Origin of the sequence: Pseudomonas sp. PDM27, assembly GCF_019219205.1 — a bacterium.
In the GTDB taxonomy this organism is placed as follows: domain Bacteria; phylum Pseudomonadota; class Gammaproteobacteria; order Pseudomonadales; family Pseudomonadaceae; genus Aquipseudomonas; species Aquipseudomonas laurylsulfatiphila.
In genome coordinates this window covers 286,577-400,602 of the sequence record NZ_JAHUWF010000002.1, presented here as the reverse complement: position 1 = coordinate 400,602, position 114,026 = coordinate 286,577, and the positions used below count along the sequence as shown (strand labels likewise).

General features: G+C 59.8%; 106 protein-coding genes (1 of these 106 cut by a window edge). 51 read left to right on the top strand and 55 right to left on the bottom strand.

The annotated features are described in order from the left end of the window. Positions 1-201: 201 nt before the first annotated feature. The 4 genes from KW838_RS07200 (at position 202) to KW838_RS07185 (ending at position 5,110) form a co-directional block, all read left to right on the top strand. Positions 202-1,701 (top strand): efflux transporter outer membrane subunit, encoded by a 1,500-nt coding sequence (locus tag KW838_RS07200; protein ID WP_218500789.1) that lies wholly within the window; start codon positions 202-204, stop codon positions 1,699-1,701. 138 nt (positions 1,702-1,839) lie between these two features. Next, positions 1,840-4,032, top strand: coding sequence for an FUSC family protein (locus KW838_RS07195; protein ID WP_218500788.1), 2,193 nt, complete (start codon positions 1,840-1,842; stop codon positions 4,030-4,032). Continuing rightward, positions 4,022-4,222, top strand: coding sequence for a DUF1656 domain-containing protein (locus KW838_RS07190; protein WP_015096751.1), 201 nt, complete (start codon positions 4,022-4,024; stop codon positions 4,220-4,222). The genes KW838_RS07195 and KW838_RS07190 overlap by 11 nt, the downstream gene beginning before the upstream one ends. A 24-nt stretch (positions 4,223-4,246) precedes the next feature. Then, positions 4,247-5,110, top strand: coding sequence for an HlyD family secretion protein (locus KW838_RS07185; RefSeq protein ID WP_218500787.1), 864 nt, complete (start codon positions 4,247-4,249; stop codon positions 5,108-5,110). 121 nt (positions 5,111-5,231) lie between these two features. On the opposite strand, the gene KW838_RS07180 is transcribed toward KW838_RS07185, so the two are convergent. From KW838_RS07180 to yaaA, 16 genes are all read right to left on the bottom strand, one after another. After that, positions 5,232-5,621 (bottom strand): DUF4440 domain-containing protein, encoded by a 390-nt coding sequence (locus KW838_RS07180; protein ID WP_218500786.1) that lies wholly within the window; start codon positions 5,619-5,621, stop codon positions 5,232-5,234. A gap of 119 nt (positions 5,622-5,740) precedes the next feature. Then, positions 5,741-6,565 (bottom strand): SDR family oxidoreductase, encoded by an 825-nt coding sequence (locus KW838_RS07175; RefSeq protein ID WP_102698508.1) that lies wholly within the window; start codon positions 6,563-6,565, stop codon positions 5,741-5,743. A 34-nt stretch (positions 6,566-6,599) separates the two neighbouring features. Next, positions 6,600-7,064 (bottom strand): multidrug transporter, encoded by a 465-nt coding sequence (locus KW838_RS07170; protein ID WP_218500785.1) that lies wholly within the window; start codon positions 7,062-7,064, stop codon positions 6,600-6,602. Positions 7,065-7,357: 293 nt separating this feature from the next. Further along, positions 7,358-8,809, bottom strand: coding sequence for a mannose-1-phosphate guanylyltransferase/mannose-6-phosphate isomerase (locus KW838_RS07165; RefSeq protein ID WP_102698506.1), 1,452 nt, complete (start codon positions 8,807-8,809; stop codon positions 7,358-7,360). A 213-nt stretch (positions 8,810-9,022) separates the two neighbouring features. Beyond that, positions 9,023-9,679, bottom strand: a complete 657-nt coding sequence (locus KW838_RS07160; protein WP_218500784.1) for an alginate O-acetyltransferase AlgF — start codon at positions 9,677-9,679, stop codon at positions 9,023-9,025. 14 nt (positions 9,680-9,693) lie between these two features. Next, a complete protein-coding gene (locus KW838_RS07155; protein ID WP_218500783.1) occupies positions 9,694-10,869 on the bottom strand; it encodes an alginate O-acetyltransferase in 1,176 nt (391 codons plus the stop codon). Positions 10,870-10,880: 11 nt separating this feature from the next. Continuing rightward, positions 10,881-12,446, bottom strand: coding sequence for an MBOAT family protein (locus KW838_RS07150; protein WP_218500782.1), 1,566 nt, complete (start codon positions 12,444-12,446; stop codon positions 10,881-10,883). Between the two features lie 213 nt (positions 12,447-12,659). Continuing rightward, on the bottom strand, positions 12,660-13,781 hold the full coding sequence (locus KW838_RS07145; RefSeq protein WP_218500781.1) for a mannuronate-specific alginate lyase: 1,122 nt from the start codon (positions 13,779-13,781) through the stop codon (positions 12,660-12,662). An 8-nt stretch (positions 13,782-13,789) separates the two neighbouring features. Then, positions 13,790-15,238, bottom strand: a complete 1,449-nt coding sequence (locus tag KW838_RS07140) for an alginate O-acetyltransferase (protein WP_218500780.1) — start codon at positions 15,236-15,238, stop codon at positions 13,790-13,792. A gap of 10 nt (positions 15,239-15,248) precedes the next feature. Continuing rightward, positions 15,249-16,829, bottom strand: coding sequence for a mannuronan 5-epimerase AlgG (algG, locus tag KW838_RS07135; RefSeq protein ID WP_218500779.1), 1,581 nt, complete (start codon positions 16,827-16,829; stop codon positions 15,249-15,251). Between the two features lie 26 nt (positions 16,830-16,855). Beyond that, positions 16,856-18,340: an alginate export family protein gene (locus tag KW838_RS07130; protein ID WP_095965511.1), complete on the bottom strand. Its 1,485-nt coding sequence runs from the start codon at positions 18,338-18,340 to the stop codon at positions 16,856-16,858. Further along, positions 18,337-19,839 (bottom strand): alginate biosynthesis TPR repeat lipoprotein AlgK, encoded by a 1,503-nt coding sequence (gene algK, locus KW838_RS07125; RefSeq protein ID WP_218500778.1) that lies wholly within the window; start codon positions 19,837-19,839, stop codon positions 18,337-18,339. The genes KW838_RS07130 and algK overlap by 4 nt, the downstream gene beginning before the upstream one ends. Positions 19,840-19,854: 15 nt before the next feature. Continuing rightward, entirely contained in the window at positions 19,855-21,024 is a 1,170-nt protein-coding gene (locus KW838_RS07120; protein ID WP_102698496.1) for an alginate biosynthesis protein Alg44, read from the bottom strand. 36 nt (positions 21,025-21,060) lie between these two features. Next, the gene (gene alg8 / locus KW838_RS07115) at positions 21,061-22,542 is read right to left on the bottom strand and encodes a mannuronan synthase (protein WP_102673382.1); all 1,482 of its coding nucleotides are present in this window, start codon (positions 22,540-22,542) and stop codon (positions 21,061-21,063) included. A 166-nt stretch (positions 22,543-22,708) separates the two neighbouring features. Next, positions 22,709-24,025: a nucleotide sugar dehydrogenase gene (locus tag KW838_RS07110; RefSeq protein ID WP_007972653.1), complete on the bottom strand. Its 1,317-nt coding sequence runs from the start codon at positions 24,023-24,025 to the stop codon at positions 22,709-22,711. 810 nt (positions 24,026-24,835) lie between these two features. Further along, positions 24,836-25,615: a peroxide stress protein YaaA gene (gene yaaA / locus KW838_RS07105; RefSeq protein WP_102698493.1), complete on the bottom strand. Its 780-nt coding sequence runs from the start codon at positions 25,613-25,615 to the stop codon at positions 24,836-24,838. A gap of 269 nt (positions 25,616-25,884) precedes the next feature. On the opposite strand from yaaA, the gene KW838_RS07100 reads away from it, so the two are divergent. The 6 genes from KW838_RS07100 to KW838_RS07075 all read left to right on the top strand — a co-directional run bounded on the left by KW838_RS07100 (position 25,885) and on the right by KW838_RS07075 (position 31,224). After that, positions 25,885-27,009 (top strand): polysaccharide deacetylase family protein, encoded by a 1,125-nt coding sequence (locus KW838_RS07100; protein WP_218500777.1) that lies wholly within the window; start codon positions 25,885-25,887, stop codon positions 27,007-27,009. Between the two features lie 335 nt (positions 27,010-27,344). Next, positions 27,345-28,739, top strand: a complete 1,395-nt coding sequence (locus KW838_RS07095; protein WP_007972659.1) for a PhoH family protein — start codon at positions 27,345-27,347, stop codon at positions 28,737-28,739. 233 nt (positions 28,740-28,972) lie between these two features. Then, positions 28,973-29,446 carry a cyclic pyranopterin monophosphate synthase MoaC gene (moaC, locus tag KW838_RS07090; RefSeq protein ID WP_007972660.1) on the top strand — a complete coding sequence of 158 codons (474 nt, stop codon included), beginning with the start codon at positions 28,973-28,975 and terminating at the stop codon, positions 29,444-29,446. Further along, positions 29,443-29,685 (top strand): molybdopterin converting factor subunit 1, encoded by a 243-nt coding sequence (moaD, locus tag KW838_RS07085; protein WP_075945584.1) that lies wholly within the window; start codon positions 29,443-29,445, stop codon positions 29,683-29,685. Before moaC ends, moaD begins: the two co-directional genes overlap by 4 nt. Before the next feature lie 3 nt (positions 29,686-29,688). After that, the gene (gene moaE / locus KW838_RS07080) at positions 29,689-30,141 is read left to right on the top strand and encodes a molybdopterin synthase catalytic subunit MoaE (protein WP_015096731.1); all 453 of its coding nucleotides are present in this window, start codon (positions 29,689-29,691) and stop codon (positions 30,139-30,141) included. A 306-nt stretch (positions 30,142-30,447) separates the two neighbouring features. Beyond that, positions 30,448-31,224, top strand: coding sequence for an ABC transporter substrate-binding protein (locus KW838_RS07075; RefSeq protein ID WP_218500776.1), 777 nt, complete (start codon positions 30,448-30,450; stop codon positions 31,222-31,224). Between the two features lie 130 nt (positions 31,225-31,354). Here the strand turns inward: KW838_RS07075 and KW838_RS07070 are convergent, their stop codons facing one another. The 5 genes from KW838_RS07070 to KW838_RS07050 form a co-directional block, all read right to left on the bottom strand. After that, positions 31,355-31,996 carry a transcriptional regulator gene (locus KW838_RS07070; protein WP_218500775.1) on the bottom strand — a complete coding sequence of 214 codons (642 nt, stop codon included), beginning with the start codon at positions 31,994-31,996 and terminating at the stop codon, positions 31,355-31,357. A 90-nt stretch (positions 31,997-32,086) separates the two neighbouring features. Further along, on the bottom strand, positions 32,087-33,214 hold the full coding sequence (locus KW838_RS07065; protein ID WP_218500774.1) for an FAD-binding oxidoreductase: 1,128 nt from the start codon (positions 33,212-33,214) through the stop codon (positions 32,087-32,089). Between the two features lie 148 nt (positions 33,215-33,362). Beyond that, positions 33,363-34,307 carry an ornithine cyclodeaminase family protein gene (locus KW838_RS07060; protein ID WP_218500773.1) on the bottom strand — a complete coding sequence of 315 codons (945 nt, stop codon included), beginning with the start codon at positions 34,305-34,307 and terminating at the stop codon, positions 33,363-33,365. A gap of 123 nt (positions 34,308-34,430) precedes the next feature. After that, complete coding sequence (gene rhlB / locus KW838_RS07055; RefSeq protein WP_102698488.1) at positions 34,431-35,921, bottom strand: ATP-dependent RNA helicase RhlB; 1,491 nt, start codon at positions 35,919-35,921, stop codon at positions 34,431-34,433. A 110-nt stretch (positions 35,922-36,031) separates the two neighbouring features. Beyond that, entirely contained in the window at positions 36,032-36,688 is a 657-nt protein-coding gene (locus KW838_RS07050) for an alpha/beta hydrolase (protein ID WP_218500772.1), read from the bottom strand. Positions 36,689-37,157: 469 nt separating this feature from the next. Between KW838_RS07050 and KW838_RS07045 the strand changes: the two genes are divergently transcribed. From KW838_RS07045 to KW838_RS07020, 6 genes are all read left to right on the top strand, one after another. Further along, positions 37,158-38,189, top strand: coding sequence for an amino acid ABC transporter substrate-binding protein (locus KW838_RS07045; RefSeq protein ID WP_102698486.1), 1,032 nt, complete (start codon positions 37,158-37,160; stop codon positions 38,187-38,189). A gap of 65 nt (positions 38,190-38,254) precedes the next feature. Next, positions 38,255-39,436, top strand: coding sequence for an amino acid ABC transporter permease (locus KW838_RS07040; protein WP_218477565.1), 1,182 nt, complete (start codon positions 38,255-38,257; stop codon positions 39,434-39,436). 10 nt (positions 39,437-39,446) lie between these two features. Next, the gene (locus KW838_RS07035; protein ID WP_102698484.1) at positions 39,447-40,544 is read left to right on the top strand and encodes an amino acid ABC transporter permease; all 1,098 of its coding nucleotides are present in this window, start codon (positions 39,447-39,449) and stop codon (positions 40,542-40,544) included. A 10-nt stretch (positions 40,545-40,554) separates the two neighbouring features. Further along, positions 40,555-41,319 (top strand): amino acid ABC transporter ATP-binding protein, encoded by a 765-nt coding sequence (locus KW838_RS07030; protein ID WP_007972685.1) that lies wholly within the window; start codon positions 40,555-40,557, stop codon positions 41,317-41,319. A gap of 248 nt (positions 41,320-41,567) precedes the next feature. Next, complete coding sequence (locus KW838_RS07025; protein WP_218500771.1) at positions 41,568-42,227, top strand: FadR/GntR family transcriptional regulator; 660 nt, start codon at positions 41,568-41,570, stop codon at positions 42,225-42,227. Further along, positions 42,217-43,521, top strand: coding sequence for a CynX/NimT family MFS transporter (locus KW838_RS07020; protein ID WP_218500770.1), 1,305 nt, complete (start codon positions 42,217-42,219; stop codon positions 43,519-43,521). Before KW838_RS07025 ends, KW838_RS07020 begins: the two co-directional genes overlap by 11 nt. A gap of 9 nt (positions 43,522-43,530) precedes the next feature. On the opposite strand, the gene KW838_RS07015 is transcribed toward KW838_RS07020, so the two are convergent. The 5 genes from KW838_RS07015 to KW838_RS06995 form a co-directional block, all read right to left on the bottom strand. Further along, entirely contained in the window at positions 43,531-44,181 is a 651-nt protein-coding gene (locus KW838_RS07015; protein WP_218500839.1) for a DUF1120 domain-containing protein, read from the bottom strand. Positions 44,182-44,272: 91 nt separating this feature from the next. Beyond that, on the bottom strand, positions 44,273-44,896 hold the full coding sequence (locus KW838_RS07010; protein WP_218500769.1) for a DUF1120 domain-containing protein: 624 nt from the start codon (positions 44,894-44,896) through the stop codon (positions 44,273-44,275). 83 nt (positions 44,897-44,979) lie between these two features. Next, the gene (locus KW838_RS07005) at positions 44,980-46,122 is read right to left on the bottom strand and encodes a DUF1120 domain-containing protein (RefSeq protein ID WP_218500768.1); all 1,143 of its coding nucleotides are present in this window, start codon (positions 46,120-46,122) and stop codon (positions 44,980-44,982) included. A 10-nt stretch (positions 46,123-46,132) separates the two neighbouring features. Then, positions 46,133-48,601 (bottom strand): fimbria/pilus outer membrane usher protein, encoded by a 2,469-nt coding sequence (locus KW838_RS07000; RefSeq protein ID WP_218500767.1) that lies wholly within the window; start codon positions 48,599-48,601, stop codon positions 46,133-46,135. Between the two features lie 140 nt (positions 48,602-48,741). After that, on the bottom strand, positions 48,742-49,458 hold the full coding sequence (locus tag KW838_RS06995; protein WP_218500766.1) for a fimbria/pilus chaperone family protein: 717 nt from the start codon (positions 49,456-49,458) through the stop codon (positions 48,742-48,744). 359 nt (positions 49,459-49,817) lie between these two features. On the opposite strand from KW838_RS06995, the gene KW838_RS06990 reads away from it, so the two are divergent. From KW838_RS06990 to KW838_RS06975, 4 genes are all read left to right on the top strand, one after another. Then, positions 49,818-50,441: a response regulator transcription factor gene (locus tag KW838_RS06990; RefSeq protein WP_218500765.1), complete on the top strand. Its 624-nt coding sequence runs from the start codon at positions 49,818-49,820 to the stop codon at positions 50,439-50,441. Positions 50,442-50,551: 110 nt separating this feature from the next. After that, complete coding sequence (locus tag KW838_RS06985; protein WP_218500764.1) at positions 50,552-51,022, top strand: nuclear transport factor 2 family protein; 471 nt, start codon at positions 50,552-50,554, stop codon at positions 51,020-51,022. Between the two features lie 40 nt (positions 51,023-51,062). Then, the gene (locus KW838_RS06980) at positions 51,063-51,347 is read left to right on the top strand and encodes a GIY-YIG nuclease family protein (protein WP_007972703.1); all 285 of its coding nucleotides are present in this window, start codon (positions 51,063-51,065) and stop codon (positions 51,345-51,347) included. Between the two features lie 84 nt (positions 51,348-51,431). Then, positions 51,432-52,367 (top strand): glutathione S-transferase family protein, encoded by a 936-nt coding sequence (locus KW838_RS06975; RefSeq protein ID WP_218500763.1) that lies wholly within the window; start codon positions 51,432-51,434, stop codon positions 52,365-52,367. Positions 52,368-52,469: 102 nt separating this feature from the next. On the opposite strand, the gene KW838_RS06970 is transcribed toward KW838_RS06975, so the two are convergent. Next, a complete protein-coding gene (locus KW838_RS06970) occupies positions 52,470-52,826 on the bottom strand; it encodes a glutaredoxin family protein (protein ID WP_218500762.1) in 357 nt (118 codons plus the stop codon). Next, positions 52,826-53,830, bottom strand: a complete 1,005-nt coding sequence (gene yejK / locus KW838_RS06965) for a nucleoid-associated protein YejK (RefSeq protein ID WP_008018580.1) — start codon at positions 53,828-53,830, stop codon at positions 52,826-52,828. The genes KW838_RS06970 and yejK overlap by 1 nt, the downstream gene beginning before the upstream one ends. Positions 53,831-54,306: 476 nt before the next feature. Between yejK and KW838_RS06960 the strand changes: the two genes are divergently transcribed. Then, on the top strand, positions 54,307-54,588 hold the full coding sequence (locus KW838_RS06960; protein ID WP_007905514.1) for an HU family DNA-binding protein: 282 nt from the start codon (positions 54,307-54,309) through the stop codon (positions 54,586-54,588). A gap of 244 nt (positions 54,589-54,832) precedes the next feature. Further along, complete coding sequence (locus KW838_RS06955; protein WP_256358759.1) at positions 54,833-55,327, top strand: DUF3757 domain-containing protein; 495 nt, start codon at positions 54,833-54,835, stop codon at positions 55,325-55,327. Positions 55,328-55,453: 126 nt separating this feature from the next. Here KW838_RS06955 and rlmF read toward each other — a convergent pair whose 3' ends face one another. Beyond that, positions 55,454-56,485: a 23S rRNA (adenine(1618)-N(6))-methyltransferase RlmF gene (rlmF, locus tag KW838_RS06950; protein ID WP_218500761.1), complete on the bottom strand. Its 1,032-nt coding sequence runs from the start codon at positions 56,483-56,485 to the stop codon at positions 55,454-55,456. 231 nt (positions 56,486-56,716) lie between these two features. Here rlmF and KW838_RS06945 point away from each other — a divergent pair, with 231 nt between their 5' ends. Then, positions 56,717-57,112, top strand: coding sequence for a hypothetical protein (locus KW838_RS06945; RefSeq protein WP_218500760.1), 396 nt, complete (start codon positions 56,717-56,719; stop codon positions 57,110-57,112). Between the two features lie 209 nt (positions 57,113-57,321). Here KW838_RS06945 and KW838_RS06940 read toward each other — a convergent pair whose 3' ends face one another. The 4 genes from KW838_RS06940 to KW838_RS06925 form a co-directional block, all read right to left on the bottom strand. Then, complete coding sequence (locus KW838_RS06940; RefSeq protein WP_102698471.1) at positions 57,322-60,168, bottom strand: valine--tRNA ligase; 2,847 nt, start codon at positions 60,166-60,168, stop codon at positions 57,322-57,324. Positions 60,169-60,398: 230 nt separating this feature from the next. Further along, a complete protein-coding gene (locus KW838_RS06935; RefSeq protein ID WP_102698470.1) occupies positions 60,399-61,715 on the bottom strand; it encodes an MFS transporter in 1,317 nt (438 codons plus the stop codon). A 290-nt stretch (positions 61,716-62,005) separates the two neighbouring features. Continuing rightward, positions 62,006-63,238 (bottom strand): transporter associated domain-containing protein, encoded by a 1,233-nt coding sequence (locus KW838_RS06930; protein WP_218500759.1) that lies wholly within the window; start codon positions 63,236-63,238, stop codon positions 62,006-62,008. A gap of 12 nt (positions 63,239-63,250) precedes the next feature. After that, entirely contained in the window at positions 63,251-64,063 is an 813-nt protein-coding gene (locus tag KW838_RS06925) for an inner membrane protein YpjD (RefSeq protein WP_015096706.1), read from the bottom strand. A gap of 210 nt (positions 64,064-64,273) precedes the next feature. Here KW838_RS06925 and ffh point away from each other — a divergent pair, with 210 nt between their 5' ends. The 11 genes from ffh to KW838_RS06870 all read left to right on the top strand — a co-directional run bounded on the left by ffh (position 64,274) and on the right by KW838_RS06870 (position 74,705). Continuing rightward, positions 64,274-65,650, top strand: coding sequence for a signal recognition particle protein (gene ffh / locus KW838_RS06920; RefSeq protein WP_102698468.1), 1,377 nt, complete (start codon positions 64,274-64,276; stop codon positions 65,648-65,650). Between the two features lie 250 nt (positions 65,651-65,900). Next, positions 65,901-66,152 (top strand): 30S ribosomal protein S16, encoded by a 252-nt coding sequence (gene rpsP, locus KW838_RS06915; RefSeq protein WP_007972721.1) that lies wholly within the window; start codon positions 65,901-65,903, stop codon positions 66,150-66,152. A gap of 5 nt (positions 66,153-66,157) precedes the next feature. Further along, the gene (gene rimM / locus KW838_RS06910) at positions 66,158-66,694 is read left to right on the top strand and encodes a ribosome maturation factor RimM (RefSeq protein WP_007972729.1); all 537 of its coding nucleotides are present in this window, start codon (positions 66,158-66,160) and stop codon (positions 66,692-66,694) included. Positions 66,695-66,696: 2 nt separating this feature from the next. Further along, a complete protein-coding gene (gene trmD / locus KW838_RS06905) occupies positions 66,697-67,449 on the top strand; it encodes a tRNA (guanosine(37)-N1)-methyltransferase TrmD (RefSeq protein ID WP_218500758.1) in 753 nt (250 codons plus the stop codon). 45 nt (positions 67,450-67,494) lie between these two features. Beyond that, entirely contained in the window at positions 67,495-67,845 is a 351-nt protein-coding gene (gene rplS, locus KW838_RS06900) for a 50S ribosomal protein L19 (protein ID WP_003175895.1), read from the top strand. Positions 67,846-67,943: 98 nt separating this feature from the next. Then, complete coding sequence (xerD, locus tag KW838_RS06895) at positions 67,944-68,840, top strand: site-specific tyrosine recombinase XerD (protein WP_102698467.1); 897 nt, start codon at positions 67,944-67,946, stop codon at positions 68,838-68,840. Positions 68,841-69,092: 252 nt separating this feature from the next. After that, positions 69,093-69,824 carry a bifunctional protein-disulfide isomerase/oxidoreductase DsbC gene (gene dsbC / locus KW838_RS06890; RefSeq protein WP_102698466.1) on the top strand — a complete coding sequence of 244 codons (732 nt, stop codon included), beginning with the start codon at positions 69,093-69,095 and terminating at the stop codon, positions 69,822-69,824. A 133-nt stretch (positions 69,825-69,957) separates the two neighbouring features. Continuing rightward, positions 69,958-71,262 carry a homoserine dehydrogenase gene (locus KW838_RS06885; protein ID WP_008053502.1) on the top strand — a complete coding sequence of 435 codons (1,305 nt, stop codon included), beginning with the start codon at positions 69,958-69,960 and terminating at the stop codon, positions 71,260-71,262. A gap of 109 nt (positions 71,263-71,371) precedes the next feature. Then, positions 71,372-72,781 carry a threonine synthase gene (thrC, locus tag KW838_RS06880; RefSeq protein ID WP_218500757.1) on the top strand — a complete coding sequence of 470 codons (1,410 nt, stop codon included), beginning with the start codon at positions 71,372-71,374 and terminating at the stop codon, positions 72,779-72,781. A 119-nt stretch (positions 72,782-72,900) separates the two neighbouring features. After that, positions 72,901-74,256 carry a transporter substrate-binding domain-containing protein gene (locus KW838_RS06875; protein WP_218500756.1) on the top strand — a complete coding sequence of 452 codons (1,356 nt, stop codon included), beginning with the start codon at positions 72,901-72,903 and terminating at the stop codon, positions 74,254-74,256. A gap of 161 nt (positions 74,257-74,417) precedes the next feature. Continuing rightward, positions 74,418-74,705 carry a DUF3509 domain-containing protein gene (locus KW838_RS06870; RefSeq protein ID WP_007971293.1) on the top strand — a complete coding sequence of 96 codons (288 nt, stop codon included), beginning with the start codon at positions 74,418-74,420 and terminating at the stop codon, positions 74,703-74,705. Positions 74,706-74,875: 170 nt separating this feature from the next. Here KW838_RS06870 and KW838_RS06865 read toward each other — a convergent pair whose 3' ends face one another. Then, positions 74,876-75,844 (bottom strand): TIGR02285 family protein, encoded by a 969-nt coding sequence (locus KW838_RS06865; RefSeq protein ID WP_218500755.1) that lies wholly within the window; start codon positions 75,842-75,844, stop codon positions 74,876-74,878. Next, on the bottom strand, positions 75,798-76,997 hold the full coding sequence (locus KW838_RS06860; protein WP_218500754.1) for a CaiB/BaiF CoA-transferase family protein: 1,200 nt from the start codon (positions 76,995-76,997) through the stop codon (positions 75,798-75,800). The genes KW838_RS06865 and KW838_RS06860 overlap by 47 nt, the downstream gene beginning before the upstream one ends. Before the next feature lie 147 nt (positions 76,998-77,144). Between KW838_RS06860 and KW838_RS06855 the strand changes: the two genes are divergently transcribed. The 3 genes from KW838_RS06855 to KW838_RS06845 all read left to right on the top strand — a co-directional run bounded on the left by KW838_RS06855 (position 77,145) and on the right by KW838_RS06845 (position 80,852). Then, the gene (locus KW838_RS06855; protein WP_007971297.1) at positions 77,145-77,687 is read left to right on the top strand and encodes a YaeQ family protein; all 543 of its coding nucleotides are present in this window, start codon (positions 77,145-77,147) and stop codon (positions 77,685-77,687) included. A gap of 66 nt (positions 77,688-77,753) precedes the next feature. After that, complete coding sequence (gene recJ / locus KW838_RS06850) at positions 77,754-79,463, top strand: single-stranded-DNA-specific exonuclease RecJ (protein WP_102698462.1); 1,710 nt, start codon at positions 77,754-77,756, stop codon at positions 79,461-79,463. A gap of 282 nt (positions 79,464-79,745) precedes the next feature. Further along, positions 79,746-80,852 (top strand): NADH:flavin oxidoreductase/NADH oxidase, encoded by a 1,107-nt coding sequence (locus KW838_RS06845; RefSeq protein WP_102698461.1) that lies wholly within the window; start codon positions 79,746-79,748, stop codon positions 80,850-80,852. 67 nt (positions 80,853-80,919) lie between these two features. On the opposite strand, the gene glpD is transcribed toward KW838_RS06845, so the two are convergent. From glpD to KW838_RS06825, 4 genes are all read right to left on the bottom strand, one after another. Continuing rightward, complete coding sequence (gene glpD, locus KW838_RS06840) at positions 80,920-82,458, bottom strand: glycerol-3-phosphate dehydrogenase (protein WP_218500753.1); 1,539 nt, start codon at positions 82,456-82,458, stop codon at positions 80,920-80,922. A 325-nt stretch (positions 82,459-82,783) separates the two neighbouring features. Continuing rightward, positions 82,784-83,539: a DeoR/GlpR family transcriptional regulator gene (locus KW838_RS06835; RefSeq protein ID WP_007971301.1), complete on the bottom strand. Its 756-nt coding sequence runs from the start codon at positions 83,537-83,539 to the stop codon at positions 82,784-82,786. Positions 83,540-83,634: 95 nt separating this feature from the next. Continuing rightward, positions 83,635-85,140 carry a glycerol kinase GlpK gene (gene glpK, locus KW838_RS06830; RefSeq protein WP_218500752.1) on the bottom strand — a complete coding sequence of 502 codons (1,506 nt, stop codon included), beginning with the start codon at positions 85,138-85,140 and terminating at the stop codon, positions 83,635-83,637. A 74-nt stretch (positions 85,141-85,214) separates the two neighbouring features. After that, a complete protein-coding gene (locus KW838_RS06825; RefSeq protein ID WP_218500751.1) occupies positions 85,215-86,066 on the bottom strand; it encodes an MIP/aquaporin family protein in 852 nt (283 codons plus the stop codon). Positions 86,067-86,414: 348 nt separating this feature from the next. Here KW838_RS06825 and ybaK point away from each other — a divergent pair, with 348 nt between their 5' ends. Beyond that, the gene (gene ybaK / locus KW838_RS06820; protein ID WP_007971306.1) at positions 86,415-86,885 is read left to right on the top strand and encodes a Cys-tRNA(Pro) deacylase; all 471 of its coding nucleotides are present in this window, start codon (positions 86,415-86,417) and stop codon (positions 86,883-86,885) included. A gap of 94 nt (positions 86,886-86,979) precedes the next feature. After that, on the top strand, positions 86,980-87,762 hold the full coding sequence (locus tag KW838_RS06815) for a PhzF family phenazine biosynthesis protein (RefSeq protein ID WP_218500750.1): 783 nt from the start codon (positions 86,980-86,982) through the stop codon (positions 87,760-87,762). 115 nt (positions 87,763-87,877) lie between these two features. Here the strand turns inward: KW838_RS06815 and KW838_RS06810 are convergent, their stop codons facing one another. Further along, positions 87,878-88,987 (bottom strand): ABC transporter ATP-binding protein, encoded by a 1,110-nt coding sequence (locus KW838_RS06810; protein ID WP_102698458.1) that lies wholly within the window; start codon positions 88,985-88,987, stop codon positions 87,878-87,880. Continuing rightward, the gene (gene argF, locus KW838_RS06805) at positions 88,984-89,904 is read right to left on the bottom strand and encodes an ornithine carbamoyltransferase (protein WP_217836278.1); all 921 of its coding nucleotides are present in this window, start codon (positions 89,902-89,904) and stop codon (positions 88,984-88,986) included. The genes KW838_RS06810 and argF overlap by 4 nt, the downstream gene beginning before the upstream one ends. 404 nt (positions 89,905-90,308) lie before the next feature. Between argF and KW838_RS06800 the strand changes: the two genes are divergently transcribed. From KW838_RS06800 to grxD, 3 genes are all read left to right on the top strand, one after another. Further along, complete coding sequence (locus KW838_RS06800) at positions 90,309-90,599, top strand: hypothetical protein (protein WP_104449295.1); 291 nt, start codon at positions 90,309-90,311, stop codon at positions 90,597-90,599. 132 nt (positions 90,600-90,731) lie between these two features. Then, positions 90,732-92,840, top strand: coding sequence for a molybdopterin oxidoreductase family protein (locus KW838_RS06795; RefSeq protein ID WP_102698456.1), 2,109 nt, complete (start codon positions 90,732-90,734; stop codon positions 92,838-92,840). Between the two features lie 97 nt (positions 92,841-92,937). Further along, positions 92,938-93,279 carry a Grx4 family monothiol glutaredoxin gene (grxD, locus tag KW838_RS06790; RefSeq protein WP_007971318.1) on the top strand — a complete coding sequence of 114 codons (342 nt, stop codon included), beginning with the start codon at positions 92,938-92,940 and terminating at the stop codon, positions 93,277-93,279. 162 nt (positions 93,280-93,441) lie between these two features. Here grxD and bfr read toward each other — a convergent pair whose 3' ends face one another. Together bfr and KW838_RS06780 are read right to left on the bottom strand one after the other, a co-directional pair. Next, entirely contained in the window at positions 93,442-93,918 is a 477-nt protein-coding gene (bfr, locus tag KW838_RS06785) for a bacterioferritin (RefSeq protein WP_007971321.1), read from the bottom strand. A 198-nt stretch (positions 93,919-94,116) separates the two neighbouring features. Further along, positions 94,117-94,335, bottom strand: a complete 219-nt coding sequence (locus KW838_RS06780; protein WP_007985869.1) for a bacterioferritin-associated ferredoxin — start codon at positions 94,333-94,335, stop codon at positions 94,117-94,119. A gap of 310 nt (positions 94,336-94,645) precedes the next feature. On the opposite strand from KW838_RS06780, the gene KW838_RS06775 reads away from it, so the two are divergent. Then, positions 94,646-95,248 carry a peroxiredoxin gene (locus KW838_RS06775; RefSeq protein ID WP_007971324.1) on the top strand — a complete coding sequence of 201 codons (603 nt, stop codon included), beginning with the start codon at positions 94,646-94,648 and terminating at the stop codon, positions 95,246-95,248. 198 nt (positions 95,249-95,446) lie between these two features. Here the strand turns inward: KW838_RS06775 and rnt are convergent, their stop codons facing one another. Both rnt and pyrC read right to left on the bottom strand, forming a co-directional pair. Next, the gene (gene rnt, locus KW838_RS06770) at positions 95,447-96,124 is read right to left on the bottom strand and encodes a ribonuclease T (RefSeq protein ID WP_007972317.1); all 678 of its coding nucleotides are present in this window, start codon (positions 96,122-96,124) and stop codon (positions 95,447-95,449) included. Beyond that, positions 96,121-97,167, bottom strand: a complete 1,047-nt coding sequence (pyrC, locus tag KW838_RS06765; RefSeq protein ID WP_102698454.1) for a dihydroorotase — start codon at positions 97,165-97,167, stop codon at positions 96,121-96,123. Before pyrC ends, rnt begins: the two co-directional genes overlap by 4 nt. A gap of 159 nt (positions 97,168-97,326) precedes the next feature. On the opposite strand from pyrC, the gene KW838_RS06760 reads away from it, so the two are divergent. Together KW838_RS06760 and KW838_RS06755 are read left to right on the top strand one after the other, a co-directional pair. Then, positions 97,327-98,232 carry an OmpA family protein gene (locus KW838_RS06760; RefSeq protein WP_102698453.1) on the top strand — a complete coding sequence of 302 codons (906 nt, stop codon included), beginning with the start codon at positions 97,327-97,329 and terminating at the stop codon, positions 98,230-98,232. Between the two features lie 129 nt (positions 98,233-98,361). Further along, positions 98,362-99,579: an argininosuccinate synthase gene (locus KW838_RS06755; RefSeq protein ID WP_218500749.1), complete on the top strand. Its 1,218-nt coding sequence runs from the start codon at positions 98,362-98,364 to the stop codon at positions 99,577-99,579. Positions 99,580-99,728: 149 nt separating this feature from the next. Here KW838_RS06755 and KW838_RS06750 read toward each other — a convergent pair whose 3' ends face one another. After that, positions 99,729-100,439 (bottom strand): hypothetical protein, encoded by a 711-nt coding sequence (locus tag KW838_RS06750; protein ID WP_218500748.1) that lies wholly within the window; start codon positions 100,437-100,439, stop codon positions 99,729-99,731. A gap of 472 nt (positions 100,440-100,911) precedes the next feature. Here KW838_RS06750 and KW838_RS06745 point away from each other — a divergent pair, with 472 nt between their 5' ends. Next, positions 100,912-101,538 carry a response regulator transcription factor gene (locus tag KW838_RS06745; protein ID WP_007972324.1) on the top strand — a complete coding sequence of 209 codons (627 nt, stop codon included), beginning with the start codon at positions 100,912-100,914 and terminating at the stop codon, positions 101,536-101,538. 80 nt (positions 101,539-101,618) lie between these two features. Here the strand turns inward: KW838_RS06745 and KW838_RS06740 are convergent, their stop codons facing one another. The 8 genes from KW838_RS06740 to metG all read right to left on the bottom strand — a co-directional run bounded on the left by KW838_RS06740 (position 101,619) and on the right by metG (position 108,549). Continuing rightward, on the bottom strand, positions 101,619-101,798 hold the full coding sequence (locus KW838_RS06740) for a PA3496 family putative envelope integrity protein (RefSeq protein WP_007972325.1): 180 nt from the start codon (positions 101,796-101,798) through the stop codon (positions 101,619-101,621). A 106-nt stretch (positions 101,799-101,904) separates the two neighbouring features. Then, complete coding sequence (nth, locus tag KW838_RS06735; RefSeq protein ID WP_007972326.1) at positions 101,905-102,543, bottom strand: endonuclease III; 639 nt, start codon at positions 102,541-102,543, stop codon at positions 101,905-101,907. 25 nt (positions 102,544-102,568) lie between these two features. Then, positions 102,569-103,153 carry an Rnf-Nqr domain containing protein gene (locus KW838_RS06730; protein WP_218500747.1) on the bottom strand — a complete coding sequence of 195 codons (585 nt, stop codon included), beginning with the start codon at positions 103,151-103,153 and terminating at the stop codon, positions 102,569-102,571. Further along, positions 103,146-103,757, bottom strand: a complete 612-nt coding sequence (locus tag KW838_RS06725; RefSeq protein WP_218500746.1) for an RnfABCDGE type electron transport complex subunit G — start codon at positions 103,755-103,757, stop codon at positions 103,146-103,148. The genes KW838_RS06730 and KW838_RS06725 overlap by 8 nt, the downstream gene beginning before the upstream one ends. Further along, the gene (locus KW838_RS06720; protein WP_218500745.1) at positions 103,754-104,740 is read right to left on the bottom strand and encodes an RnfABCDGE type electron transport complex subunit D; all 987 of its coding nucleotides are present in this window, start codon (positions 104,738-104,740) and stop codon (positions 103,754-103,756) included. The genes KW838_RS06725 and KW838_RS06720 overlap by 4 nt, the downstream gene beginning before the upstream one ends. Then, a complete protein-coding gene (gene rsxB / locus KW838_RS06715; RefSeq protein ID WP_218500744.1) occupies positions 104,727-105,740 on the bottom strand; it encodes an electron transport complex subunit RsxB in 1,014 nt (337 codons plus the stop codon). Before rsxB ends, KW838_RS06720 begins: the two co-directional genes overlap by 14 nt. Continuing rightward, complete coding sequence (locus KW838_RS06710) at positions 105,737-106,306, bottom strand: electron transport complex protein RnfA (protein WP_218500743.1); 570 nt, start codon at positions 106,304-106,306, stop codon at positions 105,737-105,739. Before KW838_RS06710 ends, rsxB begins: the two co-directional genes overlap by 4 nt. Before the next feature lie 191 nt (positions 106,307-106,497). Continuing rightward, positions 106,498-108,549, bottom strand: coding sequence for a methionine--tRNA ligase (metG, locus tag KW838_RS06705; protein ID WP_218500742.1), 2,052 nt, complete (start codon positions 108,547-108,549; stop codon positions 106,498-106,500). Between the two features lie 213 nt (positions 108,550-108,762). Here metG and apbC point away from each other — a divergent pair, with 213 nt between their 5' ends. Next, entirely contained in the window at positions 108,763-109,857 is a 1,095-nt protein-coding gene (gene apbC, locus KW838_RS06700) for an iron-sulfur cluster carrier protein ApbC (RefSeq protein WP_218500741.1), read from the top strand. A 100-nt stretch (positions 109,858-109,957) separates the two neighbouring features. Here the strand turns inward: apbC and KW838_RS06695 are convergent, their stop codons facing one another. Then, positions 109,958-110,716 carry an SDR family oxidoreductase gene (locus KW838_RS06695; protein ID WP_102698445.1) on the bottom strand — a complete coding sequence of 253 codons (759 nt, stop codon included), beginning with the start codon at positions 110,714-110,716 and terminating at the stop codon, positions 109,958-109,960. A gap of 166 nt (positions 110,717-110,882) precedes the next feature. On the opposite strand from KW838_RS06695, the gene KW838_RS06690 reads away from it, so the two are divergent. The 4 genes from KW838_RS06690 to groL all read left to right on the top strand — a co-directional run. Continuing rightward, on the top strand, positions 110,883-111,614 hold the full coding sequence (locus tag KW838_RS06690) for a HugZ family protein (RefSeq protein ID WP_218500740.1): 732 nt from the start codon (positions 110,883-110,885) through the stop codon (positions 111,612-111,614). Positions 111,615-111,680: 66 nt separating this feature from the next. Next, complete coding sequence (locus KW838_RS06685) at positions 111,681-112,157, top strand: FxsA family protein (protein WP_015096676.1); 477 nt, start codon at positions 111,681-111,683, stop codon at positions 112,155-112,157. 248 nt (positions 112,158-112,405) lie between these two features. Continuing rightward, positions 112,406-112,699: a co-chaperone GroES gene (locus tag KW838_RS06680; RefSeq protein WP_007985847.1), complete on the top strand. Its 294-nt coding sequence runs from the start codon at positions 112,406-112,408 to the stop codon at positions 112,697-112,699. Positions 112,700-112,748: 49 nt separating this feature from the next. Next, positions 112,749-114,026 carry the 5' portion of a chaperonin GroEL gene (gene groL, locus KW838_RS06675; protein WP_102698443.1) on the top strand. Its footprint extends 369 nt past the window's final position, so 1,278 of the gene's 1,647 nt are visible here — the first part of the coding sequence; the start codon lies at positions 112,749-112,751; the stop codon falls past the right edge of the window.

Sequence of the window (114,026 nt, the reverse complement as noted above, 5' to 3'; positions counted from 1 at the left end):
ATTCACAGGAATCCCAGCTTATCGCCGTCAAAGCCCCCCCCTAGAATTGCGCCCACCTCTGTAGGAGCTGCCGAAGGCTGCGATCTTTTGATCTTCGGGTTTAAAAGCAAAATCAAAAGATCGCAGCCTTCGGCAGCTCCTACAGGGGACCGTGTTTACGGTCCAGACATGGGATCTCCCTCACCTCAGGAATTTTCAGCAGTGCCGCGTCGCATCAGCAGAGCGCTTCAGCCGCTCAGTGTTTTGGCTTTAACCCTGGCTATCAGCGGCTGCATCGGAACCGGAGGTATTGCCCCGCAGGGCAAGGCGCTGGGGGCCAATTCACTGGCCACCGACGAAGCAATCCAGAGCGCCGCGCAAGACGCGAATTGGCCCACCGCGCAATGGTGGCAAGCCTATGGCGACCCGCAACTGAACCGCTGGATCGACCTCGCACTGCAAGGCAGCCCGAGCCTGGCAATGGCCGCCGCCCGGGTGCGTCAGGCCAGGTCCATGGCTGGCGTGGCGCAAGCGGCCGAGTCGCTGCAGATCAATGGGGACTCGACCCTCAAGCGTCACAACTGGCCTACCGACCAGTTCTATGGCCCCGGCGAGCTGGCCAACAGCACCACCTGGGACAACAACGCGGCGCTGGGTTTCAGTTATGCCCTCGACCTCTGGGGCCGTGAAAGCAATGCCACCGAGCGCGCCGTGGACATGGCACACATGACGGTCGCTGAAGCGCGTCAGGCCCAGCTCGAATTGCAGGACAACATCGTGCGTGTCTACATCGAGTTGTCGTTGCATTACGCCCAGCGGGACATCGTCGAAGCGACCTTGAAGCAGCAACAGCAGATTCTCGAGCTGGCGCAGAAGCGCCTGAACGGTGGCATCGGCACCCATTTCGAAGTCAGCCAGGCCGAGACGCCGCTGCCGGAAACCCATCGCCAACTCGATGCCCTCGACGAAGAAATCGCCTTGAGCCGCAACCAGCTCGCCGCCCTCGCCGGCAAGGGGCCGGGTGCAGGCGCGCAGCTGCAGCGGCCAACGCTGTCGCTGGGGGCACCACTGAAACTGCCGTCGTCGCTGCCGGCGCAATTGCTCGGCCAGCGCCCGGACGTGGTCGCCAGTCGCTGGCAAGTGGCGGCGCAGGCGCGGGGCATCGATGTCGCCCATGCCGGGTTTTATCCCAACGTCGATCTGGTCGGCAGCCTCGGCTATATGGCCACCGGCGGCGGGGCCCTGGAGTTCCTGACCGGCAAGAAGCTCAACTACAGCGTGGGTCCGGCGATTTCGTTGCCGATTTTCGATGGCGGGCGTTTGCGTGCCGAGTTGGGCGAAGCCTCGGCCGGGTATGACATCGCCGTGGCCAAGTACAACCAGACCCTGGTCAATGCCTTGAAGAATATCTCCGACCAGTTGATCCGCCGCGAGTCCATGGACAAGCAGCAGGCGTTCGCCGCCGAGTCGGTGGCCACCGCGCAGAAGACCTACGACATCGCGATGATCGCCTACCAGCGTGGCCTGACCGACTACCTCAACGTGCTCAACGCCCAGACCCTGCTGTTCAAGCAGCAGCAAGTGCAGCAACAGGTCCAGGCGGCGCGATTGAGTGCCCATGCCGAATTGGTGACGGCGCTGGGCGGTGGTTTGGAGGCCGGCAACGACGTGCCGAATGCCGAACAGACTCAAGTGCCGAAAACCCCGAGTCTTTTGCGTTGAACACAAAACCTGTGGGAGCGAGCCTGCTCGCGAAGGCGGTGTTGCAGACGACATTTATGTTGCCTGACACTCCCTCTTCGCGAGCAGGCTCGCTCCCACAGGTTCCGGTTTTCACTGGAATTTATTGAGCAGGATTTGATGACTCCCTTGCCCGCACCCTTGCGCTGGCTGTACTCCCTTGAATGGCGCCGGGGTTTCTTCGACTGGGCACGCAGCGACGGCGTGACCTGGGTCTACATCTTCAAGGTGCTGTTCGCGGCATTCCTGACGCTTTGGCTGGCCATGCGCCTGGAACTGCCGCAACCGCGCACGGCGATGATCACCGTGTTCATCGTCATGCAGCCGCAGAGCGGCCAGGTGTTCGCAAAGAGTTTCTATCGGTTTCTCGGCACCCTGGCCGGGTCGGCGGTGATGGTTGCCCTGATCGCCCTGTTTGCGCAGAACACTGAGCTGTTCCTCGGTTCGCTGGCGATCTGGGTCGGTATCTGCACGGCCGGTGCCGCGCGCTGCCGCAACTTCCGCGCCTATGGATTTGTCCTCGCCGGATACACCGCCGCGATGGTCGGTTTGCCCGCGCTGGCCCATCCGGATGGCGCGTTCATGGCGGCGGTCTGGCGGGTGCTGGAGATCTCGTTGGGCATTCTCTGTTCGACCCTGGTCAGTGCGGCGATCCTGCCGCAATCGGCCAGCGCGGCGATGCGCAATGCCTTGTACCAGCGCTTCGGCGTGTTCGCCCTGTTCGTCACCGACGGCTTGCGCGGTCGCAGTCAGCGCGAGGCGTTCGAGGCCGGCAACGTGCGTTTCATCGCCGAAGCCGTGGGTCTGGAAGGCTTGCGCAGCGTCACTGTTTTCGAAGACCCGCACATGCGTCGACGCAATGGCCGGCTCAGTCGCCTGAACAGCGAATTCATGGGCATCACCACGCGCTTCAATGCCTTGCACCAGTTGCTCGAACGCCTGCGCAGCAGCGCGGCGGACCAGGTGGTGGAGGCGATCAAACCCGGCTTGCAGGACCTCGCCGAGCTGCTCGACGGCTTCAGCGGTCGTGCCCTGACCAGCGCCGATGCAGCGCGTCTGGTCACGGTGCTGAGCGCCTACAAGGAAGGTTTGCCGGCGCGGGTGCGCTGTCTGCGGGCGACGTTCCAGCAGAGCAATCCGAGCGAGGCCGGGCAACTGGATTTCCACACCGCCTACGAACTGCTCTATCGCTTTGTCGACGACTTGCACAGTTATGCACAGACCCACGCGTCGCTGGCCGATCACAGTCACGAACGGGAGCGCTGGGACGAGCCGTTCACCCCGCAAACCAACTGGATGGCAGCGGCAGCATCGGGGATACGCGCGGCGTTCATTCTGGTGGTATTGGGCAGCTACTGGGTGGCAACCGCCTGGCCAAGCGGCGCGACCATGACCCTGATTGCCGCCGCGACCGTGGGCCTGTCCGCCGCCACCCCGAACCCCAAGCGCATGGCCTTTCAGATGGCGTGCGGGACATTGCTCGGGGCGCTGATCGGCTTTGTCGAAATGTTTTTCATTTTTCCGTGGATCGACGGATTTCCGTTGCTGTGCGTGATGCTCACACCGGTGATCGTACTCGGCTCGTTCCTGACCTCGCGGCCGCAATACGTGGGCGTCGGCCTGGGCTTGCTGATCTTCTTCAGCACAGGTTCAGTGCCGGACAACCTCACGGTCTACAACCCCTACACCTTCATCAACGACTACATCGCCATGGTGCTGGGCATGCTGGTGTGCGCAGCGGCCGGAGCGATCATTCTGCCGCCCAACAGCCGCTGGTTGTGGCGTCGCCTGGAGCAGGACCTGCGCGGTCAGGTGGTATACGCCATCAGCGGCAAGCTCAAGGGCCTGGCGTCGAGTTTCGAAAGCCGTACCCGCGACCTGGTGCATCAGGCCTACGGCTTCGCGGCGGGCCAACCGCAGGTGCAGCGGGACTTGCTGCGCTGGATGTTCGTGGTGCTGGAAGTCGGCCACGCGATCATCGAATTGCGCAAGGAACAGGCGATTCTGCCGGTGCACCCGGCCTATGCGGAATCCCAGCCATGGCGCCAGGCGATCCGGGTGATGGGGCGTGCGCTGGTGCGGCTGTTTTTGCAACCGAACAGCAGCAACCTCGAACGCGCGCTGGTCGCGGTCGATCACGCGATCAGTCGTGTGCAGTCCACCGACGAACCTTTCGCCCCGCATTTCGATACCTCGGCGTTGCGCCGGGTGAAGAGCTACCTGCACTTCATCCGCACCTCGCTGCTCGATCCGCAATCACCGCTCGCGGCCTTCACAAGCAGCCAGCCAAAAGGACTAGAACATGCCTCGTGAAATCGCCTTCCACGGCGTGTACATGCCGACCATGACCCTGATGTTTTTCATCGCGGCGGCCCTGGCCTGGGCGCTGGACCGCTTCCTGTCCGGGTTCGACCTGTACCGTTTTTTCTGGCACCCGGCGTTGCTGCGCCTGAGTCTGTTTACCTGTCTGTTCGGTGCCATGGCGCTGACTGTCTACCGTTGACTCTCTATCACTGAGAATGCCCTGATGAAAAAGTTTTTCAGCCTGCTCGCGACCCTGCTGGTGCTGGCCCTCGCGCTGTGGGTCGGTCGCACCCTGTGGGAGCACTACATGAACACGCCGTGGACCCGCGACGGCCGCGTGCGCGCCGACATCATCAACGTCGCCGCCGACGTCACCGGCGAAGTGGTGGACGTGCCGGTGCGTGACAACCAGCTGGTGAAAAAAGGCGATTTGCTGATGCAGATCGACCCCGAGCACTACCGCCTGGCGGTCAAGCAAGCGCAGAGTCTGGTGGCATCACGCAAGGCGACCTGGGAGATGCGCAAGGTCAACGCCCATCGTCGAGCCGATATGGACAACCTGGTGATCTCCCGGGAAAACCGCGACGATGCCAGTAACCTCGCCGACTCGGCCCTGGCTGATTACCAGCAGGCCCAGGCGCAACTGGAAGCGGCCGAGCTCAACCTCAAACGCACTGAAGTGCGCGCCGCGGTGGACGGCTATGTCACCAACCTCAATGTGCATCGCGGCGACTACGCGCGCATCGGCGAGGCGAAAATGGCCGTGGTCGACATGAACTCGTTCTGGGTCTACGGCTTCTTCGAAGAAACCAAGCTGCCCCGAGTACGCGTCGGTGATAAGGCCGACATGCAACTGATGAGCGGCGAAGTGCTCAAGGGCCATGTGGAAAGCATTTCGCGCGGCATCTACGACCGCGACAACCCGGAGAGTCGCGAACTGATCGCCGACGTCAACCCGACCTTCAACTGGGTACGCTTGGCGCAACGGGTACCAGTGCGCATTCACATCGATGAAGTGCCGGAGGGGGTGGTGTTGGCGGCGGGGATTACCTGTACGGTGGTGGTGAAGCAAGGCGATGGTGCTTAACACTTGTAGGAGCGAGCTTGCTCGCGATGAACCAGAGCGCGCCGCGTGTATTCAGAATGCACGCGTTATCGTTGACGTCCATCGCGAGCGGGCTCGCTCCTACAGTCGATCGTCGTCGTGTTCAGCAGAAGGTCTCTTGCAAATGCCGCCAAAGAATCCTGTCATCTACCTTCTCGAACACAACCGTGGAACGACGATCCGAGTGCAGCCCGGTCGCATCGGTCTGTTGCTCGCGGTAGCTCACGGTGGCGCCGCCGTCGTATAACGCAATGCCACGCAACTCGCTGAGCTCGATGCGGAACCCGAGCTTCTTGCCGCCCGCCAGCGTGAACAGTTCGTTCAGCGCGTCAAAATCCAGCACCCGGCCGAGCGGCGAGACCATGGAAAATAGCGGCGAAAAACGCGTCAGCAGTTTTTCGAGATCGGACGCGTCGCGCTCCTCGGCCAGCCATTGTTCGATGGCCACGTGGGCCTGGATCACTTCGTCGAAGTATTCGGTGTAGTCGGTCATCAACTCATTCCTGAAATTTGCAGTGTCTGTACCGGCGCCATCGCGAGCAGGCTCGCTCCCACAGGGGATAGCATTTCAAATGTGGGAGCGAGCCTGCTCGCGATAGCGGCGACGCGGTGTCAGAGCTGCCCACGCAACCCGAACCGCTTCATCAGCCCGGATTCGAGCAAACCCTTGGGCAGCAAACTGGCCATCAGCGGCAACGCGCGGCTGCCATTGCCCAGGCGGATCAGCCGTGGCGGTTTGGCTTGCTGCGCGGCCTTGAGCAATCCGGCGGCAAATTCACTGGCCGGGGTCGGTCTGTCCTGGGAAGCCCTGGCCCGGGCGCGTATGCCTTCACGCAGCGGAAACCACGGCGATTGCTCGCTGATCAATTGCTCGGCTTCGTGCCCGGCATTCTTGGCGAAGCTGGAAGCGATGGCCCCCGGCTGCACCTCCATGACCCGCACGCCGAACGGCGCCAGCTCCATGCGCAAGGCATCGCTCAAGGCATGCACGGCGGCTTTCGAGGCGCAGTAGGCGCCGGCGAATGGCGTGACCAGTACGCCGGACACGCTACCGATATTCACCACCAGCCCCTTGGCCCGACGCAGCACCGGGAACAAGGCGCGGGTGACGCCGACGATGGCGAACACATTGGTCTCGAACTGGCGCTGCATGGCCGGTACGCCGCCATCGAGCAACGGCCCCATGGCGCCATAACCCGCGTTGTTGATCAGCACATCGAGGCCGCCGGTTTGCTGGTTGATTCGCTCGCTCAAGGTTTCGAGCGCAACGGCGTCGTTGACATCCAGTTGCACGGCGGTGAAACCCGCAGCGGTGAGTGCCGCGACATCTTCGGCCTTGCGGGCACTGGCCCAGACTTCATAGCCGGCGACCTTGAACGCATCGGCAAGGGCACGGCCAATGCCGCTGGAGCAACCGGTAATCAACGCAACGGGCATGGCGCATTCCTTGTGCAAAAAAAAGGGGGAGGGATCAGTCGGAAAAACTACCCTGCAATCGCTCGGCGCGAAACTCCAGGGTTTCCGGCCGGTAGCCAGGGCGCAACGGCGGCAGTGGCAAGCAATCTTCCCAGTTGCCACCGGCCTGCAATTCGCCGGGACCGCGATAACGCGGTGCGGAGTATTGGTTGTCGGCGAGGTTCACCGTATCGCCCGGCGCATAGGCCGCAACCCGCCAGCGCAACTCGGTCAGCGGCACGTCATTGCCATTGTTCATCGTCAGTTTCAGCGGTCGGTCGGCCGGGCAGTGCTCGGGCGCATAGCTGATGCGCAACTCCAGGCGTTGCAGTTGCTTGAGTTCGCGGTGGTCCATCCAGATGACCCAGGTCGCGACGATGCCCAGCCCCACGGCGGCTGCCACGGATACGGGCAAAGCCTTGGCAGGGTAGCGCAGCAGCAGGATCAGCCAGGTGATGACCAGCAGGACGCCGATGAACATGACGCGCAAACCTCGGGAGCAGAGAAGTGCATCCTACCTAAGGGTAGGTGCGATTGGCGATGGGAGAGATTTTCGCGGTGACTGTGGGGGCCCCTTCGCGGGCAAGCCCGCTCCCACAGGTTTTCTGGTTGTTCACGAATGTTGTGTTCCACCCGGTCCACTGTGGGAGCGGGCTTGCCCGCGAAGAGGCCAGTCGAGGCACTACAAAAAACCAGTACAAAAAAAGCCCCCGAACCACCCGCTGCGGATAGGGAACGCAGCAGGTGGATCGGGGGCTCAAGGTTTACAGAGGCTTACTGCGCGATCGTCTTCACCGCAACCCCACGCTCAACCGGCGTCGAGCGCCCGTAGATATCTTCAAACCGCTCGATATCGTCCTCGCCCAGATAACTCCCCGATTGCACCTCGATGATCTCAAGCGGGATCTTCCCCGGATTACGCAAACGATGCACCGAAGCAATCGGAATGTAGGTCGACTGGTTCTCGGTCAGCAGGAACACGTTCTCGTCACAGGTCACTTCAGCCGTGCCACTGACCACGATCCAGTGTTCGGCGCGGTGGTGGTGCATCTGCAGCGACAGGCAGGCGCCCGGTTTGACCGAGATGTGCTTGACCTGGAAGCGGCCGCCCATGTCCACCGAGTCGTAGGAGCCCCACGGACGGTAGACTTCGCAGTGGTTCTGGGTTTCGCTACGGCCCTGTTCGTTGAGGGTGTTGACCATCTGCTTCACGCCTTGGACCTTGTCCTTGTGGGCGATCATCATGGCGTCTTTGGTTTCGACCACGACGATGTTTTCCAGGCCGATCACCGACACCAGTTTGCCGTTGCCGTGGATCATGCAGTTTTTGCTGTCCTGGATCACCACGTCACCTTTGGTGACGTTGCCGTTGGCGTCTTTCGCATTCACTTCCCACAGCGACGACCAGCAACCGACATCGCTCCAGCCGGCGGTCAGCGGCACGACGCAGGCGCGTTGGGTTTTTTCCATCACCGAGTAGTCGATGGAATTGTCCGGGCAGCAGGCGAAGGTGGCTTCGTCGAAGGTGATGGTGTCGGCGTCCTGTTGGCTGCGTTCCAGGGTCAGCAGGCAGGTGTCGTAGATGTCCGGATCGTGCTTTTTCAGCTCTTCGAGGAAGCGGCTGGCGCGGAACAGGAACATGCCGCTGTTCCAGAAGTAACCACCGGACTGGACGAACTCGGTGGCACGTTTCACGTCAGGTTTTTCGACGAAGTGCGAGACGCGGCTGACGCCTTCTGGCAGCAGCGAGTCGTTGGTCGACTTGATGTAGCCATAACCGGTTTCCGGCTTGGTCGCCGGTACGCCGAACAGCACCATTTCACCGTTTTCGGCGGCGACTGTGGCCAGGGCCAGGGCGCGTTGCAGGGCTTTCTGGTCTTCCAGGACGTGGTCGGCCGGCAATACCAGCATCAGTTCGTCGCGACCTTCATTGACCAGCATCATCGCGGTCAGGGCCACGGCCGGCGCGGTGTTGCGACCGAACGGCTCCATCAGGATGCGCTGGGATTCCAGTTTGCGTGCCGCTAATTGCTCGTTGACGATGAAGCGGTGGTCCTTGTTGCAGACCACGATCGGCGTGTCCATGCCTTCGAACACCAGGCGTTCCAGGGTTTGCTGGAACAGGGTGTGTTCGCCGGTCAGGGCCAGGAACTGTTTAGGGAATTGTTTGCGGGAAAGCGGCCAAAGACGTGAGCCACTACCACCTGACAAGATCACCGGAATCATGTTGTTACTCCTTGAATATCGATTGGTTAGAGCTACTGCGTTCTGTCGTTTCACTCTTGTTTTTGTTCCGTAGCCCGATTGACGCCTCGATCCTTTGTGGGAGCGGGCTTGCTCGCGAAGGCGATGGATCAGTCGACATTGATGTTGAATGTCAGACCGCTTTCGCGAGCAAGCCCGCTCCCACAGGGGGGATGCGCCAGTCAGGCAAATCGTTTAGCGCGTCGATACCGGGCGTTTCACCCAGACCGGCGACAGGCTGCTGCCGCTGCCGGTGACGTACAGCACCGCGGCTTCACCGCGTTCCAGGGCGACCGGTTTCACGTCGCCGACTTTGGTGGTGCCGTCATAGAGCGCCAGGCTGACCTTCACCGGGTTGATTTCACGTTCGCCGCGACCCTTGGGTGCAACGTTCGGGACCACGTCGGTCTTGCCATCGGCGGTTTTCAGGGTCAGCGCCTTGTCGCTGAGGTTTTGCACGCGGACCAGGGACTTCTGCTTGTTCTTGAACGGCGGCTCTTCGATCAGTTGCGGCGCGCCGCTGGCGTTGTTGACCAGGGTGTAATAGTGGTCGCCGGCCAGTTTCACCGGCAGGCTCTGGCTACCGACCTTGGCGCTGTAGTCGCCGCCCGGCATGAAGCTGAAGTCACTGCTCGACAGTGGCGCGACCTCGCTCAGGTTGGTGCTGCCGACAGTGGCGCTGACTTCGGCGTTGCTGGCGTTGTAGATGCGCACGAAGGTCGAGCCTTTCGGTGCGGTCGGGCCGTACAGGGCGGCGTCGCCAGCGGCGAAAGCCTGTACCGACAGCACGCTGAGGCCGGCAACCAGGGCAAGGCGTTTGGCGAGACGACGAGGAGTAGTAGTGAAAGTCATGGTGTACCTCTCTTTCAGTTTTGCGCCCGGTCGGGCGTCTCGGATTTAGTGTTTGCAGCTACGTTTTGTTGGCGGGCGCCGGCTTGTTTAAGCTCTGCGACCCACTGCGGGTCGGCGTCGCCGATTTCGTTGTTCACAGGCAGATATCGTTCAGGGAACTCCCAGATCAGCACCTGTGGCGGGCTGTTCTTGAAGGCATCGCTTTTCAGGTAGCTGAGCATCGGCAGAATCGGGCCGTGGCCGTCTTCGGCGTAATTGACCACGTCGCTGTTCAGCGCTTGCTTGAGCGCACCCACAAAATTCCAGCTGGGGTTGGCGCTGTAGCTGGTGCCGATCAGGGCCACCGGCACTTCGGTGTTGGCGAACAGGGCGTCGTCGCCGGCGGGCTGATCTTCAGCCGCGACCGTGTTGCGCTTGTGCAAGGTTTCCTGCTTGGGCATCAGGTTTTCGAACAGCGGGTCCAGTGGCAGGAACAGACGCAGGTCGCCCTTGTGGGTGACGGTTTCGGCAGGTTCAGTGACGAAGCGCTGCGGTTCGCCGCTCAGCGGGTACTTGTCGGCGATGGTCTTGGCCAGACGGTTGGCGGCGATCTCGGCGCCTTCCGGGGTCCAGTGGGTGTCGGTGCGCAGGAACACTTGCTGGCCGTTCTGCTTGGCCTGTTGCAGCGGGCCGAGCAGGTCAGGGGCCGGAATCCGGTCGGCGGCCAAGCGCTGGTGGAAGTCCTTGTAGAGGTTGGCGTGGATGCTCGCCGGTTTCACCTCACCGAGGTGTTCCGGGTACAGGCGCACCTTGGCCGGCACCACTGCCATCACCAGTTGCACGCCTTTCTCTTTCAAGGTCTGGCGCACGCCTTCGACCAGCGCGTAGTTGCCTTGCAGGTTCAGCTCTTCGTTGACCACCGGGTGGAATTCTTCATCGCTGTACAGCCATTGGTCGCGACCGAGCACCACGCCCGGACGACCTTCGTTGAACAGTTTGAAATCCAGCGCGGCCCAGAGATTGGTGCCCAGGCGCTTGATCGGGAACTCGTCGTCGTAGTGGGTTTCCACGGCCTTGGACCAGCGACCGTTGAGCACCGTCGCATCGGCGTTGGTGCTGAAGCCGAAGAAGCTGCGCACCGACCACAGACCGAGCACCAGCAAGGTCACCAGGAACAGCGCGATGTAGAAAATGCGTAATGAGCGGGTCATGGTCAGATCCCTCAGAACTGGAAGTAAAGGAACGGCGAGAAGCTTTGCGCCGAGAGTTTGAGAATCGAGGCGATGAACAGCAGCAGCACCAGCGCACGCATCACGTAGCGTGACCAGTCAGCGGTCCAGTAGGCTGGTTGCACCTGGGCTTCGACGCCGACGGTGTAGCCAGGCTGGTGGATGCTCGCCGGGTTATCCCCAGGCACGGCCTTGATCGTTCCCGGTGTCGCCGCGGCCGGGCCGTCGGCGTCGACGTTCACTGCAGGCTTGGTCTTCACCGGAGGCTGATTGGTGTAGAAATCCCGCAGGCCGAAGAACGCCAGGGTCACGTAGGCCACGATCAGCGTTGCCACTTGCAGGCCGGTGAGGCTGGCCTGGTTGAGTTCCGACAGCGACCAGTCGCTGAAGCTGAACATCGCGCCGTACATGCGCCCGGCGACGTGCAGGTTTTCCGCACGGAAGATCACCCAGCCCATCACCACCAGCAGGAAGGTCAGCACCCAGCGGATCGGGTTGAAGCTGCGTGGTGAAGTATTCAGGCCGATGGCTTTTTCAATCGCCAGCCACATGCCGTGCCATGCACCCCAGACGATGTAGGTGATGTTCGCGCCGTGCCACAGACCACCGAGCAGCATGGTCAGGAACAGGTTGCGATAGGTCATCAGCGTGCCTTTGCGGTTGCCGCCCAGGGTGATGTACAGATAGTCACGCAACCAGGTCGAGAGGCTGATGTGCCAGCGCCGCCAGAACTCGGTGATCGACTGGCTGATATACGGCTGCTTGAAGTTTTCCATGAAACGGAAACCCATCATCAGGCCCAGGCCGATGGCCATGTCGCTGTACCCGGAGAAGTCGAAATACAGCTGCGCGGTGTACGCCAGGGCGCCGAGCCAGGCATCGCCCGTGGTCGGGTTTTGCAGGGCGAAGCAGTGGTCGGCCACCACCGCGAGGGTGTCGGCGATGAAGACTTTCTTGATGAAACCCTGCATGAACCGCGTGCAGCCCTCGGAGAACTTGTCGAGGGTGTGGGTGCGGTTGTTGAACTGGTCGGCCAGGTCGCGAAAACGCAACACGGGACCGGCGATCAAGTGCGGGAAGATCGCCACGAACGCCGCAAAGTCGATCAGGTTGCGGGTCGCCGGGGTGTCGCCACGGTAGACGTCGATGATGTAGCTGATGGACTCGAAGACGTAGAACGAGATCCCGATCGGCAGCAGCACGTGGGTCAGGATGAAAGGCTCCAGGCCCACCGACGTCATCATCGCGTTGATGCTGTCGACGCCGAAGTTGGCGTATTTGAAGTAGCCGAGGATGCACAGGTCGACGGCCACGCCGAGCAGCAGCCAGCGCTGCGCCGGTTTGGTCTTGACCCCGGCGGCACCGACTTTCAGGCCGATCCAGTAGTTCCACAGCGTGACGCCGGCGAACAGCGCGAGGAAGTCCACACGCCACCAGGCGTAGAACACGTAACTGGCAATCAGCAGCAGCAGATTGCGATAGCGTTGCCCGCTCAGGTAGTACAAGCCGAGGAAGATCGGCAAGAACAAAAACAGGAACACGTTGGACGAAAAAACCATCCCGATCTCTCCTTGTTTGAACCAACAGTCAAGGGCCAACGGCCCCCCCAAACCCCCCACAGAAATTCGGGGGGCATAACTCACATCTCACAGCTGACAACTAGCCCTGTGGGAGCGAGCTTGCTCGCGATTGCGGCCTGACATTCAGCATTGATGTCGACTGACGCTCAGTCATCGCGAGCAAGCTCGCTCCCACAAGGGATCAGTGTTGGTCTAGGAACCCTTGCCCTTTTCATTGGCCGGGTCGTAGACCTTGGTCAGGTCACCGCCGAGGCGGAAGGTCTTGAACGGTTGCATCTTGTGTTTCTTCGCCAGCACCTCGGGCGAGCAGGTGTAGAGCGAGCAGTACGGTTCGAGCCAGGCAAATTTCGAGTCGACCTTAAGGTCGGTCATGTCCTGTTCCTTGCCGTTCTTTTTCTCGAACTCATCCGGGTCTTTCACCCCGGACAGCACCCGGTCACCCAGGCGTTTGAGTGCGCCATTGTTTTCCTGACGCAAGTCCACTCCGTTGACCTGGGCGAAACTGGCGATCATCGCCAGCGGCGGCAGGGCGTAGTTGTGGTACGCCAGCGCCCGTTGTTCACGCTTGAGTTCGTTGGGCAGATAACCGTTGGCGTCGACCTGGTTGGCGCCGACCTTGAATTCCTTCACGGCCCAGTCGAACAGGTCGCGGCGGTTGGTGGCGACGGAAGTGGCCATCACCGACCAGGCGGCCCAGTACGAGTGATTGTTGGTCTGCTCGAGCGGCAGGTTGTCCCAATCGCTGACCACCTGGTCGGCCATCTTGCTGAACCAGGCTTCGATCAACTGCGACTCTTGCTGATGGTTGGCCAGCGGACGGGAGTCGGAAAACTTCAGGCGAATGTATGAAGACGCCATGCTGCCCAACGCCCATTTACGCATCGACTTGCCGGTGTGGTTGAAGTCCTTGGACATCAGCGCGTCGGCCTGGGCCCAGGCCGTCAGCCAGCTCAGCGTGCATTCCAGCTGCTCCGGGCGACCGTCACGCATGAACTGCATCACGCGCTTGCTGGTGCCGCGCTCGATCTTGGTGATGTCGGCAGTACTTTCACGGAAGGCTTTTTCCGACTGCACGTTCAGGGTCGAGCGGGCCTTGTCCGAACCTTCGTACTTGCTGCGAAATTGCAACGAGCCGGTGTAAGGCGTCGGCATCGCATCGCAGCCTTCGCTCTTGTCGCCGGTTTTGACCTTCTCTATCGGTGCGAAGTAACCCTGTGGCGGACGCAGTGGCGCCGCCGCTTGCGTGGCCCCGGCGAACATCGCCAGGCTCAAGAGCGTCGGTGCCAACAGTGTTGATAATTTCGGATTGCGCATAGCAGACCTCATTGCCCGACCGAAGCAGTACGCTGCTCGGTGCCCGGGAATACGTTGCGTTTGCAAATTTTCGCTTCGACTTTCTGAGGCGCGGCACCGGCTTCGGGGCCCTGGACTTCAACGGCCAGCAGGTTTTGCGAGGCCCAGTCTTCGTCCGTGCGCAACTCGAAAGCGAAACGCCCGTCAGTCTCGGAGGTTTCCGGTTTGTCGATCTTGATGTCCTCGTGGCGACCGTTCATGTACCAGAGGGTGGCTTGCAGGGTTTTCACCGACGTATCGGCGAAGCGGATGTCGACCTGGTGGCTAGCGTTACGCAGGTCCATGTTCTTGCTGTTGACCATCAACTCGTTTTTGCCCGGCTTGAGCGTGGCGCTGCCGGACATCTGCGCATCCTTGCCTTCGCAACCGTTGTCCAGCAGCGCCATCATCTGGCGGTAGATGGTTTCCTGGTCGAGGCGGTACAGCGGCGAGAATTCCCAGATGAGAATCTTCGGCGGGTTCTTCTGGAACTCGTCGCTGCCCAGGTACTGCAGCATCGAACCTTCCAGGCCGCCGCCGGGGAACGCCACGTTGAGAATGTCGGCGCCGATGGCCTCTTCGAGGAAACCGGCGAAGTTGTAGTTCTTGCCACTGTGGGAGGTACCCACGAGGGTGATTTGCGGGTTGCCGGAATCGCCGAACAGATCGCCATCGCCCGCTTCACCTTTCGGCTCGGTGGTGAACTGATCCATGTACTGGATCGCGTAGCTGGTGCCACAGAGTTGACCGGCCATGTTGTGCAATGTTCCGGTCTTGCCCATGCGACCCGATTTTTTGGTCTCGAATTCGCGCTTGGGAATGTCGGCGAATTCAGGCAATTGCTTGACCTTCTCGGCGACGATTTTCGCCGTGCGCTGGGCACCGTACGGGGTCCAGTGCTGGTCGCCGCGGAAGTAGAAATCGTGGGCGGGCAGGGTGTCTGGCAACGACTCGTTGGTCAGCGGCGACAGGTCCGGAACGACGTAGCCCATCTGCGCGAAACGGCCGAGCATGGACTTGTAGTTCCGCAGCGCCTTGTCGAAGTCGAAGCTGGCTTTCTCCGCCGGGTTGAGCTTGTTGCGGTTCACCAGGCCACGGGTCGGCTGGTACACGACAACCAGTTCCACACCTTTGCTCTTGAACGCATCGTGCAGCTGTTTCATGCGTTTGTAGCCGGCGGGCGTGGTGTCGAATTCGGTGCGCAAGTCTTCCTGCGTACGGAACAGCCAGTCGCCCTGGGCCTGCACCAGCGTGGTGAAGTTCTGCTGATAACGGGTGGTGTAGTTCTTCGCGTCGTGGGCGGCCGGGCACAGGCTGCAGCAAGGCTCCGCGGTGAAGCTCGGTGCTTTGACTTCGTCGGCGCGAACACCGCCGCTGGCCGCGAGAATGCCGGCGGTCAGGGCCGACAGGCTGAGTAATTTGATCAAGTGTGGGTGCATAAGATTATCCTCAGTCCCGCATTTCGGTCTGGCGTTCGACGGGGTCGATCAGCACGGCTTTCTGCTGGCGCACCAGCAGGTCGAGAATTTCATCCTGGCGCTCGCCAAGGATGCCGGTGAAGCTGATGCCGCTGGATTTGGTCGGTGCGAGCATGGACACGCGATACAACTCGACACTCAACGGCGAGTCGATGGACAGCGGGCCGCTGCCGTTGGCCGCCAGTTCACCGCCGACCACGATCAGCGACACCTGTGCGTCGAACGGGTCGAGCTTGATGTCACGGTCGGTGTTGCTCAGGTCCTTGATGTGGCCGTAGACACCGGTCAGGCCGTTGGCCATGGCGACGTTTTCGTACAGGCGAATGTTCACGCTGTTACGAATGCGGATGCCGTGGCGACGGTTGCTGATGACCTTGTTGCCCCACAACAGGTTGTCCGCACTCTCGTAGAGGGTGATGCCGTCGGTGTGGTTCTGGTAGATCTCGTTGTGGGCAATCAGGTTGTTCACGCTGTTACGGTCGATCACCAGGCCCGACAACTTGTTGTCGTAGCTGCGGTTGTTGAAGATGAAGCTGTCGTTGACCTCACGGGAAATAATGATCCCGTGCTTCTTCTTGGTCCCGTACACCGTGTTGTCGGCAATGATCAGACCGTGGGAACGGTCGTGCGGGTCAATGCCGTAGACGATGTTGTCTTTGTAGGTGTTGCCCTTGACCACGAAGTCGCGGGTTTCGTAGCAGTAGAAGCCGTACCACATGTCCGAGAACTCGGAGCCGACGATCCAGCCGGTCGGCTCAGGACGCTTGAGCACCTTGGCCATGTTCGGCGTGTACTGGGAAATACTCACGCCGTAGGACTTACTGTTGGCGTAGCCGAAGCTGGCAATCTTGCTGTTGGCGATGTAGGTCTCGGTACCACCCCAGGCCAGCAGGAACGGACGGAATTCCTTCGGCGAATTGAACGTCGCCGGACCGTTGTCCTTCTCCCGCCAGCCTGTGATTTTGGTGTCACGCACGAACAACTGACCGTCGTTGACCAGGAACGCACCGCCCTCCTGGGACAGGCGCAGTTCCTGGGTCTGCTTGTCGATTTCGAGGATGCCGTGACGACCGACCACGATCGGCAAGCGGGACAGGAACACACCCGGCGAGGTTTCGCTGAAGTACTGCTTGGGGACTTTTTTCGCCAGGTCCTTGAGGTTCATGTAGCCGTCGTCGACGAAGATCGCCTGGGGGATGCCGTGCTGACGCACCACCCACTCGGCCATCTTGTTGTCGCCACCGATGAAGTCCTTGAGGGCGTCTTCCTGCATCATCCGGCGCACGCTGATCTTGCCGGCCTTGCTACGCACGATTTTTGCCGCGATGGCTTCGGCTGTGTAGCCGGACACGTCCGGCAGTTTCGGCTTGGCCAGTTCCAGCGGTGCGGTCGGTGCGCTGCTGACGGTGTAGGTCTTGGCTTGTTGCAGCTCCTTGGCAACAGTGGCCGGCTTGGCGGGCGCAGCGGGCTCCACAGTCGCGAAGGCAGCCGCACTTGCCAGTAGCATCGCGCCGGCCAGCAAGGTCAAGGAACCTTTCTTGGCACTGTTCATGTCGGGGACTCCCTTCGCGCTCTGCATCAGAATTTCCAGACCACGTCGATGAACGCGCGATGCATGTACGAATCGACTTCTTTGCCGTACGCATCGCCTGGCTTGAACACGCCGCCACGGAAGCGCACCAGGGCCGAAGGCTCATCGATCGCCTGGCTCATCGACGCCGGCAACAGGCCTTGCTTGAAGTACTTGGTGACCACCAGGTCCATTTCCTGACCGAGGTCTTTTTCGCCATCGTTCAGCGGCAGGGAGGTGCTGGACAACACGGCGCCGGTCACGTCGTCGGTGTTGTTCTGCACGGCGTCGATGCCGTCGCTGGTGATCGGTTTGTTGCCGTCGACGCGCCAGAATTTGTGGTAGATCAGGCTGGCGTCGTACTCGTCGTTGAGCATCCACGAACCGAACAGCGTGGCCGATTGCATGTTGTTCATTTCGCCACGGAAGGCTTCGCCGAAACGGTGCACGCGCGAGCGGGTGCCGGTGTAGTTCGAGCGGTTGCTTTCCAGGCCGTTCTGTTCGTAATCGGCGCTGGCCCGGGCGTAGGCCGCACCGACTTGCCATTGCGGATCGAGGCGCAGGCGCACGCCCAGGTCGGTGGCCCAGCCATCGACATCGCCGCTGCTCTTGGGTTGTGCGGGAGCGGTGCCATCAGCGTTCAACGGGTTGACCGTGTCGCGGTCGCCACTCATGCCGGTGATGCTGCCCCAGTAGTTGAAGGTATTGGTGTTGCGCCAGTTGTAGGCATCGCTGTTGGCCTGCAAGCCCAGCCAGCTGATGTCGCCATTCTGTTTTTTGTCCAGCGAATCGGAAGGTACGCCCGGCTCCGGATAGTCGAGCTTGCCGTCATCGTGAGTGTGGTGACCGCGAATGCCGGCCCAGTGACCCGGTGTCCATTGGTATTCGGCATCGGCGTAGGCGTGCAGGCGATCCTTGTCCTTGGGGGACAGTTCTTTCAGGTCAGTGCGGTACTCGCTGAAGCGCTCGGCGACACCCGCGTTGGCGCGCAACAAGGTGGTGTCGAAGGTCCAGTTCAGGGCTTCGATGTTGGTATCGCGCCATTGACCGTCGTCGTTGTGCAGACGCTGACGACCGAGTTTCAGGATCTCGCCGGGGTAGGGCGTGAAACCGCTGTAGCCGACCCAGAATTCGCGCATCGCCAGGTAGTTCTTCTTGGTCTGGCGGTCATTGTTGCTGGTGTTCTCGGTGCCTTCGGATTCTTGCAGTGTGTCGGTCTCGATGATGTCGGTGGACGTCACCGCCTGCCCCATGGCGTAAGCGCTCCACGCGCCGCTTTCGCCATACACCCACGGGCGCAGGTCAAGGCCGAGGCCGTTGACGTCGCCGCCGCGCTGGGTGCCGAGGTCACGGTCGTCTTCGGACTGGCCGGTGATTTTCACGTCCAGGCCGAAGTTCTTGGTTTCTTCAGTCATCGCCGCAAGCGTCGGGCAAGACCAGATCAGCGCGAATGTCAGGCCGATACCAGCCTTCATGAATGGATTCAACTTCATTGGGATTCCTCGCTGACTTCTTCTTGCAGGGTATGCAGTTCCGGCGTGTTCGGGCTCAGGGCACCGCGCACGGCCTGTTCTTGTTTCAACAGGCGTTGGGCTTCGGCCAACCGGTCGGGCGGCAATTGCGTTTGGATTGTTTGCGCAAGCTCGGTGGCTTGCGGCGTGTTCTGGGCCAGGGCCAGTTGGCTGAAGACGTAGGCGTTCAGCGGATCAGGCTTGGTGCCCTTGCCCTGGGAAAACAGTTGGGCGATGGCGAAGTCGGCGCTGTTCTGGCCGTTGCGCGCAGCGGTCAACAGATGGTCGAGGGCCTTCTGCGGATAGACCTTGCCCAGGTAGCCACGGCGATAGATCTGGCCGAGGTAGTAATCGGCGGCGACTTCGCGGCCGACGGCTTTCTGGAAATGCTCCTCGGCGACCTTGGCGTCGGCCGGCACCAGCTTGCCTTCGAAGTAGAGCTTGCCCAGCAACAACTCGGCGCGTGGCTGGTCGGCGGCGCGGCCGTTGTCCAGGTACTTCATCATCTGGTCGACGTCGCCCAGTTCGGGGAAGTCGTAGATCAACTGCGCGAGGCTGACCCACGACGCCGGGTAGCCCGGGGCGATCGGCTCGAGCAGCGATTGCGCGGTCTTCTCGTCGGTCTTGCCCAGGGTCGCATCGGCGAGCACGCGAGCGACGCTGTCGACGCGCTGCGCCGAAACGCTGCCGCGAGCGTGAGCCGCTTGCATCTGCTTGATCAGCTCGGCCTGTTGTTCTGGCTTGGCCTGTTTCTGGTAGACCGTGGCCAGTTCGACGTAGCAGATGTCGCTGGTGTTGAGCGCGGCCTTGCAGATCTTTTCCACGTCATCCAGATGCTGGTCGTAGGTGCCCTGGGTGCGATAGAGCAGCACTTGCGCCAAGCCGGCTTCCGGTTTGTTCTCGGCACGCCATTGGCTGATCTGCTGCTGGGCATTCACGTTGGGAAAGCTGTGCGGGTATTGCAGGTACAGCATCGCCAGCGGAATCAGGGTGTTGCCTTCGCCCGCGGCGGCGGCTTTTTTCAACAGGGTTTCGGCTTCGTGCTGCTCGGCTTCGGTGGAACCGGGCTTGGCCACCAGCAGGCGACCGAGGCGTGCCTGGGCGCGCGGCGAAACGCTGGCCGCGGCGCGGTAAGTCGCCTCGGCCTGTTTCATCTGCGCCGGGTCATGGCTGTCGACCTGGATATCGGCCAGGCCGACCTGTGCTTCGCTGTAGCCCAGGTCTGCCAGTTGCCGGTAATTCGCCGCAGCGGTGGCGGTATCGCCGCGCTTGAGCGCTTCGTTGGCCAGGCGCTGGTCGGGGAGGCCGGCGCAACCGCTGAGGCTGACCGCCAGGGCTAGCGAACAGAACGCAAATCCCCTGTGGGAGCGAGCTTGCTCGCGATGCGGCTGGCTCGGTGCATCAGACAAACCGCGTCGATCCCATCGCGAGCAAGCTCGCTCCCACAGGGTCGGCGGCGTGTTGAGGGTTGGAGTAGTCACAGGCATGTCCTCGACTTAAAGACCGACAGCCATGGCTTTGTCGATCAGCCAGTTCAGGTTCGGGCCACGGTCGCTGCTCACTTCCGCCGGGCGGCCGGCGAGGGAGCTGTCCAGGGTTTCGTCCGGCTGGATCAGCACTCGGATGTCCGACGACAGGTCGGCGCTTTTCAGGCTGGTGCTGCTGACGATCTTGCCGGTGCGGCTCTTGTCTTCGCCGGCGATCTGGAAGCGCACCGAAGTGCCCGGGCGTACGTCGCCGAACTGGCGATAGGAGAAGCGCGCTTCAACATTGGCTTCGCCGCCCCGCGGGACCAGTTGGAAGATCACGTCGCCCTTGCTGGCGTACTGACCGTTGGCGACCATTTGCTGGGCCACGGTGCAATCGCAAGGCGAGGTCAGGGTGCCGGTCATCTGCTTGCCGAACAGTTCTTCAACCTTGGCCGGTTGCAGTTGGTCTTCGTCCAGATGGCCCTTGAGCACGTCGAGCATGCTGGTGCTGAAGGTCGCCAGCGGTGCGCCCTTGGCGGCCACGCCGTCGGCTTTCACCAGGCTCTGCACGGTGCCGTCGCGGGGCATGGTGATGTTCACGCCCGGCACGCTGACCAGACCGGCCTGGGCGTGGCTGACGAAGTACATGCCATACACCGATTTGAAAACGAAGCCGAAGGCGGCAACACCCACCACAAAGATCCCCAGGCTGAAGGTCACGGCTTTCAGGCGTCCGAACGCGGTCATGCCGTGGCCGCCGTCCTTCATCTTGCGCGCCTTGGTGAAGTTGTCGCGCTGCAGGGTCGCCAGCATTTCACCGACGCTGACGATGTCGCCAGCCAGGTGCGAAGTGATCAGGTGGCGCAGGGTCGAGATGTCCCGTGGTTCCAGGTTCTGGAACTGGCAGCCGGCGCGTCCGGTCTCGCGATCGAAAGAGCGGACCTGCAACTCGACGTCCATGGCCAGGCCGAGGTTGTCGATGACGAACTGCAGGCGGGCCTTGTACACGTCGCCGATTTTCAGCGGCAACTGACCGGCATTGAACGCCAGGCCACCGGCGGACAGGTCGATCACCCGGGCTTCGACCGGTGTCCGGTCAGGGCCGAAGAAACGCAACTTGGCCGGGATTTTCACGCGGGCGTGTTGGCGCTGGGCTTCGGATTCGTGCACTACGTTGGCGTTGACGGCGGTATTCATAAGGGGCGTTTTCCTAGTTAATTCAGGCGAGTTCGGTCAGACCATCAACAGCAGCACGGCGACAAAAATGCTGCCGGCAGAGAAGGTCATGGTCCGAGACGACCAGGTGTTGAACCAACGTTGAAAGCTGGCGAGATCACGGGTCAGAGACGTGGGTTGGCGAGTCCAGGACTGTTGGTCGAGGCGGAAGAACACGTAGATCTTCACCAGCGCGCCGACGATCTGGTTGTAATAGAGAATCGCCGGGTAGGCCGGGCCGATCCGGTGTCCGGAGCACGACAGCAACAAGGTCAGGATGAACCGGGTGATGCCGATCCACAGCAGGTACACCAGGATGAACGCGGTGCCGTACTTGAAGCTGGCGATCAACGCCACGGTCAGGCCCAGCAGCGAGGTCCACATCGACACGCGCTGGTCGAACAGCACCACCGAAGTGAACATGCCGAGGCGTTTGATCCCCAGGCCCAGGGCACGGGAGTTCTGCCGCAGGTTGTTGCCGTACCAGCGGAACATCAGTTTGCGGCTGGCCTTGATGAAGCTCTTTTCCGGCGGGTGTTCAACGGTGTTGATCGCCGCGTCGGGCACGTAGAAGGTGTCGTAGCCCAGGCGCATCAGGCTGAACCAGCTCGATTTGTCATCGCCGGTAAGGAATTTGAAACGACCCAGGCGCCAGTGTTGCAGCGAGTCGCTTTCCACGTCGGCGATGAATTCCGGGTTGGTGACTACGGTGGCACGGAACACCGACATGCGCCCGGTCATGGTCAGCACGCGCTTGGACAGGGCCATCGAGCACATGTTGATGTGACGCTGGGCGAAACGCAGCTTGTGCCATTCGCTCATGATGTAGCCGCCGCGCACTTCGCAGAATTCGTTGGTGGTCAGGCCACCGACATTGCCGAACAACTGGAACCACGGCACGGTCTTGCGCACCACGCCTTCGCCGAGCACGGTGTCGCCATCGATCACAGCGACCACGGCGCGATCATCCGGCAGGTGCCGGGAGATGGCACGGAAGCCGTAGGCCAGGCCATCGCGCTTGCCGGTGCCGGGAATGCGCACGAAGTCGAGCTTGACCCGGGCCGGTGGGTTCATCCGGTTCCACAGGCTTTTGACCAGCAGCTCATCGGACATCTCCACGATTGAGCAGACCACGGTGGTCGGCAGGTCGCAGTCGATGGCTTCGCGGATCACCGAGCTGTAGACCTGCGCAGTGGTCAGCGCGTCGATACGGAAACTGGTGACCATCAGGAACACGTGGGACGGGTCAGCCGCTTTGCCCAGCTTGCGCACTTTGCGCCGCAGGTGCGGGTAGACGATGTACAGAAAAATCATGCCGCGCACAAAGTGGGTGGCACCCATCGAGTAGCGCCAGATACCCACGGCGCCAATCAGGAAAATGAAGTCCTTCGACTCGGAGTCGAACGTGGACACGGGCAACGCCATGGCGAGGCCCATCAGTAAACTCAGGTAGAACAGCCAACCGGCGGCCTGGAGTAGGCCGTGCTTTAGCCTGTGCATAATCTGCATCCGTCTCGATCTCGGGCGAGGCCCGATTGGGTTAAGGCAGGCTTACAAACCTGTAGGAGCGAGCTTGCTCGCGATGGTCGTCAACGATGACGCTGGGTATCTGATACCCAGCGGTGTTCTCAGGTGCATCGCGAGCAAGCTCGCTCCTACAGGGGGTTTACCAGCAGATCCCTTCGGTGCGACCTTTGACGCTGGTGGCCTTGGACATGAAGCCCACCAGGTCGATCACCTGCTTGCCGTGTGGTACGTCCTGCACCAGGGCACGGAATTTCTCGTCGCGGTTGCCGAGGATGATCACGTCGGAGTTGTTGATCACCGCGTCGAAGTCGGCGTTGAGCAAGGACGAGACGTGCGGGATCTTCGACTCGATGTAGTCCTTGTTCGCGCCGTGAACGCGGGCGTACTCGACGTTGCTGTCGTAGATGCTCAGGTCGTAGCCCTTGCCGATCAGCATTTCCGCCAGGTCAACCAGCGGGCTTTCGCGCAGGTCGTCGGTACCGGCCTTGAAGCTCAGGCCCAGCAGGGCGACTTTGCGTTTGTCGTGGCTGGAAACGATGTCGAAAGCGTTCTGCACCTGGGATTCGTTACTGCGCATCAGCGAGTTGAGCAACGGTGCTTCCACGTCCAGGGAGCCGGCGCGGTAAGTCAGTGCACGCACGTCCTTTGGCAGGCACGAGCCGCCGAAGGCGAAGCCCGGGCGCATGTAGTACTGGGACAGGTTGAGGGTCTTGTCCTGGCAGACCACGTCCATCACTTCGCGACCGTCGACGCCGACCGCCTTGGCGATGTTGCCGATTTCGTTGGCGAAGGTGACCTTGGTGGCGTGCCACACGTTGCAGGTGTACTTGATCATCTCGGCGACCGCGATGTCCTTGCGGATGATCGGTGCGTCGAGCTCTTCGTACAGCGATTGCAGAACGTCGCCGGACGCTTTGTCGAACTCGCCGATGACGGTCATTGGCGGCTGGTCGTAGTCGGCGATCGCAGTGCTTTCACGCAGGAACTCAGGGTTCACGGCCACGCCGAAATCAACGCCGGCCTTCTTGCCCGAGCAGTCCTCGAGAATCGGGATGACCACGTTGGCCACGGTGCCCGGCAATACGGTGCTGCGCACGACGATGGTGTGGCGGGTGGTCTTGTCACGCAGGACGAAACCGATTTCGCGGCACACAGCCTCGATGTAGTTCAGTTCCAGGTCGCCGTTCTTTTTGCTCGGCGTGCCCACGCAGATCATCGACAGGTCGGTGTCGCGAATCGCCTCGGCGAAGTTGGTGGTGCCACGCAGGCGACCGGTCTGGATGCCCTGGGCCAGAAGTTCGCCCAGGCCTGGTTCAACAATCGGCGATTTGCCGGCATTGATCATATCGATCTTGTCTTTGGCCACATCGACGCCAACGACGTCATGACCCCGTGCAGACAGGCAACCGGCACATACTGCGCCAACGTAACCCAAACCAAATATGCTGATGCGCATCGCAATTACCTCTGTATTGATCAAGCCATTAGATGGCCGGAGTTAATGGTGTTCAGCGTGTTTTAGTGCACTCGCAAGTGCGCCTTACAGGCGCAGCAATGCCCTGTGCTGGCATATAAGTTACGAGTGTCTAAATAAATGCACTCAAGGGGTGCGCAACTAGGCCTTGTTGTTATGATTTGCCCTGTTATGCAGCCGATCCTCCTTTCGAAGGATGCAGGTGCAACGGCCTTGCACGCTCGATGTCAGGCCGAAAGCCCGTAGATCAAGCGGTTGGGTGCTCGGGTGAGCACGTTTATAGGGGCGCTGCCGTGGCCTTGTAGGGGATAGTCATACCGCGTTATCTCCTGTCCGCTCGCTGTTGTTCAAATCAGTGATTAGTCAGCGCAAGTTATTATTGCAACTTCGCTACAAGAATCGCTTATCTGCGTAAGTTATCTCGTACAGGCTCGGCGAGAATCGTTACCGGTGGTATGAACGGCGCGTTTGGACATAGTTCCAGTCCGCTCATCGTGAAATCTGAAATTTCTTGAAATATTGAGAAAGATGGCACTGCTCTCAAATTGATAGCACTTGCCGTTTGGCCCTTTATATATAGGCGGATAATTGGGGCGGATAGTTTTTTGCCACTACTGTTAAAAAAAGTCAGTGCCACTACGCAAAAAAATGATTGAAGTCGAGTGAAACTAAAGTTAGGAAAACGATCGATGGTTTTTTGACGCCAATAGGCTGGCGATCGGGAGGGGGAATTGTCGGACGATCAAAGGGCGGCGCATGAGGGGTTGTTCGCTCATGCGCCGACCTTCTGCATCACTCTGGTGCGTGATCGCGCAGAAACACCAGGTTGTCCGGTTTGGACTGTTCAGCGCTGTAGCGATAGCCTTGAACGTCGAATTGCTTGAGGGTGGCCGGATCGTTGATGCGTTCTTCGATGACGAAGCGGCTCATCAAGCCCCGGGCCTTTTTCGCGTAGAAGCTGATGATCTTGTACTGGCCGTTCTTCAGGTCCTTGAATTCGGTATTGATGATGCGTGCGTTCAAGGCGCTGCGCTTGACCGCCGAGAAGTACTCGTTGGACGCCAGGTTGAGCAGCACGTCATCGCCTTGATCGACCAGGGCTTCGTTCAGCCATTCGCTGATGCGTGTACCCCAGAAGGCATACAGGTCCTTGCCCCGGGCGTTGGGCAATTTGGTGCCCATTTCCAGGCGATAGGGTTGCATCAGGTCCAGGGGGCGCAGCAGGCCGTACAGGCCGGACAACATGCGCAGATGCTGCTGGGCATAGTCGAAATCGGCTTCGCTGAAGGTTTGTGCATTCAGGCCGGTGTACACATCGCCCTTGAAGGCCAGCAGCGCCTGCTTGGCGTTTTCCGGGGTGAACGCGGGCGTCCAGCTGCCGAAACGCGCGGCGTTGAGCCCGCCGATCTTGTCGGAAACGTGCATCAGTTCGCTGATCTGTGCCGGGGACAACTCGCGCAACTGCAGGATCAGCTCCTGGGAGTGGTCGAGGTACTGCGGCTGAGTGAAGCGCTGGGTCGCCGGCGGTGTTTCATAGTCGAGGGTCTTGGCGGGTGAAATCACCATCAGCATGAAGTCGTCTCCTTTAATCGTGGCCGCGATTCTAGGGGGTTGTCGGCGTTGACTCCAGCTATCGCGTCCATAGGTGATGGCCGGTGGCCTTGCACCAAACCCTGTGGGAGCGAGCTTGCTCGCGATAGCGGTCTGACATTCGGAAAAGATGTTGGCTGATGCACCGTCATCGCGAGCAAGCTCGCTCCCACAGGAGATTGGGGTTGCTGCGGGAATGAGGGCCGCGATCAGCTATAGTGCCGCGCGGGTTTTGTTATGGAGACATCCCAGTGCGTATCGCTTTTCTCATCTCGATCTGGCTACTGAGCGTCGCTGCCTTCGCGGCACCGGGCGATGTGGCGACGCTTGATCGCAGCACCTGGCCAGAAAAGCTCGGCAGTCCAACGCTGTTCGACGTGGCGTCGAGGGCCGAGATCCTCATGTTTTCCAGTGTGCTGTTGGCCAGCGAATCGCTGGACGAACCCGCCCTGGCCCAGCGCCTGGGCTTGCGCACCATCAACCTGGAGTCGGTCAACCGGGTTCGCGAGCATATGTGGCAACGGCTGCTGGCCAACTACAACTACGCCCAACAGAGTTGCGACCAGGACGCCTCCTTCTGTTTTCTGGTCGAGGACATGCCGACCCTGCGCGAACAAGCCGCCAAGTTCCAGGTCAGTGCAGACAGCTACTACATCAAGTGGGCCGAACCGAGTCGTGTATTCCACACCCAGTACCTGGACGAACAATTGCGCAAGGCCGCCCTGTTCCCGCAAACCAGCAGTGAAGTCGATCATTTTGGCGACTATGAGCGCTCCGGCGACGGGATGCACGACCGGCTGTTTCTGCTGACCTTCGACAGTGCTGCCAACGCTGCGCCGGACAACACCGCCTGGGTCACCGAGTTCCTGCGCAAGTCGAACATGAGCGGGACGTTCTTCGTCCTCGGCAAGGACATCCAGTCCCGTTTGGCCGAACAATCGGTGAGTCACCTGCAAGCGACCTACTCGACCCAGTGCATCGGCGTGCAAGGCTGGGAGTTTCGCTCCCACAGTCACTGGCAGGACTGGCAGGACTCGGTGCGCCGCAGCGCCGAACTGGTCAAAAGCAAGCTGCCGGAGAACTTCGTGCCACTGTTCCGTCCACCCGATGGCCAGCGCCGTTCCGACGCCGAAGGTTTCTTCAAGGCTCAGGGTTTGCAGGTAGCGCTGTGGGACATCGACGCCCAGGACGGCGCCGGCAAACTCAAGGGCAATGCGAGTGCGCAACGGGTGCTGACCCTGATGCTGCTGTGGCGGCACGGGGTCATCAATTTCAATGTGAAGCAGGATGGGGTGAAAACGGCGTTGCCGTGGCTGGTCACGCAAACGGCGCCGGTCGGGATCGGTTGGGAGGATTGCCAGGATGCGTTTCGCTGAAACGGCCAGACCCAGTAAACATTGGGTTTTTGGCGATTTTGCAGGAGGATTCGTTGCAGGTTGACTTCCGACTGTAAACGGGTGATGGCAGTCCGCCAAGTGTTATTGGTCACTCTGAAAAATAAATTTCAAAAAAGCGTCAAAGTACTTTTTTCTGTCACACGTTTTGGAGTATTACGAAGACAGACCGCCGAAACCTGCAACACAGGTGGCGTCTTCCAAGACCCCGCATGTATGCAGAACACTTGAGTCCCCGCAGGTGTATTCGGCAGTCACTTCGAGGCGCAGCACCGTCAAGGTATTGCGTCGAATGGCTCCCACAAAGGTGACCGAGTATGGATGATCACGGACGTAGCTCTTCTTCCAACCAGCCAATCCTTTATGTACTCGATACCAACGTATTGATTCACGATCCAAACGCGCTGCTCAACTTCGAAGAACACCACGTCGCGATCCCGATGACCGTGCTTGAAGAGCTCGACAAACTCAAGAGCGGGCATCACAGCGTTGCCGCCGAATGCCGCCAGGCCATCCGCCTGATCGACAAGACCCTGGGCGATGCCTCACCCGAGGACGTCGAGCAGGGTGTGCCGATCCAGCGTGGCAAAAGCGGACCCAAGGGTTTGCTGTCAATTCTGATGAGCAAGCATGCCGAGCCGAACCTGATTCTGCCCGAGCACCTGAATGACAACAAAATCATCAATCAACTGATCGATCTGCACACACGCGATCCGAAAAAGCCCGTGGTGCTGGTCACCAAAGACATCAACATGCGCCTCAAGGCGCGCGCCTGCGGGATCGCGGCCGAGGACTACAGCACCGACCAACTGGTCGATGACGTGTCCTTGCTGCCCAATGGCTACCACAACATGACCGGCTCTTTCTGGGACCGTGTGAGCAAGGTCGAAACCCGTCAGGACCACGGCCGCACCTGGCATCAGGTGCAGTTGATCGACAACTTGCCGGCGGTGCACATCAATGAATTCATCATTGATGAACAGGGCTTTGTCGGCTGGATCAAGGAGATCGAAGAGGACCGCTTGCTGATCCTCGACCTGCACCAGGAACCGCTGCTGCACCAAGAGGCCTGGGGCCTGAAACCGCGTGATATCTATCAGAGCCTGGCGTTGTACGCCTTGCTCGATCCGGACATCCACCTGGTCAACCTGTCGGGTGCCGCGGGCTCGGGTAAAACCATCCTGGCGCTGGCCGCTGCGATCGAGCAGACCATGGTCAGCAAACGTTATCGCCGCATCATCGCCACCCGCAGCGTGCAGGGCCTGGACCAGGAAATCGGCTTCCTGCCCGGCACCGAGGCGGAAAAAATGGAGCCCTGGCTGGGCGCCATCACCGACAACCTCGAAGCCTTGCACATGGATGACGAAAGCACCCATGGCAGCGTCGACTACATCCTCAGCAAAGTGCCGTTGCAGTTCAAATCCCTCAACTACATCCGGGGCCGCAGCTTCCAGCAGAGCCTGATCCTGATCGACGAATGCCAGAACCTTACGCCGCACCAGATGAAAACCATCATCACCCGTGCCGGCGCCGGCTCCAAAGTGGTGTGCCTGGGCAACCTGGCACAGATCGACACCCCTTACCTGTCCGCGACCAGTTCCGGGCTGACCTACCTCACTGAACGCTTCAAGGACTTCCCGAACGGGGTGCACATCACCCTGCAAGGGGTGCCACGTTCGATCCTGGCCGAATACGCCGAATCGCATTTGTAATCGCTCCACACAAAACCGGGGGGCCTCGAAAGCCGCCCGGTTTTTCATTTCCATGCCGAACAACAATCCCTGTAGGAGCTGCCGAAGGCTGCGATCTTTTGATTTTGCTTTTAAAGGCAAGATCAAAAGATCGCAGCCTTCGGCAGCTCCTACAGGGGGCCCATCCGATAATCGTGCGTGCGAAAAATTGACCCACAGGTTTACAATCGACGCTCCTGATCAGGAGTAATCCCGTGCTGACTCATCTCGATTCCCAAGGCCGCGCCAACATGGTCGACGTCACTGAAAAAGCCGTGACGTTCCGTGAGGCGACGGCCCAAGCGCTGGTGCGCATGCTGCCCGAGACCCTGCAGATGATCGTCAGCGGCGGCCACCCCAAGGGTGATGTGTTTGCCGTGGCGCGCATTGCCGGCATCCAGGCGGCGAAGAAAACCAGCGATCTGATTCCCCTGTGCCATCCGCTGATGCTGACCGGCGTCAAGGTCGAGCTCAGTGCCGAAGGCGACGATTCGGTGCGCATCGTGGCGCGCTGCAAGCTGTCCGGGCAGACCGGCGTCGAGATGGAGGCCCTGACCGCCGCCAGTGTCGCCGCGCTGACCATCTACGACATGTGCAAGGCCGTGGACCGCGGCATGACCATCGAAAGTGTGCGTCTGCTGGAGAAGGTCGGCGGCAAGAGCGGACATTTCCAGGCGGAGCAGCCATGAACGTGACCGTGAAGTTTTTCGCCCGTTATCGTGAAGCGCTGGGGCTGGACTCGGTAAAGGTTGAAGGCAACTTCGCCACCGTCGACGATGTCCGCGCGCTGTTGGCCCAGCGTGACGGTGCCGAGGTATTGAGCGAGCAGAACCTGATGTGCGCCCGTAACGAAGACCTCTGCCAGCTCGACGAGCCGGTGAGCGAGGGCGATGAAGTGGCATTCTTTCCGACTGTGACCGGAGGCTGAATCATGGCCATTCGCGTACAGTCCACGCCGTTCGATCCGGGCGCCGAGGTCAACGCCATGCACGACGCCAATGTCGGTGTGGGGGCGGTGGTGAGCTTTGTCGGCTACGTGCGCGACTTCAATGATGGCCTGGACGTCGCCGGGATGTTCCTCGAACACTATCCCGGCATGACGGAAAAGGCCCTGGGCAAGATCGCCATCGAGGCCGAGCAGCGCTGGCCGCTGCTCAAGCTGGAAGTGCTGCACCGCATCGGCGCCCTGGAGCCGGGCGAGCCGATTGTCTTCGTCGGCGCGGCCAGCGCTCATCGCCAGGCGGCATTCGACGCCTGCGCCTTTGTCATGGATTACCTGAAAACCCGTGCGCCGTTCTGGAAGAAAGAAAACACCAGCGACGGGCCGCGTTGGGTCGAGGGGCGTGACAGTGACCATGCGGCGGCGGATCGCTGGAAGCAGTAGTTCCTGCTGCGTTCTTTAGTCAGTCATCGCGAGCAAGCTCGCTCCCACAGTGGATCTGGTCGAACATGAATTTTGTGTACGACGAAGAACCTGTGGGAGCGAGCTTGCTCGCGATGAGGCCTTTCGATTCAACCAATCACCCCTGGATTCATCACCCGACCATTGGCCGGCACGGTCTGCATTTGCCCGATTGACGGGCAATACATAAAAGTCCAAGATGGAATTATAAGTACAAAAAAGGTTTCCACCCCGTTTCAGCTTTTTCTTCTGTCTTGCCAAACCAACAACAACCGCGAGAAAACGAACATGAAGAAGTTCCCCCTCATCACCGGTCTGGCCCTGAGCCTGTTGGCGTGCAGTTCTGTGTTCGCCGCCGAGAAAACCCTGCGCATCGGCATCGAAGCCGCGTATCCACCGTTCGCTTCGAAAACCGACAAAGGCGAGATCGTCGGTTTCGACTATGACATCGGCAATGCCCTGTGCGCCCAGATGAAGGTCAAGTGTGTGTGGGTCGAAGGCGAGTTCGACGGTCTGATTCCTTCCCTGAAAGTGAAGAAAATCGACATGGCGCTATCGTCCATGACCATCAACGAAGACCGCAAGAAGTCGGTGGACTTCACCCACAAGTACTATTTCACTTCGTCGCGCCTGGTGATGAAGGACGGCGCTGTGGTGGATGACCAGTACGCCAGCCTCAAGGGCAAGTCCGTCGGCGTGCAGCGCGCCACCACCACGGACCGTTACGCCACCGAGGTGTTCGAGCCCAAGGGCATCAACGTCAAGCGCTACAGCAATAACGAAGAAATCTACATGGACCTGGCGGCCGGTCGCCTCGACGCGATTTTTGCCGACACCATTCCACTCAATGACTTCCTGTCGATGCCGCGTGGCAAGGGTTACGCCTTTGTCGGGCCGGAGTTGAAAGATCCGAAGTATGTGGGCGAGGGGGCGGGGATTGCCGTACGCAAGGGCAACACTGAGCTGGTCAGCGAGTTGAACACGGCCATTGATGGTATTCGTGCCAGTGGTGAGTACCAGAAGATTTCGGACAAGTACTTCAAGTCGGACATCTACGGCGACTGATAGTCTGCTATCGCGAGCAAGCTCGCTCCCACAGGTTCAGTGGTGTACATATCTCTTGCGCACGACTCGGACACTGTGGGAGCGAGCTTGCTCGCGATGAGGCCCTGCCAGCCAATACATCTCTTGGGGCTCAGCCCTTCAATTCCTTCAGATGCTTGTACACCGTCGCCCGGCCCATGTTCAGCACATTGGCCACGTAGTTCGATGCGCTTTTGCCCTTGAACGCGCCTTCGGCGTGCAACGCCAGCACCAGCTCACGCTTGTGGTCGCGGGTCAGCAGGTTCAGGCTCAACTGGCGTTCGCGCAGCCAGGCGTGGAGGAAGGTGTTGATCCGCTCCTGCCAGTCATCGCGGAACAGTGCATCCGGTTGCGGGATCAGTTTGGTCGGCGACAGGAACAGGTCCAAAGCGGCCTTGGCATTCTCGAACAGCGAAATATTCAGGTTGATGCACAGCACCGCCAGCGGATGTCCTTCGCTGTCGCGCAGTACCGTGCTGAGGCTGCGAATCTTCTGGCCATCCCAATTGAGCTTTTCGTACGGCCCGATGTTTCGTTCGCTGACATCGTCGCTGAGCATGTCTTCCAGCGCCGAGTCGTCGCCGATTTCCCGCTTGGACAGGTTGTTGGCGATGTAGTCGACCTTTTGCGTGCGCAGGTCGTGCAGCACCACTTCGGCGTGGGGGAAAAACAACGTGGCGATGGCATCGGCGATCGCCCGGAAGTTATCCAGCGATAGGGTGTTCGGGGCCGAGTCTTTTTCGGGGGCGTTCATACAGTGGAACTCCAGGCAGCGTCAGCGCCCCATCAAAGGGGCGCTGAAAGTGTGCCGTAATCGTGGGGGCACGTCACCTGAGGAACAGGCTCAGCCGAGGCGGGCAGGGGAGAGCATGTCGGCATTCAGGCCGAAACGGCCGAGCGACTCGGGCAACGCTGCACCGCGCACCAGTGCCGCACTGGCCTGGCCCATGGCCGGCGAAGTCTGGATGCCATATCCGCCTTGCGCCGCGACCCAGAACAGCCCTGGCACCTGTGGATCGAAGCCGGACAGCAAATCGCCGTCGCTGACGAAGCTGCGCAGGCCGGCCCAGGTGCGGGTCGGGCGGCGAATGGTCAGGGTCGTGGCTTCTTCGATCTGGTAGATGCCCATGGCGATGTCCAGCTCTTCGGGCTGTACGTCATGGGGCTCCACCGGGTCGGCGTTGGCCGGCGAACCGAGGAACATCCCGGCGTCGGGTTTCATGTAGAAGGATTCGTCGAGGCTGACCAGCATCGGCCAATGATGGATGTCCACGCCCTCCGGACCGGCGAAGATGAACGCGGCACGGCGTTTCGGTTGCAGGCCCAACGGCTTGGCGCCAGCCAGTTCGCCGATCTTGTCGGCCCAGGCGCCGGCGGCGTTGATGATGACCGGGGCGCTGAACGTCTGAGTGCCGGCCTGGACGTGCCATGTACCCTGGTCATCGCGGCTCAGGCTGACGACTTCGGCGTCGGTGTGGACTTCGCCCTGATTGCGGCGGATGCCGCGCAGGTATCCCTGATGCAGGGCATCGGTGTCGATGTCGGTGGCGGTCGGATCGTAGATCGCGCCGTGGACTTTTTCCCGGCGCAGGATGGGCACGAGCGCGCAGGCCTCGTCGGTGCTGAGCAATTGCATCTCCGGCACCGTGGCTTTCGCGCTCTGGTATTGCCTGTTCAGTTCGTGGGGGTCGCCGGTGAAATCCACGGTCATTTCGCCCCGTGGCGTCAGCAGCGGGTGTTCACAGAAGCCGCTGGGCGGATTGTCGAAAAAGTCCCGGCTGGCCAGGGTCAGTGCGCGAACCTGCGGGGTGCCGTAGGCGGCGGTGTACAGCGCCGCCGAACGTCCGGTGGAATGGTAGGCCGGATGGGATTCGCGTTCGAGTACGATCACACGGCCATGCTGCGACAGCCAGAAACCGGTGGAAGCGCCGGCGATACCGCCGCCGATGATGATGAAATCTGCCTGGCTCATGAATGTCTCCTTTAGAGCGCCAATGCCAATGAAGTCGGTGCCTTTGTGGGAGCGAGCTTGCTCGCGATGGCGGTGTATCAGTCAACATCACTTCTGAATGACAGATAGCTATCGCGAGCAAGCTCGCTCCCACAGGTGACTGTTGGTGTTAGTGCGTGAGGCGGTAGATCGCATTGGCCAGCGCAATGTCTTCCAGGCCCAGGCCGATGGAGCGGAAAAACACATGCCGATCGTAACCGGGGCGCTGGACTTTATCGCTGAGCAGGTCCGGCAGGTCGCCGACAATCGCGCTCTTGTCCCAGCCGTATTGTTCGCCGGCGATCAGCATTTCACCGGCCGCGCCCGGAGTGGTCAGGCGATAGTCGCAGAACACCTGCATGTCATTGAGGCTTTGCGGCGGCACTTCGTGGGCACGCGGGGCGTTGGTGCTGATGGAGGTGATCAGCGCCGGTTTGCGCAAGCTCGACGGATCGATCACCGGACCTGCGGATGAGGTGCAGAGCATGATCACGTCGGCGTCCTGCACGGCAGCTTCGCGACTCTCGACGATGTTCAGGCGTGGCTCGATGTTTTTCAGCAGGCTCACGGTTTGAGCATCCTCGCTCAGGTTCGGCGCGTACAGGCTGATGCTCTGCCAGTCGCGCAGGTCTTTCACGTAATGCAGGTGTGCCTGGGCCACTTTGCCGCTGCCGATGATGGCCAGGCGATTGGCAGTCAGTGGTGCGAGGGCATCGACCGCCACGGCGGTGGTCGCGGCGGTGCGTGCGGTGGTCAGTTCACCCGCGTCGCACAGCAACAGCGGCTGGCCGGTCTGCATCGACATCAGCACAGTCCACGCGGTCACCAAGGGTCCCTGCTCACGGACGATGTACGGTGAAGTCTTGATGCCGTACACGCCGTCTTCGGCCAACACCCCCAGGTAGTTGATGAAGTCGCCGGCGCCCTGGGGAAATTCCACCAGTTGTTGTGCCGGTTGCACGGCTTGCCCGGCCGCCAGGTCACGGAACATTTTGCGCAGGATCTGCGGCACGTCGACCTGCGCCAGCCACTCGCGAGCCTGGTGTTGGTTGATCACTTGGGGCGTATTGGACATGGTCGGCTCCGGGACTGAAAGTAAACTAATTTGTCTATTATGGACTTTTAGTTGTATCTCACAATATCCGGGCGAAAAAAAAGCGCAGTCCGTTTCCGGCTGCGCTTGTCTTTTCAGCGTCGTTTAGTGTGGACGCTTGCGCTCAACCGCCCGCAACAGATGCGTCGGTGGTGTTTCACAGCTGATCTTGCGCCCCAGTTTTTCCTCGATGGACGGTAACTGGTAGGAGTCGTCTTCACCGGCAAAGCTGATGGACACACCGTCGGCGCCAGCACGACCGGTTCGTCCGATGCGGTGCACGTAGTCGTCCGGCACTTCCGGCAGGGTGAAGTTGATCACGTGGCTGATGCCGTCGATGTGGATACCGCGACCGGCCACGTCGGTGGCGACCAGGACGCGGATCTTGCCTTCGCGGAAGCCTTCGAGGGTCTTGATGCGCTTGTGCTGCGGCACGTCGCCGGACAGTTGCGCGGCGTTGATGCCGTCGCGCACCAGGCGTTCTTCGATGCGCCGCACTTCATCCTTGCGGTTGGCGAACACGATCACGCGCTCCCAGCCATTGTCGTTGACCAGGTTGTAGAGCAGTTTGTACTTGTCGGCAGCGGCCACGGCGTAGATGTGCTGCTCGACGTTTTCGTTGGCCACGTTGGTGACTTCGATTTCGACGATGGCAGGGTCGGTGGTCCATTGCTTGGCCAGGTTCATCACGTCTTCGGTGAAGGTCGCGGAGAACAGCAGCGTCTGGCGCTCGGCCTTCGGCGGCGTCTGGCGAATGATCTGGCGCACTTGCGGGATGAAGCCCATGTCGAGCATGCGGTCGGCTTCGTCCAGCACCATCACTTCGACCATGTCCAGGTGCACGTCGCCGCGCTGGTTGAAGTCCAGCAGGCGGCCTGGCGTGGCCACCAGGATGTCGCAGTGGCGGGCTTCGAGGTGCTTGAGCTGCTTGTCGAAGTCCATGCCGCCGACGAAGGTCATGACGTTGAGGCCGGTGTACTTGGTCAGGTCGGCGGCGTCCTTGGCGATCTGCACCACCAGTTCGCGGGTCGGCGCGATGATCAGCGCCCGTGGCTCACCCATGTAGCGCTCTTTCGGCGGTGGGGTTTGCAGCAACTGGGTGATGATCGAGATCAGGAACGCAGCGGTTTTGCCGGTACCGGTCTGGGCGCGACCGATGGCGTCTTTGCCGGCGAGGGTGAAGCCCAGCACCTGTGCCTGGATCGGTGTGCAATACGGGAAGCCCAGGTCCTGGATGGCGTGCATCAGTTCAGGGGCCAGCTTGAAATCGTGGAAGCGGGTTTTGCCTTCCTGGGGCTCGACAACGAAGTCTTCGAGTTTCCATGGGATGACCGGCGCCTTGGGCTTGGGTTCGCGGCGCGGTTTGGCGGGTTTCGGTATTTCGCTGAGCGGCTGTTCCGGGGCTGCTATCGCCACAGGCTGGGCAGCGGGCGCGGGCTTCGGCTCATGCTTGGGTGCCGCCGTGGTGGCGGCCCGTTCAGACTGATTACCGTCGGTGCGGTGGCTGGGAGCGTGAGACGGAGCGCTGGGGACTGGCGCGAGTTGCTCAGTCTCGCTTTTACCGAACATTTTCTTGAGTGCTTTGAGCACGGTCATCTCATCAATTGGTTAAGGAATGTACGCCGGCCAGTGTAATGCAAGAATCGGGCGCGGCGTAGTGGGATGGATCAAAGGGGCCTTTTAAACAAAGAAAGGAACCTCAAGGGTTAACGCAAGCGCTCGGTGAGCCAGGTGCCGATGTCGCGAATTTCCTCGGGTAACACTTCGTGGCCCATTGGGTATTCCTGCCATGTCACGGTGACACCACGATGCTTCAAGTGCTCGTAGGCGCTGCGTCCCATCGAGTTCTGCACCACATCGTCGTATTGGCCGTGCATCGACAGTACCGGAATACGCTGCTGGCTGGCGGACAGTTGCAGTTCGTCGCTGAAGGTCGGTGCATAAGTAGAAAGGGCAACGACGCCACCCAGCGGTCCCTGCCACTTCAGAAACGCGGTGTGGAACACCACGGCACCGCCCTGGGAAAAACCGGCCAGAAAAATCCGCGAGGCGTCTATTCCGCTGGCCTTCTGCGATTCGATCAGTTCGATGATCCAGTTGGCAGACGCTTCCAGTTGCTCGCGGTTGATCGCGCGCGCGGGACTCATGGCCAATATGTCGTACCAGCTCGGCATCTCGTATCCGCCGTTGATGGTGACGGCACGGCTCGGCGCCTGGGGCAAAACAAAGCGGGTGCTCAACAGGGATTCCTGCAGGGCTTCGGCCACTGGCAGGAAGTCGTAGCGATCGGCACCCAGGCCGTGCAGCCAGATAACGCAGGCGTCTGCGGTCTTGACGGGTTCAAGAATCAAGGGGTTGGTCATGGCTGCTCCAAAAGTGTGCGTGCGCTCTCATTGAGTGCGAGGGCTGAGTGCGTGTCTGGTTGATCAGTTACGAAGATGTCGCAAGGTTACAAGTTTTGCTATTGACCTGCAGCTGAACCGCTTCGGCGAGCGGTGTGGTACGGGCTTTGCTATGGCGAACTCGGTATGAAAAATCCTACGCCTGTCGGTAACACTATCAGGCCAAGGTTGTTAGTGGGATTGAAAAGAATCCGGTGATGGATGTTCGCCAAAGGCCGATACGGGGCTTCGCGAACGTGAAAGGGCTACAGCCCGTTCGGCCGACTGGTGAGAGCGAGTTTTCCATGATGTGGATTTTTCTCCTACTAGACTCATAGCTAACGTCTTACGTCGGTTGACCCAAAAACAAGCCAACACGGGTCGACTACGCCTCAAAAGGGTGCGACAGGACTCACGCTCCGACACAACAAGAGCAAAACTGGAGGTTTGAATGAAGATGTTGAAATCCACCCTGGCTATCGTGACTGCAGCCGCAGCGCTCGGTGTCAGCGGGTTTGCCCAGGCGGGCGCAACCCTGGATGCAGTGATGAAGAAAGGTTTCGTGCAGTGTGGCGTCAGCGATGGCCTGCCAGGCTTCTCGGTTCCGGACTCCACCGGCAAGATCGTCGGTATCGATGCTGACTACTGCCGTGCAGTGGCGGCGGCTGTCTTCGGCGACGCGACCAAGGTCAAGTTCAGCCAGTTGAACGCCAAGGAGCGCTTCACCGCGCTGCAGTCCGGCGAAATCGACATTCTGTCGCGCAACACCACCATGACCAGCTCCCGTGATGCGGGCATGGGCCTGAAATTCCCGGGCTTCATCACTTACTACGACGGCATCGGCTTCCTGGTAAACAACAAGCTGGGCGTGAAAAGCGCTAAAGAGCTGGACGGTGCAACCATCTGCATCCAGGCCGGTACCACTACCGAGCTGAACGTTTCCGACTACTTCCGCGGCAACGGCCTGAAATACACCCCGATCACCTTCGACACCTCCGACGAAAGCGCCAAGTCGCTGGAATCCGGTCGTTGCGACGTACTGACCTCCGACAAATCCCAGCTGTTCGCCCAGCGCAGCAAGCTGGCTTCGCCGAAGGACTACGTGGTTCTGCCGGAAACCATTTCCAAGGAACCTCTGGGCCCGGTCGTGCGTAATGGCGACGACGAGTGGCTGGCCATCGTGCGCTGGACTGGCTACGCCATGCTCAACGCCGAAGAAGCCGGCATCACTTCGAAGAACGTCGAAGCCGAAGCCAAGGGCACCAAGAACCCTGACGTTGCCCGTCTGCTGGGTACCGACGGTGAATACGGCAAAGACCTGAAAGTGAAGAAAGACTGGGTCGTGCAGATCGTCAAGCAAGTGGGTAACTACGGCGAAGTGTTCGAGAAAAACCTCGGCAAGAGCACACCGCTGGAAATCGACCGCGGGCTGAACGCTCTGTGGAACGCTGGCGGCATTCAATACGCACCACCAGTGCGCTGATGGTTCTATCACCCGGTGGGCCAACCACCGGGTGATGTTCTGTTCCATTATTTCCGGGGCACTTCATGCAAAATTCAATCGGCGCACCAAAGCAGAGGCTCAGCCTCAGCGATCCACGAGTGCGCGCGTGGGTATTCCAGATCATCACGGTTATCGGGGTGGTCTCGCTGGGCTGGTATCTGTTCGATAACACCCAGACCAACCTGCAGCACCGGGGCATTACCTCCGGTTTCGACTTTCTGGAGCGCAGTGCCGGTTTCGGCATCGCTCAACACCTGATCGACTACACCGAAGCGGACACATACGCCCGGGTGTTTGTCATCGGCCTGCTCAACACGCTGCTGGTGACTTTCATCGGCGTGATCCTGGCGACGATCCTGGGTTTCATCGTGGGTGTGGCGCGGCTGTCGAAGAACTGGATCATCGCCAAAGTGGCGACGGTGTATGTGGAAGTCTTCCGTAACATTCCGCCGCTGCTGCAGATCCTGTTCTGGTACTTCGCGGTGTTCCTGACCATGCCTGGGCCGCGCAACAGCCACAACTTCGGCGATACCTTCTTTGTCAGCAGCCGTGGCCTGAACATGCCGGCGGCGTTGATGGCGGACGGTTTCTGGCCGTTTGTGATCAGCGTTGTCGTGGCCATCGTCGCCATCGTGCTGATGAGCCGCTGGGCCACCAAACGCTTTGAGGCCACCGGTGTGCCATTCCACAAGTTCTGGGTTGGCCTGGCGCTGTTCCTGGTCATCCCTGCGCTGTGCGCGCTGGTTTTCGGCGCACCGGTGCACTGGGAAATGCCGAAGCTGCAAGGCTTCAATTTCGTCGGTGGCTGGGTACTGATCCCTGAACTGCTGGCCTTGACCCTGGCGCTGACGGTGTACACCGCGGCGTTCATCGCCGAGATCGTGCGCTCGGGCATCAAGTCGGTTAGCCACGGCCAGACCGAAGCGGCGCATTCCCTCGGCCTGCGCAACGGCCCGACCCTGCGCAAGGTGATCATCCCGCAAGCCCTGCGCGTGATCATTCCACCGCTGACCAGCCAATACCTGAACCTGGCGAAGAACTCCTCGCTGGCGGCCGGTATCGGTTATCCGGAAATGGTCTCGCTGTTCGCAGGAACGGTGCTGAACCAGACCGGCCAGGCGATCGAGGTGATTGCGATCACCATGAGCGTGTACCTGGCGATCAGTATCAGCATTTCCCTGCTGATGAACTGGTACAACAAGCGCATTGCGCTGATCGAGCGGTAAGGAAAAGCGCATGAGCACTCATACTTTCAAACCTGACATGCCCCCACCGAGCAGCAGCATCGGTGCGGTGGCGTGGATGCGCGCGAACATGTTCTCCAGCTGGCTCAACACCCTGCTGACCCTGTTTGCGTTCTATCTGATTTACCTGGTTGTCCCGCCGATCCTGCAGTGGGCGATCCTCGATGCCAACTGGGTCGGCACCAGCCAGGCCGACTGCACCAAGGAGGGCGCCTGCTGGGTGTTCATCCAGCAGCGCTTCGGTCAATTCATGTACGGCTACTATCCGCCGGTACTGCGCTGGCGCGTGGACCTGACGGTGTGGCTGGCGATCGTTGGCGTGGCGCCGTTGTTCATCTCGCGCTTTCACCATAAGGCGGTGTACGGGCTGAGCTTCCTGGTGCTGTACCCGATCATTGCCTGGTGCCTGCTGCATGGCGGCGTATTGGGTCTGGACGCCGTGGCGACCAGCCAGTGGGGCGGCCTGATGCTGACACTGGTGATCGCCACCGTCGGCATCGCCGGTGCGCTGCCGCTGGGGATTGTCCTGGCCCTGGGGCGTCGTTCGAACATGCCGGCGATTCGGGTGGTCTGCGTGACCTTTATCGAATTCTGGCGCGGCGTGCCGCTGATCACGGTGCTGTTCATGTCCTCGGTGATGCTGCCGCTTTTCCTGCCTGAAGGCATGAACTTCGACAAGCTGCTGCGGGCCCTGATCGGCGTGATCCTGTTCCAGTCGGCCTACGTGGCCGAGGTGGTGCGCGGTGGTCTGCAAGCGATTCCCAAGGGGCAGTACGAAGCGGCTGCGGCGATGGGGCTGGGCTACTGGCGCAGCATGGGCCTGGTGATTCTGCCGCAAGCCCTGAAGCTGGTGATCCCCGGCATCGTCAACACCTTCATTGCGCTGTTCAAGGACACTAGCCTGGTGATCATCATCGGCCTGTTCGACCTGCTCAACAGCGTCAAGCAAGCCGCGGCCGATCCGAAATGGCTGGGCATGGCCACCGAAGGCTATGTGTTCGCCGCCCTGGTGTTCTGGATTTTCTGTTTTGGTATGTCGCGCTATTCCATGCATCTGGAACGCAAGCTCGACACAGGCCACAAGCGTTAGGAGTTCTTTTATGAGCGAAGCAAATAAAAAGCCTGTGAGCCCTGAAGGCATTATTCAGATGCAGGGCGTGAACAAGTGGTACGGCCAGTTCCACGTGTTGAAAGACATCAACCTCAACGTCAAGCAGGGCGAGCGTATCGTGTTGTGCGGCCCGTCGGGTTCCGGCAAGTCCACCACCATCCGCTGCCTCAACCGTCTGGAAGAACACCAGCAGGGCCGCATCGTGGTCGATGGCGTGGAACTGACCAACGACCTCAAGCAGATCGAAGCGATCCGCCGCGAAGTCGGCATGGTGTTCCAGCATTTCAACCTGTTCCCGCACCTGACCATCCTGCAGAACTGCACGTTGGCGCCGATGTGGGTGCGCAAGATGCCCAAGCGCAAGGCCGAGGAAATCGCCATGCACTACCTGGAACGCGTACGCATTCCGGAGCAGGCGCATAAATACCCGGGGCAGTTGTCCGGCGGTCAGCAACAGCGTGTGGCGATCGCCCGCGCGCTGTGCATGAAGCCGAAAATCATGCTGTTCGACGAGCCGACGTCGGCGCTCGACCCGGAGATGGTGAAAGAGGTACTGGATACCATGATCGGCCTGGCCGAAGACGGCATGACCATGCTCTGCGTGACCCACGAAATGGGCTTCGCCCGCACCGTGGCCAACCGCGTGATCTTCATGGACAAGGGCGAAATCGTCGAACAGGCCGCGCCGAACGACTTCTTCGATCACCCACAGAATGATCGCACCAAGCTGTTCCTGAGCCAGATCCTGCATTGATCGAACCCAGGCACTGAAATAAACCCGGACTGAGTTCCGGGTTTATTTTTGCCTGCGATTTTGTGCCCATCCCTGTAGGAGCTGCCGAAGGCTGCGATCTTTTGATTTTGTTTTTTAAAGACAAGGTCAAAAGATCGTCCGAACGCGGCCCGAGCCTTCGGCAGCTCCTACAGGGGTTGTGTGGGTCGCTGAAGCTGACTAACATGTCAGAAAAATTCATCCTATGATTGGATGAGAGGGCGAATTCCATGTCAGAAATCTCTCCGTTGGTAAAACGATCCCTGGTCGATCAGGCCCTGGATCAACTGCGCCTGCGTATCAACCAGGGCATCTGGGTCGTTGGCCAGCGTTTGCCCACCGAGCCCGAGTTGTCGGCGGAACTGGGCATCAGTCGCAACACCGTGCGCGAAGCCATGCGCGTGTTGGCGTTTTCCGGGTTGATCGAAATCCGCCAGGGTGACGGCAGTTACCTGCGGGCGGTGGTCGATCCGCTCGATACCCTGAAGGCGTTGTCCCGTTGCTCCCTTGAGCAGGCCCGGGAAACCCGACACATCCTTGAGGTCGAGGCCATCGGCCTGGCAGCCATGCGCCGCACCGATGAAGACCTGGTGGCATTGCGCGAGGCGCTGGGTGTCAGCGGCAGTCACTACCACGGCGATCTCGACACCTACATCGCCTGCGATCTGGTGTTCCACCGCCGCCTGGTGGACGCCGCGCACAACCCGACCCTCAGCGAGTTGTATCGCTATTTCTCCAGCGTCGTCGGCGCGCAGTTGCGCCAGACCCTGAGCATCGTCCCGCGCCGCCAGGAAGTGTTCGACCTGCATATCGAATTGCTCGATGCCGTCGAACAACGCGACCCGGAGCGGGCCAAATCCCTGTCGAGGCAGTTGATCAATGAACCTTGAAACCGAGAAGTCGATACCGCGCGGTGATTTATCCACAGCCGCAAAACGTTCGGCAGAGCTGGAAGAACTGCTGATCGACGCCGAGGCCGATGACGAACAAGTCCAGCAAACCCACCCGGTTCTGCGCCGGCCGTGGCTGTTGCTGCTGGGCCTGATTCTGGTGGCGCTGAACCTGCGCCCGGCGCTGTCGAGCATGGCGCCGATGCTCAGCGAGGTCTCGAAGTCCCTCGGCCTGTCGGCGTCTGCGGCTGGATTGCTGACCACGTTGCCGGTGCTTTGCCTTGGCCTGTTTGCGCCGCTGGCACCGCTGCTGGCCAGACGTTTTGGGGCTGAGCGGGTGGTGCTGGGCATTCTTCTGACCCTGGCTGGCGGGATCATCCTGCGCAGTTCATTCGGTGGGATCGGCTTGTTTGCCGGCAGTGTGCTGGCCGGTGCCAGCATCGGCGTGATCGGTGTGTTGCTGCCAGGCATCGTCAAGCGCGATTTCCCGAAACAGGCCGGGACCATGACCGGCGTCTACACCATGGCCCTGTGCCTGGGCGCGGCGATGGCGGCGGGTGCGACCGTGCCGCTGAGTGAGCACTTCGACAAGAGCTGGGCGCTGGGCCTCGGCTTCTGGGTTATTCCGGCATTGGCGGCGGCGCTGTTCTGGCTACCGCAAGTCGGCCAGAAACACGGCGCACACAACGTTGCCTACCGCGTTCGAGGCTTGCTGCGCGATCCGCTGGCCTGGCAGGTGACCTTGTACATGGGCCTGCAATCGTCCCTGGCCTACATCGTGTTCGGCTGGTTGCCGTCGATCCTGATCGGTCGCGGCCTGACCCCGACCCAGGCCGGGCTGGTGCTGTCGGGTTCGGTGATCGTGCAACTGGTCAGCTCCCTCGCGGCACCCTGGCTGGCGACTCGCGGCAAGGACCAGCGCCTGGCGATCGTGATCGTGATGGTCCTGACCCTCGGCGGCCTGTTCGGTTGCCTGTATGCGCCGATCGAAGGCTTGTGGGGCTGGGCGATCGTGCTGGGGTTGGGACAGGGCGCCACGTTCAGCCTGGCCCTGACCCTGATCGTGCTGCGCTCGCGGGACTCCCACGTCGCGGCGAACCTGTCGAGCATGGCACAGGGCTTCGGTTACACCCTGGCGTCCATGGGGCCGTTCGCGGTCGGTCTCGTGCATGACTGGACCGGTGGCTGGACGGCAGTGGGCTGGATCTTCGGCGTCATCGGCCTGGGTGCGATACTCGCCGGCCTGGGTGCCGGCCGTTCGCTGTACGTTCAAGTACAAAGCGAGAAAGTCTGAGGTACGGCGCTACAGGTAGACAATCTCCAGCGTCGCCGAGCCATCGATTTGTACATCGGTGCTCAGGTCCAGCTCGGAGGTTGGCGCGATAACGGTTTCGACGATGACCCGGCTTGTCAGATGGCGGATGGCGATCGGGCCGGCGGTGCTTCCTGCTCTGTCGGTGAAGCCCAGATAGCTCCTGGCAGCAATGGGTATGGGGCGGTTGTTCGATGTACTCCAGGCCACGCCACCGGTGGTCGAATCGGTGCGAAAGACCTGCGACAGGTCGTCCACGACCGTATTTTCAGGATTGAAATTCAATGAGTACAAGCCGATTTTGTTGCCGCTGCCGTCGTAGTTCAGGCCGTAATAAATCTGACTGTTGACGATGGCCGAGCCCTCGCGGTCGTCACGCATTCGCAGGGCGAAGGCGCGGGGGGCCGTGCACTGGATGCTGAAGTCGAGTGTCTGGTCACGCAGCCGCGTGCGCTTATCGACATTCAGATCCCGCCGGGGGATTTTTCCGAATTCCACGAGGCCGCTGTTGGACAGGCTGGGTGTGCAGGCCACTGGGGTGATGAGGCCTTTGACGGTCAATTCATCGGCCGACGCGGCGAGGGCATGAGGCACCAGGCCAATCAACCCGGTGAGCGAGAGTGCTGCGAAGTGATTTTTCATCCATGGATGCTCATTCATTTGAGTGGGTTGTCCTTGCAGGCGCTGAACCGCTCACGTTCGCTGACGCTACGAGCGGTTCAGCGTCATGTCTTTACTGGTACCAAACCTCAATCGTTGCGAGGCCGTCGATAGGGACTTCGTTGTCTAAGGTCAGGTAGTTGGTACCGGCAATGTAGGTGTGGATTTCCAGGTCCATGGTGAGATCCTGGACTGCAATCCGCGTGGCGTGATCACTCAGAGCGGCAACCGATGACTGTTTGTCTTTCATGATGCGGTCTTGTTTGACCCAGGTTGTCCCGCCATCAGAAGAGCCAATCGCCTGTACTTTGGTTGTATCTGCCGTGGATTCTTTGATCGTTATATCAAAGAAGCCGAGTTTTTCGTCGTCAGGGGTCAATCCCACTCCAAAGTAATCGCCTAGCCCAGCTGCAGTATTTGGCCTGTGATCGATTGGGTTCAGCATGAATAGCATCGATTCACTGCACGTCATGGTCAGTTGCATATCAGTCTTATTCAGCAAGGTGTTGTTGGTGGGATGAAGGTCATTCACCGATCTCTTGCCGATGTCGACAATCCCCCCACTACTCAAGTTGATATCACACGCGGCCGGTGTGATGCTGCCTGTGACTGTCAGGGGAGTATTCGACGCCGCAAGGGCATGCGGTGCGACGCAGATCAGTGCGGTGGTTGAAAGTGCTGCAAAGTACTTTTTCATTTTTTTACTCACTTCTGTGGTTGTTTTCCTGGCTAGTCCGAGAGGCCTGTTTCGCCCCGTTTCCAGCAGGATTGGGTTGGGTGTTACAAATAGATAATCTCGATCGTCCCCGCGCCATCGAGGTCGATGGCACTGCTCAAATCCAGGCTGTTGGTCGGCGCAATCACGGCGTCGACGGTCAAGGTGGTGCTGAGGTTCTGGATCGGGATCGGGCCCGAGCTAGTGCCGACAGTGTCGGTAAAGCCCAGGTAGCTGGTTGTTCCGATTGAGCGCGCGTTGATGCTGGACGTATTCCAGGCCACGCCACCGCTAGTGGAGTGGGTTTGAAAGAGCCTGGGAAAACTGTCGGCCCTGGCGCCGGTCGGTTCGACGCTCACTGAATACAGGCCGATCTTGTTGTTGCGGTAGTCGGTGCCCAGACCGTAGGCACTTTCGCTGCTGACCGTCGCCGAGCCTGAGCGGTTGTCGTGCATGGTCAGGGCGAATGCGGTGGGCGCATCGCAGTTGACACTCAACGTCAGGGACTTGGGCGGCAGGCGAGTGCTTGTGTCAGTGTTCAGCTCGTTTCTGGACAGCGTGCCGAAGTCGACCACGCCACCGTCGGACAGCGTCGGCTCACAAGCCGCCGGAGCGAAACGGGCACGCAAAGTAATCTCCGGGGTGCGCCCGATAGCCACTGCATCAAATACACCGGAGGCCTGCCAGATGACCGCGTCGCGCACTTGCAGCCCGCGCTCTTGAACCCACGCAGTCAGCTCAAGCTGCGCCGAGAATTGACGGCCCTGTAATGGCATGCCACCGAGTACGGGAACGATCCCGTGCGCCGGTCGCCAGATCAGGCTCGACGCTGTTTCTGCGGGCGATTGACCGACTCCGGCAATCAACCCGATCGCTACCGATTGACCATCCAGCACCGCTTCGCGAATACGGATCTGATAGCTGCCGCGTTCAGCAAAGTGAAAACGTTCGGCAGTCGCGGCCAGGGCCCGATAAAACAGGCTCATGTCGGTGGGATGTGAGCAGTTCAGGCTCAGACTCAGCTGACGCTGGCCCAGGTTTCGCTCCGGTGCCGAATCAGGGCGAAGCGCCCGGTTCATCAGTCCGTAATCGAGCAAGGGCTGGCTCAGGTTGAATTGGCAGTCGTCAGCGGACGCCGAGGCGAGCGGGGTGAATCCGCTCAATGCCAGGGACGCGAGGGTCGGCAGCCAATAACCGGATAGATTCATGAAGTCCTCCTCATAGGGCTCGGCACTTGGCGGGGGCCGTTTCGTAGTACGCCTGGGGGGCGACGTCCTGGGGCAATTCGAAGCTCAGTTCGCAGCGCTCCAACCCCGGCGCGGTGACCCACAACCTGCGGGAGTCAAGGGCGTTGGGCAGGAACACCAGGCCACCGTCCTGCACCAGGGTGATGAATTCGCCATCCGCGGTGTTCACCGCGGCGCCGCGCGGCAAAGGCGCGCCGTTGGCGGTGGTGACCTTGAGCAATGCCCGGCGGGTGAGGCTGATGCCGAACTCGACGCTGTCGACGGCACCGCGACCGGCAGTAATCATCGCCAACCCGTTGTGGATGTCGACGTTGCGCGGCAGGCTTTTGGGGTCGACTTCCACCTTGCTGCGGCCGTAAGCCGCTACTTGCGGGATCACTGCCTGACCTTGCCAGTCGGTCCAGACCGGGCCGCTGGGCGTCGTTACCTTGATGGCACCCATGTCACCGACCGAGAGCAGTGCAAAGGTGTCGCTCACCGGGTAAGGCGACAGCGTCAGGCCACCACCGTGCAGCACGGCACCACCTCGGGCGCCGGCCTGATAGCTGGAGCGCTCGGCATCGGCGCGGGTGTAATTCAGGTCCAGTTGGGTGTAGCGCGGCAGCAGCGAAACACCGGCGGTGGACTGCACCTGCCTGTCGCGCGTGTCCCGTTCGACGCCGACCCGATACGCCAGTTGATCGCCGATCTGCTCACTCAAGCCCACGCCGCTGCGGGATTCGCCAGCTGAACTGCGCACCCAGGTACTCGCCCGGCGGTTCTCCCCCAAAGGGATGCTTAGATTCAGGTAGACACTGTTGTCTGCGCGGTTCATGCCGCTGATCTGCCATTCGGCGGTCGTCGACACCGACACGCTGGCAATGCGGGTGCCCCAGGAGGCGATGGCACGGCTGCTGTTTTGGCCGTCAAACGTGTTTGACCGGCTCAAACCACCACTGAAAACGCCTAGCCAGGGATGCGACCAGGAGAGGCTGGCGCTTTGTTGGTCGCGGTAACGGGATTGACTGAAGTCGGAGGTGCGGTCGAACACCGCCTCTTCCAGATGACGGTAACCAAAGGTTCGGTAGGCGCTTCCTCCATTGAGCGCCCATTGATCGCTCAAGCGGTGGCTGACGTTAAGGTCGGCTTGAAGTCCCTGACTGGCTTTGCTGCCAGTGGCGTCAGCCGCTGTCAGTGTGGCTTGAACCTGGGTGCCGGGCGAGGGCAGCAGACCCACACCGACGCCTGCCGCGCGGTAGTCGGCCGCGCCAGTCAGGCCTGCACTGAGCAGTGCTTGCGGAGCGATTGCAGCGCTCCAGCCGCCACTGATCACCCAGGGATCATCGCCCTGTTCGGCGCCTGTACTGCGGACCTGGCCAGCCGCTAGCGAATAACCGGGCGCCGGCAAGTCGATGCCGAGCATTGCCGCGGAAATGGTAAAGCTGCGCTCGCTGCCATCGGCTTCCCTGACCGTGACGTGCACATCGGAGCGGCTGTTGAGGCGGCGCACGTTGTTCAAGGCAAACGGGCCGGCGGGAACCACCGTCGAATGAATCAGCGAACCGTTCTGCCGAATCTCGACCTGCGCCTGGCTGTGGGCAATGCCTTCGATGACGGCGTTTTGTCCTTCCACCTGCAAGGCGTGCTCATTGAGTATCTGCACCCCGGTGATCTGCGCGCCGGCGAGGACCGGGTTATAGAGGTTGATCTGACCCGCTTGCAGCACGGCCTCCTGGCTGACGAACGTGCGCTGGGCATACGCGGCGATATGAGTCGTTCGAGAACGGTCGTCCTGCCAGCTCTGCACCTGGCGACTGCGCACGATCCAGTCCCCGGCGTTGAAACCGAGTTCGGTGTTGGCCGCTGCGTAGCGACTCGATCGATCGCCAAAACGGCTATGCAGACCGGTGATGTCGTAATTGAGCATGCCGGCGAAGCCGCCGGTTCGATAGCCGGAAAAATCCCGGGCAGTGGAACGTATTGCGTCGGTGGGCACGATCAATGCCAGGGCAAGGTTCGCCGGATCCTGTTCGATGACGGTCTGCGGCGAGGTGCCGAGAAAATCGTGGCACTGGCTGTCACCCAGCAGCCGACTGGGCACATTCAGACTGGCCGCATCAAGCAGGGTGCGATCGAAGCACAACGCTCCCTCGCCGTTGAATCTGACGTCTACCCGACCATGGCGCTGGCCATTGACCGTGAGGGTGACCGGGTGCTTTCCAGCCGTGAATCGCGGCGCTTGCATCAGCGACGTGGCCAGCGCTGGGTCAATCCCTCGCAGCAGCAACGTGTTTTTGTCGAACGAAGCAGGCAAGGAAACATTTCCCTGGGCGTCGAGTACCATCAACGCATTGGTCAGCAGCAGCGCCAGAGGGGTCGGCCGCCGTAACAGACGAGGGCGAGCAGCGGCTTGAATGGCGGGCACGGCTTCGCCATCACGGTAAATTAATGCTGTGTTCATTGGGTTCGCTTGGGTGAGGTCGGCGGGCGCGCCTGTTTTGCTCTGGCTTCAGACACGCTCTTGGCAATGGCTAGAGGGCCGTTGCCTTGAAACATCAGCGCTCACTGTTCTTCAAAGGGCGCTTTGGAGTGGTTGTGGTTTCAGAGTTTGATGGGCGCCTCATGGTGAGGCACGCTGAAACCGTAGACGGTGGCCGGCTGAAAACGCACTTGCGTAGCGGCACCTGATGGCACCGGAACACTGATGTGTTCACCGGGCAATACATAGGTTTTAGGTAGCAGGACGTTGCCGGCAGAAGGTAACAATGTCACTTCCTGGCCCAGACGTACCACGTAGGGCGTATCGTTGCGCACGGTCAGTTGCGCGTCCTTCAACGACCATTGCAGGTCGGTCCAGGGCGTGCGATTAGGCGCCAGGCCTTTGGGGTGAAGGATCAGTGGCAGATTCTGGCGCACTGTCACACCCACGCGGGCATGTCCGGCTTCGACTGCAGGTTTGCCTTGGGGAATGCCTTCGAAGATCACCCGCTTCAGACGCTGGGTGAGCAGGGGTTTTTCCGCTTGAAGAATGAACCGAACCAATTGCGTTTTCGACGCTTCGACGCGCGCCAGCGGTGGCGTGACAAATGCCAGGGGCTCGGTGTCCTCGGGGATGTCTTCGATGGTGACGTGCATCAAGGCCAGTGTGGAATCAGTGTTGGTTACTGTAACGGACGCTTCGCCATCAGCTTCGTTGACGATGACAACGGAAGTATTTGGCACCATGCCATCGGCCTGGGCCTGTACGGTCAGCAGGAGAACAAGTGTGCCGATGCCGGAATTGAGCAGGCGGCGTGTGATTGTTGAAAACATCGTCATGACGTGTCTCGTTGAGCGTTTCGTAAAAAGTAAATGCCGGGGTGGTGCGGACAAGATTCAATCTATCGGTCGAAATCACCGGGTGGTATGCAACTAATACGAAAAGAGAGCGGGCGTGTATGAAGGAGTGTTGCGGACTACGCAGCGTTTTCTAAGAGGACTCTTTTTTGGTGTAGTCCTCCTGCGTAGTCTTCAGCGCACTGCAATGTAGGAACCTTCTATTTGTTAGATGGGCAAAGAGTGAGCCCATTGAATACATTGGGGGGGGCGACGTCAGAGGGTTTTTCGAGGCGTTGTGGAAGGGGCAGGAACGGCGCTACTTTCCGCGCTTTTGCGCCATCAGCAGGAGGTTTCCCACAATGCGAGTCGTTATTGCTGACGACCATTCCGTCGTTCGTGTCGGGCTGCGCATACTCATCAACGCCAGTCGACGATGCGTGATCGTCGGCGAGGCCGACAGTGTCGACAACTTGATGAGTCTGCTTTCAAGTACCTCCTGCGAACTGCTGATCACCGACTTCTCCATGCCGGGAGGGCAGCAGGCCGATGGCTTGAAAATGTTGAGTAAGATTCAGCGCCTTTACCCGACCTTGCCGATCATTCTGGTGACCATGTTTACCAGTGTGGTGACGGCAAGGGCTGCACTGGCGCTAGGGGTGATGGGCATCGTCGCCAAAACCGCATCGGCGACGGAGTTGCACCTGGCAATCAATGCGGTGCAGGAAGGGCGCCGTTACCTCAGCAAGTCCCTGCGCACGCTGTTGGCCAATACCCGGGATCAGTTTCATGAATTACCCTTGTCAGCCAAGGAGTACGAAGTGGTCAGAATGCTCGCCAGTGGCATGACCGTCAGCGAAATCGCCGTTCACTTCAATCGCAGCGTGTCGACCATCAGTAAACAAAAGAAAATGGCCATGCACCGGTTAGGTATTTCCACGGACGTTGATCTTTTTTCCTACGCCCGGGACAGCGGAATGAGCTGAATAGTCATCGCGTTATTTTCGTCGTGAATGCCGATAGTGTTCGATGCATTTGCAGACTATCGTGCGGGCATTCTTTCGAAATCATTATGCAAACCCAGGGGAACCCGCAGATGAGTGAAGCCCATAGCGCCTTGATCACCCGTTTCTACCAGGCTTTCCAGCGCCTGGATGCCGAAGCCATGGCTGCCTGCTACACCGATGACGTGGTGTTCAGTGACCCGGCGTTCGGTGAGCTTCGCGGTCGCGATGCCGGTGACATGTGGCGCATGCTGACGACTCGGGCCAAGGATTTTTCCCTGACCTTCGATCATGTTCACGCCGACGGGCACACCGGTGGCGCCCATTGGGTGGCGACCTACCTGTTCAGCCAGACCGGCAACACCGTGGTCAACGATATCCAGGCGCGTTTTATCTTCCGCGACGGCAGGATCTGCGAGCATCACGACAGCTTTGATCTGTGGACCTGGTCACGTCAGGCATTGGGCTTCAAAGGTCTGCTGCTGGGCTGGACGCCACTGGTGCGCAACGCCGTTCGCGCCCAGGCATTGAAGGGGCTGAAGGCATTTCAGGCTGGTCGCTGATAAGATCACGGCTCGTTTCCTTTCAAGCCTTGATCGTGCCGTGACCACCCCAAGCGAGTCTCCCGTCAGCAAGCCCTGGTTCGTCTACCTCGTTCGCGCAGCCAATGGTTCGCTCTATTGCGGGGTCAGCGATGATCCCGTGCGCCGCTTCGCCAAGCATCAAAGTGGCAAGGGTGCACGGTTCTTTCTTTCCAGCCCGGCCATGGCGCTGGTCTACACCGAACTTTGTCGCGACAAAAGCGATGCGCTGCGCCAGGAACGGCTGATCAAGAAACTGCGCAAAAGCGCCAAGGAATGTCTGGTAGCGTCTTATCAATCTGGCTGATCGGCTCCTATCAGGCACATCTGTAGGCTGCCAACCGATTGCGCGCTAAGCTGCGGATTCCTAATTTGTGCGGCGGAGCCGAGCATGTCCGAGTTGATTCTGCATCATTACCCGACGTCCCTCTTTGCCGAGAAAGCCCGCCTGCTGCTGGGCTTCAAGGGCTTGTCATGGCGCTCGGTGAAGATCTCGCCAGTGATGCCAAAACCGGACCTTACGGCGTTGACCGGTGGCTACCGCAAGACACCGGTGTTGCAGGTCGGTGCAGATATTTATTGCGATACGGCATTGATTGCCCGGCGACTGGAACAGGAAAAAGCCTTGCCGTCGTTCTTTCCGGAAGGTCAGGAAATGATCACCGCGGCGTTTGCAGCCTGGGCTGACTCTGTTGTGTTCCAGCACGTGGTCAGCCTGGTGTTCCAGCCGGAATCGATAGCGGTGCGCTTTGGCAATTTATCGCCGGAGGCGATCAAGGCGTTCCTGGCCGACCGCGCCGGTTTGTTCAGTGGTGGTAGCGCGACAAAATTGTCGGCCGAGCAGGCCAAACATCAGTGGCCAACGATCATGTCGCGGCTGGAGCTGCAGTTGCAGCGTGAAGAGGGTGATTTCCTGTTCGGTGAACCGTCGATTGCCGACTTTGCCCTGGCCCATTGCCTCTGGTTCCTCAAGGCCACACCGGTGACGGCTCCGCTGGTCGAGGCTTACCCGGCAGTCAATGCGTGGCACTCTCGGGTATTGGGCTTTGGTCATGGCGCCTCCAGCGAGATGACGTCCGAAGAGGCGCTGGAGGTGGCGCGCAGCTCCACGCCAGCGGCATTGCCGGATGAGCAGTTCGTCGATCCCAACGGATTCACGGCGGGTCAGCAGGTGGTGATCGCCGCCACGGATTACGGCGTTGATCCGGTCGCGGGAGAGCTGCTGTTTGCCGGCAGCGAAGAATTAATCTTACGGCGCAAGGATGAGCGTGGCGGCGTGGTGCATGTGCACTTCCCGCGGTTTGGTTTCCGTATCGAAGCCTGCTGACATTTCTGTTGATAGCAAAAACGAAAAGATCGCAGCCTTCGGCAGCTCCTACACCAATCTCATGTAGGAGCTGCCGAAGGCTGCGATCTTTTGATCTTTGGGTTACTTCAGTGCGGCCAGAATCGCATCCGGGTCATACCCGCGAATCAGGGTTCCGTTCACATCGATGATCGGAATCCCTCCGCCACCCAAGGCCTCATAGTCCTTGCGCGCGACGGCATTTTTCTCGATATCGAATTCCTTGTACGGAATGCCTTTCTGATCGAGAAAGCGCCGGGTCAGCTTGCAGTAACCACACCATTCGGTGGCGTAGAGCACGACGTTGGCCTGGGCCTGGGCCTGCGTCTGTGCTGGCACCACTTGCGAAGGGTTGAACACCCGCTCGATCTTGCCCCAGTTCTGGTAAGCCACGACCACCAGCAGGATCAGCAGGAATTTTCTCAGGACGCCGCCGAGCATCAGTTGCGACGCTTCAGCTGATCGGTGAGCGAAGTGGGCAGGCCCTTGATGATCAACGTGCCGGCTTCTTCGTCGTATTCGATCTTCGAGCCCAGCAGGTGAGCTTCGAAACTGATCGACAAGCCTTCGGCGCGGCCAGTGAATCGACGGAACTGGTTCAGGGTGCGTTTATCGGCCGGGATTTCCGGCGACAGGCCGTAGTCCTTGTTGCGAATGTGATCGTAGAAGGCCTTCGGGCGTTCTTCGTCGATCAGCCCCGACAATTCTTCCAGGCCCATCGGCTCACCAAGCTTGGCCTGGCTGCTGGCGTAATCCACCAGGGTCTTGGTCTTCTCGCGGGCGTCGTCTTCCGGCAAGTCTTCGCTTTCAACGAAATCACTGAAGGCCTTGAGCAGGGTGCGGGTTTCACCCGGACCGTCGACACCTTCCTGGCAGCCGATGAAGTCTCGGAAATACTCCGAAACCTTTTTGCCGTTCTTGCCTTTGATGAACGAAATGTACTGCTTGGATTGTTTATTGTTCTGCCATTCGGAAACGTTGATCCGCGCCGCCAGGTGCAATTGGCCCAGGTCCAGGTGGCGGGACGGGGTCACGTCCAGTTCATCGGTCACGGCCACGCCTTCGCTGTGGTGCAGCAGGGCGATGGCCAGGTAGTCGGTCATGCCTTGCTGATAGTGTGCGAACAACACATGGCCGCCGACGGACAGGTTCGATTCTTCCATCAGTTTTTGCAGGTGCTCGACCGCCACGCGGCTGAACGCCGTGAAATCCTGGCCGCCCTCGAGGTACTCCTTCAGCCAGCCGCTGAACGGAAATGCACCGGATTCCGGATGGAACAAGCCCCAGGCTTTACCCTGTTTGGCGTTATAGCTTTCGTTGAGGTCGGCGAGCATGTTCTCGATGGCCGCGGACTCGGCCAGTTCGGAGTCACGGGCGTGGAGAACTGCAGGTGTGCCGTCGGGTTTTTTGTCGATCAGGTGGACGATGCAATGACGGATCGGCATGGGCTTCTCGGCTGAATGAGGAGAGGAGGGCGTGCTCCCCCCGAAAAAGCGCTCAGTGTACCGCAACCCTCTGTAGGAGCTGCCGAAGGCTGCGATCTTTTGATCTTGTTTGTAACAAATACAAAGGCAAAAGATCGCAGCCTTCGGCAGCTCCTGCACGAAGGATAGAGGGCAATTGGCAGGCGACCGACGGCGCTTATGCGTTTTTTTCCTGTTTTAGCGCAATAAAGCTGACCAAATGGGTAGCTAGAGGCGGATATTTCCACGTCTGTGTGCTAGCTTTGCCCGGTCTTGCGCGAAGTCACTGCGTTAAGCGTGCAGTCAGCATTTGTCAGGTCGAACCAAACCCTGATTTCGGTATCTATAACCCCGATCCCGAGGTTATTTGGCCGAGGGTGCCAGATCCAGAAGATCGGGCTCGATGGCTGACATTGCACTCTGCAATCCATATGAATTTGATAGGGAAGGAACACTAAATGGCTCTTACTAAAGACCAACTGATCGCCGACATCGCTGAAGCTATCGACGCGCCGAAAACCACCGCGCGTAACGCTCTGGACCAACTGGGCCAAATCGTTGCCGATCAGCTGGAAAACGGCGGCGAAATCACTCTGCCAGGTATCGGCAAACTGAAAGTGACTGAGCGTCCTGCCCGTACCGGCCGTAACCCTTCGACTGGCGCTGCCATCGAAATCGCTGCCAAGAAAGTGATCAAGCTGGTTGTGGCCAAAGGCCTGACCGACGCTGTTAACAAGTAAGACTTGTTAAGAGAAACCGTGCGCCGGAGCGATCCGGGCACGGTTTTTTTATGGGCGTTGAGAAAGTTTACGCAAAGTAAACTTTGGCAATAATTTCTTTATGGTGGCAGTTGTTACCGCGCATTTCATCGGGATAGCTCGTTTGTTCTGAATAACACTTTTCTCTCTGTATAAAACGAACGCTCCTACAGAACTGATAGTTGAGTGTGCGCCTTGGGTCGGTAGTATCGATAAGGCGTAGCGCATGGCTTTGCGTAAAAGCCAAAACCAAATTTCAGTTGTTCGTTACAGGGACGTTTTTATGAAAGTTAAACAGTTGTTGATGTGCGTATCGTTTCTGGTGTCCGGTCAGGCGTTGGCCAATGTGACCGAGTACTGCCCAAGCCCTGCTGACATCAAGGAGTTGGCAGCTGGTGCCTATAAAGCCCCGACAGCCAGTGGCGACGGGGAATGGTACGGTGTTTCGCAAACCGGTCGTGGGCCGGTAGGTGAGTTCGAAGTGGCGATATTCGCACCTCGCATAGCGGCCGAGGTCAGCACTGTGGCCGGTGAAATTCTGCGTTGCGGTTACATGCTGAAAAATGGAGGCGAACTGGATATGCGGTACAAGCGAGAGGGAACTGTCGTCAGTATTGATACCAATGGGCCATGGGAGGAATGGCTGGGTCAGTATTACTGCGATAGCAAGGAGGCGCGGGCCTGTGCGTTCAAAGAAAATGTTCGTGTAACAAAGCGCTGAGTTGCCAGGAAAGTTATCCGATAGTTTAGGGTTACGGGCCTGAGCGTCACCGTTAACCGCCAAGGCTTGTAAAAAAGCCGTGTCCAGGAGTCATCCGGGCACGGCTTTATTGCGCGTTTGAGTTTTTTATTCAGTTGTAGCCTTCGACCATCGCGCCTGACGCCAGGCCTGTTGCTGCGCCTGGGTCTGGAAGGTCCAGGCGACGAAGCGGCTCTGCTTCTGTCCCTGACCCATTTCCACCACCCGACTGTCCAGCGCGCCGGCCTTGGTCAGGGCCGTCTGGATCGCCGGCAGGTTCGACGCTTTCGACACCAGCGTGCTGAACCACAGCACTTGTTGCGCCACCTGCACGCTCTCGCTGACCAGTTGCGTGACGAAACGCACTTCCCCGCCCTCACACCATAGTTCCGCCGCCTGCCCGCCAAAGTTCAGCACCGGCAGCTTGCGTTTCGGATCGGCCTTGCCCAGGGCTCGCCATTTGCGCGTGCTGCCCCGCGTAGCCTCGTCCAGCGAGGCGTGGAATGGCGGGTTGCACATGGTCAGGTCGAACCGCTCTGCGCTCTCCAGCAGGCCTGTGAGGATCTGCTTGGGATTGCTCTGCTGGCGTACCTGGATCGCCTTGTTCAGGCCATTGGATTGAATGATGGCCTTCGCCGCGGCGATGGCGGTCGCATCGATGTCGGAGCCAAGGAATTGCCAGCGATAATCGCTGTAACCAATCAGCGGATACACGCAGTTGGCGCCCATGCCGATGTCCAGCACCTTCACGGCAGCACCACGGGGGATCGCTCCGTCATTTCCGCTGGCCAGCAGGTCGGCGAGGAAGTGCACGTAATCGGCACGGCCTGGCACTGGCGGACACAGGTAGTCGGCCGGAATGTCCCAGTGAGCGATGCCATAGAACGACTTGAGCAGCGCCCGGTTGAACACCCGCACGGCCTCCGGGCTGGCAAAGTCGATGCTCTCCTTGCCGTACGGATTGATGATCACGAATTTTTTCAGTTCCGGCGTGCTTTTGATCAGCGCCGGAAAGTCGTAGCGACCCTGATGGCGATTGCGCGGGTGCAGGCTGGCCTTCTCACGCGGCGCCGCGGCTTTGGCCGCAGGCGCGGATACAGGCTTTTTGCGCGCAGGTTTTGGTGTGCGGGGGGCGGTCATGGCGGTGGTCGATTCGGGTATGGCTAAAAGTGGCGGGCATTGTCCCACATCTGAAAACTGACGGGTTGTTTTGTCTGGATTTGAACGTGCTTATTGCTAATGGGTATAGCTAACTGTCAGGTATGACAGTAGGTTTATTGTTTTTTATTGTTTTTAATTAAGTTGTCTTGGTAACGCTTGTTGATACAAATGTCCTTCATATAAATGGGTGTGTTATCTTGGAGATATAAAATGATTAATCCTACTGTTGAGTTTTTGCATACGATCGACTCTGAACTTTACTGTGGTTCTTTTATACCGGCGGATCAGGGTATGTGGCTCGAAGTGCGCGTAGGGTCGCTGGAAGGGGCGCAGAACAATGCTGTGCTCAAACTTGATTTTGAGGGGAGTAATAAGGTGGATGGCTCCGACCCAATTCTCGAAACAAAGACATCATTGAATCACTTTCTCACTCCGGAGAATATTAGGGATGGGGTGGTTTTAAAGATTGCAGCATGGGAGAAAAATGTTAAATATGTTGAAGATGGTTCGGTTCGTGCCACTCTCACCATTAATGGCGGTAACTCTACGACTGTTCTAACTCGGGCTCATTTTCTCTTTCCTGGCGGTGGTAGTTGTAGGTTCTAAATTTATGCTGGTCGCTCGGGGAACCCAAAAAATATTTCGCCGATTTTGCATCTCTCGGCCCCGAACCATGTCTTGCTGCATAGACGGGAAAGCGCATTTATCCTCGGGCAATCAGGTTCAAATCCCCGAAGTATCCGATCAAAAAAAATGCCAGTCAGTTTAACTGACTGGCATTTGCCTATCGGGTGCCCTATATCACCTAGCGGTGTTTACAGACTGGCAATCCGCGCATGCTGCTCGGCCAGCTTGCCCAGGGCCTGTTCGGCCTCGGCCAGTTTGGCGCGTTCCTTTTCGATGACTTCGGCGGGCGCCTTGTCTACGAAACCGGCGTTGGACAGCTTGCCGCCGACACGTTGCACTTCACCCTGAAGACGCTGGATTTCCTTGTCCAGACGCGCCAGCTCCGCACCTTTGTCGATCAGGCCGGCCATTGGCACCAGCACTTCCATCTCGCCGACCAGTGCGGTGGCGGACAATGGTGCTTCTTCGCCGGTAGCCAGCACGGTGATCGATTCGAGGCGCGCCAGCTTCTTCAGCAGGGCTTCGTTCTCGGTCAGACGACGCTGATCCTCGGCGCTGACGTTCTTTAGGAACAGCGGCAGCGGTTTGCCCGGACCGATGTTCATTTCGCCACGGATGTTTCGGGTGCCGAGCATCAGGCCCTTGAGCCATTCGATGTCGTCTTCGGCCGCCTGATCGATGCGTGTTTCGTTGGCCACTGGCCAAGGTTGCAGCATGATCGTCTTGCCTTCGATACCGGCCAGTGGCGCGATGCGCTGCCAGATTTCTTCGGTGATGAACGGCATGAACGGGTGCGCCAGGCGCAGGGCGACTTCCAGTACGCGCACCAGGGTGCGACGGGTGCCGCGCTGGCGTTCAACCGGAGCGTTTTCGTCCCACAGCACAGGCTTGGACAGTTCCAGGTACCAGTCGCAGTACTGGTTCCAGATGAACTCGTACAGCGCTTGTGCAGCCAGGTCGAAACGGAACTGGTCGAGTTGGCGGGTCACTTCGGCTTCGGTGCGTTGCAGCTGCGAAATGATCCAGCGGTCAGCCAGCGACAGCTCATAGGCTTCGCCGTTCTGGCCGCAGTCTTCGCCCTTGTCCAACACGTAGCGCGCCGCGTTCCAGATCTTGTTGCAGAAGTTGCGGTAGCCTTCGACGCGGCCCATGTCGAACTTGATGTCGCGACCGGTGGACGCCAGCGAGCAGAAGGTGAAGCGCAGGGCGTCGGTGCCGTAGCTGGCGATGCCTTCGGCGAACTCGTCGCGGGTCTGCTTCTCGATCTTCTTCGCCAGTTTCGGCTGCATCATGCCGGAGGTGCGCTTCTGCACCAGGGCTTCGAGCTCGATACCGTCGATGATGTCCAGCGGGTCCAGGACGTTGCCCTTGGACTTGGACATCTTCTGGCCCTGGCCGTCACGCACCAGGCCGTGAACGTACACGGTCTTGAACGGAACCTGCGGCGTGCCGTCTTCGTTTTTCACCAGATGCATGGTGAGCATGATCATCCGGGCAACCCAGAAGAAAATGATGTCGAAGCCGGTTACCAGGACGTCGGTGGAGTGGAATTTCTTCAGGAACTCGGTTTTTTCCGGCCAGCCGAGGGTGGAGAAGGTCCACAGGCCCGAGCTGAACCAGGTGTCGAGAACGTCGTTGTCCTGTTGCAGCGCAACGTCCGGGCCGAGGTTGTGCTTGGCACGCACTTCGGCTTCGTCGCGACCGACGTAGACCTTGCCCGACTCGTCGTACCAGGCCGGAATGCGGTGGCCCCACCAGAGTTGACGGCTGATGCACCAGTCCTGGATGTCGCGCATCCACGAGAAGTACATGTTTTCGTACTGTTTCGGTACGAACTGGATGCGGCCGTCTTCAACGGCGGCGATCGCAGGCTCGGCCAAAGGCTTGGTGGACACGTACCACTGGTCGGTCAGCCACGGTTCGATGACGGTGCCGGAGCGGTCGCCTTTCGGCACTTTCAGGGCGTGATCGTCAACGCTGACCAACAGGCCGGCAGCGTCGAACGCGGCCACGATCTGCTTGCGTGCTTCGAAGCGGTCGAGACCGGCGTATTCGGCCGGGATCTTGCCGTCGATGGTTTCGTTCAGCGTGCCGTCAAGGTTGAACACCTGGCAGGCCGGCAGAACGGTGGCGTTCTTGTCGAAGATGTTCAGCAGCGGCAGGTTGTGACGCTTGCCGACTTCGTAGTCGTTGAAGTCGTGGGCCGGGGTGATTTTCACGCAGCCGGTGCCGAATTCAGGGTCGCAGTAATCGTCGGCGATGATCGGGATGCGGCGGCCAACCAGTGGCAGCTCGACAAATTTGCCGATCAGGGCTTTGTAGCGTTCGTCGTTCGGGTTCACGGCCACGGCGGAGTCGCCGAGCATGGTTTCCGGGCGAGTGGTCGCGACGATCAGGAAATCGTTGCCTTCAGCCGTCTTGGCGCCGTCGGCCAGCGGGTATTTCAGGTTCCACAGGAAACCTTTCTCGTCGTGGTTTTCCACTTCGAGGTCGGAAATCGCCGTGTGCAGCTTGGTGTCCCAGTTGACCAGGCGCTTGCCGCGGTAGATCAGGCCGTCTTCGTGCAGGCGTACGAAAGCCTCTTTAACGGCTTCCGAGAGGCCGTCGTCCATGGTGAAGCGCTCGCGGCTCCAGTCGACGGACGAGCCGAGGCGACGGATCTGACGGCTGATGTTGCCACCGGACTCATCCTTCCACTCCCAGACTTTCTCGAGAAATTTCTCGCGGCCCAGGTCATGGCGGCTCTGGCCTTTGGCTTCGAGCTGACGCTCTACCAGCATCTGCGTGGCGATACCGGCGTGGTCGGTACCCGGCTGCCACAGGGTGTTGCGACCCTGCATGCGGCGGAAACGGATCAGGGCGTCCATGATCGCGTTGTTGAAGCCGTGACCCATGTGCAGGCTGCCGGTGACGTTCGGCGGCGGGATCATGATGGTGTAGGACTCGCCCGCGCCTTGCGGGGCGAAGTAATTCTCTGACTCCCAGGTGTTGTACCAGGAAGTTTCAATGGCGTGCGGCTGGTAGGTCTTATCCATGCGCGGCGGGACCCTATTGGCATTTATTCAGGAAAAGCCGGGAAGTATAGCGGGGATGAGCCGATGCGCGTAGAGCGAGGTGACAATGGGCTTGGGAAAAGTTGTGGTGGGTGTTTTGTCTGGGAGGGCCCCTTCGCGAGCAAGCCCGCTCCCACAGGTCTTATGTCGAACCGCTATTTTGTGATCGACACTGATCCTGTGGGAGCGGGCTTGCCCGCGAAAGCGATCTGTCAGACGACCTGATTCAAATCGTTATGCCGCGTTTCCTTCAGGCACAGCACCGCAATCAAACTCAGCACCGCGGCCCCGGACACATAACCGCCGACGTAGCTCAGACCGCCCATGGCCACCAGTTTCTGGGCGAAGAACGGCGCTGCGGAGGCGCCCACGATACCGCCCAGGTTGTAGGCCGCCGACGCACCGGTGTAGCGCACGTGGGTCGGAAACAGCTCCGGCAGCAGCGCGCCCATGGGCGCAAATGTCACGCCCATCAGAAACAGTTCGATGCACAGGAACAGCGCCACACTCCAGGTGGAACCTTGGGTCAGCAGCGGTTCCATGAGGAAGCCGGACAGGATCGCCAGCACGCCACCGACGATCAGTACCGGCTTGCGCCCGTAACGGTCGCTGGCCCAGGCCGACAGCGGGGTGGCGGCAGCCATGAACAGCACCGCGAAGCACAACAGGCCGAGGAAGGTTTCGCGGCTGTAGCCGAGTGTTGCAACGCCGTAGCTCAGGGAAAATACCGTGGAGATGTAAAACAGCGCGTAGCACACCACCATCGCGCCGGCGCCCAGCAAGACGGGCACCCAGTATTGGCCGAACAGCTCGAACAGCGGGATCTTCACCCGTTCCTGGCGCGCCATGGCGTTGGCGAATACCGGGGTCTCATGCAGCTTGAGGCGCACGTACAGGCCAACCATCACCAGCGCGGCACTGAGCAGGAACGGAATACGCCAGCCCCATGAGCGGAACTGTTCATCGTCCAGCACCACGGCCAGGGTCAGGAACAGGCCGTTGGCCGCCAGGAAGCCAATGGATGGACCCAACTGCGGGAACATGCCGAACCAGGCGCGCTTGCCTTTCGGCGCGTTCTCCGTGGCCAGTAATGCCGCGCCACCCCATTCGCCGCCCAGCCCCAAGCCCTGGCCGAAGCGCAGGACGCACAGCAGGATCGGTGCCCAGGCGCCAATGCTGTCATAACCGGGCAGCACGCCGATAAGCGTGGTGCACACGCCCATCAACAGCAGCGAGGCAACCAGGGTCGACTTGCGGCCGATACGGTCGCCAAAGTGGCCGAAAAGGGCCGAACCCAAGGGGCGGGCGAGAAAGGCGATGCCGAACGTGAGAAACGCCGACAGCATCTGGGCGGTACCAGATGTCTGCGGAAAGAACACCGGGCCAATCACCAGCGCCGCGGCGGTGGCATAGACATAGAAATCGTAGAACTCGATGGCGGTACCGATGAAGCTTGCAGTGGCCACGCGGGTAGCGGAGTTCGTCGGTTGTGCAGGTGTGGAGTCGCTGTAAGTCGTGCTGGTCGTCATGCGGTGATCCCTGACAGTCATGTGCCCCAGTGGAGCGAATTATTATGGTCGAGAACCCAGGGATGTGGGCTTAACGCAGAGTGCGGGTGGCACAGGTGTGGCGGGGCTTGGGTAAGCGGTTCGATTATAGGAAGGTGGCTAACGATCAAACAAGTAGCTGGATTGGGCTATGGCTTTATGTGGCGAGGGAGCTTGCTCCCGCTCGGGCGCGCAGCGGCCGCAAAAGACTAGGCCTGCTGCGCAGTCCAGCGGGAGCAAGCTCCCTCGCCACAGGAATGGGGTGTCAGGTTTTAGATCACCACAGGCATCGAGCTGGTCTGCCAAATCAACACCCGCGTGACACGGTTTTCCTCAGTAGCGAGAATTTCCAGTCGATAGCGGCCGATTTTCAGGCAGACAGGGCAGTCCGGGATGGTTTCCAGCGCCTCGGTGACCAAGCCGTTCAGGGTTTTCGGGCCATCGCTGGGCAGGTGCCAGCCGAGGCTCTTGTTCAGTTCGCGGATGGACGCGGCTCCGTCGATCACCAGGCGTCCGTCGGCTTGCGGATGAATGTGCGGGTTGTCCAGGCTGTGCTGGCTTTCAAACTCGCCGACGATCTCTTCAAGAATGTCTTCCAGGGTGACGATGCCCAGCACTTCGCCGTATTCATCGACCACCATGCCCAGGCGTCGCTGCTGTTTGTGGAAGTTGAGCAATTGCAGCTGCAGCGGGGTGCTTTCCGGCACGAAGTACGGCTCGTGACTGGCTGCCAGCAAGGCTTCCCTGGTCAGGCTCGCATCGGGCAGCAAGTGCAGGATGTGCCGGGTGTTGAGAACGGCTTCGACCTGGTTGATATCACTGTGGAACACCGGCAGGCGCGTGCGCTTGTTGTGGCGCAATTGTTCGATGATTTCTTCGATGGAGTCATCGAGATTGATGCCGTCCACGTCGCTGCGCGGGACCAGGATGTCATTGACGGTGATGTTGTCCAGCGCGTGGATGCCGGGAAGCGGGTGAGGGCGGCTGACGGTTTCGGAGGGTGCATGCCGCTCCGTCAGCGTTTCGTCCTCACTTTGTTGCACCACTTTGGCCTTGCGGACGAATGGGCGCGTCAGCAAGCGGCTGATGCTGGTGAGCAGCCATGCCGCGGGATAGATGATTTTCAACGGTAGCCGCAGCAGGTTGTTGCCCTGGGCCAGGATCGCATCCGGATAGCGAGCGGCGAGGGTGCGTGGCAAGTAGTCGGAAAACACCAGCAACATGGCGCCCGCCCCGAGGCAGGCGACCCACGGGCCATTCTCGGCCCAGGTGAAAATGGCCAGCAAGGTGCTGATGACCACCACAAGTGCGCGGCACAGTGTGTTGCAAAAAATCAGGCTGGCCAGGGGGAAGCTGAGTTTCGCCACCGGTTTGTCGCTGGAACGCGTTGCGGTGCGCTGGGCCAGCAAATGCTGGTGCGCCGCTTCGATGGCGGTAAACAGCCCCGACCATAAAACCAGCAGGGTCACTACCGCGAGCATCGGCCCTATGGGCAAGTCGTCCATTAATGCCGCCCGTCAGATATGCAGGATGTATTCACGAACCAGCTTGCTGCCGAAGTACGCCAGCATCAGCAGGCAAAAGCCGGCCAGGGTCCAGCGAATGGCTTTGTGCCCGCGCCAGCCGAGGCGATTGCGCCCCCACAGCAGCACACTGAAAACGACCCAGGCCAGGCAGGCCAGCAGGGTTTTGTGCACCAGATGCTGGGCGAACAGGTTCTCGACGAACAGCCAGCCGGAAATCAGCGACAGCGACAACAGCGTCCAGCCGGCCCAGAGAAAACCGAACAGCAGGCTTTCCATGGTTTGCAGCGGCGGGAAGTTCTTGATCAGCCCGGAGGGGTGCTTGTGCTTGAGCTGGTGGTCCTGGACCAGCAGCAGCAAGGACTGGAACACCGCGATGGTGAACATGCCATAGGCCAGAATCGAAAGCAGGATGTGGGCGAGGATGCCCGGCTCCTCATCGATGACCTGTACCGTGCCGGCGGGGGCAAAGTGCGCCAGCATCACGGTCAGGGCCCCAAGCGGGAACAGCAGGACCAGCAGGTTCTCTACCGGAATCCGCGAGCAGGCCAGCAGGGTCAGTGCGATGACTGCCACGGCAATCAGGCTGGCGGCACTGAAAAAGTCCAGGGCCAGGCCGGTCGGGGTCAGCAGGTGGGTGAGCAGGCTGACGCTGTGGGCCAAGACGGCGAGCACGCCGAGCATGACCAGCAGGCGTTTGTTGACCTTGGCGCCGGACGCCAGGTGAGTGCCCTGGTAAATGGTCGCAGCGGCATACAAGCAGGCGGCGGCGAGGGTCGTTAGCAAGCTGGGTGACAAGGGGAGCATAAATCCTGTTAGGCAAGCCCGAAAGTCGCTGAGTTTGGCATAGAACCCCTGCCACACGAAAGACCGCGCAACCCGACGGCGAGGTGTCCGCCGGCCACAGTCTTCGCTATAATCCGCGACCTGCCCACGCCGCAGGCTCGCCGAGCACACGTTTAGTCCGGTCCGGGCCGCCATTATCCCGGTCTACACAGGGCCTGAAAGGATCGCGCAATGTTTGAAAACTTAACCGACCGTCTCTCGCAGACGCTGCGCCATGTCACCGGCAAGGCCAAGCTGACTGAAGACAACATCAAAGACACCCTGCGTGAAGTGCGCATGGCGTTGCTCGAAGCCGACGTCGCCCTGCCGGTGGTCAAGGACTTCGTCAATTCGGTCAAGGAGCGTGCCGTCGGTACCGAGGTGTCGCGCAGCCTGACGCCGGGCCAGGCCTTCGTGAAGATCGTCCAGGCCGAACTCGAAAGCCTGATGGGCGCGGCCAACGAAGACCTGAACCTGAGCGCAGTGCCGCCAGCGGTCATCCTCATGGCCGGTTTGCAAGGTGCTGGTAAAACCACCACCGCCGGCAAGCTCGCGCGCTTCCTTAAGGAGCGCAAGAAGAAGTCGGTCATGGTCGTGTCCGCCGACGTCTACCGTCCGGCGGCGATCAAGCAGCTGGAAACCCTGGCCAACGACATCGGCGTGACCTTCTTCCCGTCGGACCTGAGCCAGAAGCCGGTCGACATCGCCAACGCGGCTATTAAGGAAGCAAAACTCAAATTCATCGACGTGGTCATCGTCGATACCGCCGGTCGCCTGCACATCGATGAAGAGATGATGGGCGAGATCAAGGCCCTGCATGCTGCGATCAACCCGGTCGAAACCCTGTTCGTGGTCGACGCCATGACCGGCCAGGACGCCGCCAACACGGCCAAGGCCTTCGGCGATGCATTGCCGCTGACCGGCGTGATCCTGACCAAGGTCGACGGCGACGCCCGTGGCGGTGCCGCGCTGTCGGTGCGCGCCATCACCGGCAAGCCGATCAAGTTCATCGGTATGGGCGAGAAGAGCGAAGCGCTCGATCCGTTCCACCCTGAGCGTATCGCCTCGCGCATCCTCGGCATGGGCGACGTGCTCAGCCTGATCGAGCAGGCGGAAGCGACCCTCGACAAGGACAAGGCCGACAAGCTGGCCAAGAAACTGAAGAAGGGTAAGGGCTTCGACCTCGAAGACTTCCGCGATCAGCTGCAACAGATGAAGAACATGGGCGGCCTCGGCGGGCTCATGGACAAGCTGCCGAACATGGGTGGCGTGAACCTGGCGCAAATGGGCAACGCCCAGGGTGCGGCAGAGAAGCAATTCAAGCAGATGGAAGCCATCATCAACTCCATGACCCCGGCCGAGCGCCGCGATCCCGAGATGATCAGCGGTTCGCGCAAGCGCCGGATCGCCATGGGTTCCGGCACCCAGGTGCAGGACATCGGCCGCTTGATCAAGCAGCACAAGCAGATGCAGAAGATGATGAAGAAGTTCTCCGCGAAAGGCGGAATGGCCAAGATGATGCGCGGCATGGGCGGTATGTTGCCCGGCGGCGGCATGCCCAAGATGTAAAGAATTCGCGCCGGCCATCAGGTCGGCGCAGCCCCACACGGACGTGGGATACACAGCAAACCCGCACTTGGCGGGAGCTGACCGGCCGTTTTCAACGACGGCTCTATAGCAAATCTGCATGGCGGCCGATAGACCGCCGGAAAAAGTCATTTGCAAAAGTCCGGATATTCCTTAGAATATGCGGCCTTTCGGGCACCCATGCCCGCTGTGCCTTTAGATTTGCAGCACCGACTACAGGAACGATGTTCACATGCTAACAATCCGTCTTGCCCTTGGCGGCTCCAAAAAGCGCCCGTTTTACCACTTGACCGTAACCGACAGCCGCAACCCGCGCGACGGTTCGCACAAGGAACAGGTTGGCTACTTCAACCCTGTTGCCCGTGGTCAGGAAGTTCGTCTGTCCGTGAACCAAGAGCGCGTAGCCTACTGGCTGAGCGTTGGTGCACAACCTTCTGAGCGCGTTGCTCAGTTGTTGAAGGAATCTGCTAAGGCTGCGGCCTGAGCAATATGAACGCGACGCCAGCTGTTGCTGATGATTTGATCGTTATCGGCAAGATTTATTCTGTTCACGGCGTTCGCGGCGAAGTGAAGGTGTACTCCTTTACTGATCCGATTAAGAACCTGCTGGATTACAAAACCTGGACGCTCAAGCGTGACGGCAATGTAAAGCAGGTAGAGCTGGTCAGCGGACGCGGGAATGACAAGTTCCTGGTCGCAAAGCTCAAGGGTCTCGATGATCGCGAAGAAGCTCGTCTTCTGGCCGGTTATGAGATCTGCGTGCCGCGCAACCTGTTCCCTGAACTGACCGACGGCGAGTACTACTGGTACCAGCTGGAAGGTCTCAAGGTCATCGACACCCTCGGGCAACTGTTCGGGAAGATCGATCACCTGCTGGAGACCGGCTCGAACGATGTCATGGTGGTCAAGCCTTGCGCTGGCAGCCTGGATGATCGCGAACGCCTGTTGCCCTATACCGAGCAATGCGTGTTGGCTGTCGACCTGGCGGCAGGCGAGATGAAGGTGGATTGGGACGCGGATTTCTAAGCGTGGCTAACTTGCGCGTAGAAGTGATCAGTCTGTTTCCCGAGATGTTCTCTGCCATCAGCGAGTACGGCATCACCAGTCGTGCGGTGAAACAGGGGCTCTTGCAGCTCACCTGTTGGAATCCGCGAGACTACACGACGGATCGACATCACACTGTGGACGATCGCCCGTTTGGCGGTGGTCCGGGCATGGTGATGAAGATCAAGCCCCTGGAAGATGCTCTGGTTCAGGCCAAGGCAGCAGCCGGGGAGGCGGCGAAGGTAATTTACCTGTCGCCCCAAGGCCGCCAGCTGACTCAGTCGGCGGTATGCGAGTTGGCGAATCTGGATGCATTGATCCTGATTGCCGGCCGCTACGAAGGCATTGACGAGCGTTTTATTGATGCTCATGTCGATGAAGAGTGGTCGATTGGCGACTATGTACTGTCTGGCGGCGAGCTGCCGGCGATGGTCCTGATCGATGCGGTTACACGACTGCTGCCTGGAGCTTTAGGGCATGCGGACTCCGCCGAGGAAGATTCCTTTACGGATGGTTTGCTGGATTGCCCGCACTACACCCGACCGGAGGTGTATGCGGATCAGCGTGTTCCCGACGTATTGCTAAGTGGCAATCACGCGCACATCCGGCGTTGGCGTTTACAGCAGTCCCTTGGTCGGACCTTTGAACGACGCGCCGATCTTCTGGAAAGCCGCTCGCTTTCTGGAGAAGAGAAGAAGCTGCTCGAGGAATACATCCGCGAGCGGGACGATAGTTAACAACGTATCGATGGTAGATCCGACGATTTACCTTAGGAGCACAGCATGACTAACAAAATCATCCTTGCACTCGAAGCAGAGCAGATGACCAAAGAGATCCCTACCTTTGCCCCGGGCGACACCATTGTCGTTCAGGTGAAAGTGAAGGAAGGCGACCGTTCGCGTCTGCAAGCGTTCGAAGGTGTTGTTATCGCCAAGCGTAACCGCGGCGTAAACAGTGCATTCACCGTTCGTAAAATCTCCAACGGTGTTGGCGTAGAGCGTACTTTCCAGACCTACTCCCCGCAAATCGACAGCATGGCTGTCAAGCGTCGCGGTGACGTACGTAAAGCCAAGCTGTACTACCTGCGCGACCTGTCGGGTAAAGCAGCTCGCATCAAGGAAAAACTGGCTTAAGTCCAGCTTCCGATGCAAAAAAAGCAGCCTGCGGGCTGCTTTTTTGTTGCCTGCGATTTATCTTCGTTGACCGTGTTGCCGGTCTTGCCTGAGCCTTTATGCCCGCCATTGATCATCCCCTGATAGACCAGTTCCTCGACGCCCTCTGGCTGGAGAAAGGCCTTTCCGATAACACCCGCGATGCCTATCGCAGTGACCTGGCTCTGTTCAATGGCTGGCTGCAGGAAAAAGGCCTGGAGCCGATCAACGCCGGACGCGAATTGATCCTCGATCACCTGGCCTGGCGCCTGGAGCAAAACTATAAGCCTCGTTCAACGGCAAGGTTTCTCTCTGGCGTGCGTGGCTTCTATCGCTATCTTTTGCGGGAAAAGCTGATCGTCGTCGATCCGACCTTGCGCATCGATATGCCGCAACTGGGTAGGCCATTGCCCAAATCCTTGTCGGAAGCAGACGTTGACGCGCTGTTGGCTGCACCGGACCTCAGCGAAGCCATCGGCCAGCGTGACCGGGCGATGCTCGAAGTGCTTTATGCCTGTGGTCTGCGGGTGACGGAGCTGATCAGCCTGACCCTGGAGCAGGTCAACCTGCGCCAGGGGGTGCTGCGCGTGATGGGCAAGGGCAGCAAGGAGCGGTTGGTGCCGATGGGCGAGGAGGCGATTGTCTGGGTCGAGCGCTACATGCGTGATGCCCGCAGCGAACTGCTTGGCGGGCGTCCCAGCGATGTGCTGTTTCCCAGCCAGCGTGGCGAGCAGATGACGCGCCAGACCTTCTGGCACCGGATCAAGCATCAGGCCAAGGTCGCCGGGATTGGCAAGTCGCTGTCGCCGCACACCTTGCGCCATGCCTTCGCCACGCATCTGCTCAACCATGGCGCCGATTTGCGGGTGGTGCAGATGCTCCTTGGCCACAGCGATCTGTCGACCACCCAGATATACACACACGTCGCCCGCGCCCGCTTGCAAGACCTTCACGCCAAGCATCATCCCCGCGGATGACGGTGTTCCCCCTGTAGGAGCTGCCGAAGGCTGCGATCTTTTGATTTGTTTTTTTAAGATCAAAAGATCGCAGCCTTCGGCAGCTCCTACAGGGAGCTTCATGCGTTGAGGTAAAAATGTCTTGCGTCAGGCGCATTCGGTCATGCGAACCTTATGTGATAGGCTTGGCCGGTTTGCACGATGGGCGGTTATGACCCGGTGTTTCGGCACGGGCGTTCTGATCGTCCCATATGTTCGCCTTCAGGAGTTCTCATGCGTCTGACCCAGATTTTCGCCGCCGCAGCCATTGCGTTGGTCAGCACCTTTGCCGTCGCCGATGACGCGGCCGACAAAGCCATTCGTAAAAGCCTGGAAAACCTCCAGCTCGAAGTGCCGGTAGAGACCATCACCGCCAGCCCGATGCCCGGCCTGTACGAAGTCAAGCTCAAGGGCAGCCGTGTGCTGTACGCCAGCGCCGACGGCCAGTACGTGGTTCAGGGCTACCTGTTCGATCTCAAGGACGGCAAGCCGGTCAACCTGACCGAGAAGACCGAGCGCCTGGGCATTTCCAAGCTGATCAACGATATTCCGGTTGCAGAAACCGTGGTGTACCCGGCCATTGGCGAAACCAAGTCGCACATCACCGTATTCACCGATACCACCTGCCCGTACTGCCACAAGCTCCACGCCGAAGTGCCGGAACTGAACAAGCGCGGCATCGAAGTGCGTTACGTCGCGTTCCCGCGCCAGGGCCTGGGCTCGCCGGGTGACGAGCAACTGCAAGCCGTGTGGTGCTCGAAAGACAAGAAAGCGGCCATGGACAAAATGGTCGATGGCAAGGAAATCAAGGCCGCCAAGTGCGATAACCCGGTTTCCAAGCAGTTCGCTCTTGGCCAGTCGATTGGCGTGAACGGCACACCGGCCATCGTTTTGGCCGACGGACAGGTCATTCCGGGCTACCAGCCTGCGCCACAAGTCGCCAAACTGGCGCTGGGCGCGAAGTAAATTCGCATCGTCACGGGCAGCCATTGACGATCATGGTCCGGCAGCGACATCGCCGGGCCATTAATAGAGAGCCGCGAGCATGCGGCTGTTTTCACGGCCGGCCTTGAGTCGGCCGTTTTATGGGGAGTTCACAGTGAAACCGGTCAAAGTAGGCATCTGTGGGTTAGGGACCGTCGGTGGCGGTACCTTCAACGTACTTCAGCGCAACGCCGAGGAAATTGCTCGTCGTGCCGGGCGTGGGATCGAAGTGGCACAAATTGCCATTCGCACGCCAAAGCCTCAGTTCCAAACGACCGGTATTGCGATTACCAACGATGTCTTCGAAGTGGCCACGAACCCTGAGATCGACATCGTTATAGAGCTGATGGGCGGCTACACCGTTGCCCGCGAGCTGGTACTCAAGGCCATCGAGAATGGCAAGCATGTGGTCACCGCGAACAAGGCGCTTATTGCTGTTCACGGTAATGAAATTTTCGCCAAGGCACGCGAGAAAGGCGTGATCGTTGCGTTCGAAGCGGCGGTGGCCGGTGGCATTCCGGTGATCAAGGCGATCCGCGAAGGCCTGTCCGCCAACCGCATCAACTGGGTGGCCGGCATCATCAACGGCACCGGCAACTTCATCCTGACGGAAATGCGCGAGAAGGGTCGCACCTTCGAGGACGTATTGGCCGAAGCCCAGGCTCTGGGTTACGCCGAAGCCGATCCGACCTTCGACGTCGAGGGGATCGACGCTGCTCACAAGCTGACCATCCTCGCCTCCATCGCGTTCGGCATCCCGCTGCAATTCGACAAGGCCTACACCGAAGGCATCACCAAGCTGACCACTGCTGACGTGAACTACGCCGAAGCGCTGGGTTACCGCATCAAGCACCTGGGCGTGGCGCGCAGCACCGCGGCCGGTATCGAACTGCGCGTGCACCCGACGCTGATCCCGGCCGATCGCCTGATCGCCAACGTCAACGGCGTGATGAACGCGGTGATGGTCAATGGCGATGCTGCCGGTTCGACCCTGTTCTACGGCGCTGGCGCCGGCATGGAGCCGACCGCTTCGTCGGTGATCGCCGACCTGGTGGACGTGGTTCGCGCCATGACGTCCGATCCGGAGAACCGCGTGCCGCACCTGGCGTTCCAGCCGGATTCGCTGTCGGCTCACCCGATCCTGCCGATCGAAGCCTGTGAAAGCGCCTATTACCTGCGCATTCAGGCCAAGGACCATCCGGGCGTATTGGCTCAGGTCGCGAGCATCCTCTCGGAACGCGGCATCAACATCGAGTCGATCATGCAGAAGGAAGCCGAGGAGCACGACGGCCTGGTGCCGATGATCCTGCTGACCCACCGCGTGCTGGAACAGCACATCAACGATGCCATCGCTGCTTTGGAAGCCTTGGCGGGTGTGGTCGGTCCGGTTGTTCGGATCCGTGTCGAGCACCTGAATTAATTAAAAGCAGCGGCAAGCTGCAAGCTTCAAGCGGCAAGTCAAAGGCAGATAGGCTTTTACTTGCAGCTTGTAGCTTGAGGCTTGAAGCCCAAACCGAAGGTTTGCCCTTATGCGCTACATCAGTACCCGCGGCCAGGCACCGGCCCTGAATTTTGAAGACGTCCTGCTGGCAGGCCTTGCCACCGACGGCGGTCTGTACGTCCCGGAAAACCTGCCACGTTTCACCCAGGAGGAAATCGCTTCCTGGGCCGGCCTGCCGTATCACGAACTGGCCTTTCGCGTCATGCGCCCGTTCGTCACCGGCAGCATTCCAGACGCTGATTTCAAGAAAATCCTTGAAGAAACCTACGGCGTGTTCGCCCACAGCGCCGTTGCGCCGCTGCGTCAGCTGAACGGCAACGAATGGGTGCTGGAGCTGTTCCACGGCCCGACCCTGGCGTTCAAGGACTTCGCCCTGCAACTGCTCGGTCGCCTGCTCGACTACGTGCTGGAAAAGCGCGGCGAGCGTGTGGTGATCGTCGGCGCTACCTCCGGTGACACCGGTTCGGCCGCCATCGAAGGCTGCAAGCACTGCGAAAACGTCGACATCTTCATCCTGCACCCGCACAACCGCGTGTCCGAGGTGCAACGTCGGCAGATGACCACCATCTTCGGTGAGAACATCCACAACATTGCCATCGAAGGCAACTTCGATGACTGCCAGGAAATGGTCAAGGCCAGCTTCGCCGACCAGGGTTTCCTCAAGGGCACTCGCCTGGTCGCCGTGAACTCGATCAACTGGGCGCGGATCATGGCCCAGATCGTTTACTACTTCCACGCAGCCCTGCAGTTGGGCGGCCCGGTGCGCTCGGTGGCGTTCTCGGTGCCGACCGGCAACTTCGGCGACATCTTCGCCGGTTACCTGGCACGCAACATGGGCCTGCCGATCAACCAGTTGATCGTCGCTACCAACCGCAACGACATCCTGCACCGCTTCATGAGCGGCAACCAGTACGTCAAGGAAACCCTGCACGCCACGCTGTCGCCGTCCATGGACATCATGGTGTCGTCGAACTTCGAACGCCTGCTGTTCGACCTGCATGGTCGCAACGGCGCGGCAATCGCCGGACTGATGGATTCGTTCAAGCAGGGCGGCGGTTTCAGCGTCGAGCAAGAGCGCTGGACCGAAGCCCGCAAGTTGTTCGACTCGTTGGCCGTGGATGACGCGCAAACCTGCGAAACCATCGCCGAAGTCTACGAGCAGACCGGTGAAGTGCTCGACCCGCACACGGCCATCGGGGTGAAAGCTGCACGCGAATGCCGTCGTAGCCTGGACATTCCAATGGTGATCCTGGGCACCGCCCACCCGGTCAAATTCCCGGACGCCGTGGAAAAAGCCGGTGTAGGAAAAGCGCTCGAACTGCCTGTACATCTTTCTGATTTGTTTGAGCGAGACGAACGTTGCACCGTATTGCCAAATGACCTGAAGGCCGTGCAGGCCTTTGTCAGCCAGCATGGCAACCGTGGCAAGGCGCTGTAACCGGTCAACGCTGTTACATTTTGAAGCCCGTCTCCTGACGGGCTTTTTCATTTCTGCATGCACACTTGTCGTGTTCTCGCCGCGAAAGGATTGGCGAGTGGATCACCAAGGACGTGGGAATGCCGTTTACAAGTGTGTTCAAGCCAGTCGCGCGCTGGCTGATTTTTTTCGGCATCGTGGGCGTCGCCGAATGGGGAGGGGCAAGTCCTGAAGCGATTCAGGAGCGTGGGAAGACCGTTGCACGTTCAGCGGTCGTGCTGGATGACCAGGAGCTGCAGTGGATAGCCAGCCATCCACGGGTCGTGGTCACGGCACTGGAATACCCGTTGTACCACTTCAAGGATGAGCAGGGTCAATGGACGGGCCTGAACAGTGACCTGCTCAAGCGCATCAGTGATATGACGGGGTTGCAGTTCGTTTACGAAGAGTCCTTTTCCGTTGATCAGATGCTGGCTCGTCTGGAAAGCGGCACGGCGGATTTGAGCACCACGCTGTCAATGAATGACGAACGCCGGGCTATTCTCGATTTCAGCCATGCGTACGGTGGTGCAGGATGGGTCTTTGTCGGATTGGCCGGCGCACCGCCGGTGCAGTCGCTGGAGGAACTGTCGAAGCGGGTACTGGTGCTGCCGGTCCGGCATGCACTGGAAGCGATGATCCGACGCGATTTTCCGTCCATCGAATTGCGTTCGGTCAAGACCCACGCCGAAGCCCGTGCCTGGGTTGAAAGCGGAGAAGCCTATGCCACCATCGACAGCGAAATCGGCGCCCAGCTTTTTCCGTCGGGCCGGCAGCAGATCGGATCTGCGGTGCCGTACAAATGGGATGCGGATTATCTGGCGGTGCGCAAGGGGCAGCCGCAGTTGCTGAGCATCCTCAACAAGGCGCTCGAGGCCTTTCCTGCTCAGGAGATGCGCGACCTTCGCCGCAAGTGGTTCGGTGGCGCTACCACGGCACAGGCGCCTGGCCTATGGCAGCGGCTTGACCAGTGGGTCTGCTGGGGCATGTTTGTGCTCAGCCTGTTCGGCCTGTTGTCCCTGCTCTGGAACCGGCGGTTGGCGGTGGTCGTCAGGCAGCGGGTCGAGGCCCAAAGGAGCCTGCGCGATCAGCTCGCATTCCAGCATGCCCTGATGGACGCCATGCCTGACCCGATGTTTGTCCGCGACCTGCAAGGGCGTTTGATCATGTGCAACAAAAGTTATGAGGACGCCTTGTCGACACGTTTTGACCAGATGCAGGGGCGGCAGTTGATCGAGGTCGATGTCATGCCCAGACAAACCGCGGAACTGCTGCATGCCGAGTTCATGGCGCAGTTGAGTACGCGCAGGACACGCTTCTTCGAACGTCAATTGCTGTTCAAGGAGGGTGTCCGGGATATCTACCAGTGGACCGTGCCGTTTTATACGGCGGATGGCCAGATGAAAGGTTTGTTGGGAGGCTGGGCCGACATCGCCCGGCGCACCCGACAAACGTGACGGCCGGTTTTTTTCCCTGTCATGTTCGCCGTGCATGCTCTCTTGACTGCACGGCAGGTTCGCCTGCGGTCGGTATCCAGAACTTTCTTCTCGGGCAAGGGGTCATCTATTGCAGGCATGCCCCAGGCACGTTGTTTTCGGACTAATGAGTGGTGATCGGGATGGAAAGTATCAGTCTGTTGCTCGGTGAGGCGCTGAGCCCGTATCAGGTCACATTGACCCCGTCAGGCATTCGTGGCGAATGCCGGGTGACCCTGAAGAATGCTATCGGCGCGACCGTGGTCGAGCGCGAGTTCAATCAGGCCCAGTTGAATGACAAGCGCTTGCTGACGGATGTGGTCGACGGTTTGCATCGCGACGTGCTGATCGCTGAAGGACGCCTTGAGCCTTGTGTCATCGCGGCATTGCGTAATGCTGCCCGGGACAAGCTTCTGGCCAGCCGCAATTGAACGGATTTTTGTGGGAACCTTCCCGCGCCCAGGTCAGTCAGACTTTGTAACAGCAGGATCAAGCATTGTGCTCCGGTGCTTGTAGCTTGCTGCTACTGGTCTCCAAGCAGACCACGTTTAACCCCGAGTCGTTTCCCCACTTCTCGGGGTTTCTTTTTGCCCGGGATTGATCATGGCTGCGCCAGATTGTCGAAAAACGCCTTGGTGTCTTTCAGGTATTCACTGCGGCTTTGCGGATCCAGCCAGGCGGCATAAGCCTCGTCCAGGCGCTCGCGGGGCAGGGTGCGCAGCACCTGATTGATTTCGGCAATGGCCTGTCGGCCCTTTGGCGTGTCGGTGCAACCGATATAGCCGGACAGGTATTTGCCCGTGCCACGGAGTGGATAGAACTGCAGTTCATCCTCGGCAATGCCTTGCAGCGAAGCCTGGTAGCGGATTTCCGGGCGATAGCCCAACAGCAGGCGCAAACGCCCAAGGCGCTGCATTTGCAGGAGGCTGCCCAGGGCGTCGTTGCCGTAATGAGACGTCAGCACGTCGGCGGGTGCTTGCTTGAGCAACCCGTCGAGGTACTCGCCGTAATTGCGCTCGGCGATGATCCCCAGTTTTTCGTTGCCGCTGGCGAGCAACTTTGCGAGGTCCACTTCGCCATCCTTGATAAAGGGGGCCAGTACCTTCTGGTCAACGCGCCGCACGGCCAAGCCATTGCTCATGGCACGGAAGACCGGGATGGAAAAGGCGATCCACTGTTCCCGTTCCTTGCTCCAGTTCAGCGCCGCGTCGCAGACGAGGGACGGTTCGTGCAGCATTTGCAGGCCACGCGCGCGATTGACCCTCATCACGCTGTGCTGGTACTGCGGCATGCCGGCAATCAACAGGGGAAGCAGTTGATCGATAACGCCCTGGCCCTTTTTCGGTCCGTCGAAGATCGTCAGCGGCGGCAGGTCGCGTTTGAGCCAGATCAGGGTTTCCCTGGATTGCGCCAGGGCTGACGGGACCGGTTCAATGAACAGCAGCAAGGTCGCCAGCACGCAAAGCAGGCAGCCAGCGCGCGACGGGCAGTACCGAATGACCCATGCAGGCAGGCGCCTCAGTTCAGATGGCTCCGTCTTTGCGCAACTGTGCGATCTGCGTCGCGTCATAGCCAAGTTCCTGGAGTACCTGTGCGTTGTGCTCACCCAGTTGTGGCCCGACCCATTCACATTCACCGGGTGTCTCTGAGAGTTTCGGCACGATTCCCGGCATCTTGAAGTCTTTACCGTCCGGCAGTTTGGCTTGCAGGAACATTTCACGCGCCAGGTACTGAGGGTCATTGAACATGTCTTCGGCGCTGAAGATCCGGCTGGCCGGCACGTCGGCCTGATTGAGCAGCGCCAGCACCGTATCCAGCGGCTGCGAATTGACCCAACGATCGATGACGCCATAGATCTCGTCGCGCCGCGCATCACGGCCATCGTTGCTGGCCAGCAGCGGGTCATTGGCGAGGTCCTCCCGGCCAATGATCAGCATGAAGCGTTTGAAAATGGCATCGCCATTGGCGCCGATCTGCACGTGCTTGCCGTCGGCGCTGGTGTGGATCGAGGAAGGGGTGATGCCCGGCATGATATTGCCCGTGCGTTCGCGGATGAAGCCGAACACGTCGAATTCCGGGACCATGCTTTCCATCATCGCGAAGATGGCTTCGTACAGCGCCACGTCCACCACTTGCCCCTGGCCGCCGTTGACCTCGCGATGACGCAGGGCCATCAACGCGCCGATCACGCCCCAGAGCGCGGCAATCGAGTCACCGATGGAAATGCCGGTGCGTACCGGTGGCCGGTCTTCGAAGCCGGTGATGTAGCGCAGGCCGCCCATGGACTCACCGACCGCGCCAAAGCCGGGCTGATCTTTCATCGGGCCGGTCTGGCCGAAACCCGACAGCCGCACCATGACCAGTTTCGGGTTCAAGGCGTGCAGGACGTCCCAGCCCAGGCCGAGTTTTTCCAGGACGCCGGGACGAAAGTTCTCGATCAGAATGTCGGCTTCGCCCAGCAACTGTTTCAGGATCGCCTGACCGTCGGGGTGCTTGAGATTGAGGGTCAGGGACTTTTTGTTGCGCGCCTGGACGAACCACCACAACGAAGTGCCTTCATACAACTTGCGCCATTTGCGCAATGGATCACCACCATCCGGGGATTCGATCTTGATCACGTCGGCACCGAATTCAGCGCAAATGCGTGAAGCAAACGGGCCGGCAATCAAGGTGCCCAGTTCGATGACTTTCAGACCGGAAAGCGGTTTGGCGGTGAGCGGCATGCGGGATCCTGCTGGACGAGGGATGGGCGAATACAGCGTTTTAACATAGCCGACTGTCAGGCGCTTCAGGTTGATCACCTTCAATTCGTGGATTGCCCGTCGCATCGGTTAGACTTGCCGCCTTTCCTCGTATCAAGAAGCCCGTTCATGGCCCAGCCGTCCACGACCTACAAGTTTGAACTGAACCTCACCGACCTCGACCGCAGCGTCTATGAGAGCGTGAAGCAGACCATCGCCCGTCACCCTTCGGAAACCGAGGAGCGCATGACCGTGCGCCTGCTGGCCTACGCCCTCTGGTACAACGAGCAGCTGTCGTTCGGCCGTGGTCTGTCGGAAGTGGATGAACCGGCCTTGTGGGAAAAAAGCCTGGATGACCGCGTCCTGCACTGGATCGAGGTCGGCCAGCCGGATGCCGAGCGCCTGACCTGGTGCTCGCGTCGTACTGAACGCACCAGCCTGCTGGCCTACGGCAGCTTGCGCGTGTGGGAAGGCAAAGTGGTGCCTGCGGTGAAAAACCTGAAAAACGTCAATATCGCTGCCGTGCCTCAGGAAGTCCTGGAGACCCTGGCCAAAGACATGCCGCGCGTCATCAAGTGGGACGTGATGATCAGCGAAGGGACGATCTTCGTCACCGACGACCGTGGTCAGCACGAAGTTCAGTTGCAGTGGCTGGCCGGTGAGCGCGGCTGAGTTTTCGCCGCTTCAGCGCGTCACCCGGTTTTATCCTACGTATTGAAGAGAAGCATCTTTCACCCCATGCGCATCGAACCTCGCCTGCTGCCCGACACCCTGCCATTCCTCGGTGATATTCCGCCACTGCTGACCCGCCTGTATGCGGCGCGGGGCGTGCAATCGGAGGCGGAACTGGACAAGAGCCTGGCGCGGCTGATTCCGTTCCAGCAGCTCAAGGGCATTGATGCCGCCGTGGATTTACTGGTGACGGCGCTCGAACAGCGCCAGCGCATTCTGATCGTCGGCGACTTCGATGCCGACGGCGCAACGGCCAGCACCGTGGGCACGCTGGGTCTGCGTTTGCTGGGGGCGGCGCATGTCGATTATCTGGTGCCGAACCGTTTCGACTACGGCTACGGCCTGACCCCGGAGATCGTTGCAGTCGCGCTGGAGCGCCAGCCGCATTTGCTGATCACCGTGGATAACGGCATCTCCAGCGTCGAAGGCGTGGCCGCGGCGAAAAAGGCCGGGCTCAAGGTGCTCGTCACCGACCACCACTTGCCCGGCGACGAACTGCCGTTGGCCGACGCCATCGTCAATCCGAACCAGCCAGGTTGCGCGTTCCCGAGCAAGGCCCTGGCCGGTGTCGGGGTGATTTTCTATGTGCTGATGGCCCTGCGTGCGCGATTGCGCGAGCTCGGCTGGTACACCAGCAAGCCGCAGCCGAATATCGGCGAATTGCTCGATCTGGTGGCCTTGGGCAGCGTGGCCGACGTGGTGCCGCTGGATGCCAACAACCGGATTCTGGTGCATCAGGGCCTCGAGCGGATTCGCGCTGGACGTGCCCGGCCGGGGATCAAGGCGATCCTCGAGGTGGCCAAGCGTGACCATGCGCGCATCACCTCCACCGACCTGGGTTTCATCGTCGGCCCCCGCCTGAACGCCGCAGGGCGCCTGGATGACATGAGCCTGGGCATCGAATGCCTGTTGACCGAAGACGCAGCTCTGGCCCGTGAGATGGCGGCTCAACTGGACGGCATGAACCAGGATCGCAAATCCATCGAGCAGGGCATGCAGCGCGAAGCGCTGGCCCAGCTCAAGGATCTGCCGGTGGAGTCTATGCCGTTCGGCTTGTGCCTGTTCGATCCCGAGTGGCATCAGGGCGTCATCGGTATCCTCGCATCACGGATGAAAGAGCGTTATTTCCGCCCGACCATCGCCTTTGCCGATGCCGGTGACGGTCTGCTCAAGGGCTCGGGACGTTCGGTCCAGGGCTTTCACATCCGCGACGCCTTGAGTGTGGTGGCGGCGCAGCATCCGAATCTGATCACCAAGTATGGTGGCCACGCAATGGCGGCCGGCCTGACGCTGCCGGAAGCGAATTTCCCCTTGTTCGCCGAGGCCTTTGACGCTGAAGTGCGCCGGCAACTGCGCGAAGAGGACCTGACTGGCCGCTTGTTGTCGGACGGCACCCTGGCAGTGGAAGAGTTTCACCTGGAACTGGCCCGCGCCCTGCGGCATGCCGGCCCTTGGGGGCAGCACTTCCCGGAACCGTTGTTTCATGGGGTGTTCCAGTTGGTCGAGCAGCGCGTGGTGGGCGAACGGCACCTCAAAGTGGTGCTCAAAAGTGAATGTGGTTCGGTGAAGCTCGACGGCATTGCCTTCGGGATCGACCGCGACATCTGGCCGAATCCGACCATCAAGTGGGTAGAGCTGGCCTACAAGCTCGACCTCAACGAGTTTCGTGGCAACGAGACGGTTCAGCTGATGATTGCCCATATCGAACCGCGTTGAACCCACACCTGTAGGAGCGAGCTCGCTCGCGATGGACGTGAACGATGGCGCTGGGAACCTGATACCCCGCGGTGTCCTGTCGTCCATCGCGAGCAAGCTCGCTCCTACAGGGGGGGGCGACATCCGTCGATGTCGACTAGGCTCTAATCACTGCTTGATTTTGGTCTTGTGACGTCTTGTCGAATTTTTTGCCCGCGGGGGCGGGTGTTGTACCTTTTTCCTGTCACTCGTCGACTATTCAAACAGAACCTGGAGCCTGCCCACTGATTCGAGAGGTGCCCCATGAGTCTGCTGCTTGAACCCTTTACCCTTCGCCAATTGACCCTGCCCAACCGCATCGCGGTATCGCCGATGTGCCAGTATTCCAGTGCCGACGGCCTGGCCAATGACTGGCACCTGGTCCACCTCGGCAGCCGCGCTGTCGGCGGGGCCGGGCTGGTGTTTACCGAAGCCACGGCGGTCACCGCCGACGGGCGTATCACGGCTCAGGACCTCGGTCTGTGGAATGACGAGCAGATCGAACCCCTGCAACGCATCACCCGTTTCATCAACGCCCAGGGTGGCGTTGCCGGCATTCAACTGGCCCATGCCGGGCGCAAGGCCAGTACTTACCGGCCATGGCTTGGCAAGCACGGCAGCGTCAAACCCGACGAGGGCGGCTGGGTGCCGGTCGGACCTTCACCGATTGCGTTCGACCCACAGCACACCCAACCCAGGCAACTCGATGACGAAGAGATCGCCCAAGTGATCCAGGCCTTTGTCGATGCGGCAAAGCGCTCGCTGACGGCCGGTTTCAAGGTGGTCGAAGTGCACGCCGCCCATGGTTACCTGCTGCATCAGTTCCTGTCGCCGTTGAGCAATCAGCGTCGCGATCAATATGGTGGTTCATTCGAAAATCGTATTCGGCTGGTGCTGCAGGTCACCGAAGCGATACGTGCGGTGTGGCCTGAAGAGTTGCCGGTGTTTGTCCGGGTGTCGGCCACCGACTGGGTCGAAGACGGCTGGAACCCCGATGAAACCGTGGAACTGGCGCGTCGCCTCAAAGCCCTGGGCGTGGACCTGATCGACGTCTCGTCGGGCGGTACGGCGGTGAATGCCGAAATTCCCACAGGCCCCGGTTACCAGACCCGCTTCGCCGAACGTGTGCGCAAGGAGTCGGGCATGGCCACCGGCACGGTCGGCATGATCACCGAGCCGGCCCAGGCCGAGCACATCCTGCGCACCTGCCAGGCGGACATCATCTTCCTGGCCCGTGAGTTGTTGCGCGATCCGTACTGGGCGCTGCACGCTGATGATGACCTGGGCGGGCACAAGGCCGTGTGGCCGGCGCAGTATCAGCGGGCGACTCACCGTGAGCAGCCGATTCATGAATCGGATTTGCGCGACTGAAATCCATCGATACGAAAAAGCCCCTGAATCGCGAGATCCAGGGGCTTTTGCTTATGCCGGTGACCGATCAGGCCGCTTCGATCTTGCTGCGGTTCTGTTCGACCTGGTTCAGGTAGTCCTTGAGCTTGTCCTGTTCGGCAACTGTCGTGAACAAGCCAAGCTTACTGCGACGCCAGAGGATGTCGTGGGCGCTGGTGGCCCATTCTTCGCTGCACAGGTAGTCGACTTCACGGGTGTAGAGACCGCCGCCGATATGCTCGCCCATGTCGCTGAGGTCTTGTACACCTTCAAGCATGCGCCAGGTACGGCTGCCGTAGGTGGTGGCCCAGCGGCGAGCGATCTCGCTCGGTACCCAGTCGAACTGGTCGCGGATACGCGAGCTCAAGGCTTGCGGGGTGGTCATGTCTTCACCGCCCGGCAGCGTGGCGCTGGCGGTCCAGCTCGGCTTGATGTGCTTGAAGTACGGGGCCAGTTGCGCCAGCGCCGACTCGGCGAGCTTACGGTAAGTGGTGAGCTTGCCACCGAACACCGACAGCAACGGAGCTTCTTCGCCACTACCCGACAGCGCCAGGGTGTAATCGCGGGTCACGGCCGACGGGTTGTCGGACTCGTCGTTGCACAGCGGGCGCACACCGGAATAGCTGTGCAGGATGTCGTCGCGACTGATCTGCTTTTTGAAATGGGCGTTGACCACGTTCAACAAGTAATCGGTTTCACCGTCGGTGATTGCAACGGCAGCAGGATCGCCGGTGTACTCGCGGTCCGTAGTGCCAATCAGGGTGAAGTGGTTCAGGTACGGAATGGTGAACACGATGCGCTGATCTTCGTTTTGCAGGATGTGCGCGTGTTCGCCTTCATACAGCTTCGGCACGATCAGGTGGCTGCCCTGGATCAGGCGGATGCCGTAAGGCGATTCCATCTTCAGGTCATCACGAATGAACCTGGCGACCCATGGCCCGGCCGCATTGACCAATGCCTTGGCGCGAATCGAAAACAGGCTGCCATCGCTGCGTTCCAGGTGCAGGTGCCACAGGCCCTTGGTGCGTCGCGCGCTGACGCAGCGGGTTTGGGTGTGAACGTGGGCGCCTTGTTCCCGGGCGGCCATGGCGTTCAACACCACCAGGCGTGCGTCGTCGACCCAGCAATCGGAGTATTCGAAACCCTTGGTGATCTCGCTTTTCAGTGCGCTGTCGGGGCCGAATTTCAGGCTTTTCGAACCCTGGAGTTGTTCACGCTTGCCCAGGTTGTCATAGAGAAACAGCCCGGCGCGGATCATCCATGCCGGGCGCAGGTGCGGGCGGTGTGGCAACACGAAGCGCATTTGCTTGACGATGTGCGGTGCCTTGGTCAACAGCACTTCACGCTCGGCCAGGGCTTCACGCACCAGGCGAAATTCGTAATGTTCGAGGTAGCGCAGGCCGCCGTGGATCAACTTGCTGCTGGCCGATGAAGTATGGCTGGCCAGGTCATCCTTTTCACAAAGGAACACCGAGAGGCCGCGACCGGCGGCATCTGCTGCGATCCCCACGCCATTGATCCCGCCACCGATGACGGCGATATCGTAGACCTCGGCGAGAGGGGGCGTAGGCAAGGTGGAAGTGGGCATCGGCACGGCCTCGGAATTCTTTGATGTTCTGTATTTGAATTCGAACATTAATGTTCATTTGCGAAAATACTAGCCCATAAAGAGGCACACAGCCAGTCAGCTTCGATTGAAAATACTCATCGAAGGGCCGTTAAAGGAAAATTTACGAACATTTTGAAATGTGGCTGGCTTGAGATCGACGGAGTTTAAGTGACCGCCATCGCGAGCAAGCTCGCTCCCACAAGGAATTGAGTCGGTCACAAAACTTGTGTACGCCATCAATCACTGTGGGAGCGAGCTTGCTCGCGATGGCGGCAGTGCAGGCGCCGTAGATATAGCGGTGAGGTTAAACGACTTCCAACCGAACCTTGTGCTGGTTCAACAGCTGCGCCAGCGCCGGGGAAGGCTGCTGATCGGTGACCAGGCAATCGACCAGGCTGATCGGCCCCAGGCGAATCATGGCGTTGCGCCCGAACTTGCTGGAGTCGGCTGCGAGTATCACTTGTCGGGCATTGGCGATGATCGCCTGGGATACCCGCACTTCCTGATAATCGAAGTCCAGCAGGCTGCCGTCTTCATCGATACCACTGATGCCGACCAAGGCGAAATCGACCTTGAACTGGTTGATGAAGTCGACACTGGCCTGACCGACCACGCCGCCGTCGCGCCGCACGTTGCCACCGGTCAGCAGCACGTCGAAGTCGTCCTTGGCGCTGAGCATGGAGGCCACATGCAGGTTGTTGGTGATGATCTTCAGGTGACTGTGGTTGAGCAGTGCCCGGGCGATGGATTCGGTGGTGGTGCCGATGTTGATGAACAACGAGGCATGGTCGGGAATCTGCGCGGCAATGGCTTCGCCGATACGCTGTTTTTCATCGCGCATCTGATCGGCGCGCATGGCGTAGGCGGTGTTTTCGACACTGGAGTCATAGGCGGCGCCACCGTGGTAGCGACGCAACAGGTTGGCTTCCGCGAGCTGATTGATGTCGCGGCGGATGGTCTGCGGTGTAACGACGAACAACGTGGCCATTTCCTCGATGCTGACGTAGCCGCGTTCGCGAACCAGCTCGAGGATTTGCTGCTGACGGGGAGGCAGATTCATGGGGCGTCCTTTGGGCTGCCGTGCAAAATTTGCCCATGATGCCGCAGGAATCCACTCCCTACCAGTTACATACAGATACGGGGGCTGTAGTTCGCTTATTCGGTCTCGTCTTCAACCGCCCAATCGCGGGTGCGGCTGACCGCTTTTTTCCACCCGGCGTAGAGCTTTTCCTTCGCAGCTTCATCCAGTGTCGGCTCGAAACGGCGCTCGATCACGGCCTTGCCACGCAACTCTTCCAGGCTGCCCCAGAAGCCACAGGCCAGGCCTGCCAGGTAAGCGGCGCCGAGTGCTGTGGTTTCGCGCATTTGCGGGCGCTCGACCTGCGTGCCGAGGATGTCGGCCTGGAACTGCATGAGGAAATTGTTGGCCACTGCACCACCGTCCACGCGCAGCGCTTTCAGGCGCTCCCCGGAGTCCTGCTGCATGGCGTCCAGCACGTCGCGGGTCTGGTAGGCAATCGACTCCAGCGCGGCACGAATGATGTGGTCCACGCGAACGCCGCGGGTCAGGCCAAACAATGCGCCACGGGCATACGGGTCCCAGTACGGTGCGCCAAGACCGGTGAAGGCCGGCACCAGGTACACGCCGTTGCTGTCCTTGACCTTGTTGGCGAAGTATTCAGTGTCGTGGGCGTCGTTGATGATTTTCAGCTCGTCACGCAGCCACTGCACGGTGGAGCCGCCGTTGAACACTGCACCTTCCAGCGCGTAGGCCACTTCGCCGCGAGGGCCGCAAGCGATGGTGGTCAGCATGCCATGCTTGGATTTCACCGCTTTGTCGCCGGTGTTCATCAACAGGAAGCAGCCAGTGCCATAGGTGTTTTTCGCCTGGCCTGGCTCGACGCACATCTGGCCGAACAGGGCGGCTTGCTGGTCGCCGGCGATACCGCCGATGGCGATGCCGCTTTTGGTGTGGCCGTAGATTTCCGAGGACGATTTAACTTGCGGGAGCATTTCGCGCGGGATATCCAGCACCTCCAGCATCTTCGCGTCCCACTCGAGGGTGTGGATGTTGAAGAGCATGGTGCGCGAGGCGTTGGTGTAGTCGGTGACGTGCACCTTGCCGCCGGTAAATTTCCAGATCAGCCAGCTGTCGACGGTGCCGAACAGCAGTTCGCCGTTGCGCGCACGTTCGCGGCTGCCTTCGACGTTATCGAGAATCCACTTGAGCTTGGTGCCGGAGAAGTAGGGGTCGGTGACCAGGCCTGTGGTGTCGCTGATGTATTGCTCGTGGCCATCGCGCTTGAGCTGCTGGCAGATCTCGGTGCTGCGCCGGCACTGCCAGACGATGGCGTTGTAGATCGGGCGGCCGGTGTTCTTGTCCCACACCACGGTGGTTTCGCGCTGGTTGGTGATGCCGATGGCGGCTACCTGGTCGTGGTGCAGGCCGGCCTGTGCCAGGGCCTCGACCATCACGGCGCTTTGGGTGGCGAAGATCTCCATCGGGTCATGCTCGACCCAACCGGCTTGCGGGTAATGCTGTGCGAACTCCCGTTGGGCGGTGCAGACCACGTTCGCGTCACGGTCGAAAATGATCGCGCGGGAGCTGGTCGTACCCTGATCGAGGGCAATGATGTAGTTCTTATTCTGTGTGTCGGTCATGTCGATTGCCTTGGACGAAAAAAGGGAGTGAGGTCTGGCGCGCGATCAAAGGGCAGGGGCACGCGCCAACGATATCAGGACGTTCTGGGTTTGCCGTCAATGGCAGGTCGCTCATCCTTTGTAGCAGGTACGGAGCCCGGCAGATGGCGGGCAATCAGCCCGCGATAGGCGGCGGCGCCGAGGCAGGCACCGACAATCGGCGCAAAAACAGGAATCAGGAAGTACGGAATATCGCGTCCGCCGGTGAAGGAAATTTCACCCCAGCCAGCGAAGAAAGTCATCAGTTTAGGGCCGAAGTCCCGCGCAGGGTTCATGGCAAAACCGGTCAGCGGTCCCATCGAGCTGCCGATCACCGCAATCAGCAGGCCGATCAGCAGCGGTGCCAACGGGCCTTTGGGCAGGCCGTTGTTGTCGTCGGTCAGGGACATGATCACGCCCATCAGGATGGCCGTAATGATCACCTCGACCAGAAATGCCTGGGCGGTGGTCAGCGCAGGATTCGGGAAGGTGGAGAACACGGAGGCCAATTCAAGGCTGGCTTGAGATCCACGAACCATGTGCTGCGTTTGTTCGAATTCGAAGAATAGATTGCTGTAGAGCGTGTAAACCAACAACGCGCCACAGAAGGCGCCCGCCACTTGGGCGAGTACGTAGAAAGGCAATTTACGCTTTTCGAAGTCCGCGAAAATGCTCAGGGCAATGCTGACGGCAGGGTTCAGATGAGCGCCGGAAACCCCGGCGGTGAGGTAGATCGCCATGCTGACGCCGACGCCCCAGATAATGCTGATTTCCCACAAGCCAAAACTGGCACCCGCGACCTTGAGCGCGGCAACACAACCGGTACCAAAAAAGATCAGCAGCGCCGTACCCAGAAACTCGGCCATGCATTGGCTCGAGAGCGACGGTTGTTGTAAAGCAGTAGTCATTGAAACCTCAATTTTTTTTGTTGTCTGGCGCGTTCTTGCCTACATGGTCAACGCGCGTTTTTCGCCGGGGCAGGATCCCCATCCTGGTCGCGGTTACTGCTGGGTACAGCGGTAGGACGTTTCGTATAGTTTCAGAAACGAAAAAATATAGACAAGAAACGCTGCTGTCAAAGGTCGAAAGTGAACCACCAGTCACAAAAAAACTATTCGTTGCATGAATGAATGAGTCATTGCGCAATGGGATGGCCAGGCAATGGCGTTATGGATGCGCCGCCGTAGAGCCTTTTAACGATCAATGTCCTAGAATCCGGCGCAGTATTTTCTTCTGCCGCCCAGTCTGGAGCTGCCATGACCCCCGCATTGGATTTATTGAAAAAGGTTCGGGCCGAACATCGCGTACACAGTTACGAACATGACCCGAAGGCCGCCTCCTATGGCCTGGAAGCCGCGGAAAAACTCGGGCTCGACCCGGCGCAGGTGTTCAAGACCTTGCTGGCGGCCAGCGAGAAAGGTGAGTTGCTGGTGGCTGTGGTGCCGGTTGTCGGCAGCCTGGACTTGAAAGGGCTGGCCCATGCCGCTGGCGTGAAAAAGGTCGAAATGGCCGATCCGGCGGCAGCGCAACGCTCTACGGGTTATCTATTGGGCGGGATCAGCCCGCTGGGGCAGAAAAAGCGTTTGCGTACCTTCATTGATAACTCGGCCCAGCCCTTCGCCAGCATTTTTGTCAGTGCCGGTCGGCGTGGACTGGAAGTCGAGCTGGCGCCGGCCGTGCTGGCCGAACACACCCAAGCGAAGTTTGCCGATATCGGCCGTGCGTGAGCGCAGCGCTGTATGGTGAAAATCAGCCGGTTCTGTCACTGGTGCCGGTTCGGCCGGCGCTGCATGCTCGGCGATCTGACAAAGGGAGAAGGGTATGCAGCTTGAGTTTCATCAGGTCGACGCGTTCAGCAATCAGCCATTCAGCGGCAACCCGGCGATGGTCTATCGGCTCGATACCTGGCTCGCCGATGAGTTGATGCAGAAGATTGCCGCCGAGCACAACCTCGCCGAAACGGCGTTTGTCGTGCGCGAAGGGCAGGGCTGGCACATCCGCTGGTTTACGCCGACCACCGAGGTGCCACTGTGCGGTCACGCGACACTGGCCAGTGCCCATGTGTTGTTTGAGGTCTATAAAGAGCCGGTCGAGCGACTGGACTTTATCTGCAAATCCGGCCCGTTGAGCGTGACCCGTGAAGATGGACGACTGTGGCTGGATTTCCCGTCGATCACTGCGTCGCCGGTGAACGTGATCTCGGACATCGAGCGTGCACTGGGTGTGAAGGCTGTCGAGGTACTGGCTTCGAATGAGCTGTTCGTGGTGCTGGAGTCGGAGCAAGCCGTGCTCGATTGCAAGCCGGACATGGTCGCCCTGGCGAAACTGCCATGGTTGGGCGCCATCGTGACGGCGCGGGGCGAGCAGCACGATTTCGTTTCCCGTTACTTCGCCCCGGCAATCGGCATCAATGAAGACCCGGTGACCGGATCGACCCATTGTCTTCTGATTCCGTACTGGTCAAAGCGTTTGGGCAAGTCGAGCCTGACAGCCTGTCAGCGTTCGACGCGGGGCGGGGAGTTGTTCTGCCAGCTGGAAGGCGAGCGGGTGATGATCGGCGGGGATGCGACGCTCGTAGCAAGCGGAACGCTGATGCTGGGCTAACGCAAACCCAATTGTGGGAGCGAGCCTGCTCGCGAATGCGGTGTGTCAGTCAACATCATCATTGGCTGACACACCGCATTCGCGAGCAGGCTCGCTCCCACAGGGGTTGTGTTGATCAGTGAGCGGAGCTGTAGCGCCGGACACCCGATTCAGCAGCCGGAATCTGCGCAGCCGTGCTGCCGGACGCCTGGAACAGCACCAGGTGTTCAGCCGCGACACGAATGCCCACATCCGCCCCGACCTGACGATCGACATGGCTCGGGAAGATGGACTCCAACTGCGCGCCTGTCGGCAGTTGCAAGCGATACAGGGTCGACGCACCGAGGAACGTCTTGCCAGCAATTCGCGCCTTCAGTGCGCTGTCCGGCGCATAGACGATATCGTCCGGGCGCAGCAGCACGTCCACGGCGCCGCCTACCGGCCAGGTGTAGGCCCGGTTGCCGCGCAACTCACCCAGCTCGGTTTGCACCGACTCCGGGCTGCTCAACTGACCGCGAATGAAATAGCCCTGGCCGATGAAGCTCGCCACAAACGGCGTCAGCGGTTCGTGATACAGGTTGTAGGGCGTATCCCACTGTTCCAGTCGACCTTCCTTGAACACGCCAACATGGTCGCTGACCGCGAAGGCTTCTTCCTGGTCGTGTGTCACCAGAATCGCGCTGGTGCCACGGGTCTTGAGGATGTCGCGTACTTCATGGCTGAGCTTGCGGCGCAATTCGCCATCGAGGTTGGAGAACGGCTCGTCGAGCAACAGCAGTTGCGGTTCCGGCGCTAGTGCGCGGGCCAGGGCGACTCGTTGCTGCTGCCCACCGGAAAGCTCGTGGGGGAAACGTTTGCCGAGGTTCTTCAGGTTGACCAGTTCCAGCAGCTCTTCGGTGACGCGATCCTTTTGCGGATGCTTGCGAATGCCGAAGGCGATGTTGTCGGCCACGCTCAAGTGCGGGAACAGCGCGTAGTCCTGGAACACCATGCCGATGCGGCGTTTCTCCGGGGCGAGGGTGAAACCGGCGCTGGAGATGGTCTCGCCGGCCAGCTGGATTTCGCCTTCGTGTACCGGTTCGAAACCGGCAATCGCCCGCAGTGTGGTGGTCTTGCCGCAGCCGGAAGAGCCCAGCAGGCAACCGATGTCACCGGCGTTCAAATGCAGGTTCAGGTTCTGCACCACGCGCTGGTCTTGATAGCCGCAGGCGAGGTTGCGCAGGTTAAGCAGTAATGGCTGGCTCATGCGTGGTGATACGCCGGTTCGACGAGGAATTCGAGCAGGGCTTTTTGCGCATGCAGACGGTTTTCGGCTTGATCCCAGGCCACCGAGCGTTTGTCGTCGAGCAGGTCGACGCTGATTTCCTCGCCACGGTGCGCCGGCAGGCAGTGCATGAACAGCACGTCGTCAGCGGCCAGGTCGAGCAGCGCGCGGTTGACCTGGTACGGTGCGAACAGTTGCAGGCGCTTGGCGGTTTCCTCTTCCTGGCCCATGGAGGTCCAGACGTCGGTGCTCACCAGGTGTGCACCGCGCACGGCGTCTTTCGGGTCGCGAACGATGGAGACCCGATCGCCGGCCTTGGCCAGGAACACCGGGTTGGGCTCGTAGCCTTCCGGGCAGGCAACGCGCAACTGGAAGTCGAACTGGATCGCCGCTTCTATATAGCTGTTGCACATGTTGTTGCCATCGCCGATCCAGGCCACGGTCTTGCCCTGGATCGAGCCGCGGTGTTCGAGGAAGGTCTGCATGTCGGCCAGCAACTGGCACGGGTGCAGGTCATCGGACAGGCCGTTGATCACCGGTACGCGGGAGTTGGCGGCGAATTCGGTCAGGTTGCTGTGGGCAAAGGTACGGATCATCACCGCATCGAGCATGCTCGACATGACGATGGCGCAGTCGCCGATCGGTTCGCCACGGCCCAGTTGGGTATCACGTGGCGACAGGAAGATCGCCTGGCCGCCGAGCTGGATCATGCCGGCCTCGAAGGAGATCCGGGTGCGGGTCGAGGATTTCTCGAAAATCATCCCCAGGACGCGGTTTTTCAGAGGCTCGAACAGTACGCCGCGGTTACGCAGGTCCTTGAGCTCAACGCCTCGACGGATCACGCTGACCAGCTCTTCGGGCGTGCAATCCATCAGGGAGAGAAAGTGCCTTGCGCTCATCATTGACTACCTTTTTGCTACAAACCGCAGATGCTCAAAGCCTTGTTTGACGGAACAACGGGCGAGACCTGCGGCGTAAGCCGCACGGGGCGACGAAATAGGGGAAGGCGCGATCTTATAATTAAATGTCGCGTCTTACCAATAGGGCTACAGTTTTTAGGGAGTTTCAGAGGTGCTACGGGTTAACCGAGGTAGCGCTTTTGAAGCCTGTTTCCTGAATGCAGCGGTTCATTTGTACACCGGCCTCTCGGGGCTTGGCAATCAGGCGGGGCGGCAATGGTGCGCTGACAGTCGGTTTCTGACTTGCCGTTCCAGGTCTTGAGCCGCGTGTCGCCAGCTTGAAATATTTGCTAATGCAAAGTGCTGGGTTATAAATAAATCTCGAGTGACGCGGAAGCTTCCCGATGGAATCGAAAGAACAGCTGTTAATGGAGCTACTGGGCCTCACGGCACGCTCGCTGACTCACCTCACCGCTTCGATGACGACGATGTCCTTCGAGTTGTTGCGCAGTGAGGACGAGGTCACCCGGGCTGCCGGTCGTCACATGATCGATCGCATGGCCACCATCAGTGCCGGGCTCGACGAACACTGGCGCCTGATTGGCGAACTGACCGGTGTCGATGTCGCTCACGGGGCGTTCGAAAACCTCCAGGAAATCCAGTTGCAGGCCCCGCCCAGGCTGCCGTCGAACTGAACCCGCACGGCCATCGGCTGGCCTGATATCCCTCGATTCACAAGACGAACGTCGCTGGTGTGGCGTCGGGTCTGGCGCCATAGTTTTGTTTCCGCGGCCATCGGTGCCCGCCCACGACAAGACAGACTGGCCATGACCAAGACTCTCCATCACCGTGCGTGCCATTTGTGCGAAGCCATCTGTGGCCTGACCATCGAAACCACCAAGGTCGAAGACGGCAGCGTGCAGATCACGTCGATCAAGGGCGATCCCCTGGACGCATTCAGTCGTGGCCACATTTGCCCCAAGGCCGTGGCCCTGCAAGACATCCAGAACGATCCGGATCGCCTGCATCAGCCGATGCAGCGGGTGGGCAATGAATGGCAACCCATCGAGTGGGACGCGGCATTCAACCTGGTGGCCGAGCGCCTTGCGGCGATTCAGGAGCGCCATGGGCAAAACGCCGTGGCGGTCTATCAAGGCAACCCGAGCGTGCACAATTACGGGTTGATGACCCACAGCAACTACTTCCTCGGCCTGCTGAAAACCCGTAATCGGTTTTCCGCGACGTCGGTCGATCAATTGCCCCATCACCTGACCAGTCATTTGATGTACGGCCACGGTTTGCTGCTCCCTATCCCGGACATCGATCACACCGATTTCATGCTGATCCTGGGCGGCAACCCGCTGGCTTCAAACGGCAGCATCATGACCGTGCCGGATGTGGAAAAACGCTTGAAGGCGATACAGGCCCGGGGTGGCAAAGTGGTGGTGGTCGACCCTCGCCGCAGTGAAACGGCGGCGATTGCCGATCAGCATCTGTTCGTGCGCCCGGGCGGTGATGCCGCGCTGTTGTTCGGATTGCTCAACACCTTGTTCGCTGAAGGCCTGACCCGCGACGGCCATCTGCCGGTAGACGGTCTGGAAGACGTGCGGGAGGCCGTCGCGCCGTTCACCGCCGAGGCCATGAGTCCGTTGTGCGCCGTACCGGCCGAACAGATCCGCCAATTGGCGCGAGACTTCGCCGCGGCGCCCTCGGCTGTCTGTTATGGCCGCATGGGCGTCTCGACCCAGGCATTCGGAACACTTTGTCACTGGGCGGTGCAGTTGATCAATCTGGTCACCGGCAACCTCGACCGCGTAGGGGGGGCCTTGTGCACCGAGCCGGCGGTGGACCTGGTGGCGACGACTTCGGGCGGGCATTTCAATTTGTGGCAGAGCCGGGTTTCCGGGCGCCCGGAATACGCCGGAGAGTTGCCAGTCTCTGCGCTGGCCGAAGAGATGCTCACCGAAGGGCAAGGGCAAGTCCGGGCGCTGATCACCGTGGCGGGCAATCCGGTGCTGTCCACGCCCAATGGCCGAAAACTCGAGCAGGCACTGGACGGGCTTGATTTCATGGTCAGCATCGACCTGTACATCAATGAAACCACGCGCTACGCCGACCTGATCCTGCCGTCCACATCGGCGCTGGAAAACGATCATTACGACACCACATTCAACCTGTTCGCGGTGCGCAACGTCAGTCGTTTCAACCGCGCAATCCTCGCCAAGCCCGAAGGGGCATTGCACGACTGGGAGATCTTCGTCGGGCTGGCCAAGGCGTTTGCCGCCAGGACCGGCAAAGAGTTGAAACCTACCATCGCCCCGGCGCAAATGATCGATCGCGGCCTGCGCATGGGGATGTACGGCGACACCTCAGAGCACAAGCTATCGCTGGCGACTTTGTTCGATCATCCCCATGGCGTCGATCTTGGCGCGCTCAAGCCTAACCTTGCACCGCGCCTGAAGACTGCCAATCAACGCATCCAGGCCGCGCCGGCGGCGATTCTCGCTGACCTGGCGCGCTTCGCAGCCTTGAAGGCGCCGGCCGCCGACGAGTTGTTGATGATTGGCCGCCGGCATGTACGCAGCAACAACTCATGGATGCATAACTATCATCGGTTGGTGAAGGGCAAGCCACGACACCAGTTGCTGATGCATCCGGACGACCTGGCCAGTCGCGGGCTCAGTGACGGACAGCGCGTTCGGGTCAGTTCGCGGGTGGGTGTGATTGAGGTCGAAGTGCTGGGCAGTCTTGATATGATGAAAGGCGTGGTCAGCCTGCCGCACGGCTGGGGTCACGCGCGGCCGGGCGTGCAAATGTCGATTGCCAGCAGCCAGCCGGGCTCCAGCGCCAACGACCTGACCGACGAATGCCGGATTGACGAACTGTCGGGAAATGCCGCGCTCAATGGCGTGCCAGTGACCGTGGCGGCGGCTTGAATCAGTCTGACGGAGAGACCGAGCAGGGCGCTCGGCTTTCCGTTACAATGCGCCACCGTGCCGACCCATGAGTCGGAAAGTTCAGCCGAGGTGCTCCATGGATATCATCGAAACGATTAAAGAGCAGATTGCCAACAACACCATTCTGCTTTACATGAAAGGCTCGCCAAATGCCCCGCAGTGCGGCTTCTCCGCGAAAGCTGCGCAGGCCGTGATGGCGTGTGGTGAAAAGTTTGCGTACGTGGACATCCTGCAGAACCCGGAAATCCGCGCCAATCTGCCAAAATACGCCAACTGGCCAACCTTCCCGCAACTGTGGGTTGCCGGTGAGCTGGTCGGTGGTAGCGACATCATGACTGAAATGGCTGCTGACGGTTCGCTGCAGAGCCTGATCAAGGACGCCGCCGCCAAGGCCGCTGCTCCAAAGACCGAAGCCTGATTCGGGCGGCTCCCCTGTAGGAGCTGCCGAAGGCTGCGATCTCTTGATCTTCAGCATTAAAAAAGCCCCGCCACTCGAAAGAGGGCGGGGCTTTTTATTGCGCTAAGGAAGTTACTGCAATATTGCGGCTGCAGTTGCCAAGATCGCAGCCTGCGGCAGCTCCTACTCGTCCTCGCCCATCTGCGATTGCAGATAGTTTTCGATACCGATCTTGTCGATCAGGCCCAACTGGGTTTCCAGCCAGTCGATATGTTCTTCTTCGGATTCGAGGATATCTTCAAGCAGCTCACGGCTGCCGAAGTCGCCAACTTTTTCGCAATGCGCGATAGCCACTTTCAGGTCGGCATGGCCGGTTTTCTCGATACGCAGGTCGCACTCGAGCATTTCCTTGGTGTGTTCGCCGATGTGCAGCTTGCCCAGATCCTGGACGTTCGGCAGGCCTTCAAGGAACAGGATCCGCTTGATCAGCTTGTCCGCGTGCTTCATCTCGTCGATGGATTCGTGGTACTCGTGCTTGCCGAGCTTGTTCAGGCCCCAATCTTCATACATGCGCGCATGCAGGAAGTATTGATTGATCGCGACCAGCTCATTGGCAAGGATCTTGTTGAGATGCTGGATGACTGTAACGTCGCCTTTCATGATGGGGTCCTGCCCTGTATTAGCTGTCAATAGAACAGAGTTTGAGCCGCGTATTTAATAGTGTCAAACCTAAGTTATTGAAACTTAAATGAAAATTAATCGGAATAAGAATGTTTGTGTTCCGCGTCTAGAGCATAACTAGTTGATTTTGAGGCATAAAAAAACCGGACATATGTCCGGTTCTTTGAAAATCGATACTTAAGCGGCTGTAAATTCTGCTGGATAGGGAATTGCAGCCTGGGCCGTTTGCAGTTTGGTCAGGGTCTCGCGGACCACTTCCTTGGCAAGACAGGCACATTTGCCGCATTGACTGGCAACGCCGGTAGCCACACGGACTTCCTTGTAGCTGCAGCATCCTTCATAGATCGCATCGCGGATTTGACCGTCGGTGACGCCAGTGCAGAGGCAAACATACATAAGGAAGACCGTCGCTGATTGTGACTCAATTGCGATGGATCTTAATGTTAACGAGAATGATTGTCAAAGTGGTTTCAGAGTACTTTTTGTCATAAGCGGGGGTGGCTGACGAACGGTCTATATGGCAAACCGAAGATACAAAACCGTCGGGGATTTCATCGTACCGGGAAAAAACAGCTAAGCCAGCTCAAACACGCGGTGTATGATGGCCGGTCTTTTGCGACCGGGGTTCGTGTCACAGGGCTGTCGCCTCAGGGTGGCAGGCTGATGCGAACCCTGTTTCTCACGCTATTACACCAGGAGATATCCAATGAGCGTACTCGTAGGCAAACAAGCCCCTGACTTCACCGTACCGGCCGTACTCGGCAATGGCGAGATCGTAGACAGCTTCACCCTGTCTTCGGCGATCAAAGGCAAATACGGCCTGGTGTTCTTCTACCCGCTGGACTTCACCTTCGTTTGCCCGTCCGAGCTGATCGCTCTGGACAACCGCATGTCCGAGTTCAAGGCGCGCAATGTTGAAGTGGTCGCTGTATCGATCGACTCGCACTTCACCCACAACGCCTGGCGCAACACCCCGGTCAACAACGGCGGCATCGGCGAAGTTCGCTACACCATGGCTGCCGACATCAAGCAGGAAATCATGAAGGCCTACGACGTTCAGTCCGCTGACGGCGTAGCGTTCCGTGGCGCGTTCCTGATCGACGACAAAGGCGTTGTCCGTTCGCAGATCATCAACGACCTGCCGCTGGGCCGTAACATGGAAGAGCTGCTGCGTCTGGTCGACGCTCTGCAATTCCACGAAGAGCACGGCGAAGTCTGCCCTGCCAACTGGAAGAAAGGCGACAAAGGCATGAACGCTTCGCCAGAAGGCGTTGCGGCTTACCTGACCGAGCACGCTGCCGCTCTGTAAGGCGCACGCTGCAGGTAAAAAAAAACCGGCCATCGAGGCCGGTTTTTTTATGCGCGGGAATAAATCTGCGACTGAAATCCCTGTAGGAGCGAGCTTGCTCGCGATGGACTCAAGAACACCGCGGGGAACCAGAACGCCCGCGTTATCGTTAACGACCATCGCGAGCAAGCTCGCTCCTACATTGATTCGTGAGTGCCATCAATCGTTGAAGTCTTCCCAACCACCCATCTGTTTCCAGCGATTGACGATGCCGCAGAACAGCTCCGCCGTCTTTTCGGTGTCGTAGCGGGCCGAGTGAGCCTCACGACCGTCGAAGTCGATGTCCGCTGCCTGACACGCCTTGGCCAGCACGGTCTGGCCGTATGCCAGGCCAGCGAGCGTCGCGGTATCGAAACTGGAGAACGGATGGAACGGATTGCGCTTCATGTCCAGGCGCGCAACCGCCGCGTTCAGGAAGCCCAGGTCGAAGCTGCTGTTATGCCCGACCAGGATCGCCCGTTTGCAACCGTTGGCCTTGAGGGCCTTGCGCACGCCGCGGAAGATATCGTTCAGGGCAGACTCTTCACTCACGGCCATGCGCAGCGGGTGATCGAGCTTGATCCCGGTGAATTCCAGGGCCGCCGCTTCGATGTTCGCACCTTCGAATGGCTCGACACGGAAGAAGTAGGTGTGATCCGGGTAGACAAAACCCTTTTCATCCATGGCGATGGTGGTCGCGGCGATTTCCAGCAGGGCGTCGGTGGCGGAGTTGAAGCCACCGGTTTCTACGTCGACGACAACCGGCAGGTAACCACGAAACCGTGCGGCCATTGGATGACGGGAACCGCCACCGCCGCCATTGCCTTCCAGTTCGTCGTCGAAATGGTCTTCACTCACGCGTGTTCCTCCAGCAGGCGCCAGCGCAGTTTTTCACCGGCGCGCAGCGGGATAACGGTCAGCTCGCCAAACGGCAGGCTGGCAGGGGCGGTCCATTCTTCGCGGACCAGGGTGATGCGATCGGTGTTGACCGGCAGGCCATAGAAACGCGGGCCGTTGAGGCTGGCGAAGGCTTCGAGCTTGTCCAGCGCATTGCGCTGCTCGAACGCTTCGGCGTACATCTCGATCGCCGCATAGGCGGTGTAGCAGCCAGCGCAACCACAAGCGGCTTCCTTGGCGTGCTGGGCGTGGGGGGCCGAGTCGGTGCCGAGGAAGAATTTTTCGCTGCCGCTGGTGGCGGCGTCGAGCAGGGCTTCCTGGTGCGTATTGCGCTTGAGGATCGGCAGGCAGTAGAAATGCGGCCGAATCCCGCCCACCAGCATGTGGTTGCGGTTGTACAGCAGGTGATGCGCGGTGATGGTCGCGCCCACGTTGGCCGAAGCCGAGTTGACGAACTGCACGGCGTCAGCGGTGGTGATGTGTTCGAACACCACTTTGAGCGTCGGGAAACGCTCGACCACACGACGCATGTGCTCGTCGATGAAGATTTTTTCGCGGTCGAACACGTCGACATCGCCACGGGTGACTTCACCGTGGATCAGCAACGGCATCCCGACTTCGGCCATGGCCTCGAGTGCAGGGAAAATCTTGTCGATGCTGGTAACACCAGAGTCCGAGTTGGTGGTCGCGCCGGCCGGGTACAGCTTGGCGGCGTGCACGAATCCGCTGGCCTTGGCCTCGCGGATCTCTTCAGGCTGGGTGCGGTCGGTCAGGTATAGGACCATCAGCGGCTCGAACGGGCTGCCGGCCGGGCGGGCAGCGAGAATCCGCTGGCGATAGCCGTCGGCTTCGGCCGCGTTGCGCACCGGTGGAACCAGGTTGGGCATGATGATGGCGCGGCCAAAGGTGCGCGCGACATCCGCGACGGTATTGGTCAACACGGCACCATCACGAAGATGAATGTGCCAGTCGTCGGGACGCAGCAGGGTCAGGCGGTCGGACATGAGGGGATTCCAGGCGGGTCAAACTCAAGGGAATGCTACCGGAAAAGACTCTTGCAGGCACTCGCTATCAAGTTTTGCCGCCAGCTTCCGATATCCAACAGGTATGCCGTAAACATGTGTGTGTCGGTCTTTTTGTTGTAGAAACCAGTGGAGCCTCCCGTGCGCCAGCGTTATTTAGCCTTGCTCAGTGTGTTTGCCAGCCTTCCCGCGATGGCGCTCACTTTTCAGACCCGCCTGGAGAGCATTGAGTGGACGGTCGAAGGCGACAAGTTCGAATGCCGCCTGACGCAGCCGATTACCGACTTCGGCTCGGGTGAGTTCGTGCGCAAGGCCGGTGAGCAGGCAACGTTTCGTCTGAAAGCCTATAACCCGATGATGGGCGGAGGTTCGGCGACCCTGCTGGCCGCTGCCGCACCCTGGCAGCCGGGGCGCGACGATATCAACCTGGGCACAGTGAGAATCGGCAGCGGCAACGTGTTGTTCAACAGTTCACAGGCGCAGGCCGGACGCCTGATCAGCGGTCTGATGGACGGTCGCAGCCCGGTGGTTCGCCGTTCCTCGGGAGATGGCCGGGTGTCGGAAGTGCGCTTGCTGCCGGTCAGGTTCACCCAGGCGTTTGCCGATTATCAAAGCTGCGTGGCCAAACTGCTGCCGCAGAACTTCGAGCAGGTGAAACAATCCCAAATTGGCTTCCCTGGCGGCGGGATCGAGCTCGACAGCGCCGCGAAAGCCAAGCTGCAGGTGATGCTGGAGTACATGAAGGCTGATCCGACGGTCAATCACATCGAGCTCGACGGTCACTCCGACAACAGCGGCAACCGCCTGACCAATCGCGACCTGTCGCGGCGCCGGGCCCTGGCAGTGATGGAGTTCTTCAAGGCCAACGGCATCCAGGAGTCGCAAATCACCCTGCGTTTCCATGGCGAACGTTATCCGCTGGCGCCCAATACCAACAACGCCAACCGTGCGAAGAACCGTCGGGTAGCGGTACGTCTGGAGCGGGGAGCGCCCGCGGAACAAGTCGCCCCGCAAGCGACGAAAGCGGCCACTTCGGCAACGTCCTGACCCTTCGGTCATCGTCGCGCTCTCGACAGATTCTGTCGCTTGGTCGTCATAAGCTGTCGCGCCTCTGTAAATTATCCTGCATGAGCGGTAGACTTCACGGCTTTCCGTAGAACCCCGTGGAGTGATGGCATGGCGGACGTAAACAAGGTCGTTCTGGCGTATTCCGGCGGCCTGGACACTTCGGTGATCCTCAAGTGGCTGCAGGATACTTATAACTGTGAAGTGGTGACCTTCACCGCTGACCTGGGTCAGGGCGAAGAGGTCGAACCTGCACGCGCCAAGGCTCAGGCCATGGGCGTCAAAGAGATCTACATCGACGACTTGCGCGAAGAGTTCGTGCGCGATTTCGTTTTCCCGATGTTCCGCGCCAACACCGTTTACGAGGGCGAGTACCTGCTGGGTACTTCCATCGCTCGTCCGCTGATTGCCAAGCGCCTGATCGAAATCGCCAACGAAACCGGCGCTGACGCCATTTCCCATGGCGCCACCGGCAAGGGCAACGACCAGGTTCGTTTCGAATTGGGCGCGTACGCCTTGAAGCCTGGCGTGAAAGTGATTGCTCCCTGGCGCGAATGGGACCTGCTGTCCCGTGAAAAGCTGATGGACTACGCCGCGAAGCACGCGATCCCGATCGAGCGTCACGGCAAGAAGAAATCCCCGTACTCCATGGATGCCAACCTGCTGCACATCTCCTATGAAGGCGGCGTGCTGGAAGACACCTGGACCGAGCACGAAGAAGACATGTGGCGCTGGACCGTTTCCCCGGAAAACGCTCCAGACAAGCCGCAGTACCTGGAACTGACCTACCGCAACGGCGATATCGTCGCGCTGGACGGTGTCGAAATGACTCCGGCCACCGTGCTGGCGACCCTGAACCGTATCGGTGGCGAACACGGTATCGGCCGTCTCGACATCGTCGAGAACCGCTATGTGGGCATGAAGTCCCGTGGCTGCTACGAAACCCCTGGCGGCACCATCATGCTGCGTGCCCACCGTGCGATCGAATCGATCACCCTGGACCGCGAAGTGGCTCACCTCAAGGACGAGTTGATGCCCAAGTACGCCAGCCTGATCTACACCGGCTACTGGTGGAGCCCTGAGCGCCTGATGCTGCAACAGATGATCGATGCGTCCCAGGTCCACGTGAACGGCGTTGTGCGCCTGAAACTGTACAAGGGCAATGTGATTGTCACTGGCCGCAAGTCCGACGACTCGCTGTTCGACGCCAACATTGCTACTTTCGAAGAAGATGGCGGCGCGTACAACCAGGCGGATGCTGCGGGCTTCATCAAGCTCAACGCCTTGCGCATGCGCATTGCGGCGAACAAAGGTCGGAAGCTGTTCTGAGACCTTTGAGCTCGTGATGGGTGCCTGAGCTCGTCCTTGACGAGGTCAGGCACCTGAAAACGGGGTGTGATGCCAGTTACTGCGATGTTGGGTGCATTCGTTGCCGCTCACGGTTTCCTGTCCATTTCCTTCCGATGGTCTGTCTGGCTCTACGCGTTGTTGTTTGCCGGTTGCCCGGCTTGATCAATGACCGTCAGCCTGTGCGAGGCCGGATCGTAGGCAATGTAATAGGCGGAGCAATGCTTCCGGCTCTGCCTGGAGTGTTTGAGCGCACTGGCCTTCAGTAAGGTCTCTGAAATGGCACAAGTGACAAACAGAATCACGTACGCCATCTTTTCCCGCGGTTTCTGGATTTTTTCCAGCAGCGTTTCAAATTCAACCTCCTTGTTCATACCGCGTGTATCAACGATGCACAGGTTTTTTACAGATTCCGGTAACTGAAGTTGATGCTGAACGAAGACGGTGCTGTGCAGGCCCATCTCCGTTGGCGGGTCCTGTGCACCGCAGGGCGACCGAGCTGGCTGCTGGCCATTCGTTGACGTTTCCGTAGCGGGATTCCCTGACGACTTCCCGGATGCTTTTTTTTCCAACCGCCCTGCATCTTCCATCGCTTTCATGAAGTGTTTTCCCTTTTCAAAGTCGGAAGGCGCATACAGTGATCGGTAGTTGAAGTTGAGTGTCGCGAAAAAAAGTAAAAGTAAATAAAACGGAAAGCTGATCAGAAACCAGACGTAGAGTTCTCTTTCCTCTTGGTCAAGGAAGGGGAGAGAAACGGCGGCCGAAGTTTCAGAGAGTGTTGCGAATATCGCAATGATTGTCATTGGGTTGGTGATTAGCTTTCTGCCATGTTCTGTACTCATGTTGAATTCTCATTTTTTGAGTGTTTTTTGAAGTTTGTTTGATGTGGCTGTATTGGAATTTTTTATGATTGCTGGTGGTGCTTTAATGATTGCTCAAAAAGTATAATTCGCTGTAAGAGTAATTGGATGTCTGGTGTGTGATATTTCTGGTGTGAATGTTGAGTGCGAAAATATCAGTTACGTTTTAGTGCAGAAGTTGATACTTGTGTTTGTCAGGGGGCGGCTGTTCACGCTGGCTTTTGGAAAATTCTGTTTGTAAATCGATAGAGTGGTTTGCTGAAAACTGCACCACCATGACGCTGATACAGTTTTCAACTCATTCCGCTCGAGGGATTCTTGTAGGAGAAATCCGTGTTGTTTGTAGGGTATGTCTCTTGGTGTGGGTGGTTGGAAAGGGCGACATGCCATGGGGGAAACGACTAGGCTATTGTGCGGGCTCTAAAAATTCGAACAGCGAAAATTGGACTTGCCCATGAATAAAGTGCTGATCGTGGATGATCACCCCGTCATTCGTCTTGCGGTACGTATGCTAATGGAACGTCATGGCTACGAAGTTATTGCAGAAACCGATAATGGTGTGGATGCACTGCAACTAGCCCGTGAACTTACGCCGGATATTGTCATTCTGGATATCGGGATTCCGAAGCTGGACGGATTGGAAGTTATCGCGCGTTTGTCTTCGACCTCAATGCCGATGAAAGTGCTGATCCTGACTTCCCAGGCACCGGGCCATTTTTCCATGCGTTGCATGCAATCCGGTGCGGCCGGTTATGTCTGCAAACAACAAGACCTGACGGAGTTGCTCAGTGCAATAAAGGCCGTGTTGTCAGGCTACAGTTACTTTCCCAATCAAGCCTTGCATACCGTGCGCTGCAGCTTGGGGAATGCCAGTGAGGCCGACATGGTTGATCGGTTGTCGGGGCGGGAAATGATGGTCCTGCAGCAGTTGGCCAGAGGGAAAACCAATAAGGAAATTGCCGATGGAATGTTTCTCAGCAATAAAACAGTCAGTACTTACAAGACCCGCCTGTTGCTCAAACTCAATGCAAGGTCCCTGGTCGATTTGATCGAACTGGCCCAACGCAACGGTCTGGTGTGATGGCGTATTTTTGCGACAAGGGGCGTATGTCTAAATATGGCACTCAAAAAAAAGCCTCCGTTTCGGGAGGCTTTCAGGTGTCATAAGTCAAAATCGTAGTCGGCCAATTGCTTTTGCAGTCGGCGCTCCTCCAGCAGATTGTCGATGGTGCGGCGTTTGCTCAGATTAGTTTTCGCTACTTCAACCACCGGCTCGGCGTCATCGGTTTCGGCGGTGGTGAAGTCGTCTTCTACGTCCAGTTGCTCTTTGCCAGTACTCATTTAGTTGCTCCAGGCTAAGAAGGCCTTTGGCGCTCCTTATATCGACAATCTCCCGGCGGGTAAAAAAGATTTTTTCAATCGACAATTCAATAATCCTAATAGCGCCTCAATCGTCGGAGGTTTTGTGCTTGTATTCGCACAAGTCCTCGATCCGGCAGCTTCCGCACCGGGGCTTGCGGGCGAGGCAGACATAGCGGCCGTGAAGGATCAGCCAGTGATGGGAGTCGAGCAAGTACTCCCTGGGCACGAATTTCATCAGTTTCTTCTCGACTTCCACCACATTCTTGCCGGGTGCAATGCCGGTGCGGTTACTGACCCTGAATATATGCGTGTCGACAGCCATGGTCAGCTGACGGAATGCCGTATTGAGTACCACATTGGCGGTTTTGCGGCCGACGCCGGGCAGCGCCTCCAGCTCTTCGCGGGTTTGCGGCACTTCACCGGCATGACGCTCGACCAGCAAGCGGCAGGTTTCGATCACGTTTTTCGCTTTGCTGTTGTACAGGCCGATTGTCTTGATGTACTCCGACAGTCCCTCGACACCCAGGGCATGGATCGCTGCCGGGGTATTGGCGACCGGGAACAGCTTGGCGGTGGCCTTGTTGACGCCGACATCGGTCGATTGCGCCGAGAGAATCACGGCAATCAGCAATTCGAACGGTGAGGAATAGGCCAGTTCGGTCTTGGGCTCCGGGTTGTCTTCGTGCAGTCTGCGGAAAATTTCCAGACGTTTTGCGGCATTCATGGACAGTGCGTTTCCTCGTGGGCAATCAATGTGGGGTTTTGGGGCGCCGGGCCTGCCAGGCGGCGATCAGCAGTCCGAGCAGAATGAACCCTCCAGGGACCAATGTGGCCAGGCGCAGACCACCATCGGTCACCAGCACCCAGCCTTGCCAGTCAGCTTGTATTGCACCGGACAGCCACGATAGTCGGTTTCCCAGGGTTGCGTTGCCGATGAGTTCGCGCAGCAGTCCCATAGCGATCATCAGCGTGACAAACAGGCCACTGAGTCGCAGGCGCTGGCGCCAGCCGTTGTGAAAGAACCCGGTGTGCTCCAGTACGACGCATTGCAAGGCGATCATGGCGCCATAAAAACCCAGATGTTGCTGCCATTGCAGCGACCAGGCTTGTGCCGTGAGTTCCGCGCAACTGGTGAGCGTGGCGGCCAACAGAACGCTGGCCGGCAAGCGGGCCGCCGGGACCAGTCGGGATCGCAGGGCGCCCATGGCCGGACTGAACAACTGGGTCACCACCATGAACATCAGGCACAGGCCAAGTGCGGCCATCAGCGAGTGGGTGGCACCGATCAGCGGCGTCAGCATCAGGGCGTTGCGTAGAGTCGATGAGTTATCCATGGGCAGGGTTCGCGAGCAGTTGTTGCCGGTGTTCATCAAAGTAGCGCAAGGCATCGTGCACGGCATTGATCACCGCTCTTGAGGTGATGGTCGCGCCTGCGATCTGATCGAACTGCCCCTGATCCTTTTTCAGCGCCCAACCGCTGTCACCGGGTTCTGTTCGGGATTTTCCGGAAAAAATCTGCAGCCAGCCATTGGGCCACTCGGCGATCCGTGCCCCCAGCCCAGGTGTTTCCGACTGTTTGAGGGTTTTGACTCCCAGCAACCTGCCATTGGCATCGACAGCGATCAGTAGCTCAATGGCACCGGTGTAGCCGAGGGTTTGACTGCGCAGCAACACGGCGACGGGTTGCTCGCCCCGGGTCGCCAGATAGCCACCCAGCAAGGTGCTGTTTGCCAGGGTGGTTGTTTCGATCCTGATGGGGTGGTCGAGTGGTTGATTGTCGTAGCTGTCTGACGGTATCAGGTCCAGCAGATTCCGGCTGTCGAGCAGGCGCTGTTCGGCTGCAATGCGCGGCGCGCTGCCGAGTTGCACGAAGTACGTCACGCCCATGCCCAGTGCGGCCAAAAACACCAGAAGCGTGATGCTTGATGTCCGGTTCATGACGCCTCCGGCTGTTGTCTGGCCGCCACGAACCGCTCCAGCGCCGGCACGCACAGGTTCATCAACAGCACGGCAAAGGCGATGCCGTCCGGATAGCCGCCCCAGGTACGAATCAGATAAGTCAGGAGCCCGACGCCGACGCCGAACAGCAGTTTTGCCCCGGGGCTTCTGGCGCCGGATACCGGTTCGGTGATGATAAAGAACGCCCCCAGCATCGTCGCACCGGTCAGCTGGTGAAACAGCGGCGAGCCATGGGAGTCGGAGCCCGTCCCGTTCCAGCACAGCAGGCTGATGACGAACAGGCTGGCCAGCATGCCGACCGGTGCATGCCAACTGATCACTCTTCGTTGCAGGAGAAACATTCCGCCCGCCAGAAACGCCAGGTTCACCCACTCCACACCGCGTCCGCCGTAGCGGCCGAATGCCGGATTGCCGGCAAACAGTTCATCCATGGTCAGGCTTTTGTTGATCCGCAGGCTGTCCAGTGCCGTGGCCTGCACCCACGCATCCGGTGCCTGGCCGAATCCGAACACTTGCTGCAAGCCACTCAACAGGTCCATGCCATGGGGTGATGGCCAATGGGTCATGGGTTGGGGAAAGGTCACCAGCACCAGAGCAAATCCGAGCATCGCCGGGTTGAAGGGATTTGAGCCGACGCCGCCATACAAGTGCTTGCCAAAGATCATCGCAAAAGCGGCTGCGCTGAGGGTCAGCCACCATGGGCAGTAAGGCGGCAGCGCCAGAGCCAGCAAGGTGGCACTGACCAGCGCGCTACCGTCACTCAGGGTTGGCCTCAGCGGTTGCTTGCGCCATTGCACGACGGCCGCTTCAACGGCCAGCGCAGCAGCGGCCGCCAGAACCAGGTTGATCAACACGCCCCAGCCGTATAGCCACAACGCGGCGAGCATTCCCGGCAGCGTGGCCAGAAGCACCAGCTTCATGGCCTGCTGCAGGCGCTCATCAACGGTTTCAAGGGCTGGCATGGGCGTTCACCTGGCGTTCGGCTTCGCCGAGTGCGCGCTCCAGGGCTTCGATGTGCTCCGCCGGTGCTTCGTTGGCCTGAGCCTTCTTGAGTTCGGCACGGCGCATGGCCAACTGGATCTTGGCCCGTTTCAGATCGGCATCATTTGATGACACCGTTGCGACTGTCGGCGCAGGGGCTGGTGGCGCGGCGCTTTCCAGTTGCGCCAGGTTTTGTTCGGCGTCTTCGAACTGCTGTTGCAGGACAATCAACTGCGATTGCTGTTCGAAGGTCGGTGGATGTCCGAAGGCTTTCAGCGATTTGTGCAGCTGGGCCCGACTCATCGCCACATCGATCTTCGCCTTTTTCAGCGCGGCATCGGCATTGGCGGCTTTCTGTGCACGGACGCGCTCGAGGGCGGCCTGTACCGGGTCGACTGCCGCTTCGCTAGGTTGCGTGGCACGTTGCCGGGCCTGGCGTTCGGCGATTTTCTGTTGCTCTTCGCGCTGCAATCGGGCATTGCGCTGTTCGAAGCGGCGCCGCGCGTGATCGCGCTTGAGGGTACGGGCCTGCCGCGCTTGCGGTGTGAGGGCCAGGCCCCCGACCACCGGCAATACAGTGTCCAGCGGCAGCGGGCGCATTTCGATGCAGTCCACCGGGCAGGGTGCTACGCAGAGGTCGCAACCGGTGCACTCGTCGATGATCACCGTGTGCATCAATTTGGCCGCCCCGACGATGGCATCGACCGGGCAGGCCTGAATGCACTTGGTGCAACCGATACACTCGGCTTCTCGGATATAGGCGATCTGTGCAGGTGCCGAACCGCGAGTGATGTCCAGTTCCAGCACTGGCACCTTCAGCAACTCGGCCAGGGCCGCGATGGTTTCGTTGCCGCCGGGCGGGCACTTGTTGATCGGCTCGCCGCTGGCAATGCCTTCGGCGTACGGTTTGCACCCGGGGTGGCCGCATTTGCCGCATTGGGTTTGCGGCAAGAGTGCGTCGATGAGTTGAATCAGACTCATGTTTTGATCAGTCCGCTGAATCCGAGAAAAACCACTGCGATCAGGCCGGCACTGATCAGGTCGATCGGCAGGCCGCGAAAGGGCAGGGGCACATCGTTGTCGGCCGTGCGTTCACGCAAATCGGTGAACAGGCTCAACACCAGCCAGAAGCCCAGCCCTGCGCCGAGGCTCAAGGCTGTGGCGTGAAAGAAGCCCTTGTCATCCTGAGCGTTGAGCAAAGTCACGCCCAGCACGCCGGCATTGCCCAGCAACAATGGCCAGAGGCCTTCGAACGACAGTGTCGAAAACACCCGCGCCAGTAGCTTCAGCAATGGGCCGATCAGCAGCACGCTCAATGGCAGAAACACAAACAGACGCAGCGCCGTCAATTGCAGCGGCTCCAGCAGCCAGTGGTAGAGCGCGTAGCCGAGCATGCCCACGAGCAGCATCAGGCATGTCGTCGCAATGCCCAGGGCATGGACCTGACGGCGCTGGCCAGCCAACAGCGGATCGACGCCCAGCGGCCAGTGCAACACGAGGTTGTTGATCAGGGCTGCACTGATAAGCGTCAAAAGCGTTTCGGTCATGATCGTCCCTATCCGATGCTGGATAACCCTGTAGGAGCTGCCGCAGGCTGCGATCTTTTGATCTTGCTCTTACAAAAGCCAAGATCAAAAGATCGCAGCCTGCGGCAGCTCCTACAGGAGTCAGTATGGGCCAGACATGAAAATCCCACAGTCGCGCCAGGCACGACTGTGGGATCGATTTGCCGCAGATCTTACTTGATGCGCTGACCCGGCTTGGCGCCGCTGTCAGGGCTGAGCAGGTAGATCTCTTCACCGCCAGGACCGGCTGCCATCACCATGCCTTCGGAGATGCCGAACTTCATTTTCCGTGGCTTGAGGTTGGCGATCATCATGGTCAGGCGGCCATCGAGCTTGGACGGATCCGGGTAAGCGCTCTTGATCCCGGAGAACACGTTGCGTTGCTCGTCACCGATGTCCAGGGTCAGGCGCAGCAGCTTGTCGGCGCCTTCCACGTGTTCAGCCTTGACGATCAGCGCGACGCGCAAATCGACCGCCGCGAAGGTGTCGAACTCGATTTCCGGCGACAGAGGATCCTTGGCCAGTTCGCCATTGCCGACAGGTGCGGCTTCGCCGGTGTCGGTCTGGCTGGCGGTCAGGTCTTCTTTCGAGGCGTCGGTCATGGCTTGTACCTTGACCGGGTCGATGCGGGTCATCAGCGGCTTGAACTCGTTCAACTGATGGTTGGCGAGCAAGCTCGCGTGGTCGTTCCAGGTCAGCGGTGCGACATTGAGGAACGCCTCGGCGTCGGCGGCCAGCAGCGGCAGCACAGGCTTGAGGAAGATCACCAGCTGGCGGAACAGGTTGACGCCGGTGGCGCAGATCGCCTGGACTTCATCCTGCTTGCCTTCCTGCTTGTTCAGCGACCACGGAGCCTTGTCGGCGATCCAGGCGTTGGCGCGGTCGGCCAGGCCCATGATCTCGCGCATGGCGCGGGCGAAGTCGCGGGCTTCGTAGGCGTCGGCAATGCCTGGCGCGGCGGCCAGGAAGGCTTCGGTCAACTCAGGCGCGGCGTTGGTGTCGACCATCACGCCGGCATTGCCTTTGTGAATGAACCCGGCGCAACGGCTGGCGATGTTGACGACCTTGCCCACCAGGTCAGAGTTGACCTTCTGCACGAAGTCCTCGAGGTTCAGGTCGAGGTCATCGACGCCACGGCCCAGCTTGGACGCGTAGTAGTAGCGCAGGTATTCCGGCGACAGGTGATCCAGGTAGGTGCGGGCCTTGATGAACGTGCCGCGGGACTTGGACATCTTCTGGCCGTTGACGGTCAGGTAGCCGTGCACGTTGATCCCGGTCGGCTTGCGGTAGCCGGCGCCTTCGAGCATGGCTGGCCAGAACAGGGCGTGGAAGTTGACGATGTCCTTGCCGATGAAGTGGTACAGCTCGGCGGTGGAGTCCTTGCCCCAGAACGCGTCGAAGTCCAGTTCCGGCGTGCGGTTGCACAGGTTCTTGAAGCTGGCCATGTAGCCGATCGGCGCATCCAGCCATACGTAGAAGTACTTGCCCGGCTCGTCGGGGATCTCGAAACCGAAGTACGGCGCATCGCGGGAGATGTCCCACTGTTGCAGGCCGGCATCCAGCCATTCGGCGATCTTGTTGGCCACGGCATCCTGCAGGGTGCCGCTGCGGGTCCAGGTTTGCAGCATGGCCTGGAAGTCCGGCAGCTTGAAGAAGAAGTGCTGGGAATCCTTGAGCACCGGGGTGGCGCCGGAGATCGCCGACTTCGGATCCTTCAGGTCGGTTGGCGCGTAGGTCGCGCCGCATTTTTCGCAGTTGTCGCCGTATTGGTCTTCGGTGCCGCATTTCGGGCAGGTGCCCTTGATGAAGCGGTCGGCCAGGAACATTTTCTTTTCCGGGTCGAAATACTGGGTGATCGAGCGCGTGGCGATGTGCCCGGCGTCACGCAGTTTCAGGTAGATCTGGCTCGACAGCTCACGGTTTTCTTCGGCGTGAGTGGAGTGGAAGTTGTCGAAGTCGACCAGGAACTCGGCAAAGTCGGCGCTGTGTTCAGCCTGGACGTTGGCGATCAGTTGTTCCGGGGTGATGCCTTCCTTTTCCGCGCGCAGCATGATCGCCGAACCGTGGGCGTCGTCGGCGCAGACATAGATGCATTGATTGCCGCGGTGCTTCTGGAAGCGCACCCACATATCGGTCTGGATGTATTCCAGCATGTGGCCAAGATGGATCGAACCATTGGCATAGGGCAGGGCGCTGGTGACGAGGATCTTGCGTGGCTCGGACATGGGGCTCGGCTACTTGATGAAACGGAGGTCGGCCACTATAAAGCGCTGGCGCATATTTTTCATCCTGTGAGCCTGTTTCATTGGATGAGCAGCCAGAAAAGATCGCAGCCTTCGGCAGCTCCTACAGGGGGTACTCGTAGGAGCTGCCGAAGGCTGCGATCTTTTGAGGTACGATACCCATCATCTTTTCCAGTCCCGTTTTCGGAGTTGCCCATGAGCGCCGTCAATCGCGCAGCGGTGGAAGCCGTCCTTCGCCAATACACCGACCCTTACCTGAACCAGGACCCGGTCAGCGCCGGGTGCGTGCGCAACATCGACATCCAGGGCGACCGCGTCAGCGTCCAGCTCGAATTGGGTTACGCCGCCGGTCTGTTCAAGAGCGGCTGGGCGCAGATGCTGGAAATGGCCATTCAAGGCCTGGATGGCGTGTCGAGTGCCAAAGTCGATATCACCAGCGTGATCGCCGCGCACAAGGCCCAGGCGCAGATCCCGGGGCTGGCCAACGTCAAGAACGTGGTGGCCGTGGCGTCCGGCAAGGGTGGCGTGGGCAAATCCACCACCGCGGCCAACCTGGCCCTGGCCCTGGCTCGCGAAGGCGCCAAGGTCGGTATTCTCGATGCGGACATCTACGGTCCGAGCCAGGGCATCATGTTTGGTATCCCGGAGCGCACCCGTCCTGAGGTCAAGGATCAGAAATGGTTCGTCCCGCTCAAATCCCATGGCGTCGAAGTGATGTCCATGGCCTTCCTCACCGATGACAACACACCGATGGTCTGGCGTGGTCCGATGGTCTCCGGCGCCTTGCTGCAACTGGTGACCCAAACCGCGTGGGGCGACCTGGACTACCTGGTCATCGACATGCCGCCGGGTACCGGTGACATCCAGCTGACCCTGGCGCAGAAAGTGCCGGTGGCCGGTGCAGTCATCGTGACCACCCCGCAGGACCTGGCCTTGCTGGACGCGCGCAAGGGCGTGGAAATGTTCCGCAAGGTCAACATTCCGGTGCTGGGCGTGGTGGAAAACATGGCCGTGCACATCTGCTCCAACTGCGGACATGCCGAGCATCTGTTCGGTGAGGGCGGTGGCGTGAAGCTGGCCAACCAGTATGGCGTCGAGCTGCTGGCCTCGTTGCCGCTGTCGATGGTCATCCGCGAACAGGCCGATGGCGGCAAGCCGACGGTGATCGCCGAGCCTGACAGTCAGATCGCCATGGTTTACCAGGAGCTGGCCCGTCATGTCGGTGCGCGGATCGTATTGCAGGAAGCTTTGACGCCGGCGATGCCGAATATCAGCGTCAGCGACGATTGATCCCTGTTAAAAGATCGCAGCCTGCGGCAGCTCCTCTCCTACATGGGATTGATGTTCATCCTGTAGGAGCTGCCGCAGGCTGCGATCTTTTGATCTTGCCTTAGATCCGCAACCCGCCATCCATCTCCAGAATCCGACCGGTGTAATAGTCGTTCTCGAAGATGTAAGCCGCCGAATGGGCGATCTCTTCCGGCTTGCCCATGCGCTTGAGCGGAATGCCGGCGGTCATTTTTTCCAGCGCTTCAGGCTTCATGCCCAGGGTCATCTCGGTTTCGATGAAGCCCGGTGCAATGCCGGCCACGCGAATGCCGTAGCGCGCCAGTTCCTTGGCCCAGGTCACGGTCGCCGCAGCGACACCGGCCTTGGCCGCCGAGTAGTTGGTCTGGCCGATGTTGCCGGCACGGGAAATCGACGAGATATTGATGATCGCGCCGCTGTTGTTCAGCTCGACCATTTTTGCCGCGACTTCACGGGTGCACAGGAACACGCCGGTCAGGTTGACGTCGATGACCGCCTGCCACTGGGCCAGGCTCATCTTGGTCATTTCGCCATCCTTGACCTTGAGCAACAGGCCGTCACGCAGGATCCCGGCATTGTTGATCAGGCCGTGGATCGCGCCGAAATCTTCGGCGACCTGGGCGACCATGTGGGTCACTTGCTCTTCGTTGGCGACGTTGCACAGGTAAGCTCGGGCTTCGACACCCTTGGCCTTGCAGGCCGTGACAGCGGCGTCGAGTTTTTCCTGATTGAGGTCGACCAGGGCGAGCTTCGCGCCCTTGCCGGCGAAATACTCGGCCATGGAACGACCTAAACCCTGGCAACCGCCAGTGATAATGATTACTTTGTCAGTGAGTTGCATTCGCATGTCCCCCGGTAGCAGGTCTGAGTGGTTTCCTTGTAGAGAGCCTCTCGATCTGCGCCTGACGTGACCCGGCTACACATGAGAACTGCCCCCGATGGCGTGCTGGGACTTTCACCAGCAGCTTGTCCGTTTTTATGACGGATTCTATCTAAGGAGTCATAAATTGAGCGTTGAAGCGGCTAAGCATGCACGAGAATTGCTCCTCAAGGAATACCGTGGAGTGCTCTCGACACACTCCAAGTCAATGCCCGGTTTTCCGTTCGGCTCCGTGGTTCCCTACTGCCTGGACGAGCAGGGTCGGCCGCTGATCCTGATCAGCCGCATCGCGCAGCACACGCATAATCTGCAGAAAGACCCGAAATGCTCGCTGTTCGTGGGCGAGCGCGGAGCCGAGGATGTGCAAGCCGTTGGTCGCCTGACCTACCTGGCTGAGGCACAGCAGCTCGAAGACGAAGCCTCCATAGAAGCCGCTTCCGAGCGTTACTACCGCTACTTCCCGGAGTCGCAGGGTTATCACAAGGCCCACGATTTCGATTTCTGGGTGCTCAAGCCGGTGCGCCACCGTTACATCGGCGGTTTTGGCGCGATTCATTGGGTCAACGACCTGACCCTGGCCAACCCGTTCGCCGGCAAGGCCGAAGTGAGCATGGTCGAGCACATGAACGCGGATCACGCCAAGGCCATCGCCCATTACGTCGAGCTGGCCGGGCTGCCGAACAATGTGCCGGCGCAAATGGCCGGTATCGATACCGAAGGCATGCACCTGCGAATCGGCCAGAGCCTGTACTGGTTGCCGTTTCAAGCGCCTTGTAATACGCCGACACAAGTCCGCGAAGCCTTGGTTTCTCTGGCTCACGCTGAACATTGGCCGAAAAATGAAGTGGCCGGCGCTTGAATTCACGAAACGGCGACGTCATCTAAGGTGAACTGGCAAGGCATTCTTGCGTTGAGGAACCATTTGATGCGCCCTTTTTTGTTGCTCTTTCTGCTGTTCCCGGTGTTGGAGCTGTTCGTATTCGTCAAGGTGGCAGGGTCTATCGGGTTTTTCCCGGCCCTGCTGCTGATCATTCTCGGCTCGATGTTCGGTGTGTTCGTGCTGCGCATCGCCGGCCTGGCCACGGCCCTGCGTGCCCGTGAAAGCCTGAACCGCGGCGAGTTGCCGGCCCAGACCATGCTCGAAGGCCTGATGCTGGCATTGGCCGGTGGCCTGCTGATTCTTCCGGGTTTCATCAGTGATGTGATCGGCCTGTTCCTGCTGCTGCCGTTCAGTCGCCGTCTGCTGGCGGGCAAGATGCGCCAGCGCGCCGAAGAGCAGGCCATGCGTCAGCGCGCGTTCGCCGACGACCTGCAGGCCCGCGGCGGCCCGGCACCTCGCGAGCCGCTGGGCCGCGAGCCCAACGTGATCGAAGGCGAGTTCGAACACCGCGATACCAAGTAATACGCCCATCGACACGGCACCTTCGGGTGCCGTGTTCGTTTGCGGGGCATCGACCTGAAAAATTTTCGCTACCCGCCCTTGTAATAAGCTTATGCGCCCTTATGTAACGGTCACCGCAAGGTTTCTGGCGAACACGCCAGACAGACTTCCGCGGTTCGCTTGACGAACCGCAACCGGCACCGCCGGCCTTTGTTAAACCCGCCGGGACTACACCGGCCGATGAAAACCACAATTAGGAGAGATCGACAATGAAGCTTCGTCCTCTGCATGACCGCGTCGTCATCCGTCGCAGCGAAGAAGAAAAGAAAACCGCTGGCGGTATCGTCCTGCCAGGTTCGGCTGCTGAAAAAGCCAACAGCGGCGAAATCCTCGCTGTAGGCACCGGCCGCGTACTGGAAAACGGTGAAGTGCGTGCACTGTCCGTGAAAGTGGGCGACAAGGTTGTGTTCGGTCCTTACTCCGGCAGCAACACTGTGAAAGTCGACGGCGAAGACCTGCTGGTAATGAGCGAGAACGAAATCCTCGCTGTTATCGAAGGCTGATTCCCCGCTCATTTTCCCGCTACTTCAAAGTATTTAAGGAATATCGATCATGGCTGCTAAAGAAGTTAAATTCGGCGATTCCGCCCGCAAGAAAATGCTCACCGGTGTTAACGTCCTGGCTGACGCAGTAAAAGCGACCCTGGGCCCGAAAGGCCGTAACGTGATCATCGAGAAGAGCTTCGGCGCTCCGACCATCACCAAGGACGGCGTTTCCGTAGCCAAAGAAATCGAACTGGAAGACCGTTTCGAAAACATGGGCGCGCAGCTGGTCAAAGACGTTGCCTCCCGTGCCAACGATGACGCAGGCGACGGCACCACCACCGCTACCGTTCTGGCTCAATCGATCGTCAACGAAGGCCTGAAGGCCGTCGCTGCCGGCATGAACCCGATGGACCTCAAGCGCGGTATCGACAAAGCGACCATCGCGATCGTCAAAGAGCTCAAAGCCCTGTCCAAGCCATGCGCTGACACCAAGGCTATCGCTCAGGTAGGCACCATCTCCGCCAACTCCGACAACTCCATCGGCGACATCATTGCCGAAGCCATGGAAAAAGTCGGTAAAGAAGGCGTGATCACCGTTGAAGAAGGCTCGGGCCTGGAAAACGAACTGTCGGTTGTTGAAGGCATGCAGTTCGACCGTGGCTACCTGTCCCCGTACTTCGTCAACAAGCCAGAGACCATGGTCGCTGAGCTGGACGGCCCGCTGATCCTGCTGGTCGACAAGAAGATCTCGAACATCCGCGAAATGCTGCCAGTGCTGGAAGCCGTTGCCAAAGCCGGCCGTCCACTGCTGATCGTGGCCGAAGACGTTGAAGGCGAAGCCCTGGCGACTCTGGTTGTGAACAACATGCGTGGCATCGTCAAAGTCGCAGCCGTCAAGGCTCCAGGCTTCGGCGACCGTCGCAAGGCCATGCTGCAGGACATCGCCGTTCTGACCGGCGGTACCGTGATCTCCGAAGAGATCGGCCTGAGCCTGGAAAGCGCAACCCTGGAAAACCTGGGCAGCGCCAAGCGCGTGACCCTGTCCAAGGAAAACACCATCATCGTTGACGGTGCTGGCGTACACGGCGACATCGAAGCACGCATCGCTCAGATCCGTGCCCAGGTTGCCGAGACTTCCTCGGACTACGACCGTGAAAAACTGCAAGAGCGTCTGGCCAAGCTGTCCGGCGGCGTTGCAGTGATCAAGGTTGGCGCTGGTTCCGAAGTTGAAATGAAAGAGAAGAAAGCCCGCGTTGAAGACGCCCTGCACGCTACCCGTGCAGCCGTTGAAGAAGGCGTGGTACCTGGCGGTGGCGTTGCCCTGATCCGTGCTCTGGAAGCACTG

Bases quoted from the DNA above. Each gene is read 5' to 3' on its own strand.
- KW838_RS07195 (WP_218500788.1), top strand. From the start codon at position 1,840: ATGACTCCCTTGCCCGCACCCTTGCGCTGGCTGTACTCCCTTGAATGG.
- KW838_RS07190 (WP_015096751.1), top strand. From the start codon at position 4,022: ATGCCTCGTGAAATCGCCTTCCACGGCGTGTACATGCCGACCATGACC.
- KW838_RS07185 (WP_218500787.1), top strand. From the start codon at position 4,247: ATGAAAAAGTTTTTCAGCCTGCTCGCGACCCTGCTGGTGCTGGCCCTC.
- KW838_RS07180 (WP_218500786.1), bottom strand. From the start codon at position 5,621: ATGACCGACTACACCGAATACTTCGACGAAGTGATCCAGGCCCACGTG.
- KW838_RS07175 (WP_102698508.1), bottom strand. From the start codon at position 6,565: ATGCCCGTTGCGTTGATTACCGGTTGCTCCAGCGGCATTGGCCGTGCC.
- KW838_RS07170 (WP_218500785.1), bottom strand. From the start codon at position 7,064: ATGTTCATCGGCGTCCTGCTGGTCATCACCTGGCTGATCCTGCTGCTG.
- KW838_RS07165 (WP_102698506.1), bottom strand. From the start codon at position 8,809: ATGATTCCGGTGATCTTGTCAGGTGGTAGTGGCTCACGTCTTTGGCCG.
- KW838_RS07160 (WP_218500784.1), bottom strand. From the start codon at position 9,679: ATGACTTTCACTACTACTCCTCGTCGTCTCGCCAAACGCCTTGCCCTG.
- KW838_RS07155 (WP_218500783.1), bottom strand. From the start codon at position 10,869: ATGACCCGCTCATTACGCATTTTCTACATCGCGCTGTTCCTGGTGACC.
- KW838_RS07150 (WP_218500782.1), bottom strand. From the start codon at position 12,446: ATGGTTTTTTCGTCCAACGTGTTCCTGTTTTTGTTCTTGCCGATCTTC.
- KW838_RS07145 (WP_218500781.1), bottom strand. From the start codon at position 13,781: ATGCGCAATCCGAAATTATCAACACTGTTGGCACCGACGCTCTTGAGC.
- KW838_RS07140 (WP_218500780.1), bottom strand. From the start codon at position 15,238: ATGCACCCACACTTGATCAAATTACTCAGCCTGTCGGCCCTGACCGCC.
- algG (WP_218500779.1), bottom strand. From the start codon at position 16,829: ATGAACAGTGCCAAGAAAGGTTCCTTGACCTTGCTGGCCGGCGCGATG.
- KW838_RS07130 (WP_095965511.1), bottom strand. From the start codon at position 18,340: ATGAAGTTGAATCCATTCATGAAGGCTGGTATCGGCCTGACATTCGCG.
- KW838_RS07120 (WP_102698496.1), bottom strand. From the start codon at position 21,024: ATGAATACCGCCGTCAACGCCAACGTAGTGCACGAATCCGAAGCCCAG.
- alg8 (WP_102673382.1), bottom strand. From the start codon at position 22,542: ATGCACAGGCTAAAGCACGGCCTACTCCAGGCCGCCGGTTGGCTGTTC.
- KW838_RS07110 (WP_007972653.1), bottom strand. From the start codon at position 24,025: ATGCGCATCAGCATATTTGGTTTGGGTTACGTTGGCGCAGTATGTGCC.
- yaaA (WP_102698493.1), bottom strand. From the start codon at position 25,615: ATGCTGATGGTGATTTCACCCGCCAAGACCCTCGACTATGAAACACCG.
- KW838_RS07095 (WP_007972659.1), top strand. From the start codon at position 27,345: ATGGATGATCACGGACGTAGCTCTTCTTCCAACCAGCCAATCCTTTAT.
- moaD (WP_075945584.1), top strand. From the start codon at position 29,443: ATGAACGTGACCGTGAAGTTTTTCGCCCGTTATCGTGAAGCGCTGGGG.
- moaE (WP_015096731.1), top strand. From the start codon at position 29,689: ATGGCCATTCGCGTACAGTCCACGCCGTTCGATCCGGGCGCCGAGGTC.
- KW838_RS07075 (WP_218500776.1), top strand. From the start codon at position 30,448: ATGAAGAAGTTCCCCCTCATCACCGGTCTGGCCCTGAGCCTGTTGGCG.
- KW838_RS07070 (WP_218500775.1), bottom strand. From the start codon at position 31,996: ATGAACGCCCCCGAAAAAGACTCGGCCCCGAACACCCTATCGCTGGAT.
- KW838_RS07065 (WP_218500774.1), bottom strand. From the start codon at position 33,214: ATGAGCCAGGCAGATTTCATCATCATCGGCGGCGGTATCGCCGGCGCT.
- KW838_RS07060 (WP_218500773.1), bottom strand. From the start codon at position 34,307: ATGTCCAATACGCCCCAAGTGATCAACCAACACCAGGCTCGCGAGTGG.
- rhlB (WP_102698488.1), bottom strand. From the start codon at position 35,921: ATGACCGTGCTCAAAGCACTCAAGAAAATGTTCGGTAAAAGCGAGACT.
- KW838_RS07050 (WP_218500772.1), bottom strand. From the start codon at position 36,688: ATGACCAACCCCTTGATTCTTGAACCCGTCAAGACCGCAGACGCCTGC.
- KW838_RS07045 (WP_102698486.1), top strand. From the start codon at position 37,158: ATGAAGATGTTGAAATCCACCCTGGCTATCGTGACTGCAGCCGCAGCG.
- KW838_RS07040 (WP_218477565.1), top strand. From the start codon at position 38,255: ATGCAAAATTCAATCGGCGCACCAAAGCAGAGGCTCAGCCTCAGCGAT.
- KW838_RS07035 (WP_102698484.1), top strand. From the start codon at position 39,447: ATGAGCACTCATACTTTCAAACCTGACATGCCCCCACCGAGCAGCAGC.
- KW838_RS07030 (WP_007972685.1), top strand. From the start codon at position 40,555: ATGAGCGAAGCAAATAAAAAGCCTGTGAGCCCTGAAGGCATTATTCAG.
- KW838_RS07025 (WP_218500771.1), top strand. From the start codon at position 41,568: ATGTCAGAAATCTCTCCGTTGGTAAAACGATCCCTGGTCGATCAGGCC.
- KW838_RS07020 (WP_218500770.1), top strand. From the start codon at position 42,217: ATGAACCTTGAAACCGAGAAGTCGATACCGCGCGGTGATTTATCCACA.
- KW838_RS07015 (WP_218500839.1), bottom strand. From the start codon at position 44,181: ATGAAAAATCACTTCGCAGCACTCTCGCTCACCGGGTTGATTGGCCTG.
- KW838_RS07010 (WP_218500769.1), bottom strand. From the start codon at position 44,896: ATGAAAAAGTACTTTGCAGCACTTTCAACCACCGCACTGATCTGCGTC.
- KW838_RS07005 (WP_218500768.1), bottom strand. From the start codon at position 46,122: ATGAATCTATCCGGTTATTGGCTGCCGACCCTCGCGTCCCTGGCATTG.
- KW838_RS07000 (WP_218500767.1), bottom strand. From the start codon at position 48,601: ATGAACACAGCATTAATTTACCGTGATGGCGAAGCCGTGCCCGCCATT.
- KW838_RS06995 (WP_218500766.1), bottom strand. From the start codon at position 49,458: ATGACGATGTTTTCAACAATCACACGCCGCCTGCTCAATTCCGGCATC.
- KW838_RS06990 (WP_218500765.1), top strand. From the start codon at position 49,818: ATGCGAGTCGTTATTGCTGACGACCATTCCGTCGTTCGTGTCGGGCTG.
- KW838_RS06985 (WP_218500764.1), top strand. From the start codon at position 50,552: ATGAGTGAAGCCCATAGCGCCTTGATCACCCGTTTCTACCAGGCTTTC.
- KW838_RS06975 (WP_218500763.1), top strand. From the start codon at position 51,432: ATGTCCGAGTTGATTCTGCATCATTACCCGACGTCCCTCTTTGCCGAG.
- KW838_RS06970 (WP_218500762.1), bottom strand. From the start codon at position 52,826: ATGCTCGGCGGCGTCCTGAGAAAATTCCTGCTGATCCTGCTGGTGGTC.
- yejK (WP_008018580.1), bottom strand. From the start codon at position 53,830: ATGCCGATCCGTCATTGCATCGTCCACCTGATCGACAAAAAACCCGAC.
- KW838_RS06960 (WP_007905514.1), top strand. From the start codon at position 54,307: ATGGCTCTTACTAAAGACCAACTGATCGCCGACATCGCTGAAGCTATC.
- KW838_RS06955 (WP_256358759.1), top strand. From the start codon at position 54,833: ATGGCTTTGCGTAAAAGCCAAAACCAAATTTCAGTTGTTCGTTACAGG.
- rlmF (WP_218500761.1), bottom strand. From the start codon at position 56,485: ATGACCGCCCCCCGCACACCAAAACCTGCGCGCAAAAAGCCTGTATCC.
- KW838_RS06945 (WP_218500760.1), top strand. From the start codon at position 56,717: ATGATTAATCCTACTGTTGAGTTTTTGCATACGATCGACTCTGAACTT.
- KW838_RS06940 (WP_102698471.1), bottom strand. From the start codon at position 60,168: ATGGATAAGACCTACCAGCCGCACGCCATTGAAACTTCCTGGTACAAC.
- KW838_RS06935 (WP_102698470.1), bottom strand. From the start codon at position 61,715: ATGACGACCAGCACGACTTACAGCGACTCCACACCTGCACAACCGACG.
- KW838_RS06930 (WP_218500759.1), bottom strand. From the start codon at position 63,238: ATGGACGACTTGCCCATAGGGCCGATGCTCGCGGTAGTGACCCTGCTG.
- KW838_RS06925 (WP_015096706.1), bottom strand. From the start codon at position 64,063: ATGCTCCCCTTGTCACCCAGCTTGCTAACGACCCTCGCCGCCGCCTGC.
- ffh (WP_102698468.1), top strand. From the start codon at position 64,274: ATGTTTGAAAACTTAACCGACCGTCTCTCGCAGACGCTGCGCCATGTC.
- rpsP (WP_007972721.1), top strand. From the start codon at position 65,901: ATGCTAACAATCCGTCTTGCCCTTGGCGGCTCCAAAAAGCGCCCGTTT.
- rimM (WP_007972729.1), top strand. From the start codon at position 66,158: ATGAACGCGACGCCAGCTGTTGCTGATGATTTGATCGTTATCGGCAAG.
- rplS (WP_003175895.1), top strand. From the start codon at position 67,495: ATGACTAACAAAATCATCCTTGCACTCGAAGCAGAGCAGATGACCAAA.
- xerD (WP_102698467.1), top strand. From the start codon at position 67,944: ATGCCCGCCATTGATCATCCCCTGATAGACCAGTTCCTCGACGCCCTC.
- dsbC (WP_102698466.1), top strand. From the start codon at position 69,093: ATGCGTCTGACCCAGATTTTCGCCGCCGCAGCCATTGCGTTGGTCAGC.
- thrC (WP_218500757.1), top strand. From the start codon at position 71,372: ATGCGCTACATCAGTACCCGCGGCCAGGCACCGGCCCTGAATTTTGAA.
- KW838_RS06875 (WP_218500756.1), top strand. From the start codon at position 72,901: ATGCCGTTTACAAGTGTGTTCAAGCCAGTCGCGCGCTGGCTGATTTTT.
- KW838_RS06870 (WP_007971293.1), top strand. From the start codon at position 74,418: ATGGAAAGTATCAGTCTGTTGCTCGGTGAGGCGCTGAGCCCGTATCAG.
- KW838_RS06865 (WP_218500755.1), bottom strand. From the start codon at position 75,844: ATGACGCGACGCAGATCGCACAGTTGCGCAAAGACGGAGCCATCTGAA.
- KW838_RS06860 (WP_218500754.1), bottom strand. From the start codon at position 76,997: ATGCCGCTCACCGCCAAACCGCTTTCCGGTCTGAAAGTCATCGAACTG.
- KW838_RS06855 (WP_007971297.1), top strand. From the start codon at position 77,145: ATGGCCCAGCCGTCCACGACCTACAAGTTTGAACTGAACCTCACCGAC.
- recJ (WP_102698462.1), top strand. From the start codon at position 77,754: ATGCGCATCGAACCTCGCCTGCTGCCCGACACCCTGCCATTCCTCGGT.
- KW838_RS06845 (WP_102698461.1), top strand. From the start codon at position 79,746: ATGAGTCTGCTGCTTGAACCCTTTACCCTTCGCCAATTGACCCTGCCC.
- glpD (WP_218500753.1), bottom strand. From the start codon at position 82,458: ATGCCCACTTCCACCTTGCCTACGCCCCCTCTCGCCGAGGTCTACGAT.
- KW838_RS06835 (WP_007971301.1), bottom strand. From the start codon at position 83,539: ATGAATCTGCCTCCCCGTCAGCAGCAAATCCTCGAGCTGGTTCGCGAA.
- glpK (WP_218500752.1), bottom strand. From the start codon at position 85,140: ATGACCGACACACAGAATAAGAACTACATCATTGCCCTCGATCAGGGT.
- KW838_RS06825 (WP_218500751.1), bottom strand. From the start codon at position 86,066: ATGACTACTGCTTTACAACAACCGTCGCTCTCGAGCCAATGCATGGCC.
- ybaK (WP_007971306.1), top strand. From the start codon at position 86,415: ATGACCCCCGCATTGGATTTATTGAAAAAGGTTCGGGCCGAACATCGC.
- KW838_RS06815 (WP_218500750.1), top strand. From the start codon at position 86,980: ATGCAGCTTGAGTTTCATCAGGTCGACGCGTTCAGCAATCAGCCATTC.
- KW838_RS06810 (WP_102698458.1), bottom strand. From the start codon at position 88,987: ATGAGCCAGCCATTACTGCTTAACCTGCGCAACCTCGCCTGCGGCTAT.
- argF (WP_217836278.1), bottom strand. From the start codon at position 89,904: ATGAGCGCAAGGCACTTTCTCTCCCTGATGGATTGCACGCCCGAAGAG.
- KW838_RS06800 (WP_104449295.1), top strand. From the start codon at position 90,309: ATGGAATCGAAAGAACAGCTGTTAATGGAGCTACTGGGCCTCACGGCA.
- KW838_RS06795 (WP_102698456.1), top strand. From the start codon at position 90,732: ATGACCAAGACTCTCCATCACCGTGCGTGCCATTTGTGCGAAGCCATC.
- grxD (WP_007971318.1), top strand. From the start codon at position 92,938: ATGGATATCATCGAAACGATTAAAGAGCAGATTGCCAACAACACCATT.
- bfr (WP_007971321.1), bottom strand. From the start codon at position 93,918: ATGAAAGGCGACGTTACAGTCATCCAGCATCTCAACAAGATCCTTGCC.
- KW838_RS06780 (WP_007985869.1), bottom strand. From the start codon at position 94,335: ATGTATGTTTGCCTCTGCACTGGCGTCACCGACGGTCAAATCCGCGAT.
- KW838_RS06775 (WP_007971324.1), top strand. From the start codon at position 94,646: ATGAGCGTACTCGTAGGCAAACAAGCCCCTGACTTCACCGTACCGGCC.
- pyrC (WP_102698454.1), bottom strand. From the start codon at position 97,167: ATGTCCGACCGCCTGACCCTGCTGCGTCCCGACGACTGGCACATTCAT.
- KW838_RS06755 (WP_218500749.1), top strand. From the start codon at position 98,362: ATGGCGGACGTAAACAAGGTCGTTCTGGCGTATTCCGGCGGCCTGGAC.
- KW838_RS06750 (WP_218500748.1), bottom strand. From the start codon at position 100,439: ATGAGTACAGAACATGGCAGAAAGCTAATCACCAACCCAATGACAATC.
- KW838_RS06745 (WP_007972324.1), top strand. From the start codon at position 100,912: ATGAATAAAGTGCTGATCGTGGATGATCACCCCGTCATTCGTCTTGCG.
- KW838_RS06740 (WP_007972325.1), bottom strand. From the start codon at position 101,798: ATGAGTACTGGCAAAGAGCAACTGGACGTAGAAGACGACTTCACCACC.
- nth (WP_007972326.1), bottom strand. From the start codon at position 102,543: ATGAATGCCGCAAAACGTCTGGAAATTTTCCGCAGACTGCACGAAGAC.
- KW838_RS06730 (WP_218500747.1), bottom strand. From the start codon at position 103,153: ATGGATAACTCATCGACTCTACGCAACGCCCTGATGCTGACGCCGCTG.
- KW838_RS06725 (WP_218500746.1), bottom strand. From the start codon at position 103,757: ATGAACCGGACATCAAGCATCACGCTTCTGGTGTTTTTGGCCGCACTG.
- KW838_RS06720 (WP_218500745.1), bottom strand. From the start codon at position 104,740: ATGCCAGCCCTTGAAACCGTTGATGAGCGCCTGCAGCAGGCCATGAAG.
- rsxB (WP_218500744.1), bottom strand. From the start codon at position 105,740: ATGAGTCTGATTCAACTCATCGACGCACTCTTGCCGCAAACCCAATGC.
- KW838_RS06710 (WP_218500743.1), bottom strand. From the start codon at position 106,306: ATGACCGAAACGCTTTTGACGCTTATCAGTGCAGCCCTGATCAACAAC.
- metG (WP_218500742.1), bottom strand. From the start codon at position 108,549: ATGTCCGAGCCACGCAAGATCCTCGTCACCAGCGCCCTGCCCTATGCC.
- apbC (WP_218500741.1), top strand. From the start codon at position 108,763: ATGAGCGCCGTCAATCGCGCAGCGGTGGAAGCCGTCCTTCGCCAATAC.
- KW838_RS06695 (WP_102698445.1), bottom strand. From the start codon at position 110,716: ATGCAACTCACTGACAAAGTAATCATTATCACTGGCGGTTGCCAGGGT.
- KW838_RS06685 (WP_015096676.1), top strand. From the start codon at position 111,681: ATGCGCCCTTTTTTGTTGCTCTTTCTGCTGTTCCCGGTGTTGGAGCTG.
- KW838_RS06680 (WP_007985847.1), top strand. From the start codon at position 112,406: ATGAAGCTTCGTCCTCTGCATGACCGCGTCGTCATCCGTCGCAGCGAA.